The 115,343-nt window shown below is 36.0% G+C and carries 102 protein-coding genes and 1 pseudogene; 3 read left to right on the forward strand and 100 right to left on the reverse strand.

What is annotated here, in order from left to right; all coding sequences use genetic code 11:
• Window positions 1–141 precede the first annotated feature (141 nt).
• Window positions 142–1,557 carry an MBOAT family O-acyltransferase gene (locus IJI01_RS00555; protein ID WP_292184218.1) on the reverse strand — a complete coding sequence of 472 codons (1,416 nt, stop codon included), beginning with the start codon at window positions 1,555–1,557 and terminating at the stop codon, window positions 142–144.
• Window positions 1,558–1,784: 227 nt separating this feature from the next.
• Here IJI01_RS00555 and IJI01_RS00560 point away from each other — a divergent pair, with 227 nt between their 5' ends.
• Window positions 1,785–2,246 (forward strand): Hsp20/alpha crystallin family protein, encoded by a 462-nt coding sequence (locus IJI01_RS00560; RefSeq protein ID WP_292184221.1) that lies wholly within the window; start codon window positions 1,785–1,787, stop codon window positions 2,244–2,246.
• Between the two features lie 99 nt (window positions 2,247–2,345).
• Here IJI01_RS00560 and IJI01_RS00565 read toward each other — a convergent pair whose 3' ends face one another.
• Complete coding sequence (locus IJI01_RS00565) at window positions 2,346–3,392, reverse strand: ATP-binding protein (protein ID WP_292184224.1); 1,047 nt, start codon at window positions 3,390–3,392, stop codon at window positions 2,346–2,348.
• 408 nt (window positions 3,393–3,800) lie between these two features.
• Between IJI01_RS00565 and IJI01_RS00570 the strand changes: the two genes are divergently transcribed.
• Window positions 3,801–4,418 (forward strand): superoxide dismutase, encoded by a 618-nt coding sequence (locus tag IJI01_RS00570; RefSeq protein ID WP_292184226.1) that lies wholly within the window; start codon window positions 3,801–3,803, stop codon window positions 4,416–4,418.
• 34 nt (window positions 4,419–4,452) lie between these two features.
• Here the strand turns inward: IJI01_RS00570 and IJI01_RS00575 are convergent, their stop codons facing one another.
• The 4 genes from IJI01_RS00575 to IJI01_RS00590 are packed head-to-tail and all read right to left on the reverse strand — an operon-like array spanning window position 4,453 to window position 9,524.
• Window positions 4,453–4,653: a hypothetical protein gene (locus IJI01_RS00575; RefSeq protein ID WP_292184229.1), complete on the reverse strand. Its 201-nt coding sequence runs from the start codon at window positions 4,651–4,653 to the stop codon at window positions 4,453–4,455.
• A 14-nt stretch (window positions 4,654–4,667) separates the two neighbouring features.
• Window positions 4,668–5,771, reverse strand: coding sequence for a bifunctional glycosyltransferase family 2/GtrA family protein (locus IJI01_RS00580; RefSeq protein WP_292184232.1), 1,104 nt, complete (start codon window positions 5,769–5,771; stop codon window positions 4,668–4,670).
• A gap of 4 nt (window positions 5,772–5,775) precedes the next feature.
• The gene (locus IJI01_RS00585) at window positions 5,776–7,062 is read right to left on the reverse strand and encodes a hypothetical protein (RefSeq protein WP_292184235.1); all 1,287 of its coding nucleotides are present in this window, start codon (window positions 7,060–7,062) and stop codon (window positions 5,776–5,778) included.
• A 50-nt stretch (window positions 7,063–7,112) separates the two neighbouring features.
• The gene (locus IJI01_RS00590; protein ID WP_292184238.1) at window positions 7,113–9,524 is read right to left on the reverse strand and encodes a hypothetical protein; all 2,412 of its coding nucleotides are present in this window, start codon (window positions 9,522–9,524) and stop codon (window positions 7,113–7,115) included.
• A gap of 138 nt (window positions 9,525–9,662) precedes the next feature.
• On the opposite strand from IJI01_RS00590, the gene IJI01_RS00595 reads away from it, so the two are divergent.
• Window positions 9,663–11,561: a DUF6020 family protein gene (locus tag IJI01_RS00595; RefSeq protein ID WP_292184241.1), complete on the forward strand. Its 1,899-nt coding sequence runs from the start codon at window positions 9,663–9,665 to the stop codon at window positions 11,559–11,561.
• A gap of 50 nt (window positions 11,562–11,611) precedes the next feature.
• Here IJI01_RS00595 and IJI01_RS00600 read toward each other — a convergent pair whose 3' ends face one another.
• The 94 genes and pseudogenes from IJI01_RS00600 to IJI01_RS01065 all read right to left on the reverse strand — a co-directional run bounded on the left by IJI01_RS00600 (window position 11,612) and on the right by IJI01_RS01065 (window position 115,256).
• Complete coding sequence (locus IJI01_RS00600; protein ID WP_292184243.1) at window positions 11,612–12,592, reverse strand: glycosyltransferase family 2 protein; 981 nt, start codon at window positions 12,590–12,592, stop codon at window positions 11,612–11,614.
• 63 nt (window positions 12,593–12,655) lie between these two features.
• Window positions 12,656–13,780: a glycosyltransferase family 4 protein gene (locus IJI01_RS00605; protein ID WP_292184246.1), complete on the reverse strand. Its 1,125-nt coding sequence runs from the start codon at window positions 13,778–13,780 to the stop codon at window positions 12,656–12,658.
• Window positions 13,781–13,850: 70 nt separating this feature from the next.
• Window positions 13,851–14,813: a glycosyltransferase family 2 protein gene (locus tag IJI01_RS00610; protein WP_292184248.1), complete on the reverse strand. Its 963-nt coding sequence runs from the start codon at window positions 14,811–14,813 to the stop codon at window positions 13,851–13,853.
• 6 nt (window positions 14,814–14,819) lie between these two features.
• Complete coding sequence (locus IJI01_RS00615; protein ID WP_292184251.1) at window positions 14,820–15,521, reverse strand: PIG-L deacetylase family protein; 702 nt, start codon at window positions 15,519–15,521, stop codon at window positions 14,820–14,822.
• A gap of 59 nt (window positions 15,522–15,580) precedes the next feature.
• A complete protein-coding gene (locus IJI01_RS00620; protein WP_292184254.1) occupies window positions 15,581–18,043 on the reverse strand; it encodes a CotH kinase family protein in 2,463 nt (820 codons plus the stop codon).
• Window positions 18,044–18,721, reverse strand: a complete 678-nt coding sequence (locus tag IJI01_RS00625; RefSeq protein WP_013279856.1) for a DUF4956 domain-containing protein — start codon at window positions 18,719–18,721, stop codon at window positions 18,044–18,046.
• Between the two features lie 2 nt (window positions 18,722–18,723).
• Window positions 18,724–19,419, reverse strand: a complete 696-nt coding sequence (locus IJI01_RS00630) for a polyphosphate polymerase domain-containing protein (RefSeq protein ID WP_292184265.1) — start codon at window positions 19,417–19,419, stop codon at window positions 18,724–18,726.
• A gap of 25 nt (window positions 19,420–19,444) precedes the next feature.
• Window positions 19,445–20,989, reverse strand: a complete 1,545-nt coding sequence (locus IJI01_RS00635; protein ID WP_292184268.1) for a glucosyltransferase domain-containing protein — start codon at window positions 20,987–20,989, stop codon at window positions 19,445–19,447.
• A gap of 80 nt (window positions 20,990–21,069) precedes the next feature.
• Window positions 21,070–22,902 (reverse strand): hypothetical protein, encoded by a 1,833-nt coding sequence (locus IJI01_RS00640; protein WP_292184271.1) that lies wholly within the window; start codon window positions 22,900–22,902, stop codon window positions 21,070–21,072.
• Entirely contained in the window at window positions 22,880–23,836 is a 957-nt protein-coding gene (locus tag IJI01_RS00645; RefSeq protein WP_292184274.1) for a glycosyltransferase family 8 protein, read from the reverse strand. Before IJI01_RS00645 ends, IJI01_RS00640 begins: the two co-directional genes overlap by 23 nt.
• A gap of 10 nt (window positions 23,837–23,846) precedes the next feature.
• Window positions 23,847–24,800: a glycosyltransferase family 8 protein gene (locus IJI01_RS00650; RefSeq protein ID WP_292184277.1), complete on the reverse strand. Its 954-nt coding sequence runs from the start codon at window positions 24,798–24,800 to the stop codon at window positions 23,847–23,849.
• Window positions 24,801–24,809: 9 nt separating this feature from the next.
• Window positions 24,810–25,229, reverse strand: a complete 420-nt coding sequence (locus tag IJI01_RS00655; RefSeq protein ID WP_292184280.1) for a hypothetical protein — start codon at window positions 25,227–25,229, stop codon at window positions 24,810–24,812.
• Between the two features lie 12 nt (window positions 25,230–25,241).
• Window positions 25,242–26,939, reverse strand: coding sequence for an ABC transporter ATP-binding protein (locus tag IJI01_RS00660; protein WP_292184283.1), 1,698 nt, complete (start codon window positions 26,937–26,939; stop codon window positions 25,242–25,244).
• A gap of 80 nt (window positions 26,940–27,019) precedes the next feature.
• Window positions 27,020–28,129: a glycosyltransferase family 4 protein gene (locus IJI01_RS00665; protein WP_292184294.1), complete on the reverse strand. Its 1,110-nt coding sequence runs from the start codon at window positions 28,127–28,129 to the stop codon at window positions 27,020–27,022.
• A 1-nt stretch (window position 28,130) separates the two neighbouring features.
• Complete coding sequence (locus IJI01_RS00670) at window positions 28,131–29,741, reverse strand: ArnT family glycosyltransferase (protein WP_292184297.1); 1,611 nt, start codon at window positions 29,739–29,741, stop codon at window positions 28,131–28,133.
• A 21-nt stretch (window positions 29,742–29,762) separates the two neighbouring features.
• The gene (locus IJI01_RS00675; protein ID WP_292184299.1) at window positions 29,763–31,715 is read right to left on the reverse strand and encodes a hypothetical protein; all 1,953 of its coding nucleotides are present in this window, start codon (window positions 31,713–31,715) and stop codon (window positions 29,763–29,765) included.
• 14 nt (window positions 31,716–31,729) lie between these two features.
• The gene (locus IJI01_RS00680; protein ID WP_292184301.1) at window positions 31,730–33,625 is read right to left on the reverse strand and encodes a polysaccharide deacetylase family protein; all 1,896 of its coding nucleotides are present in this window, start codon (window positions 33,623–33,625) and stop codon (window positions 31,730–31,732) included.
• A 30-nt stretch (window positions 33,626–33,655) separates the two neighbouring features.
• Entirely contained in the window at window positions 33,656–34,705 is a 1,050-nt protein-coding gene (locus tag IJI01_RS00685) for a glycosyltransferase family 2 protein (protein WP_292184304.1), read from the reverse strand.
• Complete coding sequence (locus IJI01_RS00690; protein WP_292184307.1) at window positions 34,702–35,901, reverse strand: alginate O-acetyltransferase AlgX-related protein; 1,200 nt, start codon at window positions 35,899–35,901, stop codon at window positions 34,702–34,704. Before IJI01_RS00690 ends, IJI01_RS00685 begins: the two co-directional genes overlap by 4 nt.
• The gene (gene asnB, locus IJI01_RS00695; RefSeq protein ID WP_292184310.1) at window positions 35,886–37,787 is read right to left on the reverse strand and encodes an asparagine synthase (glutamine-hydrolyzing); all 1,902 of its coding nucleotides are present in this window, start codon (window positions 37,785–37,787) and stop codon (window positions 35,886–35,888) included. Before asnB (IJI01_RS00695) ends, IJI01_RS00690 begins: the two co-directional genes overlap by 16 nt.
• A 13-nt stretch (window positions 37,788–37,800) precedes the next feature.
• The gene (locus IJI01_RS00700) at window positions 37,801–39,420 is read right to left on the reverse strand and encodes a hypothetical protein (protein WP_292184312.1); all 1,620 of its coding nucleotides are present in this window, start codon (window positions 39,418–39,420) and stop codon (window positions 37,801–37,803) included.
• Window positions 39,421–39,435: 15 nt separating this feature from the next.
• Window positions 39,436–41,289 (reverse strand): asparagine synthase (glutamine-hydrolyzing), encoded by a 1,854-nt coding sequence (gene asnB, locus IJI01_RS00705; RefSeq protein WP_292184314.1) that lies wholly within the window; start codon window positions 41,287–41,289, stop codon window positions 39,436–39,438.
• A 34-nt stretch (window positions 41,290–41,323) separates the two neighbouring features.
• Window positions 41,324–42,301, reverse strand: a complete 978-nt coding sequence (locus IJI01_RS00710) for a glycosyltransferase family 2 protein (RefSeq protein ID WP_292184316.1) — start codon at window positions 42,299–42,301, stop codon at window positions 41,324–41,326.
• Window positions 42,302–42,382: 81 nt separating this feature from the next.
• Window positions 42,383–43,924 carry an amino acid adenylation domain-containing protein gene (locus tag IJI01_RS00715; protein ID WP_292184319.1) on the reverse strand — a complete coding sequence of 514 codons (1,542 nt, stop codon included), beginning with the start codon at window positions 43,922–43,924 and terminating at the stop codon, window positions 42,383–42,385.
• Between the two features lie 78 nt (window positions 43,925–44,002).
• Entirely contained in the window at window positions 44,003–44,950 is a 948-nt protein-coding gene (locus IJI01_RS00720; RefSeq protein WP_292184322.1) for a hypothetical protein, read from the reverse strand.
• Between the two features lie 27 nt (window positions 44,951–44,977).
• Window positions 44,978–45,700 (reverse strand): class I SAM-dependent methyltransferase, encoded by a 723-nt coding sequence (locus tag IJI01_RS00725; RefSeq protein WP_292184325.1) that lies wholly within the window; start codon window positions 45,698–45,700, stop codon window positions 44,978–44,980.
• 14 nt (window positions 45,701–45,714) lie between these two features.
• A complete protein-coding gene (locus IJI01_RS00730) occupies window positions 45,715–46,533 on the reverse strand; it encodes a formyltransferase family protein (protein ID WP_292184328.1) in 819 nt (272 codons plus the stop codon).
• Window positions 46,534–46,557: 24 nt separating this feature from the next.
• Window positions 46,558–47,262 carry an SDR family oxidoreductase gene (locus IJI01_RS00735; RefSeq protein ID WP_292184331.1) on the reverse strand — a complete coding sequence of 235 codons (705 nt, stop codon included), beginning with the start codon at window positions 47,260–47,262 and terminating at the stop codon, window positions 46,558–46,560.
• A complete protein-coding gene (locus IJI01_RS00740) occupies window positions 47,249–47,485 on the reverse strand; it encodes an acyl carrier protein (protein ID WP_292184334.1) in 237 nt (78 codons plus the stop codon). The genes IJI01_RS00735 and IJI01_RS00740 overlap by 14 nt, the downstream gene beginning before the upstream one ends.
• Window positions 47,486–47,501: 16 nt before the next feature.
• Window positions 47,502–48,179, reverse strand: a complete 678-nt coding sequence (locus tag IJI01_RS00745; protein WP_292184336.1) for an acetyltransferase — start codon at window positions 48,177–48,179, stop codon at window positions 47,502–47,504.
• Between the two features lie 9 nt (window positions 48,180–48,188).
• A complete protein-coding gene (locus tag IJI01_RS00750) occupies window positions 48,189–48,887 on the reverse strand; it encodes a WbqC family protein (protein WP_292184340.1) in 699 nt (232 codons plus the stop codon).
• Between the two features lie 44 nt (window positions 48,888–48,931).
• Complete coding sequence (locus IJI01_RS00755; protein ID WP_292184342.1) at window positions 48,932–49,576, reverse strand: acetyltransferase; 645 nt, start codon at window positions 49,574–49,576, stop codon at window positions 48,932–48,934.
• Window positions 49,577–49,590: 14 nt separating this feature from the next.
• Entirely contained in the window at window positions 49,591–50,637 is a 1,047-nt protein-coding gene (locus IJI01_RS00760) for an N-acetylneuraminate synthase family protein (protein WP_292184345.1), read from the reverse strand.
• Window positions 50,627–51,322 (reverse strand): acylneuraminate cytidylyltransferase family protein, encoded by a 696-nt coding sequence (locus IJI01_RS00765; protein ID WP_292184348.1) that lies wholly within the window; start codon window positions 51,320–51,322, stop codon window positions 50,627–50,629. The genes IJI01_RS00760 and IJI01_RS00765 overlap by 11 nt, the downstream gene beginning before the upstream one ends.
• A gap of 2 nt (window positions 51,323–51,324) precedes the next feature.
• Window positions 51,325–52,200, reverse strand: a complete 876-nt coding sequence (locus IJI01_RS00770; protein WP_292184351.1) for a sugar phosphate isomerase/epimerase family protein — start codon at window positions 52,198–52,200, stop codon at window positions 51,325–51,327.
• Between the two features lie 20 nt (window positions 52,201–52,220).
• On the reverse strand, window positions 52,221–53,645 hold the full coding sequence (locus tag IJI01_RS00775) for an aminotransferase class I/II-fold pyridoxal phosphate-dependent enzyme (RefSeq protein ID WP_292184354.1): 1,425 nt from the start codon (window positions 53,643–53,645) through the stop codon (window positions 52,221–52,223).
• A gap of 31 nt (window positions 53,646–53,676) precedes the next feature.
• A complete protein-coding gene (locus IJI01_RS00780; protein ID WP_292184357.1) occupies window positions 53,677–54,741 on the reverse strand; it encodes a hypothetical protein in 1,065 nt (354 codons plus the stop codon).
• A 52-nt stretch (window positions 54,742–54,793) separates the two neighbouring features.
• Window positions 54,794–55,912, reverse strand: coding sequence for a DegT/DnrJ/EryC1/StrS family aminotransferase (locus IJI01_RS00785; RefSeq protein WP_292184360.1), 1,119 nt, complete (start codon window positions 55,910–55,912; stop codon window positions 54,794–54,796).
• On the reverse strand, window positions 55,909–57,720 hold the full coding sequence (locus IJI01_RS00790) for an ABC transporter ATP-binding protein (RefSeq protein WP_292184363.1): 1,812 nt from the start codon (window positions 57,718–57,720) through the stop codon (window positions 55,909–55,911). Before IJI01_RS00790 ends, IJI01_RS00785 begins: the two co-directional genes overlap by 4 nt.
• A gap of 16 nt (window positions 57,721–57,736) precedes the next feature.
• Window positions 57,737–58,615: a hypothetical protein gene (locus IJI01_RS00795; RefSeq protein ID WP_292184365.1), complete on the reverse strand. Its 879-nt coding sequence runs from the start codon at window positions 58,613–58,615 to the stop codon at window positions 57,737–57,739.
• Complete coding sequence (locus IJI01_RS00800; RefSeq protein ID WP_292184368.1) at window positions 58,612–59,670, reverse strand: acyltransferase family protein; 1,059 nt, start codon at window positions 59,668–59,670, stop codon at window positions 58,612–58,614. The genes IJI01_RS00795 and IJI01_RS00800 overlap by 4 nt, the downstream gene beginning before the upstream one ends.
• Window position 59,671: 1 nt before the next feature.
• Window positions 59,672–60,700, reverse strand: coding sequence for a glycosyltransferase family 2 protein (locus IJI01_RS00805; protein WP_292184371.1), 1,029 nt, complete (start codon window positions 60,698–60,700; stop codon window positions 59,672–59,674).
• Window positions 60,697–62,013: a glycosyltransferase gene (locus IJI01_RS00810; protein ID WP_292184374.1), complete on the reverse strand. Its 1,317-nt coding sequence runs from the start codon at window positions 62,011–62,013 to the stop codon at window positions 60,697–60,699. Before IJI01_RS00810 ends, IJI01_RS00805 begins: the two co-directional genes overlap by 4 nt.
• Window positions 62,014–62,024: 11 nt before the next feature.
• On the reverse strand, window positions 62,025–63,908 hold the full coding sequence (gene asnB / locus IJI01_RS00815) for an asparagine synthase (glutamine-hydrolyzing) (RefSeq protein WP_292184377.1): 1,884 nt from the start codon (window positions 63,906–63,908) through the stop codon (window positions 62,025–62,027).
• Window positions 63,909–63,923: 15 nt separating this feature from the next.
• The gene (locus IJI01_RS00820; protein ID WP_292184380.1) at window positions 63,924–65,063 is read right to left on the reverse strand and encodes an N-acetyl sugar amidotransferase; all 1,140 of its coding nucleotides are present in this window, start codon (window positions 65,061–65,063) and stop codon (window positions 63,924–63,926) included.
• The gene (locus IJI01_RS00825; protein ID WP_292184383.1) at window positions 65,044–65,805 is read right to left on the reverse strand and encodes an AglZ/HisF2 family acetamidino modification protein; all 762 of its coding nucleotides are present in this window, start codon (window positions 65,803–65,805) and stop codon (window positions 65,044–65,046) included. The genes IJI01_RS00820 and IJI01_RS00825 overlap by 20 nt, the downstream gene beginning before the upstream one ends.
• A 6-nt stretch (window positions 65,806–65,811) precedes the next feature.
• Complete coding sequence (gene hisH / locus IJI01_RS00830; protein ID WP_292184386.1) at window positions 65,812–66,423, reverse strand: imidazole glycerol phosphate synthase subunit HisH; 612 nt, start codon at window positions 66,421–66,423, stop codon at window positions 65,812–65,814.
• A gap of 26 nt (window positions 66,424–66,449) precedes the next feature.
• Window positions 66,450–67,541, reverse strand: a complete 1,092-nt coding sequence (locus tag IJI01_RS00835; RefSeq protein WP_292184389.1) for a Gfo/Idh/MocA family protein — start codon at window positions 67,539–67,541, stop codon at window positions 66,450–66,452.
• Window positions 67,542–67,635: 94 nt separating this feature from the next.
• Complete coding sequence (locus IJI01_RS00840) at window positions 67,636–68,211, reverse strand: glycosyltransferase (protein ID WP_292184394.1); 576 nt, start codon at window positions 68,209–68,211, stop codon at window positions 67,636–67,638.
• A 1-nt stretch (window position 68,212) separates the two neighbouring features.
• Window positions 68,213–68,734 (reverse strand): hypothetical protein, encoded by a 522-nt coding sequence (locus IJI01_RS00845; protein WP_292184397.1) that lies wholly within the window; start codon window positions 68,732–68,734, stop codon window positions 68,213–68,215.
• 14 nt (window positions 68,735–68,748) lie between these two features.
• On the reverse strand, window positions 68,749–69,621 hold the full coding sequence (locus IJI01_RS00850; RefSeq protein ID WP_292184400.1) for an alpha-1,2-fucosyltransferase: 873 nt from the start codon (window positions 69,619–69,621) through the stop codon (window positions 68,749–68,751).
• Between the two features lie 8 nt (window positions 69,622–69,629).
• Complete coding sequence (locus IJI01_RS00855; RefSeq protein ID WP_292184403.1) at window positions 69,630–70,688, reverse strand: glycosyltransferase family 2 protein; 1,059 nt, start codon at window positions 70,686–70,688, stop codon at window positions 69,630–69,632.
• A 35-nt stretch (window positions 70,689–70,723) separates the two neighbouring features.
• Entirely contained in the window at window positions 70,724–71,374 is a 651-nt protein-coding gene (locus IJI01_RS00860; RefSeq protein ID WP_292184406.1) for a hypothetical protein, read from the reverse strand.
• A 493-nt stretch (window positions 71,375–71,867) separates the two neighbouring features.
• Window positions 71,868–72,305 (reverse strand): hypothetical protein, encoded by a 438-nt coding sequence (locus IJI01_RS00865; RefSeq protein WP_292184408.1) that lies wholly within the window; start codon window positions 72,303–72,305, stop codon window positions 71,868–71,870.
• Window positions 72,306–72,470: 165 nt separating this feature from the next.
• Window positions 72,471–73,310: pseudogene (locus IJI01_RS00870) on the reverse strand (DUF6056 family protein); the annotation flags it as partial.
• A 683-nt stretch (window positions 73,311–73,993) separates the two neighbouring features.
• Complete coding sequence (locus IJI01_RS00875) at window positions 73,994–74,929, reverse strand: hypothetical protein (protein ID WP_292184411.1); 936 nt, start codon at window positions 74,927–74,929, stop codon at window positions 73,994–73,996.
• 21 nt (window positions 74,930–74,950) lie between these two features.
• Entirely contained in the window at window positions 74,951–76,381 is a 1,431-nt protein-coding gene (locus IJI01_RS00880) for an MBOAT family O-acyltransferase (protein WP_292184414.1), read from the reverse strand.
• Between the two features lie 187 nt (window positions 76,382–76,568).
• Window positions 76,569–78,107, reverse strand: a complete 1,539-nt coding sequence (locus IJI01_RS00885) for a glucosyltransferase domain-containing protein (protein ID WP_292184416.1) — start codon at window positions 78,105–78,107, stop codon at window positions 76,569–76,571.
• Between the two features lie 153 nt (window positions 78,108–78,260).
• On the reverse strand, window positions 78,261–79,784 hold the full coding sequence (locus tag IJI01_RS00890) for a lipopolysaccharide biosynthesis protein (RefSeq protein WP_292184418.1): 1,524 nt from the start codon (window positions 79,782–79,784) through the stop codon (window positions 78,261–78,263).
• A 1-nt stretch (window position 79,785) separates the two neighbouring features.
• A complete protein-coding gene (locus IJI01_RS00895; RefSeq protein WP_292184421.1) occupies window positions 79,786–80,976 on the reverse strand; it encodes a Coenzyme F420 hydrogenase/dehydrogenase, beta subunit C-terminal domain in 1,191 nt (396 codons plus the stop codon).
• On the reverse strand, window positions 80,969–82,132 hold the full coding sequence (locus IJI01_RS00900) for a polysaccharide pyruvyl transferase family protein (protein WP_292184424.1): 1,164 nt from the start codon (window positions 82,130–82,132) through the stop codon (window positions 80,969–80,971). Before IJI01_RS00900 ends, IJI01_RS00895 begins: the two co-directional genes overlap by 8 nt.
• Complete coding sequence (locus IJI01_RS00905) at window positions 82,129–83,667, reverse strand: amino acid adenylation domain-containing protein (RefSeq protein ID WP_292184427.1); 1,539 nt, start codon at window positions 83,665–83,667, stop codon at window positions 82,129–82,131. The genes IJI01_RS00900 and IJI01_RS00905 overlap by 4 nt, the downstream gene beginning before the upstream one ends.
• A 9-nt stretch (window positions 83,668–83,676) precedes the next feature.
• Window positions 83,677–84,705, reverse strand: coding sequence for a glycosyltransferase family 2 protein (locus IJI01_RS00910; protein ID WP_330622972.1), 1,029 nt, complete (start codon window positions 84,703–84,705; stop codon window positions 83,677–83,679).
• Window positions 84,706–84,981: 276 nt separating this feature from the next.
• Window positions 84,982–85,359, reverse strand: a complete 378-nt coding sequence (locus IJI01_RS00915; protein ID WP_292184432.1) for a class I SAM-dependent methyltransferase — start codon at window positions 85,357–85,359, stop codon at window positions 84,982–84,984.
• A complete protein-coding gene (locus IJI01_RS00920; RefSeq protein WP_292184435.1) occupies window positions 85,346–86,290 on the reverse strand; it encodes an AAC(3) family N-acetyltransferase in 945 nt (314 codons plus the stop codon). Before IJI01_RS00920 ends, IJI01_RS00915 begins: the two co-directional genes overlap by 14 nt.
• Entirely contained in the window at window positions 86,283–86,510 is a 228-nt protein-coding gene (locus IJI01_RS00925; protein ID WP_292184438.1) for a phosphopantetheine-binding protein, read from the reverse strand. The genes IJI01_RS00920 and IJI01_RS00925 overlap by 8 nt, the downstream gene beginning before the upstream one ends.
• Before the next feature lie 21 nt (window positions 86,511–86,531).
• Window positions 86,532–87,356 (reverse strand): polysaccharide deacetylase family protein, encoded by an 825-nt coding sequence (locus IJI01_RS00930; RefSeq protein WP_292184441.1) that lies wholly within the window; start codon window positions 87,354–87,356, stop codon window positions 86,532–86,534.
• 10 nt (window positions 87,357–87,366) lie between these two features.
• Window positions 87,367–88,455 (reverse strand): UDP-N-acetylglucosamine 2-epimerase, encoded by a 1,089-nt coding sequence (locus IJI01_RS00935; protein ID WP_292184444.1) that lies wholly within the window; start codon window positions 88,453–88,455, stop codon window positions 87,367–87,369.
• A gap of 176 nt (window positions 88,456–88,631) precedes the next feature.
• Window positions 88,632–89,249 carry a hypothetical protein gene (locus IJI01_RS00940; protein ID WP_292184447.1) on the reverse strand — a complete coding sequence of 206 codons (618 nt, stop codon included), beginning with the start codon at window positions 89,247–89,249 and terminating at the stop codon, window positions 88,632–88,634.
• Window positions 89,250–89,409: 160 nt separating this feature from the next.
• Complete coding sequence (locus IJI01_RS00945; RefSeq protein WP_292184450.1) at window positions 89,410–90,357, reverse strand: glycosyltransferase family 2 protein; 948 nt, start codon at window positions 90,355–90,357, stop codon at window positions 89,410–89,412.
• A gap of 42 nt (window positions 90,358–90,399) precedes the next feature.
• The gene (locus IJI01_RS00950; RefSeq protein WP_292184452.1) at window positions 90,400–91,596 is read right to left on the reverse strand and encodes a glycosyltransferase; all 1,197 of its coding nucleotides are present in this window, start codon (window positions 91,594–91,596) and stop codon (window positions 90,400–90,402) included.
• Between the two features lie 17 nt (window positions 91,597–91,613).
• Window positions 91,614–93,062, reverse strand: a complete 1,449-nt coding sequence (locus IJI01_RS00955) for a DUF362 domain-containing protein (RefSeq protein ID WP_292184453.1) — start codon at window positions 93,060–93,062, stop codon at window positions 91,614–91,616.
• Window positions 93,063–93,073: 11 nt separating this feature from the next.
• Window positions 93,074–93,955, reverse strand: coding sequence for an ATP-grasp fold amidoligase family protein (locus IJI01_RS00960; RefSeq protein ID WP_292184455.1), 882 nt, complete (start codon window positions 93,953–93,955; stop codon window positions 93,074–93,076).
• The gene (locus tag IJI01_RS00965) at window positions 93,952–94,890 is read right to left on the reverse strand and encodes an ATP-grasp fold amidoligase family protein (RefSeq protein ID WP_292184458.1); all 939 of its coding nucleotides are present in this window, start codon (window positions 94,888–94,890) and stop codon (window positions 93,952–93,954) included. Before IJI01_RS00965 ends, IJI01_RS00960 begins: the two co-directional genes overlap by 4 nt.
• Window positions 94,891–94,896: 6 nt before the next feature.
• Entirely contained in the window at window positions 94,897–95,481 is a 585-nt protein-coding gene (locus tag IJI01_RS00970; RefSeq protein ID WP_292184461.1) for an acyltransferase, read from the reverse strand.
• The gene (locus tag IJI01_RS00975; RefSeq protein ID WP_292184463.1) at window positions 95,474–96,427 is read right to left on the reverse strand and encodes a glycosyltransferase family 2 protein; all 954 of its coding nucleotides are present in this window, start codon (window positions 96,425–96,427) and stop codon (window positions 95,474–95,476) included. Before IJI01_RS00975 ends, IJI01_RS00970 begins: the two co-directional genes overlap by 8 nt.
• 78 nt (window positions 96,428–96,505) lie before the next feature.
• Window positions 96,506–97,690, reverse strand: a complete 1,185-nt coding sequence (locus tag IJI01_RS00980) for a DegT/DnrJ/EryC1/StrS family aminotransferase (RefSeq protein ID WP_330622974.1) — start codon at window positions 97,688–97,690, stop codon at window positions 96,506–96,508.
• Between the two features lie 15 nt (window positions 97,691–97,705).
• Window positions 97,706–98,602: an alpha-1,2-fucosyltransferase gene (locus IJI01_RS00985; protein WP_292184466.1), complete on the reverse strand. Its 897-nt coding sequence runs from the start codon at window positions 98,600–98,602 to the stop codon at window positions 97,706–97,708.
• A 4-nt stretch (window positions 98,603–98,606) separates the two neighbouring features.
• The gene (locus tag IJI01_RS00990; protein ID WP_292184469.1) at window positions 98,607–100,382 is read right to left on the reverse strand and encodes an ABC transporter ATP-binding protein; all 1,776 of its coding nucleotides are present in this window, start codon (window positions 100,380–100,382) and stop codon (window positions 98,607–98,609) included.
• On the reverse strand, window positions 100,375–101,577 hold the full coding sequence (locus IJI01_RS00995) for a glycosyltransferase family 4 protein (RefSeq protein ID WP_292184472.1): 1,203 nt from the start codon (window positions 101,575–101,577) through the stop codon (window positions 100,375–100,377). The genes IJI01_RS00990 and IJI01_RS00995 overlap by 8 nt, the downstream gene beginning before the upstream one ends.
• A 21-nt stretch (window positions 101,578–101,598) precedes the next feature.
• The gene (locus tag IJI01_RS01000) at window positions 101,599–101,997 is read right to left on the reverse strand and encodes a hypothetical protein (protein ID WP_292184475.1); all 399 of its coding nucleotides are present in this window, start codon (window positions 101,995–101,997) and stop codon (window positions 101,599–101,601) included.
• 242 nt (window positions 101,998–102,239) lie between these two features.
• Complete coding sequence (locus tag IJI01_RS01005; RefSeq protein WP_292184478.1) at window positions 102,240–102,614, reverse strand: desulfoferrodoxin family protein; 375 nt, start codon at window positions 102,612–102,614, stop codon at window positions 102,240–102,242.
• Window positions 102,615–102,809: 195 nt separating this feature from the next.
• Window positions 102,810–103,784: a hypothetical protein gene (locus IJI01_RS01010; protein ID WP_292184481.1), complete on the reverse strand. Its 975-nt coding sequence runs from the start codon at window positions 103,782–103,784 to the stop codon at window positions 102,810–102,812.
• Window positions 103,781–103,912, reverse strand: a complete 132-nt coding sequence (locus IJI01_RS01015; RefSeq protein WP_292184484.1) for a hypothetical protein — start codon at window positions 103,910–103,912, stop codon at window positions 103,781–103,783. Before IJI01_RS01015 ends, IJI01_RS01010 begins: the two co-directional genes overlap by 4 nt.
• 238 nt (window positions 103,913–104,150) lie before the next feature.
• Complete coding sequence (locus IJI01_RS01020; RefSeq protein WP_292184487.1) at window positions 104,151–105,443, reverse strand: hypothetical protein; 1,293 nt, start codon at window positions 105,441–105,443, stop codon at window positions 104,151–104,153.
• Window positions 105,430–108,213: a hypothetical protein gene (locus IJI01_RS01025; RefSeq protein WP_292184490.1), complete on the reverse strand. Its 2,784-nt coding sequence runs from the start codon at window positions 108,211–108,213 to the stop codon at window positions 105,430–105,432. Before IJI01_RS01025 ends, IJI01_RS01020 begins: the two co-directional genes overlap by 14 nt.
• Window positions 108,214–108,322: 109 nt before the next feature.
• Window positions 108,323–108,502: a hypothetical protein gene (locus IJI01_RS01030; RefSeq protein ID WP_013279777.1), complete on the reverse strand. Its 180-nt coding sequence runs from the start codon at window positions 108,500–108,502 to the stop codon at window positions 108,323–108,325.
• A 281-nt stretch (window positions 108,503–108,783) separates the two neighbouring features.
• Window positions 108,784–109,239 carry a GNAT family N-acetyltransferase gene (locus tag IJI01_RS01035; RefSeq protein ID WP_292184496.1) on the reverse strand — a complete coding sequence of 152 codons (456 nt, stop codon included), beginning with the start codon at window positions 109,237–109,239 and terminating at the stop codon, window positions 108,784–108,786.
• Window positions 109,240–109,254: 15 nt separating this feature from the next.
• Window positions 109,255–110,385 (reverse strand): acyltransferase family protein, encoded by a 1,131-nt coding sequence (locus IJI01_RS01040; RefSeq protein WP_292184500.1) that lies wholly within the window; start codon window positions 110,383–110,385, stop codon window positions 109,255–109,257.
• A gap of 23 nt (window positions 110,386–110,408) precedes the next feature.
• Entirely contained in the window at window positions 110,409–110,930 is a 522-nt protein-coding gene (locus IJI01_RS01045) for a GNAT family N-acetyltransferase (protein WP_292184503.1), read from the reverse strand.
• A gap of 4 nt (window positions 110,931–110,934) precedes the next feature.
• Complete coding sequence (locus IJI01_RS01050) at window positions 110,935–112,182, reverse strand: glycosyltransferase (protein ID WP_292184506.1); 1,248 nt, start codon at window positions 112,180–112,182, stop codon at window positions 110,935–110,937.
• A gap of 512 nt (window positions 112,183–112,694) precedes the next feature.
• The gene (locus IJI01_RS01055; protein ID WP_292184509.1) at window positions 112,695–113,840 is read right to left on the reverse strand and encodes a glycosyltransferase; all 1,146 of its coding nucleotides are present in this window, start codon (window positions 113,838–113,840) and stop codon (window positions 112,695–112,697) included.
• Window positions 113,841–113,856: 16 nt separating this feature from the next.
• Entirely contained in the window at window positions 113,857–114,597 is a 741-nt protein-coding gene (locus tag IJI01_RS01060) for a DUF3307 domain-containing protein (RefSeq protein WP_292184511.1), read from the reverse strand.
• The gene (locus IJI01_RS01065) at window positions 114,594–115,256 is read right to left on the reverse strand and encodes a SatD family protein (protein WP_292184514.1); all 663 of its coding nucleotides are present in this window, start codon (window positions 115,254–115,256) and stop codon (window positions 114,594–114,596) included. The genes IJI01_RS01060 and IJI01_RS01065 overlap by 4 nt, the downstream gene beginning before the upstream one ends.
• Between the last annotated feature and the right edge of the window lie 87 nt (window positions 115,257–115,343).

A 115,343-nucleotide genomic window follows, 5' to 3' on the forward strand; every position in this document is an offset into this window, starting at 1 on the left:
AAATGCTCGGTACGGGTGGATAGCCAGTCCTTTCCCGATAGGATTTTCCTACTGTATATAAAGCAGCTTCCCAGTTTGCACGGCGCCCCGTGCTCGCTGGGGAAAATCAACCGCTTTGCGGCTGATTTTCTCAGCTCGCACCTAAAAGTTAAAATAGATGAACGGATTATGAGCCCCCAGAATCAAGAACGATACTGCCCATAAAAAGATAAATCCGCATCCCAAAGGTGCAATCACACCTGCTATTGCTCCAAATCTTGACTTATCAAGCTTCTCACCTATGACCTTGGCTATTGGAGTTGAGAAAAGAACTCCAAGTACCAGGAATGCCCCATATTCCCTGAGGTTATAGATAATAGTGTCATCAATAGCAAACTTTGTTCCGTAGTAGCCGACCATGGCAAGGCAATATCTCATGCCACTCTTAAGCGTTGGTGAATTAAAGATTACCCATCCAAAGTTCACACATACCAAAGTCACCACCTGCCACAAAACCCTGAAGCCTACAAACTGTCTCTTATCAGGCTTAATCAGGTATTTCTCGATAACCAAGAGAACAAAATAGCCAAGTCCCCATGCTATAAAAGTATAATTGGCGCCATGCCAGATACCTGTCAGGAGCCACACAGCTAACATATTAAGGATGTGCCTTACAAATGGCACTCTTGAGCCACCAAGCGGAATATACACGTAATCCCTGAACCAGCTGCTAAGAGAAATGTGCCATCTGCGCCAGAACTCGGTCACAGACCTGGAAATGTATGGATAATTGAAGTTCTCCAAAAACTGGAAGCCGAACATCTTGCCAAGTCCAATGGCCATATCTGAATATCCGGAAAAATCAAAAAATATCTGCAAGCTAAAGCATATAGCTCCAAGCCACAAAAATGCAGGGTTTGCAACTGTTGCATCCATTCCAAAAGAAGCCGATGCCACCTCGGAAAGGTTATTAGCCAAGATCACTTTTTTGCCAAAACCAATCATAAACCTTCTGGCACCATCTGCAAAGCTCTCCACACTACACTTTCTGTTGAGAATCTGATCCTCAATAGTGGAATATCTGACAATCGGCCCAGCGATCAGCTGTGGAAAAAATGAAATATAAAGCGCCACATACAGCGGATTCTTCTGCACCTTAACAGTTCCCTTGTAGACATCTATCACATAGGACAGCGCCTGGAAAGTGAAAAAAGATATTCCTATAGGAAGAACAATTCCGCGCAGCTGAATGTTGGAGCCAGCCACACGATTTGTAATCGTAATTGCAAAATCAAGATACTTATATATGAATAAAATACCTATATTCAGCACAACATCAAGCACCATCAGAGCATGTGCCAGAGCTTTATCTCTATATTTGTCTATAAAAAGAGCTAGCAAATAATTAAGGGCAATGGAACCAACCATAACAAAAACGAACTTAGGCTCGCCGTAAGCATAGAACCCAAGGCTTGCTACCAGCAAAATATAGTTCCTGTATTTTTCTTTAGAAATATAGTAAAGTGCCAGCACCAGCGGCAAAAAATAAAAGGCAAAAAGCAAGCTTGAAAAGACCATACAGCCTCCGAATCATCGTTTTGTAAATCTCATTTACACCTTACATATTGTAACATTTTGGGTCAGATTTTTATACTTTTTTTAGATTTGGAACTATTGACTTTCTGTTACACATGTTCTATAACATACTTAAAGAAATTGTTAGCAGCCTAATAAGGTGAGTGCTAATAACTTCACAAAACCAACACTACAACACAAAATATAAATAGAAAAGGAGCGTGATTTTTATGTTGATGCCTATGCTTTGGAGTAACAATGATATTTTTGATGAGATGGATGATTTCTTTAATAGAGGATTCTGGAATGGCATGTGCCCTACAACAGAGAACAGATCATCTAATGCCGGAGCAAGTCTCATGAGAACAGATGTTATCGAGAAAGATAACTGCTATCAGCTGGAAGCCGAGCTTCCCGGATTTAACAAGGAAGATATCAATATTGATCTCAAGGACAACCTCCTGACAATCAGCGCTTCCCACAGTGAGAACAAGGATGAGAAGGACAACGAAGGCAAGTTTATCCGCCGTGAGAGAAGATCTTCATCTTACCAGAGATCCTTCCGCGTAGAAGGTCTTAAGCCTGAAGATATCATCGCTCAGTACAAAAACGGTGTCCTGACCGTCAATATTCCCAAGAAGGAAGCTCTTCCTGAGAAAGAGGAAGTTCACAGAATTGAGGTTAAGGACTGAAGACCAAGTTGCATCCAGCTTTTGTTGAAGTCATACTGGTAAATAATAGGTAAATATATATAGCTACAGCCTGGGAGACAAAATCCCGGGCTGCTCTTTTTATATTAATTGTGCATCGATAAACTCTTTGAACCTCGGTAGTCTGATCGCTACAATTCCTCTGTTCTGAGTATCAATGATTCCTTTTTCACTAAGTCTCTGTCTTGGAACTGACCAGTCGCTATGATTCTTATGAGTTAATTCCAATAGCTCATTAACAGGCATGCTATCTTTCTGGGCAATGAATCGTAAAAAGAGTTTGTCATTAGGCGCAAGTTCGCTCCAAATCTTTTTATAGACCTTATCAGATAGCATGTCATCCATTTTCCTAAGGACGTCTTCCGTTAGCTCTTTTCCCTTTGAATCCCACATGAATTTTCCAAGTGTCTGATATGCATAAGCATATCCCTTGGTTATATATGCCATCTTCTCGGCTTCCTCATAAGATATCTCAAGGGTCTTCTGGTAATCATCTCTGATATAAGTAATGTTAAGAGGAGTCATCTCATATTTAGTTGCACGGAGTAAAAAGGTAAGTCCATCCGCATTTTCCAAACTCTCAATATCTTCATACAAACCTGCTAGAATCAGATATAAAGGCAGATCTTTTCTGATAAGAATCTGAAATTCCTGGATAAATTCCACCATACTCTTAGTCTTCTGGGCCTCATCTATCGTTATCAAAACTTTCTTGTGGCGCTTTTTGACCTCTTCGATCAAGACCTCCAGAGCATAATTGATACTTGCAACAGGGCTCTTTTCAGAAATACTTACACCTATTCCAAATGCAGATAAATTCAGACTAGCATCCACAAATTTAGTAATGAACGGCACCTGGCTGTATAATCTTGCAACAAGTTCAGTGGTAATATCAGCTCTTGACGGAATATCTATAACAATCCAATCCTCCTCATCTCTAAAGTACTGCTCTATCGCTGTAAGAGTAACGGTCTTGCCGGTTCCTCTTATACCAGTAAGCTTGTAGACCTGCTCATCTGGCCTGTCACTATCAAATTCCTCTATAATACTGTCAATTACAGCTGTTCTATTCACATATTTGTTTGGTATCTTACCAAAACTGATTGTATATGGATTCTTGACTGCCATAATGTCCCCTTCTATTTATGAAAAGATTCGGTATCCTATATAAAACTATCTCTTCTATATAATTCTATATAATTATGTTATATCTATATAATACTATATAATCATATATATAATACTATATAATTTCATTTTACCTATATACTTAAAATTATTCTATTACCCCTATATAATTCTATATTAAACTCATTACATATCTCCCAGTAAATGGCATGGCACATCATTCCATTTCTAAATTCGGAAAAGAAATATCTAATAATCCTCATACTGTATATAAAAAGTCTTCATTTCATGTTAAAATATATTCATTATATCGTATATCATAATATAGCAAACAACTAAATATTTATCTCAATTATTCCTCGCAGCTCCTGAATGTTCTGAGAGGCTAACGCGAAAGGGGATGTTACAATGTTCGAACAGGTTAAACTTAGTTATGACGTAAATGCACTTGAGCCCCATCTTGATCAGCTGACCATTGAAACTCATTATGGTAAGCACCATGCTACTTACACCAAGACCTTTAACGAACTTGCAGAAAAAGCCGGTGTAGCAGGCAAATCAGTGGAAGAAATCCTTGGATCACTGGATCAGATTTCTGACGAGACACTTAGAAAAGGCCTTCGTAATCAGGGCGGCGGCTATTACAACCACAACCTGTATTTTGAAGCATTTTCTCCAAATCCTGCCAAGGCTCCTTCAGGAAAACTCCTTGAAGCCATTAACAGAGACTGCGGAAGTGTCGAGAACTGTATAGATGCCCTGTCCAAGGCTGCTGCCGGACAGTTTGGCTCTGGCTGGTCATTCCTCTCAACAGATAAATCAGGTAAGCTCTATGTGAGCGCATCCCCTAATCAGGATAACCCTATCAGTGAGGGAACAGGCAGAACACCTATCCTGGCACTCGATGTCTGGGAGCACGCATACTACCTTAAGTACAAGAACCTCAGACCTGACTACATCAAGGCATTCTGGGAAATCCTAGACTGGAAAGTAATAGAGGCTAACTACGAGAAAGCAATCGGATAAATAATTCGAGGCGTGCGGATTTCCGCACGCCTCTTTAGTCCTCATCATCCATTTCATCAAATGCAATGATCGAATCAATTATATCCTCAAAGTCCTCCTGGAGTTCTTCAAGAGTATCCCCTTCATAGGTATAAATATGACCGTCAATCTCCACTTCTCCTGTGTAGAAATCAAGCTTCTCATCATATTCTACTGTTCCTGTATAACCTTCATATTCTAATTTTTCTTTTGCCATTTCAATCCTCCAACTTACTTATAAACTATTTCCCTCTGCACCACGAAGCTCAATAGGAACAGCACGCAGTCCACAGGAATCTTCACTACAAACTCCGGAACCATAGGAAAGAGTCCGGTAAAAAATGTTACTAAACCGCCGCTCAGCAGCATAATACAAATCGCCAAAATCAAATATCTAAGAGCTGCTTTGCCCTTGCTACCTTTACCCTTGAACACAACCTTGTAGTTGATCAAAAAGTTGTAGATTGCAGAAATAATTCTCGCCATGATTGTTGCAAGCATAACATAGCCAATGGCAACAGGCACATTCCTTAGCATTCCACAGAAGATGCTAAACATCACTATATCAACCACACTGGACGACAGCGATGATAACAGGAACTTCACAAACACCGCATAAATCCTGATAGAATCAAGAATCGGATTGAAGTGACTAGACTTATTCTCCTCCAGATATATAGTCTTAATCGGCACTTCTACTATCTTGATACCAAGTTCCTTGGTGGCTATCAGCATATTTGTCTCGAATTCGAAGCGCTCACCCTTTTCAGTCAAAAGATATTTCATAAAAGGAACACTGATTCCGCGTAAGCCGGTCTGAGTATCACTGATAGATAATCCCAGAAGTAGCTTCATAACCCTGCTTGTAGTCTTGTTTCCAAATACAGATCTGGCCGGAATTCCTGATTCATTGAAATCACGAACTCCCAGGATAAGTACTTCACCATTGCATGCCTCTTCAACAGAATCGTTATATCTATCTAATGCTTTTTCATGAGCACAAGCCTTGATAAGCTCATCCATACACTTCCTGATATCTCCAGTAGTATGCTGTCCATCAGAATCAGCTGTTATTACACCAAGCAAGTCCTCATACTCATTCAGACAGTAGTTAAACGCAGTCTTGAGAGCACGCCCTTTGCCCATATTAACAGCGTGTGTCAGGAGCTTGGCCCCTCTCTCAGCTACTCCTCTGAATATCTCATCATATTCCTCACCCTCAGAGCCATCATTTACTACAATGATAGGAGACAACTGAGCCTTATTAAGTTCATCCAAAAGCCCCAAGAGCTTCTCATCCGGCTCGTAAGCCGGAATAATAACAGGTATTGTCATCTAATCATTTTCCCTTAAATCTAAAATCTCTTATAATGCATAATCCTGCACATGCGGTAATACTAAGCTGTTTATATGCCATCCAATAATGTGTATTAGCATAGCCATCACCGAGAGCTATCATCATAGCAAATGGCATAAGTGCAATAATAACATAAGCTATTATAGTTTTCACATCAGATAGAATTTCATTGTTTAAACCAGTTGTAACATCAGTAACCTCTTTACCTGTGTTAACCTGTCTACTTCTAACCCTCATGCCAATTATGATAACTATAGCTATTATAAACATCAAAAGATATGGCCATTTAATTATTACTCTTACATTCTTAAACAACCTCTCTATAACTGTAACTTCAGCTTCTCCGTAGTAACCAGTTGCCTGATTAAATGCATTACCGATGAAATCAAAATCTGTAAATACAGTTCCAATGATCCATTTCATTCCCCATGCTATTCCATAGGCAATTCCCCAAGCACCTGAGCACACGATTGTATCAACAAGCTCGTTCTTATGCCTATTACCATAAACACTATCACACCAGATTTTAACCAGCAGAGGAATACCAAGTGCTATCAATGGGAATGACAACATACTAAAGAATGCCATTACTGCACCAAGCACTGCAAAGAACTCCATCCATCCAAACTTATCCACATATTCATACAGATACAATATTGTAAGCACTGCAAGAAGCATAGGGATATAATCTGATGAGTAGGTCAGACACATTATCATTGATAAAGGTTCTATTATCATTATTCCCACAGCCAAAGGAATTATCCTGTCATCCAGCCCCAAGCGAATCATTTTGATCAGAATCAGTATTGACAATGTTATCTGTAGAATACAATTGAGCATTCTAATGTCACCTACATCAAATAACAGCAGTAATGTTTTGATGATACCAACACTTCCATACCAATATCTGCCATATACGGGGAATGAATAGTTCTTGTCTGCATGATTAGCATAATTAGTCATGCTCCAAGGCATCTGCTCGCCCTCTGCGTCTATATAATGCATCAAAATTGCATTAGTAAGTGGTGATCCACCTTCCTCATAGATAGCCATTCCATAAACAGCACCTTCAGTCCATCCATCGAGCTTAGTAGACTTATATCCTGTATCCCAATGAGGATAGGTTCCTTCATAATTAAAGAGTTCTGAGCTTCTGGCTATATTCTCCCTCATCTCGCTCACTGGCAAACAAAATGTCGCCACGAGTAATCCAAAATTCACCAAAGTCAAAACGATAACAAAGCATAATGAACGTAAAACTTTTCTCATAATTCTCCTAAATAACAGCTTATATTTTTATTACTTAGTATTTTAATATATCATTTAGCTTTTCTGACCATCACTATACCTAGTATAAACAAGGTCAATACCGATATCAGCTCACACATTCTCCATAACACTGGTTCTTTATAGAATACGCAAACTTCTCCATTATAACCAGCTCCAAGTCTTAACTTAGCAAAGCCGTTGTCATCCTTAACAACTTCAACAGCTCCTCCGTTTGCTACGTCAGCTGCCCTGTAACCTCTATAATAGATAAATGGCACAGAAACCTCTGCTATATCAGCAGTATCATTTGTTATGTTAACATAGATTCTGCCATTCTCTCTTCTCCAGCTGTTAACTACAGCCTGTGCAGAATATGGTTCATTATAATTTGTATCGTAATCCTCAGCTGTTCCACTTGGGAGATACTCAGCTCCCATGATTCCGCCCTCTTCAAATTCATCTACAATGTAGGTGAATTCATCACTGGTTCCTTTCTCTGTCATATAGAAACTTGCAGATATCACGCTTATAATAACAATCACTGTGCTAAATATCGCCATAACAGTTTTGCCATTTATAGTATTAGCAATCTCCGTGTTCTCAGAAATAGCCTTGACCATAAATCCTGTCAGGAGCGCCAAACACAGTGTAGCTACACTCAGGAATCTAAATGGGAACTGAACGTTAGTGATAAGAGAATTCATAACACCCGATACGCGTTTGAGTCCATCCCATGGGAAATATGGTGTTGCCATAAATACTGTGAATATAGATACAGCAAAGAGTGCGTTCATCATACCATGCGCTTTATTGTCACTAACACTCTCATTCTGTCCGTCATTGTCAGCCTTCTTGCCAACAAGTCCATACCCTTTCATCACAGCATATGTAACAAGTGTTATTAGTTCACTTCCGATAGTTACTACCATCTCCATAGGTCTTGATTCACCTATGATTTCCTCAGAGCTAAGAGATATTCCAGTTCTAGGGAACAATGATAACACCTGCCACAGATATGTTCCGTTAGATCTGAATCTTCCGTTCTGTCTAAGTCCCATAACTCCGATTCCATCAGCCATTACCTGGATAAATGGAACAATGTACCACAGATTAAGGACAAGAACTGCAACTACTGCCAAACCAATTCCTGTAAGAACATTCTTGGTAAAGGTCTTCTTCCAGTTGATAAGAGCAAAAACAATAACAAATATCGCCACAATTATTCCAGACAATACATGGCAATTGATAATTCCTGTAACTCCAATCACAAGAGGCAAGAGAGAAATAAAATATCCGCGCAGTCCCTCTCTGCTCCTATCTCCACTCTCATTACCCTCTGCATCCTCAGTACTGATGCCATATAATCTCATAAGTCCCAGGAACACAAGTGGGTAAAAGATAAGCGCTGTATACTCACCAACTGCAGCTCTTGAGTACAGACACAGAATCCTATAAGGAGCCAGAACGTATACTATACTAGCAATGATTGCTCCAAGCCTGCTAACAATTAGCTTCCTAAAGCAGTACATACTTACAGCAACTGTAACAGCATTTACAACGAAAATGTATGTCTTGTACGCCAACTGTACTGATGCACCAAGAATTCTCAAAAGAGCTGGAATCAACAGGAACAGATCTCCATAGAAAATAGATGCTGCGTATCCTTTACCATTTAACCAATCAGCTGATATTCTTGACGGGAACTGTCCAACCTTAAGATTGGCAGCCAGAGCTTCAATTCTCTCAAGGTGGAAGCCCATATCATGACCTGTCATAAGATATGGATCAAACAAAGGCAATGATACAAACACAGCAAGAATAGCTGCTACAACAAAATCGCCGCGAACTTTTTTATCTTCGCACTCAGAAAGCGCCATACATCCGTTAACAATAAGACTTACGCACAATACAACCAGTAGCAGATATATCTTCCACCAGTTAGTTTCCTGAATCTCCATACCATATACATACAGATATCCATCACCACTGAAGTTATATTCAACTCTGTACTCACCTACATTCAGCGCAGAATTAAGCTTGATAGTCATACCACAATCTGAAGTCTCAACTCTTTTAAGCCCAGCCTTGGTCCTGCCAAGTGTTACAGGCATTGTATTCCAGGCAGATTCGCAGGAATATGAATTTCCAGTATTGCTGGCCATATATTTGATAGTTACATCGTAGCTTCCGAATCTCAGATTCGTCGCTGGTGAAACCACAACCTTCTCAGAACCAGCCTCAGCTACCGTATTATCAATATAGTATCCTGGCTCAGCTACATCCAGCAGCCCTTCCATATAGATACCATTTTCTGATTCAAAATCAGCACCAGAGTACTCGAAATGCGCGTGTGGTATAAGCAAAGTAAGTAAACATACCACAACAAGCAGTATTTCTATTCCATAAACAATCTTTTTCTTGGTATTCATCAGACCTTTCAAATCCTTCTCCCCATTTTCCATAGTCTAAACCACATTAAATTATATCGTTTTTCGCCGATACATGCCACAATTATCAAGCCTTCAGCCACTTCTTTTTTATACGCTTATCAAGTATACTGATATATGGCTATTAGAATACTAAAAGGAGCTTTTTCCTATATGAATAAAAAATATATCAAGTCCTTTATATATGGACTATTAACTGCATCAGCATTCTTTATAACTCTGGATACACCTGACCCATACGAAGCACATATTACAAGAGGCGCTATTAATGCTATCTTCAAACTGTTTGAACAGCTCCATAGCACCTTTGCTGGCAATGGCTTTTATATCCTTGTTATAGCCAGTGCTCTTGCCTTTATCTATTACAGATTCCTTGTGGATTCAGAGCACAAGCTGGAAGCTATTAAGGGCGACAAGGTTCTATCTGCTTTCCTGTCAATCATGTACGTTGGCGGCCGTGCTTTCGCTTACTCAGATTCTCTGTCATCACTGTGGACACCCAAGTTTAATCTCATCAAAGATCTGATTTTCCTATTTGGCTTCTATTACCTGTATTTACTGATCGTAAGAGGCCTTAACTACATACTTGGATCATTTAATCCAGCTATGGAGTCAACCAGATTTACCGGGCTCAAGCGTATGTACCATGCGCGTCCATGGCTCTTTTCCTTTGCAGTTATCTATCTCTCATGGATTATTCACCTGATCCTCAGATATCCAGCGGCTCTCAGCGCAGATAACTGGTACGAGCTCAATCAGTACTTTGGCGTATACAGATATGACAACGCACAGCCCATCTTCCACACCTGGATCACAAGCCAGTTCGTTCTCATGGGCCGAGCTCTCTTTGGAACCGGAAATGTAGGCATTTTCATCTATGTTTGCATCCAGTCCGCTATCATGGCACTGGTTCTTGCTTACACCCAGGTCATGCTGCGCAAATGGAACACACCTAAGTGGCTTCGCCTTCTGGTATTCTTCCTGTATTGCTGCACTCCTTACTTTATGGGCAACGCAGCCTGGGCCATCAAGGACTATCCTCACATGATAGGCTACGTTATCATCGCACTTTGCCTTATCACAATTGTTGTAGAACACAAGACCACCTTCAGCATCAAAAAGGATTACAAGCTCATCCTCGTATGGATTGCCGGAACCATGATGCTGACACTCTTTAGGAAGAACGGCCTTCACATTTACTATGCAACCTGCGCAGTTCTCGTTATAACTTACATAATCCTTATTGTAAAAAAGAAGGCTAAATTCAGCCCTCTTCCATTCATAGTTATGGTTGTGGCACTTCTCCTATCTAACGCAGCTGACCAGGCAGTTATCGTAAGTCACAACGTCGTAATCGAAAGACAGAAGGATGCCTATTCATTCCTATTCCAGCAGACTGCAAGATATGTCAGGGATTATGGCGATGAAGTAACTGCCGAAGAAAAAGAAGCTATAGATGGAATCATACAGTACGACAAGCTTGCAAAAGCCTACACACCGCACTGTTCAGATAATGTAAAGAGTCTGTTCCGTGGTAAATCTACCGACGAGCAGCTAAAAACCTATTTCAAGACATGGTTTAAGATGTTCTTCAAGCACCCAATGTGCTACGTGGAAGCTACCTGGAATCAGAGCTATTACATATTCATGCCTGATTTTGACAACATCGTTTACAATCAGGATGTTGATGCAGGAAAAGGAATTACAACACCAGAACTTATCGAGTATTTACAGCTCTATGTACCAGATTCCATGCAGGGTATCCCCATCATGATATGCAGCTTCTATCGTATGGTTAACAGCCTGCCAATCATCTCATCACTTAACAATCTGGCGCTGTACGTAATCGTAATGCTGTCAATCATGCTGTTTATGATAAATAAGAAGCTTGGCAGATACCTTATTACCTTTGTACCTGTGTGGCTATGCATTGCCTTCATTTTCCTGGCACCAATGATCAAGGATCAGCCAAGGTATTCCTGGGCCGTGTTCTACATCATGCCTACACTTGTGGGAATGTATTTGCATCTATCTTCCACGGTAAAAGAATAAAAACATAGCGCACAGTCACGTTTAATGCAAGGCTGTGCGCTTTTTATCAGCTATTTCATATATAATTTAACCATCATCATTTTCAATCTGGTCTTTAATTTAGAACCACCATTCTCCTGAGAAAAGATAGCTTGAAGCGTTTCTCTCTTATCCATCAGGAATAGTTCATCCCACTTAAACTTATGCCAGAAGCCACATTTAAAGCCAGACTTCACATCTAGCTTGATCTGATCTATAACCTGACTCAGCATACGTGCAGATGCATAGTAATCACCCTCAGCCACGAGGCCGTTTTCATGGGCCATTCCTCTGATATTTCCAAGAGTAGTCCTGAAGTTATTCAGTTTAACGTCGTTAATCGTATGAACTACAGATGTTGGCATCTGATAGTAGTTATATAGCTTATCCGGAACATAACTTACGCTTCTACTTGCTGAAATTGCTCTGTACCAAAGGAACATATCAACAAAGGCCTTCTGATCCTCGGGATATCTAATTCCGCCGTCTATCAGGATGCTCCTCCTGACAAGCTTATTCCAGGAAAAGCCTTCAATCTTAACCTTTGTAAGAAAGTCCTTCTGAGCCTCTATTGAACTAACTGCTGCCCTCTCAAGTTCAGGTTCGCTCCATCCCAACTTCTCTCCCTGCTCATCCACATAGTTAAAAGAACAGCAGGCAAGATCTGAGTCATCCTGGCAGATCGCGCCATACATCTTTTCCATAAAATCAGGATACATGTAATCATCACAGTCCATAAAGGTAATAAATTCACCTGTAGCAGCTTCAAGTCCCCTATTTCTGGAATGTGCATGACCAACATTTTTCTTGTGGATAGCCTTAACTCTCTCATCAACCTCAGCATACTCATCCAGTATCCCAGGAGTAGAATCTGTTGAACCATCATCCACCAGGATTACCTCAAGATTCCTGTAGCTCTGAGCCAGAATACTATCCACGCATCTTCTTATGTACTTTTCCGCATTGTAAATCGGCACAACAACCGAAATCAGATCATTTCTAGTTTTTTCCATACATCACTATCCAAATTATTCTCGACACTTTATACACGATTCTTTTTCATATTTAGCATCGATTTATATCAGCACTTCTAATTCACCGACTGATTTTTCAATATCAAACTCAGCTGCTCGCGCTATTATCTTTTCGCGATAATCCTCATAAAAATCGGCACTGCATCTCCTCTGCGCTTTCACAATGGCATCAGCCAGAGCACCAACACTACCTGCCTCAAACAAAATCCCCTGCGAATCATCATTCATGATCTCCGGAATTCCACCTATTCTGGATGCAATACATACAAGCCCTTCATTCATTGCCTCAATAACAGAAATTCCAAAGGCCTCAAGACAGGTTGATGGATATACAAATATACCTGCCGCCTTATAATAAACCTCTTTTTCCATTACAACTCCATGGAAAACCACGTTTTGGGAAATTCCAAAATCTGTAGATAGCTTCTCAAGCGATGTCCTTGCATCACCATCACCCAGTACATCAAGATGAGTTTCTACTCCCCTGTCCTTCAAAAGAGCCATTGCCCTTAATAAAACTTCCAGGCCCTTTTCCTGAACAACCCTACCAATGTACAGAAGGTGACTACTATCGCGACTCGCATCCTCAGCACCAAGGCTATCTGTTTTTTCTCTGAAAGCACTCTTTGTCACATCTATCCCGTTATATACTATCTTGATTTTTGCTCCATCTATGCCATACTCATCAACATAGGAATCTCTTGCAAATTCAGACACCGCAACAATATGATCAGAATCATTTAAGGTCCTGCCCAGCATAAAATGATGAATTCTGTCCTCAATCCAGTTTCCTGTATAAAACACACCCTCATCAAAAGCGCAGTGGAGATACTTAATAAAGGTCACTTCCAGGAGCTTTTCTCTTTCTGCAAGCCTGATGAGCATCTCATACAGATAATAAATCTTAACACCCTCATGATGCACTACGACCGCATCGTAACCACCCTCAAGAAAAATCTCCTTAAGGCGACTACGCTTTCCCATAAAACCTTCACTGCTCAGGTCATATGTAGTTATACCCTTCTCTTTCATCCTGTCAGCAATAATCCCTGCAGAAAAGAGAAAGCAAAACTCATGGCAGTACTCTCCGCGAAGCCCTATCTGCTCGCACAGAACCTCTATTCCTCCGGCGCCTCCGCCACTAAGTAAATGAAGAACTTTCTTCATGCCATTGCCCCTTACTATTTACTACATGCAATGAATTATTCTCACTAGAATAATTAAAGATTACATAACACTACTTTTTCAGAATTCCCTTAAGTCCCGGCATATACCTCGCCATCCAAAGAGAAACCTTCTTCTTGGCACTGATATGCTCCGCTTTCCAGATTTCTTTCAGATTCGCCCTGAGGTCTTGCTCTATCTTATCAATATAGCTATCCTTGTCCTCAACATCTGATTCCTTTAATTTCTTGAGATTCTCTATCTCAGTTGTGCATAAACCAAGCTTGGCCAGCTGATACAGCTCTTTTTCCCCAAGATCCTTGAAAAACTCACATCTCTCCTGCCTTGCATACACCGCATCTAGGTGATTCAGGCTATAGCCAGAATGTGTGATGCTTCCTTTTCTCTTGGACCTATAGTAATAAACTATCTTATCTGTAAGCGCCACTTGACCGGCATTCCAGTACAGCTTATATACCAAGTACTCATCCTCGTGAATATGACCAAGTGGGAACTCCAGCTCATCGAATAAGCTCTTTTCGAACATCTTGGTCATGACAATGCCCCAGCCCATCTTGTACTCACTCATAAGAGTCTTGCACATGTCATAGCCAGAGACCACTCTGCGGTCATCACGGCTGACAAAACCAGCTATATCCCCTTCCTTAAAAAAGTTCTTGGATAAGCCCTGAGCCATTCTCGTGCCATTTTCTGTAATACAGCTATACAACGTAGATACATAGTCAGGTGCTATCATGTCGTCAGAATCGATAAAAGATATATACTTACCCTTAGATGCTCTGATTCCAGCGTTCCTCGCCCCAGAAAGTCCCTGATTTTCCTGATGGATTACCTGAATCCTGGAGTCGCGCCTAGCCCATTCATCGCACTTAACCCCAGTTCCGTCCGTTGCTCCATCATCAACAAGGACAATCTCAATATTCTCATAATCCTGATGGCATATACTATCTACGCACTTGTCTATGTAGTCCTCCACGTTGTAGGAAGGCACCACAATTGATATCAAATCACTCATATCGCTTCACCTAAATCTGACAGCTATGTCTTTACTCAAATGCCTAATAGCATCTTTCACATTAACACCAAGCCTTGCAATTCCTGATGGCTCCAAATAAAACAATTCAGCATACTGGCATTTCTTATCATAGGTCTCAAGAGCCTTGTAATAATCTCTTGCCTTAATTCTTGCACAATAAGGAATTCTTTCTTCCTGACTCTTGTAGCAGAGCATCAGCTTTTCTTTCTCATCAATTACATCTGATATATCCAGATAATGAGTCGCATCCGGCAATGCTCCCCACATCTCATACTGCAGTATTGTAACACCTTTTTTTAGTGTCTTACATTTCCTCAGAGCACGCAGTACACAGCTATGATCACCATGTTTGTCCTTCCTGTTAGGAACAAAAATATAATCATACTTAGAATAATCAAAATTGGTTATCTGTCCAAGGTTCTCAGAAACTCTCCTATTGGCAATTCCAAATTCAGCTACAATTGTAGCACCAGCCATCTTCATAGCAGTTCGGAATTCTTCTCGTCTTACCCGAAGGGTTCTGTCCTTGGTCCAATTGGGATTCCCAGTCTCGCCGTAGGCCAGAAGCACAACATCGCATTGTCCCTTGTATATCGATAAAACTCCTCCACAGCCATAGGTCTCATCATCCGGGTGTGGTGCTATGACTAATATTTTATTGTTTGAACCAATCTGTAATTTTATCATTTTGTTTTTCTATATCTCCACATGTTACAGATCTTACTCTGGCATCAACGTCTGATTCATTAGTTCACGTCTATCCTCGCAATGAGTATCTGATCTTTTTCAAGCGTCATAGATAATTCAGGTTCTTCAGATATAATATTTCCAGTTTCATCTGCCCAACCAATGAATCTATATCCACTTACCGGCTCACATTTTAGAGTTATCGGATAATCCGAATAATATTTCCACGTCAAACCATGTTCAACATTCGAAATAGTATTTAGTGAAACGCTGCAATGCTCCGGGTCTGAAATATATAAAGTCAACTCATGAAGATCCCCATTCAATTGAAGCTCAGTCTTCAAGTATTCTACTATATATTGATATCGTTCTCTAAAAAAATCATCTATAACCTGAACATCTGTATCAAACATAGTTTCATCATATACACCATCATACATTTCATTTATAGAATAATCAGGGGCCTTATACTGTCCTCTAAATCTATTCTGAGAAGCAATTACCCCGTATTTATACTTATTTGCCATTTCTGTTATAATCTCAGACACCTTCTCATACCTGAAATTATTATTGGCCAAATCCATAAACGTCGTAACAAATCTCTGTTTAAATCCATCATTCTGTATGAGTGCTCCAAAAAACGGATCTCCATACTCACCTAAAGGTGTTACTGACCAGTGTCCGTCTATAAAGGAATTGGTATGAGCCTGAGATAGATTTACAACCATTCCCGCCGAATCATCAGTATCATAAATCAAATATCTCCATTTGCAATCTCCATATTCACCTTTTTCTGGAACAATCGTCCGCCAATATGAATAGTTATTACCTATAGAATCACAATTAGCAACGTATATTTCAAATGCCATATAATCAATATAACTTTGAATATCAATATGACTTTCTATGTATTTATAATTGTCATCATTTTTTAAATCATTTTTTTGTGCATACTCCTGCAATTCAGAATATGAGTCTATAGCATCCCCTATAATATTAGATGTGCCATTTTTTATAATAGCTATGTTATTGTAATCAACATCATAATTCTCGGCCACATAACTGCTTCCAATATTCTCCTGGAGATTATATAATCCCCAATACTCGCCATTAATAAATACCACACAAGGCATTCCCTTCTGCGTACCTATTAGCCTATCCTCAACCAATCTCTGATTAAGTACATCTCTCATCTTGGTATAATAGGTATCTCTATATCCTCCAGACCTCAGCATCAATTTATTATATGACCTGCCAAAGAAATCATATAGAAATGAATCATTCCCATCATATTCTTCTCTAGCATATAGATTAAAACTCTTTTGATTAAAAGCTGTAGACCAGCCTCCATGAATACGTATACCGATCTTCTGCCCAAAAACATATTCATGATTGCTATCAAAGTATTCTATATTTGCTAACCTTTCCCATCCTCTATCTTCCTGCGAATAATTCATATGCGCATTAAGTACCATAAACGGCAACTCAGAAACATCATATTTTTCTGCATATGTATCGTATACACTACCTTTTACATAGATTCCATTATCATGATCAAAAAGCGCAGCTGGATCTACTGTAATTTCCATTACAGGCAACTCTCTATATGCCAATTTATCACTAAGACCGACAAAATATGTATGTGATATCGTTTGACTTCTCACACCATTTTTAATCACAACAGCTTTGACTACTGTGCCTTTATCTACCGGAGTCTCAGGAAGATAATCATTATTTATTGATATCTGTCCTATACTAGCGTAAATATCTTTCTCTTCGGATCTATTTTTAATTAGAATACTACCTGTATACTCTTCTGAATTTTCATCTGGTTCGCTACCATCAGTCGTATAGTAAATTTTTCCAGATTTACATTTCAATTCTAGATAAAAAGGATCTTCGTACCATCCGCTTACAACAGAGAAACTAGGGTTAATAGAAGAATCTATTCTATATTCTTCATAAGATTCCAGTACTTGATATGGAGACGGATTCATAACGCTAAATTTTTCATAATCGTCCTTTAAACATGCATATACTTTCCCATCAGGAATATGTTGCGGAATTCCTACATAATCTACCACTTCATTATTTTTGGACAAAATAACTTTTTCTCCGCCACTTAATGCAAAAAAAGTCTGATATATATCACGGCTAACATAACTCTCTCGACAAGTTTCATCATCCCCGCTTGAAGCACTCCATACTATTATGGTTTCTCCTGGTCTTATAGAAGTATTATTTAACTCGCATTTCCGAATATTGCTAGCATCATCGGATAAATAATATCCACTTAAGTCCATTTCTTCACTCGAGCTATTATACAGCTCTATGTAGTCTGCTCCATATCTTCCACAATCATCATGTGCATTAACATCATTTTTTATACATACCTCTGTTATATGTATACAGTCATCAGCCTTCTTAGGTATTCTTGCACCAAAGGTTGCAACCACAAACCAAAAGATGGTGAATATCATAATAACAATGTACAATGAAGTCTTATGAAAATCCTTCTTCATTTAAAAAGTCACCTCTCCATCATGTGACAGCAACGAAACGGTTGAAACTCCAGAAATAGAATTCAAAGCATTTACAAGTGATTTTCCATCATTTGTTCTTAATTCATAAATAAGATTCATATTCCCGTCATTAACTCGCCTTGTCTTCTCTTCAAATATCTTAGTATTGCTTCGTATAGCATTCTGAATACTGTCGTCAACTTCGATAGAATCTGTAGCGTTAATAACAAGAATCTTTGGAGCCTTCGCAACTGGAATCTTATTGAGCGCTACAACGAGTACAGTAACAAGAATTGACAGCGCTATCGCTATCTCTACTAGTCCAGCTCCACAAATAATACCTACACTTATGGACCAGAATAAAAATACCAGGTCCATTGGGTCTTTAATAGCCGTCCTGAATCTAACAATAGACAACGCACCAACCATACCAAGTGAAATAACTACACTAGACTGGATTGCCAAAATTATAGCAGAAGTAATAATAGCCATGGCTACCAAAGAAATATTGAAATTCTTAGAGTAAAACGTTTTTCTAGTCAAAACCCTATAGCAAAAGAATATATATATTCCCAATAGACCTGTAAAAAGAAGAACTATAATAATCTGAGCAGTTGTAAGCTGCGTTCCGGAATATCCTTCCAAAAAAGATTTCTTAAAAATATCTGAAAAAGTCATTGTTATACCATTCCTTCCATTTTTCTACATAAATAATATTTTGAAAAAGTCTGCTGTCGCATGTTTTTAAGCTGCACAGCCTTAAATATCTCATCTGGCAAAAATTCGTCATATTTTACTTCAAGTAATTGTTTCTTGCCTTCCTGAAGCGGTCTCAAACTTAGCTCTTTACTAAAAAAGTTATTGTAATCCTTTGAGGAAGAAATATTACAATCCATTGTTATTCGAACATTGCCTTCTTTGCATACAAATGGATATCTTACATACTGAACTATAACAGCTGGTTCAATAAGTCTAGTACTTCTAATAAGCTTAAATCGATTAAATACTTTTCTATCATCAAAATCTAATAACAATTTCCCAGCTATTATATCTTCGAACTCCTTTTTAGTTATCTCATCACTCTTCTTATTAATCTTTCCACGCTCTTTTCTTTTACACTCAAGAAGAATTCGACTATCATCATTATTATAAATTCGAATCCTCCACTTTTCTCTCGGGTCCACACCTGATTCATTGCCATAATATGAGCTGTTGTAATAATCATCAAAGTACAAACTTCTTATTACGTAATATCCTCCATTAGCATGCTTATCCGGATCAGCCACTGTAGAAACTCGAATCCTAATCTGCTCTAATTCCGCTTCAGAACAGATATATTTAATCTCATGCCGATAAACTTCAATATTCCCTTCCATCCACTTATGTCTCTTCTTTCTGTGACTAGAAATTCACCACCAATGTATCATTAATCACCTTGATAGAACCGTCGTCAGGATAGTGTGGCATTTCTTTTACTTCATCCATTTCCGCAAACTCATTAGCATCAACTCTTTCCGGTGCAAATCCACACCACTGCCACATGAACGATTTCCAAGAATAACAATTTACATATCCATATACATCGTAATATGGTTCAAGAACAATATCCGCCAAATGCCTATTGTCTCCTGTATTCAACATTGCATCCTGTATCTGACCTTCATTTACATATGCAACTGGCATATTTTCCCTATAGCCATCAGTTTCCTTGATCTGTGTTATCAATGTATTAAAATAAGAAATCGTTTCAGATTGTACATAAGTTGCTTTTAGATAACATCTGTTATCCACACGACTAAACATCAATACAAGTAGCACAGTTACAATCGCCGTTGCCCATGACAATCCTTTTCCTATATATTTATTATCTATTTTTGAATGTTCTACAAGCCAAATAAAAAAAATAAATGGAAACAACGCACCATAAACCATCAGTGAATACACCTGAGATTTATCTACCATAACAAAAATAAGATTTGTGCTGAGGGGTAAAAGAATCAACAATATACAGCATATACAAGCTCTGATTTTACTTTTCTTGAACACATTTATAAGCATGTCGATGCCCAACACAAAACCTACAGCTAATACAAGTCTATATATATTAACTATATTTCCCAAATACATATAAAAACCTGCACCCTCTGTTGGTGTGAAAAATTCATTATATGCAAATAATACTCTGTTCAAATACTCACCTATAGGTAGATTTCCCATAGACGAAATCCCCCTGTAAGAAGTCAGCACTTCGCCTGTGATAATCAGTGAAATCTTCATTACAATAAAATATAACGCCATAAACAAAACGCATCCCAAAGCCGTTTTACCAAGCTTTTTCCACACGTTTAATAGATTATCATCAGTAACTATTTGTCCCAATAAATAAATCAACATTATTGTTGTTATCACAGGCAGATAGGCTTGATACATACCAATAGACGCGCAAATAAGTAATAACCCGATAATAAAATGAATCCGCTTATCTTTTCTTACAAGAAAAAAAGCCCCTAATGCCCCTATAAAAAGAGAAAACATATAATGTGGAGCAACGTACATATATGCAAACGTACAAGTTACAACTGGAAACGAAACCATCAGACTTGCTACTACCGTGCACAGAAACAAATCCTTAATTTCAAGCATTTCAACAATAACGCAAGTCGTAGCTGCTATAAAAAACATGGCCATCGCCCCATTAAAGGTCGGCATACTATATCGTTCAGCACCAAAAAGCCAAAATTCCAGTTTGCCTACCAGCGCAAGCATCCATCTTCCAAGATGATATGAATTCTTAAAACCATCATATGTTACCGGATCATCAAGAACAGAATACTTGTTAAAAAGCCCCATCCCTTGCGCCAATAATCCACAAAGAAAAGTACTCAAAAACACTACTTTATATCTAGTATCTATTTTTCGAACTAACTCACGAAAATCAATATTCATAAAAACCTCTTGCTATTCAACTACTGTGGTACGAATAAGACCATCCTCATTCTCGACCTTGTATAATTTTCCAGGAGCTATCACAGTGTCTGATTCAAATGCATCTTATATAAATCTATAAAACTATCATCGTACGAGAACAAATAAATATACTCATGATTTGTTATTTCATCAACAAATTCATTTAAGGACATGTTCTTACTCCATACATCACCATCATACAACTGTGTTCCGTAAACGTTGCAAGTAAACTGTATTTCTGGACAGTAGAACGATAATCTGCCTGCCTCCATATCTGCTACTGAAGTTACAAACAAAAGATCTGCCCCAGTTGGCAATGAATCATTCAGATAGTCAATATGCCCCTCATTCCATATTTCGTCACCAGCAAGTACTCCCGGCAATAACTGATTAGCGCCAAAGAGCACTACTATGTTCTCTACAAGCATGGCTGCAACAAGAGCTGGAATGAATCTGGCTCTGGAAACAGTAAAGCGAATAATAACCATAGCCACAATTAATAGAGTAGCCAGCACAAACGTTGACATGTATCTACTATAGCTTGCCAACCCAGTTGCCTCATATTCTGAGAACATTACCATATACATAACGTACATTACTATTGCATAATATACGCCTACCAGTAATATCCATAGTGAAATAAGCTTGAGTTTACTCTTATTTTCTCTGTCATCTTGTAGAAGCATTAGAAGAAAAACTATTGCTGATGCTCCTAATATAATCCATATATAAGACAACTTTCCTATAATTCCATCTGTAGCAAGAGCTCTTAAATATTCTCGGTCTACAACTGCCTGATAAGCAATATTACCATTATGTGTAATAACATCAACTATTTTCTTCAAACTGATAGAACTATACCCCTGAACAGCACTCCCGCCTATATTATACTTATCTAAATAGAACCCATATAATCCATAAGGAACGATAGACAGCACAACAGCTATTATTGTTCCAAGCCAAATTTTAATTCTAGAAATAGCTTTAGAAGAATACTTATGGTGATAAATTGTATATAAAAGGAAGAGGACAGGAACAAATGCAACCGCAGTAAGCTTACACATTATCATATTGCAAAGAGACAATCCAAACACAAAAAGACTATAATTAGAAAACTCCTCTGAAGCAACAATCCATACGCAGTAGAATACAAATACACCAAGGATAAGATCCTGGTAAATTGTATGATAGAAAGGCACTTTAGAAAACAATGGTATGCCAAAAACAATAACTAAATTAACTATAAGTTTTACAATCTTATCCCATGAATTCCTATACTTTTTTTCTTCAATCCTACAAGCAACAGGCATAATCATAGCAGCTTGAAGCATTTGTATTCCTCTATACGAATTAGCCTCACTAAACTTTAATGACAAAGTACACCATAGTGCTTCAAAAAGAGATACTCCAGGCACATAGTCTTTGTGTTCAAACCTATGTTCAGAAATGCAAAATAAGGCATCATTCTGATAAGATTCTCTTACAAACCATCCCCAATGGGAAAATTCATCCCACATATTGTAATGTTTGCCAACATTCAAAATAAAAATAACGCCGTACATAATAATAAACATTATGACAGCCCACTCTATAGTACCTTTTTCATTCAAATATACTTTTTTTATAGCATCAAATGACTTCTCTCTAACCAATTTAGCATAAATCGTCATGGAAGAACATATAACGCCAAGCATTATTCCAACAGATAATTTTTCTACTACTATCCCAGAAACTATCATCAATATAATCTGGATAAAAAAAGCTGGTGCCAGAGAGTCAATAAACTTCCTCTTGAAAGCCATGCTATAAGCCGTTCCAACTAAAATACAGTATAAAAAAGGCAATAATATTTTTATTACAAACATAACCTCAATTCCAGTCTCCCTCAACATAAGGTACGCTCCTAAACACGCCAAGGCTCTCACGTACCCAATCCTTAAATACATAGTAAATACCTTTGATTCCAGACTTCTCAACCTGTTCCCCAAGGTAATCCCAGTAACTCTTTCTCTTAAGTGGCATATCCTTGCATGGCGACTTCTTGTAATACTCAAGCCATACATCGTCATAGAGGAAGCATGAATACTTCCATGGCTTGGCTGCTCCATCAAAGTGGATTACAACCGCATCCTCAACAACCTCTTTATGACTCTTGTAGTCAGTTCCATAGAAAGCGTTAAGATCAGCAAGCTTGTAATACATCCTCTCATACACAAGCTTTCTGATAGGAAGATCAAACTTGATTGGCATCTTCTTAAAGCCATCTTTTAGGTACTCATTGAATGTAGTATTGTCCATAGACTTACGATTACCAAGACTTACTCTGTAATCAATAAGCTTCTGAGGAATATCATCCTCTATCATCTTCTTGGAATCATATACATATGCTCCAGTAAGGAACTGGCCCTTACCACGCACGATATCTACTGTATTCTGAGGCCCACCAAGGTAATAGCCTGTTAGATCCTCCATAAAGAACTCTGTAAGATCCTGCATGATCAGAACATCACCATCAATATACAAGAGCTTGTCATACTCTGTAACAAGCTCTGGAAGATTAAACTTAACAAGAGAAGCCTGCGACACATGAGATACCTGGCTGATACTTGTATATGCAGACATATCCGCATTTCTAAAGTGAATATCTACATTTTTCTCATTCCTAAAGGCCTCAAGACAGCTAAGATCTGCATCTGCACAGTCAACACCAATCAGGAAGATATCATAAAATGTATCCTCATTCCTATTCTCAAGCATTGATGTAATAGCCACACTTGTTGGCATTATAAAATTCTTATCATAAATAAAACAAACTGGTATTATCATGAAAAATTACTTACTCCCATTTTTTTAAATTCTTATTATCTTCTCTTCTTTTCTTTCTGTCAGCTATTATACTAAATGCTCCTGCGATTCCCTGCTCTTTTATTCCTTTGTATAACTTATCAAACCTATAACTCCATATGCCTCTTAATTTAAATTCTACATTCTTATACGGAGACATCATATAATACTTGTACCATTCCTTAGCCCAGGGTTTAAAAGTATATTTCCAAGGCTTTTCTCCAGATGCATAATGTATAATAATAGCCTTATCAATAATATCCTGAAGGCTATTATAGTTACTTCCGTAGAGTTCATTTATCTTAATTAAGTCGCCCTCTTGACATTCGACAATTTTGGGTGGGATACAATTATACTTGATATCAACATACTTGTAATTCTTGCCAGTAACAATATTATATGTCTGCTGATCCATAGAGGATCTGTCGCCCAGACTTCGTCTAACTTCACGCATCTTGATATTAAGTTTCTCATCCCTGATACGCTTGGCATTGAATAACATGATGCCAGCGTTTACATTGCCAGTTGCTTCCGAGATATTACCGATTTCTTTAACCCCAGCAGCATAACTATCTCCAAGATCAGTGTTATACAACTCACTAAGATCACCACGAACAATAATATCTCCATCCAAATATAATAATTTATCATAATCCGGAACTAATTCACTAACATCAAATTTCAACAAACATGCAATTGATATGTGCGCAAGCTGCTTAATATCTCTATATTCATCAAGAGAGGCACGTATCAATTTAACCTCTGTTCCCAGCTCGCTTAGTTCCTTAATCTTACTATAAGATTCATCTGAGCACTCTGCCATTATGATGTAAATCTCATATTCTGTCTCAGGGGCCTTATTCACTATGAGTGAAGTAATTGCGACACAAGTGGGCATAATGAAGTTGTCATCACTAATTAGTACAACAGGTATTTTTCTATTCATATATATCCTCTATCTGTAAAACAAATCCTCAACAGATATGCTCTTCACTCCTAAATCATTCAGCTTGCCTTGAATTAACTCATATTGAGAAATATCGGTTACTATTACTACCTCAGATTCAGTACAGTTTCCCATTTCAGTCACAAACTTATACTCAACGCTTGCTTTATCAAGTTTGGATCTAAGCACAGCTGAAATTGGATTATCACCAAAAATGCAAATTTCTCCATCCAACTTCGTAATAGAGCTGATTATAGATTGTCCACGCTCTTCTGCTACCATCCAATTGCCCATGAACTTAAAAAGCCTAAGATATTTATCATGCTCCTCTCTCTCTATCTCAAGCTTATAATGAGTAGAGCTATAAGCTTTAATCCCAATTGTCACCGATAAAGCAACCAGGCTACCTAACACTATATATCCAATCATTTAGTTTTCACCTTACTTAAACAAATCCTGTTTATTTTTTAATTCAATCTTACCGTCAGCAACTTCATAAATATAATCACAGTTTCGAATTGTTGAAAGTCTGTGAGCTATAATAACTAGCGTCGTTTTACCCTGCAGATAATTAATAGACTCCATAACCGCATTTTCGGTTTCTGTATCCAACGCTGAAGTAGCTTCATCCAGGAAAAGAACTGAAGGCTTAGTGTAAAGAGCTCTGGCAATACCTACTCTCTGTCGCTGTCCACCAGACAACTTAACTCCTCTATCACCTACTACAGTATCAAGACCATCTGGAAGCCCCTTCACATAATCCTCCAGTCTCGCTTCTCTTAAAGCTTCCCATATCTTGTCATCATTAGACCTGCTATTATCGAAAGATACATTTGCTCTAATAGTGTCATCTATCAGATAAATATTCTGCGGAATATAACCAACAGCCTTGTGCCAGGAATCTTCATTTTCAAAAATGTCTCTTCCATCAACTGTAACTGTACCTTCATATGGTTTTAATAGTCCCAGCATTATATCAGCAAGAGTTGTTTTTCCTGCTCCAGACTTTCCAACAAAAGCAACAGACTTGTTCTTACCAATGCTAATATTGGCATTTTCAAAAATACTCTTTACACCCTCTGGATATTTAAATGAAACATTATGAACCTCAATAGAATCTTGAAAGTTCATCCTCTCTACAGCCGATTTATCTGCACCACTACCACTCTTAAATGCCTCAATCTGTCGAAGATCATCATATACCGCATCTACAGATGCTTTTCCATATAATACATTTCCTGTGTATTCCGTGATTCTGTTAAAACTAGGAAGCATCTTCATAGCAGCCAATGCAAACGCCGTGAGTGTTGTGGCAAACTCCATAAGATTAACACCCATCAGCATTCTGATTGAGATTGTCAGAAGTAACGCAGTCATAGCTAGCATCTCAGTAATATATTTAGGTCTATACAAATATAACTTATATCTCTTATTAGCATCAGCATTTTCATCAAAAGATCTGCTGAAGTTATCCAAAAAGAACTTCTCCATTCCAAGAACCTTAAGCTCTTTTATTCCTCCAAAAGACTGTAATATCCACTTATTCATCTCAGCATAAGATAAACGTTCCTGTTCTCCAGCCTCTATCTGCTTCTTTTTATTTATTTTATAGATTATTACAAAAGAAACACCAAAAATAAGGCCAATCAGTATTGTTGTAACCACATCATTGACAAGCAGGAATCCCATCATACATATGCAGGTAAATATTTCTACAACTATGCTAACTACAGCAGAAATAACTGCCATAAAATTCCCGACGTCATTATGAACATTTCTCTGGAGATCTATAGGATTGTGATTAACATGAAATAGATAATCCTGATCAAGATATGTTGTCATAAGCTTATAAGAAAGCTTTTTGCGATTATTATATATAAAATCCAACTGAATCTTATATCGTTGTATCAAATAGAGATTCTTTATCACATAAAGAACAATCAGAAAAACTGAAAAAAGCACGATAAATTTTGTAAGAGTATGCGCATTAAAAACATCTGCAAACAAACTATAATACTTGTTCGTCTCAATAGCAGAAGAATCAAGTATTATATTAACCAATGGAATCAGCGCTGATACGCCTAGCAACTCAAACAATCCTGCTATCAGCGCCAGAACGATATTTACTCCCAACTCCATTTTCTGTTTTCTATTAAAAATATAATTTATTTTCTTTATAACATTCATTACAAACTATCTCCAACAAAACTCCCGTTTTATTACTTTACCAATTCCAACATAGCATTTGCACGAGCTTTCCACGAATACTTCTGTACATCTAATTTGGCCTGCATAGCTCTTTTAGCCGCCGCATCACTATGAAATCTAATATCATCAATACACTTAACCCACTCATTTTCATCATTAGCATTAGCCAAATAGGCATTTGCTTCGCTCAGTACTTCTCTGATTACTGGCAGATCAGAAGCGATAATACATCTACCACTTGCCATATACTCAAACAGCTTAAGCGGAGATGTAAATCTTCCTATGTCTTCTCCCATATTCATCAGCTTGTCCTGATTGGGCAGTATAAGAACGTCCATATCACACATAATGGCAGGAATATCCTTATTATTTACTCTTCCATGAAATATGACATTAGACGGAAATTCATGTCCCGTTTCTTTTATTGCTTCTTCTAATGTTCCACCATAAATATCAAATATATCATTTCCATCAGCAATAGCTACTCTTCTGACCAATTCTATGCCCTTGCCAACTAATATTTTACCAAAATATCCTATATGTAGGCTATCTTTATTTACTATAAGCTCTTTACCTGCAAATGGCATAAAATCGTCCAAATCTGCACCGTCTGCAAGGACTGTTATTCTATCGTCATTCAAGTCATAGTTCTCAATATAATAGTCTTTAAGTCCCTGAGATATAGTAACCAGATGAAATCTACTATTGTCTACAAACCATTTCCAGCTCAGCATTCTATAAAATCTTCCAGTCAAATGCTTTATATCTCCATGAAGGTCAAGAACTGCATCTATTCCTCTTATAACGGCAATCAGTGCTGTAAAAGGGTCTCTAGTCACAATAATATTACATCCATTATTCCCAGCCTTATTCACAGCCTTCATAGCCCATATAATCTGTCCTATCCTACTGTTTCTACCCGGTTTTATCCTATACACAGGAAAATCATTTCTAACTCCATATATTTCACGCAAAGTAGCCTCTGCATCTCCTCCATGAACAATAAGAATAAAGTCCTCAGAAATTGATGCAAAGGCATCTGCTATTTTCGCCACATGTATGCTGTTTGTTGAGCCAGATGGAACTGATGCTCTGGCTATATAAGCAACTCTTTTTTTCATTTCAATTGATTAACGAGATATCTGATATATTATACAAATATATATCATACGCTCCTATACTAGCCCCATTCATAATGTCTAATACTGCCGACGCATTGTTTACAACCATCTCAAAATCATTATAGCTAGAATCACCATTCCAAAATGGTATACCAAAGACATCCGGATATTCAGCCTCTCCAGTCCAAACGCATAAATTCATATCATCAAGTGTATTTATTAGTTCTGGTTTTTCATATCTGGTAGAATAGGCTACATAATCGTATTCTTCTATTTTATACACCTTTCCACTTTCATCAACAGTTAATATGTCGCTTAAGTCCTGGGATGTCATATTACCATCACCTGTGCTTCTGATTCCTCCAGGACAAAAAGCAGAATAATACATTGACTTAGTTTTCTCATTTGATATACCATTTTGCAGACAATAGTCCTCCTGCTGCGCTCTAACATCTTGATTCCTATAATATGCCGATGCACATACCACAGCTGAGGCACTTATTGATTCACTTATAGTAATTACTGTAAGTGCAAGAGTAATTACTTTGATCAACTTTGAACGCATATTCCACATCCATAGAATTCCAGCAGCCATAAGTATAATTTCCGCAAAATACAGTTCCAGAGCCCATCTAGGAAATGTTCTATTCATCATACATAGAATCACCACTTTGATGACAGCTAATAAAAGAATAGTATATCTTTTGTCTCTTTCCGCTAATACAACTAATAATCCAATTATTATCAGCGCAATTAAGACTATCCCTCCGATATGTATGTAGCCGTAATTTAAATATGCTCGAAGATTATTCAACCATCCAGCACCCTGACCCCCATCATATACAGCCACTCCCAAAAAGCCATCAATAATGGCAGTTCTAAAATTTGGCACAATATTGGGGGCAATAGCCACAATTCCGGCTAAAAAACTCAACAATGCAATGACTTCTCTGAATAAAAAATCCTTGACCGACTTAGAGTAAAACAAGATTATAAAAGCTACCATACCGTAACATGCCCCGCCATGCCATTTCTCCATTATAGCCATAGAAGATGTCAGCGACATGAGCACAAGATATCTATATAGTCTGGCTTCTGTATATTTGAGCGCTAATAGCATTGTTAATGAGGCAAAAAAAAGTGAAGCAACATCACCTGTATCCTGCTTAGCAAGGCATACCATATGCGGTGATACCGAAAGAAGCAGTGCACTGATTGTCCCTAGTCTGCTTTTTAGTTTATTGCCAATAAGAAAAATCACATATATTGTAACAACTCCTGCAACAGCTGTGATTATCCTACATATCCAGTATTCCTGCACAGAACGATATGATATCTCATGTCCAGAAGCATTAGAATATATCATCAAAACCAACGCTTGTATCTTGGAAAAAGACTGCGCAGGATAATAAAAAGTATCCCAAATAAGCCTTTTGCTTGAAGCCATAGCAATTGCTGGAGCAACCATCCATATTTCATCTGGCTGATATATTGATTCTCTTCCCCAGTCAAATCCTATGAGACGCAAAATAGCACCTATTAACAGACTAACAAACAACACTACAAAATCTATCCTATCCAGTTTATATTCAGATTTTGCTTTCTTACTCACGATCCTATAATCCCTTACATTTTAATCAGCCAAAGCCTTTAACCTAAGTTCAATTTCTCCCTGGTCATTATAACCAACGCCATATATTCGTCCATCTATAATTTCATCAGCAAACAGACTTCCATACATATCCTTAAATTCTTCATTCGTGTTAGCAATATACACATTTGTACACTGGCTCAAAAGCCCTGCCCATTCTTCAACAGTCAAATATCTCTCTTCGCTATCATCTCCAAGCCATTCACCATCAACTGTCATATCACTAAAATAGTAATTCTGCATTGTACCAGGAGATACTCTGAAATTAAACCTCGAATAATCAGATTCCCTTCTCTGATCTATCAAAAAGAATTTGCTAAACTGATCTATATACACGAAGTTAAGTCCATCAAAATTATAAAAATTATCTTCAGCAAAAATCTGAGTCCACACCCCCGAAACATTACCTATAAGAAGTGCGACCGCCACCACAAACGCAGCAACTATTCTATAAATACTCATTCTGAAATCTGAGTATTTCAAATATAGAAACATGAACACTATAAGGTAAACAACAATATATGCATATAAGTATCTCTCTGCCTCCTTAGCCCTTGCTGCCTGTCCTTCACTTCTAGCAAAGTAGCCAGACATAAAAACAAATGACGCAAAAAGTGCAAATCCTGCGTGCACTGATAAAACCATTTTGTTACTAATCGTATTCACAGTTCCATTAGTAGTCTTTATCAGTTTCCAAACAAATACAAGGACAACAATAAGAAAAGCATATGGAACATAGAACCTATACCCAAATCCAAAATCTCTATTTGGAGCGCTAGTAGAAAAAATAACATTCGCAAAGTTTCTTATGGCATCCCCCCGTATTTCTGAAGGCATAATAAAATATGCTGCTACAAATACAGAAAAAGCTCCTGCTAACAACAACGCACAATACTCACGAAACATTCCTTTTTCGGCAATTATCTTCACTACGAACAATGCAGCTACTATCACCAATGCTCCGACAGGAATTAAATACGCACGACTCGCAATCATCTGCCACAATAGTAAAATAGCGCCTTCAAATTTATCTTTCCCATCATGAGAACTTACAAATATCTCCCATGGCAATCTAAAAGCAACAATAACTAACAAACATGCAAGTAAAAATCTCAGTCTATGTAGCGAGATCTTCTCATGTTCATTGATTATATCCATCCCTACTAGCAGTAGCACAGATATTCCTGCGAGAAAAATGCCTGTAGATTTGGTTATCGTCAAAAAGCCAAGCGCCATACAAACAGCAACGTAGTAATACCTATCTCCATATTCCTTTGCTTTGTGATACATGCATAGTATATATGCAACTGTTACTCCCATCACAAAGTCACTTTGCAACACAAAATACACGTCACGCTTCAAGGTCATAAGAGGCAATAGAACTATAAATAACATGATAAAAACATAGTGCCATTTACTTTTCTTGTCTCTATAAGAAAATATAGCCAACATCATCGCTACACAAATCATAGCAACTGCCCAAAACAAAACGCTTTCAGAAAAAACTCTCCAGAATTTCTCTGACAAGTATTCCCACATCATCATTCCAGGGATGTAATCATATCTGTATATCTTACCCACATGATAGAAATCAGAGACATACTTGCCATAGGCCATAAGATCATCCTGTTCAGCCAACATTCTCCCTTTACAAACAAGGCCATAATATATGCCAAGTATAAGATAAGAAACACCTCCAAATGTCAGCATATCCTTGAATGACTGCTTTTTTGACACAAAATATACCGTAAAAATGCAGCTTATAATAGCCAGACCTCCAACTAGTATAGTAGAGTATGCCAAGATGTCTAAAATCCCGCATGAATATGCCAAAAAGGTAGCTATAAACATAGCTACCGGAATTCCCTCTTCAATTCTTTTGTTATATGCCACTGCTATGGCTCCAGCAATCGGCAACACCACTAAAAAGGCCATATTTCTCCTATATTTTATAAAATATCTAGAATGTCATCTCTAGTTGCGTCATATCTGCCAATAATCATAGGCTTTGTTCTGGACGCTTTTAAATCCTCTTGTAAAGTAAGTGCAATCGTCTTAAAAAGACTCAGTTTGCTAATTAACTTAATATTTCCAGCAGTAACAGCATACGGTGAGCCATAAGGAAAAGCAAAATGTACAACTTTCTTTCCGGTTATATTCTCCAAATAAACATTAGCTTTCCTTACTTCCTGTTCAAGCTTCTTTTTATCACTCTTCCTTGCCATAATATGATTCATTGTGTGATTTCCTATCGTACAAAGAGTATTAGCAGAAAGCATCTTCAAATCCTCCTCTGAAAGATATCCAGCATCTCCAATCTTGGAAGGAATCACATATACACAAAAAGGTATATTATTATCATTTAAGTATGGCACGCAATCAAGCGTACTCTTATATCCATCATCAAATGTAACAATACATTTTTGCTCAAAATCATCCACATTTTCCAAATCATCAAGTGAAATAAAAGAATACCCTTTTTTCTTATGTACATCTAGTATTTCCTCGAATCTCTCCAGACTGATTGTAAGTTCTCCCCCCATGTCCGAAATATCATGAAACATGAGCACATGCCCATTAGTAAACCGAGGTTTTTGAGAGTTTCTTCTCTCTATTCTGGCATTTACCATTTCACTCTGTTTATGAGCAATCTTATCTTTTACACGATTAATCCTTTTTTCAACTTTTACTAAATAGGATTTTCTATATTCTTCTTTTGAATAAGGTAATAGTCTTTCTTTCCAATGATTATAAAGCTCATAATGAATCCTTGTATGATTCTCAACATCTCGTATTAGTTCATAACCATCATATGGCAGCTTATATAAAAAGATATCATCTCCGTCAATTCCTTTTATCACATTTTCTTCTATAGGCCGTAGCATAACTGCATATGATGCTACAAGTTCAAGCTCATCATGATGTTCCATCGTCAGAACATATTTAAAGCCATTAACTTGTCTATGCTGTGCATTGAGATCAAAACAAATATCATTAGAGTTTATTCCGGCTATAATAGTATTACGTAATACTCTTTCAAAGAACATATCATACTTGATAGCCTTATCCATCGGAGCAAATCTATACTCATAATCTCTATCAGCATATAACAACATTACCTGATGAGCAGTATTCATTGCCGCGCCATGAACTCCTGCTTCAGAATAATTCGTAGAAAGCGATGTGTAAGGAATTACATAATACCTATCAGTATCAACCACATAGCATGCATAGTATCTTCCCCAGGACTGATCTCCAAAGTACTCAATCTGCTCTGGTACATTATAATTAGGCACTACAAATTTCTGATGTTCCATGTACCAAGCCCTGAAACGCTTCCAATGCTCTCTGGTCCAACACTGTCCCCAAGTAATAGAGAACTGTCCAAGATAAGTATCATATTGGTTTTTCTGGGGCAAAAACTGATAATTGGAATAGCCATTCCATGCGTGACTGTACAAAGATATTCCAGCAATAGCATCCTCGTCATGATAATAATCCAGAGCCTTACATACATACTCATAGAATGATCTGGCTACAACTAGGTCATCTTCTAATATTATCACTGCTCCGAACTCTTCTGTCATATCTCCACATTTTAAAATGTGATCTTTTAGTCCAAGCCGCTTGGGATACGTTCTGATATCCATAGTTCCATGGCAAAATCCAATTCTCTTAACCTGCTTAATTATGTCGCTTGTCACATCAGATCTGTCCAGACTAACAATAAGATGTATATCTTCAGAAGGATAGTATGCTTCATTAACACTATCAAGAAGTCTTGAAATACAGTCTATTCTATTGTATCCAACCAGAACTATTGCTGGTTTGCTACTATATCCCATATAAAATAATTATTCCCACTTTAACTTCAATTAGTATCTGACAGTTTTATAATAAATGAATAATAATGATCTGAAATAGTATAAAAAGAAAGCAAGTCTTACTCTACGCTTTATTCCTTTTTCGCAATTAAGAACTTCTCTACATTCATTCCTAATTTGTTCTATCTTGTAAAAATCTCTAAACAACTTGCAAAATGACTTCCAGCCTTTAAAAATAGCCTCTTCTCGCAGCAGTCCTATTATCAGTTCAGTTCTCTGATCTATAATAAAAAACTTTTTTGAATCGGATATTCCATTTTGTTTGTATAGAGATTCTTCCAGATCAATTCTGTTACTTACAGTAACAAATGCATTCTCTCTATAGGAATAAGTAGTACTGCCTGTTCGCTGATAGTAATAATATAATGGCTTATTAATATAATAAATCCACTGGGCATTCATAAATGCATCGAGTGCAAATGCTCCGTCTTCATTAAATCTATATTTCCTATCAAACCTTATCTTATATTCTTCTAAAAACTGCCTTCTATAAATCTTAGTGCCCATACAAGAAACGATATTCATAGGTAATCTGGTATGAAAATTCTCGATCAGTTCTCTACATTCATACAGCCTTTCGTTTAAATCAGCTAGAACCCTGTACTCCTTACCAATATCGCTTAGGCTATAGCAAAAACCAGTCAAAATGAAATCAACATTTTCATAATTATCAAATACTTTTTTGGCAAGTTTTAATGTTGTGTTATCAATACTGTCATCTGCATCCAAAAAAAAGACATACTCTCCATTAGCAATATCCAGTCCCTTATTTCTGGTTGCCTCCACTCCAAGATTAACACGTTTATTACTAGTATCTTCAAGATGACAAGCAACAGTTATATTATCGTATTCACGTTTCAACTGAAGGCATTCTTCATATGTGCCATCAGTTGAACCATCATCAACAAGAATAACTTCAAAGTTTGTGTACTCCTGCTCCTGAAGCTTTTGTACACAGTGCCTGACATATTTCTCTACGTTATAGCACGGAACAATAATACTAAAAAGCCCTTCCTTCAATACTAACCATCCTTCTTTCAATTATCAAACCCATTAAAAGAGTATGCTACACTATCATCTTTAATTTTTCCCGGATAGTATAGCATTATCACTATATCTGGATCATAAGACTCTATGAACTCAGGAGTAACACCTGATACCTCATCATTATCAACACAGTATATTTCCTTGAAACCTAATGCCAGATACTGACTAACTGCCTTTCCAAAAGAATCTGTAATAACCAAAAGCTTCACATTATTGCTAGCCTCAAGATTCACATATTGTCCTAATGTTTTCCCTAATACAAAATCATAAGTATATCTGGATGTGTAGTCTTTAACCTTCAGCGGACCTGTATTGATCATCATTTCCTGCATAGTACCTACATTACCATTTGCATCCTGTAGTCTTGTATTAAAATCTGGCAAAATAAGATCGAAATCATCAATTCCTGCATAATATATTCCAGTCCTCTGGCCATTAGATCCCAAATGCCATTTATTGTACCTTGTAACCGTATAATTGCTGATATCTGATATTCTTCTATCAACATCACAGCCAGTCTTATCCTGAATATAATCCTCCAATATACCATAGGCATAGAATCCTGCCTCTGTAGTCCAATGATGATCTGTCCTATACATCATATCATACTGATCAGTGTCATCATCATGCATCTCTTCTCTGAAATCGATAGTATCTATCCCTGCCTCTCGCATACCTGATACCAATCTATCTACATTAGAATTACCATAATCCTCTATTCCCTTTGGCAACTCATCATCATATTTACTACACGTATAAGGCGTTGCTGCATAAACAAGTTGTATACCTTTTTCTTGAAGATACTCATTAAATGTTGCTGTATTATCAACACACTCATTTATCTTTTCATCTGAACACTTATCCATAGGTGATAATAAGTAGCCATTATTGAGCTTTATAACTCCATTCATTTCTGGCTGATTCAATACATTTCTAATAGCTCCATTGACATTGACAAACCACATCTTCTTATAAAAGGTGCTGGCTATATTAGTTTCAAACTCATTACCAAGTTCTGGCGTCCACTCATTGTAACTGACTACATCGTTAATATAATAATTTAGTAATTTCCCAAAACTCGGAACACCTAGTCCAAATATAGCTAAACCAAGCACAACTATGTACAGATAATTAGAATGTTTCCTATTTATCACTGTTCCAAAAAATCCTTTTCTTATTCCACATAGCATTTATGCGTTTCTATCCATAAAGCCAATATCAATAGTTCCCACTTTGGCCAACCTTCTGCACCATCTAATATTTGTTGGGTGCCATTATAATCTATGACAGAGAAAACTTTTCCATTTGGATTTCTGAGTAAATCTCCAGTCATAGCAACTATTTCCCTGTCTTTCAGCCACTCACCCATTGGCGGCGAAAAACCATTCTTGACGTTATGTTTAATTTCATCTGTCCACTTATCAGAAAAAGCTTTCCTGAGAATATATTTATCTATATTACCTTTTACCTTATATTCAAACGGTAATGAAATACAAAAATCTGCAAGTTCATAGTCGCAAAAAGGTGTTCTACTCTCAAGAGAAACTGCCATAGTTGTCCTATCTGTCTTGAGGAATCCATTCCCTGGCAAATACCCAACTATATCGTATCTCAATAAATTATCCAATTGATTTCCTGTCAGATACTGATCACTAATAAAATAGCTTTCATCAAATGGTAGTATTCCAAGTTTGCCAAGCATGTCTTCATCCATTATCCTATTACTATTGCGGTAAAAATCTATAATATCAGAGAGATCCAGCTTGGCATTTTTAGCTGCATTGTGCTTCAAAGAATTATCACGCCTTCTTATATCGGTAAGTGAGTCATATCTTCCTTTTTTCTCTAGAGCTTTCATACTCCTATAGTCAAAGTGTTCTATCACATGTAATAAGAATTCTCTCAATCCCAAAGGTATAGCACTCTGCTGATATTTGAGGGCATACGCCATAGTCCTATATGCATAACTATATCCTCCAAGCAGTTCATCACCAGCATCGCCAGTTAATACTACTTTGACGTTATCTCTTGCAGCCTTGGATATCAAATATGCCGGAACTGTAGCGGGATCAGCTAGCGGCTCATCAAATAAGACATTCATCTTATTGAGCAAATCAGCTATATTATAGTCTCCACTATGTAAAGTGATGTGGTTAGTACCATATTTCTTGGCCATTCCCTCCGCATATTTGGATTCATCCACACCATTTTCAAATGCAAAAGAAATCGTTGTAAGATTAGGCTTATATTCCGATGCTACAGAAACCACTGTGCCGCTATCAAGTCCACCGCTTAAAAAAGCTCCTAGAGGAACATCTGCAACAAGCTGATTCCTTACTGCCTTATGAAAAAGCCTTGTAAATTCTTCAACTGCCTCTTCCTCTGTTATTAACTTGTTCGTTTGAGGTAAATCCCAATACCTTGATATATTAGCCTCACCCTCTAAATCAAATATCAATTGATGAGCAGGTGGTAAAGCAAATACATTTTTATATATCGTCTTCGTAGGATACACGTACGAACGTTTTAAATATGATCCAAGAACGTTCTTGTCCAATACCGGTTCCACCAGTCCTGTTGCCAGTATTGCCTTTATCTCAGATGCAAATATGAATTCTCCATTTCTTCCGAATGCATAATAAAATGGCTTCTCGCCAAATCTATCTCTTGCGCAGAACAAACGCTGATTAAGATCATCCCAAATTGCAAATGCAAACATTCCAGGGACTTTCTTCATCATATCAGTTCCATATTTTTCATATAGAGCCAACAACACTTCTGTATCACAACTAGTGGAAACTCTATTAGTAAGATCCTCTTTAATTATGATATCTCTATATCCGTATATCTCTCCATTAAAAACAACAGCCGTTTTATTCCTATTATTTAACATTGGCTGCTGACCATTTTTTATATCAATTATGCTTAATCTCACATGGCCAAGTGCACAATTATCAAAATAATACTCACCTTCTTCATCCGGCCCTCTATAGCGAATAGACTCGCGCATATTGTATAATTCATTCTTATATTGTCTAGCACGCTCTTTTATAACAATTCCTGATATGCCACACATATCTAACTCTCTTTCATCGTTTCATATAACAATATCTATAGCAGTATGTCTCTTCCTGCCATTCTATCTCATATCCATTTCGTTCAAACTCTTTGGTTTGGTCAAAGTCCAATCTATTAACTAGCAAAATAGCATCTGGAAGGCTTGGGCAAATCTCATCTATATCCGTATACATCAGTGGCATAATACGAGCGTCTGCAGACAAATTATAGGCTGCTTCATATATTATCTCTGCATCTAGATTATGAATATCCTGTTGAATAGCAACGACATCTTCTATTCCAGACTCCCTAACATTCTGTAATGGTTCTTTATCCTTAGCAAAAACGAAATCTACTCTGAGTCCACTAACCGAAGAATAAACGATAGACGCCACGATAAATCCAACTATAATCTTAGAATATACTGATTTATTAGTAATGTTAATAAATGCTACCAAAGTACTAGCACTAATCAGTGCAAGAATAGGGTATATATAGGAGGTGTACCTTGTCTGCACATAGAAATTAAAACATGTAGCAACAACCATAAATAGAACAAATGTAGTAAAGATAACTTTCTCCATGGTTCCATAAAAAAGTTTTCCGTTTGTTTTGATCATTGTATATATAAAAATAATAATAAATAAAAGGAAAACTGGCCAAAAGCCAAATCCATACTTACCCATATACAAAAATGTATGCGCCAGTCTATTGATAAACTCTGATGGTGACAAAGAAAGATAACTATCCATAACCCATCTTGCTGGTCCAATCACCGTATCTACAGCTTCGGATGGGTTAGTTAACATATCTAAATAAAATGCATTCTTATATATATACGTCCCTCCACCACACAACATAGGCAGTACATAAAGAATAAAGTTCTTAATTTGTTTTTGAAAAAGTAAAGCTGTGCCATAAATGACAATAAATATTGAATAAAAGAACAACGTAAGTTGAGTTGATCTCATAGACAAATACGCACACAATAATGCCACCAACTCACATAATAATCTACAGAACCAGTTTTCTATTCGTACTTCCCACAAAACAACATGAAAAAACACAAACAGCATTAAAAGCATAGTAGAAAAGCTATAAAATCTCACATATGAAGCCATAGAGAATGCCATTCCACTGAATCCATACATAATTATAGCCAATAATGCTTTATTATCATCCTTTGTTATCTTCTTCACTACATTCCAAAGTGCAAATTGTGAAATAACTAATGAACATATATTCAACCATATTCCTGGCCATCTTGATACTTGCCTCGGCGAGAATACAGCCTGTACAGCATTTAGAAGTACAAAATACGGATCTTTAAGGAATGTTTTAACCAAGAATGGCAGTTCAGCAAAAAAAACTGATTCTCTTCTATCTACAAACAAAGTATATTGCACATATCCAGCACCAAGCCACTGATTGATACTATACTCTTTGTCATCATTAATATAGTGATTGCCATATACTGTCTCAGTAATATAATGAGTTTTCTCAAAACTATAAAAAGTATCCCAGTATAAACTGCCTTGCCTAGATACCCAAAATAAAACAAAAAGCACCTGTACAAAAGCAACAATAATACCTATCCTTTGTTGTTTGGAAAGACATTTTTTATTATTACGTACAAAAACTCTATCTATCATCAAAAACATCCCCAATCAATTGATTCTATGAAGCCAATCCAAATATACAAGTACATACCAAATACTTTCATTCCACTTACCACCATCTATATAATCACGCCACATTTTCAATATACTATTAGTATCAAGAACCGAAGCGCTCTCTATAGATGCTGGACTCATCAGCGCCTCAGCCCATTCCCGCAACTCGCCATCTCTCATCCACTTGTCCAGTGGAATCGAGAAGCCAGTTTTAGGGCGCTCTAATAGTTCCTTTGGTACATATTTATAAACAATTTCCCTAAGAATTCTTTTGGTAACGCCATTATGAAACTTATACTCTAAAGGTAGCCTCCAGGCAAATTCTATTACATCTCTATCCAAAAAAGGCACTCTTGTTTCAAGCGAATAGATCATAGATGCTCTATCTACCTTAGCTAAAATATCGTCCGGTAAATACATCTTGAAATCCATCGCCATCAATCTATCTTGGTCAGTAAGTATCCCATCGCTAGGAAATAAATCATAATAGTCTTGGTAATTATCAGGATTCTTTAGAAAACTAGTATCGGAAACAGAAACAGCCGCATATAATTCAGGCAAAGAACTTGCCCTAAGCCTTTTAACATATGGATCATTTTTGCTCTTTCCCGCCAACATCATTACTCGTGCCCTAGCATGCTGTATACCTAAAGGCAATTTCTTTTGTTTGCTCCAAGAATCCGTAACCCAACCATTATACCTAGGATAGCCGCAGAAAAGCTCATCTCCCCCGTCGCCGCTTAGAACAACAGTAACATCTTTTCTTGCTATCTGACTAATAATACTCGTCGGAATTTGTGATGAATCTGCAAACGGTTCTGTATATATTTTACTCAAACTAGGAATAACTGCTTTAAGTTCTTTAACAGAAACATATTTTTCAGTGTGTTTTGTACCCAAAATCTTGGCAGTCTGAGCAGCTATAGGCGCCTCATTATACTCTGGAGTATCAACTCCTACAGTAAATGTTCTAATTGGCCGAGAAGATATTTTCTGCATCAAAGTAACAATAGTTGTGCTGTCGATCCCCGCAGATAAAAATGCCCCTAATGGTACATCAGAAATCATTTGCCCGCTTATAGAATCTTTAAGTAAAGATTCCAATATTTCAGCCGCTTCATCCATGCTTCCATTGAACTTGTTTTCTTGACACTCTACATACTTATCATATGAAGACCAATATGTAATATCTTCTATCGTATCATACGGCTCTTTTATTTTAAGATAATGTCCTGGTTCAAGTTTCCTAATTCCCTTATAAATAGAGAATGGCGCAGGTATATATCCTCTCCTAAAAAACAATTCAGTAGCTGAAAAATCTATTTCTTGTTTAAAATCATCTAGCACTGTGAAACATGATAATTCAGATGCGAAAGTAAATCTACCATTTATAAAGCCATAATATAATGGCTTTTCTCCCGCTCTATCCCTAACTAGAAAAAGCTCTTTATTCCTTCTGTCATAAAGAGCTATAGCAAACATTCCTTTAACTACTTCTAGCGTTTCATCAATTCCCAAACAGTCAAAAGACTCCAGTAATATTTCAGTATCAGTCGTACTCTTATACTGAATATTATAATTACTGATTTTTTCAGCCAGTTGCTTGTGATTGTAAATTTCACCATTAAATGCAATCACATAATCACCACTAGCAGAAATCATCGGCTGAGAACCAGCTTCTGATACATCTAAAATAGCTAATCTTCTGTGTCCTAAGACAACAGAACTTCTCTGGTCTTTCCAATATCCAAATGAATCAGGCCCTCTGTGCCTGATTCGTTCAGTCATATTCTTTATATCTGTTATTGATTTATATGTACCATTGCATAAGCCTGCTATTCCACACAATTTAGTTATCCTCTCAACCATTATCCGTATATGTCTATTTTGACGTATTTTTTTTCATCTTATATATCGCATATAATGGAGTATTTGACAATACCACATACATTTTTTTTCTAATTGGCATTTCATATATAAAATATTTTCTCATATAACGATCGTTAAGATCCTTAAGCTCACATTTATAATCATTTAAAGCAAAAATTCTAGATGAAATGGCCCTTTCCATTAGCCTATGATACTTATAGCTTGTCCATTCATCAAAAATACGGAACATTCTAATTGTTGACTCTAACATTTTTCGATTAATACTTTCATTCTTATCTAAAATATGATATTGATAAGTCCATGATGATTCACTTGAGTATCTTCTATAAAAGGTCATTATCTCATCAAAGTAATGTACCTTTCCGTAAAAAAGAAAAAAAATTTCCATTGCATATTCCCCCGGGGTATATAACCATTCAACATTCTTCATGCACTCAAAAAATTTGTTATATATGTCCGTACGAAAAAGCATTGAAGATAGATGATAAACATTATTCCTCTTTATCACATCATCCAACGATATATTACAATCATTTTGATTTTTGGCCATAAGCCATGTTTTTCCAGACAAGACATTATAAGCTAATGTCTGATGCGCACAAGCGGACATCTCAGGGTGGTTCTCCATATATTCAACCTGTTTTTGAAGTTTTGAATGATCCAACCAAAAGTCATCACACTCTAAAACAATCATATATTTTCCCCGAGCACGTCGTAGCAGTGGTAGAACGACATTATAACCTTGAGAATAAATATTCTCTTCTTCTATAATCGGTATGATATTACTATATTTAGCAGCATATTCACTAACTATCTCAGCTGTTCCATCAGTCGAAGCATCATCGTGAACCAAAATCTCGAACTCAAAATCAGTCTCTTGCGACAAAATACTATCAAGTGCCTGTCTAATGTATTTTTCATGATTATATGCCATACACGCCACACTCACCATCACTTTATTATTTGGCATAAAAAAATCTCCATTTTTTACTATTTTTTCGCTTTTTATCATAATAATTCAAAATAATCACATCTGATTATAACGATCCATTTATATGCTCATTTTCAAAATCTGTCTATCCACTTTACCATTAGCATTTTTGGGAAGTTCATCCACAATTATTACCTGATTAGGAATCATATACTGTGGTAAATAATCTTTAAGATGTCTTTTTATATTTTCTTCAGTTAGTCCTTCATTCGTCGCAACATACGCTACTAATTTAGAAAACTGGTTCTTGGATAATGTATGTATTACTGCGCACTGTTTAACACCTTCTAATTTGATCAATGAACTCTCTATCTCCTCCAATTCAATTCTATACCCCATATGTTTGATTTGATTATCTACGCGTCCTCTAAAATAGAGATTATCAGATACTAATTCTACCAAATCACCTGTTCGGTACATTCTTTCATAATAATTCTTTTGCAAAGGATTTCTAACAAATGATTTATTTGTTCTCTCTTCATCATTGTAATATCCTAAAGCGAGCTGAGTTCCCATAATACATAACTCACCTATTTGAGATTCATTATCATTTTCGTCCAAAATCACATATTTAAAATTAGGCGCAATCTTTCCTAAAGGAGCCAGTCCTTCCGCTTCAATATCTTCATCAGAAATATGATACGCAGAACATATGCATGTGCCTTCTGTTGGGCCATATACATTATAAAACTCAGATTTAGTACCATATATTCTATATAGTTTCCTCAGTAGTTCCTTGGGATATCCCTCTCCTCCAAAAGCAAATATCCTAACGCTCTGTAAAACATTTTCACTAAGAAGTTTGAGATTCGTTAAATATATGAGCATAGAGGGAACACTGAACCACAAAGTACAACCAACCCTATCAATCAATTCAAGCATATCTTTTGGCTTTTCAACCATGCTTTTAGGAACAGCTAGCATTGATATTCCATTAAACACGGAACAATAAAAATCAAAAACAGAATTATCAAAATATATAGGATTAACATTGGTAAGTATATCATTGCTTCTTAGATTGTAAGTCTTCATTCCCCATGATATAAAATCTATAAGGCTTCCCTGACTTATAAGAACACCTTTGGGAATACCTGTAGACCCAGATGTAAACATAATATATGCAGGATCTGACTTGGTAACAGAAGTAATGATTTCAGTTGATACTTTTGATTCCTGTTTTTCAATTTCTTTATCTGCATCAGGAATAACAAAGTATTCGATGTTCTTTTCTTCGCATAACCCATAAATCATGTCGTTGCTTTCGTCAGCGACAACTATTACAGGGCAAGCAGTATCAAATATTTTTCTAATTCTTTCTAATGGATTTGTATAATCAAAATTTGTGTACGTTGCACCTATCTTTAAACATGCCAACATACAGCCAAAGCCATACTTTGTTTTGTTATTTTGAATAGCTACAACATCATTTTTCTTGATTCCCTTTAACAAAAAAAGATTGGCAATTTTATTAGATATAGTATTCAATTCTAAAAAAGTAATCTTTTCATCAGTATCCCAAATTATCGCACATTCATTAGAGCATTCCTCAGTTATAGCTTCGAAATACATTCCTAAATTGTAAATATATTTACTGTTCATCATGTTCATCCTTGCCATCTTAGGCATATATTTTGCAATAAACTTCAATAGAAGCTTATATAATAATCATATTATAATTATCTATTCCCTCATTAGCTTTGCATATCCAATTCCTTCTTTGCCAAAATGATTACCACTATAAAACATATAATAATCGCCCGAATATTCAAATATGCTAGGATAACACATCATCTCCGAATCCCAGCCAGTTTCAGAAATCTCTATCCCAACCTCTTCATCCCTTCTTTCCCAATGAAATAAATCATCAGAAACCGCATAACCTATTGAATATCCCCTACCTTTTTCATCTCTAAAGTCAAGTCCACATCTATAGCAAAAATACATATGATACTTTCCATTGTAAAAGAACATAGTAGGCGAATTTTGACATTCTAGCTCAACTCTCGGTTGCAGAATATTCTTATACTCAAAGTCCCAATTAAACATATCATGTGATACAGCATGTCGAATAAGATATTGCGTCTCCATTCTATCTTTTCCTTGAACCCATTTAATTCCAGTAGTGTAAAACATATGATACACACCATCTATCAGATATACTACTGGGCAACTATGCAAGTATGGTTCATATAAAGTATCTCCGACTAATGGTCCCAGAGCCACTTTGTTAAACACTTTTCCATCTTTACTTTGTGCAAGACCTATCGCTTCTTTATGCGGTGTACTTACCGCTCTTGTCCAACCTGCATAGAACATATAAAAAACATCTTCTTTTTTTATTATACTTACAGGCATAGCTCCAAATTCATCAAATTCGCCAATTCCTCCAGGAGATAAAACCGGTTCATCAGAAATATCTAATACTTTTGAAAAGTCTTCTTTGTCAACATCAATATAACCACCGTAGCTTAAGCACTGTCCATTAACGTCATAATCTTCCCTTGTAGCAAAATATATTCTGATGCAATCTTCTAACTCAACAGCATATGGCACTTGAGCATGTGAATACATCCATCTGTGTATCCCCCTGGGGCAAAATATCTGCCCCCTTTTTTCCCATTTCATCATGATCGATTTTCTCCTTATAAAATATGCTTATTTGATAATATATGCATTAGGCATCCACGAATTTGGAATGGTTCTTACTATAGCATCTGGTATAATCTCGCTAACTGCACGAGTTTCTCCTGGTGAAAACTCATGTGAATACTGATCAAATATTATTATTCCCCCAACCGCTAGATGCTCCCAAAAGAATGGCAATGAAGCTTTCATAACCTCATACAATCCCGCGTCCATCATAATTAGTTTGAATTTAATATGCGAATGCTTTTCAAAAAAGTCCTTACAATCTTTAGTCAAATCCATTTTATGAATTTTCAAAATATCATCCAATTTCTGTAATTCTACAAGTCGCATCACGCTTTGATAATCAGCACAATATCCGCCCTCAACTATATAGTCAGGATCATCTTTGGTGGGCTTCATTCCCTCAAACCAATCGAAACCATGTACAAGGGTAAGCGCTTCAGGTTCAAAAATCCTTACCAATTTAGCAAAAAGTAATGATGATGCTCCTTTATATACTCCAACATCTGCTATATGCCCCGCTATACCTAAAGTTTTTTTATACAACTCGTAAATGGTTAAGATTCTATTCAGTTGCATGTGTCCAATATAAGCAGTACTTTCCATCAAAATCTCATCCGTAGGTATCTGAGATTCATTCAAATACTCTAGATATTTGTAAAAATCTGCCCGCCTGTTATCAAATCTTAAGTTTTCAAATTCACCAGAATTATGTCCTTCTTTTTCCATATTCGCCTCCATAATTACCTTAAAGTAAACTTTATATAGCCATTTCTATTTTTTACTATTACTTTATTTTCATAAAAAAAGCCTGTCTCACTATCTATCACTTCATCTAAAAAACTAATAGCAACTTTATTAGAAATAATCTGTGCATCATTTATAATATACTCGTTGCCTTTTATAATAATACGAGCTCCCTTATTCTTGGTTGAAAAAGCTCTAACTCTACGTACTAAAGCATCTGATTCCTCTTCATCTAGCTTAATCATCAAATCCTTATCTGCAAAAGAATAGTATATATTATCTTCCTTACTTTCCTGCATGGTATTCACCATGAAATTCCGATGATATGCCTCTTCAAAAGCTTTTGCTTCTGCCATAAAAGATATTTGATATAATAACCCCACATCAATATCCTCAGATATTGGAATCTCAACCTGAGAAATAATACCCCCTGTATCTATTCCATCATCCATAATATGGCAGGTAGCACCTGAGTTTTTCCCAAAAAGTATTGCTCCCGGAACAGGATCGCACCCCCTTAAATCAGGGAGTAGCGATGGATGAATGTTCACAAACATTTTCCCACTTTTTGACAATTCCGTAATTGGTAAAATCACTGGTAATCCATTACTAATAAAAATATCAAAATCCGCTTCTTGAAGCTGTCTTACAAGATCGTTCTTATTTTCGTAAGTATTATAATTAATTTTGTTTTCAATTAAATATCGTTCGAGATATGAACCTTTTACCGCCCAGACACAAGTAATATCCAAGCCCAAATCTAACATTTTTTTTAATACTGCAGCTCTATTACCAGCAAATGCATATTTTGCCATATCATTTCACTTTAAATTAGTTCATTAAATTGTTAATCCACCATCAATATGTATTATTTCACCAGATAAATAATCTGTTTCTATTACATATTCTATGGTTCTGGTAATATCCTCGACTTTACCTAACCTTCTTAATGGAGTTTCTTTTTTCCAGTAGTCCAGCATACTTTCTGACAAAGAATTTTTAGTAGACTCTGTTTCAATAAAACCTGGCGCCAAAGCACATACCCTTATTTTGAACATTCCCAATTCTTTAGCTAAAGCTTTTGTTAATGCTTCTATTCCAGCTTTTGCAGCAGAATAAGCTATCTGTCCCGCATTGCCAGCAGCAGAAATCGAACTAAAGTTTATTATTACACCTTTTACTCTATCTCTTGCCATCTTCTGAGCAATCCTAGTGCTCGTCATGAAACATGTATTCAAATTGTTGTTTATTACTCTATTCCAGCTATCTACTCCATGCGCTTGCATTTTCATTGGATTAATTGCCGGTTCTGAATATATTTCCCCGACACAATTTATAAGCACATCAATCTTGTCTATCTTCTCTAAGACACTCACTAATTCATTTTCGTCAGATAAATCTACTTTATATGCGTTTTGTGCTTCATCATCTCTAATATCAAAAATAATAACATTTGCCCCTTTTTCTCTAAGAGCATTAACCACAGAAGATCCCAGACTTCCTAGTCCACCCGTAACAACTACTGTCTTATCAGCTATTTGCATTTTTTAATTTCTCCTCAACCACGTTAACTACATCTTTAACAGTAATCATCTTCATAATTTCATCGGTAGTAAATTCAAAGTCAAATTCACTTTCTAAATTTGCTATCATTTCCATGTGTGTTAAACTGTCCCATGAATCAATATCTTCCATGCCTATTTCCAACGTAATCTTAGATTCGTTAACACGAAATGTCTCTGCTAAAATTGAAATAATCTTTTCCATAACCTTTTTCCTCTCTTTAATCAAATTTAAAAAGTTTAGTAAACCTTTTTGAGTCTAATCTATACTTAGGTGTATCTGCAACAATATATACAGAATTATCTTCAGTATTTTTTGTAATTACAGCATTTGTACCTAGGAAATTGTAGTCTCCCAAAGTAATATTATGACCAATTGTGCTCCCTATACCGATAAAGCAATTATTACCGATTGTAGTGTTTCCACCAACTACTGTTCCTGAAGTAATCCAATTATGGTTTCCAACATTTACATGATGCGAAATAACTGCTCCAGAATAAATCTGATTATCATCTCCTATCACACAGTATGGACCAACAATAGCACCATTAAAAATAAAAGTATTTGAACCAATGCTAGCATTCGAAGCCACATCTGCTCTAGAACTTACATAGCTTGGCAATACATAGCCTTTTTTTATCGCCTCATCACACTTAGTTTTTCTGACATCATTTAGATCGTGATATCCTATAGCCACATACATTTCATATTCATTTGGTGGAAACAACTCCTGTACCTTCTCAAATGAAACAACTGGTATTCCATTTTTAGAATTCTCAGTAAGATATTCCTCGTCCACGCAAAATGCCGAAATTTCAACATCTGACTTATCATCTTTTATGGTTTGAAATAACACTTCCGCCACTTTACTAACTCCAAAGATAACCGCTTTACTCATAACATCTCCTCATATTAATTCATATTGTTCTAGCAACTGCTTGGTACTATTTATACCATTAAACATTAATACATCAATAAATGAAAGATTAGGAACAAACTCGTTATTATACTGCCTATATTTGACATCCCCCATTTTAATGAACTTTAAATCAATCCCCACATCTCTAAAATGTTTTGCATCATAAAGTGCCTGTCCACCTATAGCATTAATATATACATCGCTTCCTAAACACTTATTGATCTCAATTATACGTTCTTCCGCCTTTAAAGAATTGTTCTTTTCTATTTCTGATGATAAAAGAATTTCTGTACGTACATCAAGATACTTAGAGACTTCTATTAAAGAATTTTTCAAATACTCTGTAAGATCCGATGAGTCATATAAAACTATGCTTTTAAATACAGAAAAAAAAGCTGAATAACAATCAGCTTTTTTATAAGCATTATCAACTGTTCTTAATAATCGTTCGCGTTCCTCTTTCGGAAAAAAAAGCTTTGTTTCATTAATCAGCTTATTTTGTGATGGTTTTTCTATCGAAATAGTAAACTTATGTGCTTTCCCATTTATCAGTATCGAATTACTGTTTATATAACCACGCTTAATATAATTGACATCATCCAAAATAACAAACTTATCAACAGCATTAAGCATTTGCCAATAGCCGAGATACGGAAAAAAATAGGGTTGCATTACTGCTGTTTTCATCAAATCCCTCTCACTATATGTTACATAATATTAGCCCAAATGTATTATTTTTTTAATCTCACAGGATTACCAACATATATACCTGGTATAATCAAGTCTCTCACAACGACTCCGCCAGCTCCTACGATAATGTTATTGCTGATAACAACATTATCCTTAACAACTGCTCCAGCTCCAACAAACGTGTTTTCACCTATTTTACATCTTCCACATATCGTTGCATTGACACTAATATGAGAATAATCCCCAATTGAACTCTCGTGTTCAACAACAGCAGAAGTATTAACTATCGAAAACTCACCTACAGTTACCTGAGGTCCAATATGTACAGCATCACCAATGTATGTACCAACACCAATTGTTGAACCAACTCCCACTCTAGCGTTTATAGATACTAACTCACGATAAATATTTTTAGTAATACCTTCTGCTTTCAAAATATCAACTATTTGACAACGTTTGGCATTGTCTCCAATTCCCAAAAACACATTTTTAGATTTTGCTAGATATTCTAAGTTTCCTGTAAGCTTCATCACCGGAAATTCACCTAGAATAAATTCATCCTCCTGAGCATTGTCATCAAAAAAAACAATTTGCGCATTTTTTTTGCTACATAAAATAGTGTCTGCTACAGATCTAGCGTGCCCCCCGCATCCAATTATTCCATAAAAATCATCCAAATAATCCATATGTAGTTTTACCCTCATAAAACTATGATATCATCTACATCATAATTTCTATCTGCAATCTTGCCTATAATACAATCATAATATAGCGCAGATATACCGTCCCCATTAGTTCGTTTTGCAACAATATTATTATCCGAGAAGACATCCCCCTTCAGTATCACATTTTTTGCTACAAAACATTTTTGCAATGAACGCCTCGTCATCTGTTCCGAACACGTTGGCATCTTCAAACCATTCCCTACGTACTTTTCAACTTTTCTTATTGTAGTTACAAGTTCTTTTAATTCTGATGGTTCTATAGATGCTTTATGATCTGGACCTGCCATATTTTTGTCAAGAGTAAAATGTTTTTCCACAACCTTAGCCCCAGAAACTACAGCATAAGGGGCAGCTCCAACTCCTTTTGAATGATCAGAATAACCAACCAACATATTAAATGAATCTATAAATGTCCTAATAACTCCTAAATTAGCTTCTTCATCAGAAATTGGATAATTTGCTGTACACTGCAAAAGAATAACCCTATCATTAATTGGGCTTATTGTCTCTAACGCTTTCTTTACTTCTTCTAAATAACACATCCCAGCAGAAAGAATTATCGGCTTATTTTTCGCTGCAATTTGCTTTAAAAACTGCACATTAGTAAGATCAGTTGCTGCAACCTTTAATGCTAGAACTTCCATATCGCATAACTCGTTTAAACTATCTTCTTCAAATGGTGTAGCCAAAAAAATCAGCCCTTTACTCTCTGCATATTCCTTAAGTAAGCGCATATCGTCAGTACCCACTTCAAGTTTCTTCAGCATATCGGACTGAGTTTCTTGATTATTGGTGGTTTTTAATTGATAAGGAGCCTTTGCAATGTTATCTAAAATTAGATTTTTTGTCTTAAATGCTTGGAACTTAACGGCATCAACTCCACATTCAGCTGCTGCATCAATCAGTTTTCTTGCTATAAGCATATCTCCATTATGATTAACTCCTGCTTCTGCAATAATAAAAGTTGGAGAATCAGGAGAAATCACTTTCGATCCAATAACTATATCTTTACTAAACTCCATCGCGTAACCTCATTAAAAACTCTGCAATCAAAAAATCTAATTCACTATCTATATCTATAGAATCTGTTTGATCCATGATATATGCAAATCCATTTTTACCAATAAAACTTCTATTTTTCATAAACTGATTCGTTCTTCCTAAATAAATCGCCCCATTTAATCTGTAAAACTTAGGCAATTCTTGACGGCAAGCCCTTTTATCAACGTCTGACATAAAATCATCCATTTTACCATCTTCGCCCAAAGTTCCGCTCCACAGTGGAGAATGCTCACATTCACAAAAACTCACCACAAAATCAGCTTCTTTCTCCTTAATGAGAGAGAATGCCTCTTTTATGTGCCTTTCTGTTCTAAGAGGGGATGTTGGCTGAAGTTTACAGACATAATCGTAATTTTCTCCGTTCTCTTTCAAAAAAAGAAGTGCATGCTCTACAACAGAATCCGAAGAATCCAAGTCACCAGATATACTATCTGGCCTAATAAAAGGAACTTCTGCGCCATATAGCTTTGAAATTTCAGCTATTTTGTGGCTATCCGTTGATACAATTATCTTGTCAAACATCGCCGACTCTTTTGCTGCGATTATCGTATGCGCTACTAGAGGCAATCCGTTTATCTCTCGAATATTTTTTTGTGGCACTCCTTTTGAGCCGCCCCTTGCCGGTATAACTGCTACACTCTTCATTATTATCCTCGACTTATTGCTTCCTCTACAATTCTTATTTGCGATAAAATCTCATCTATTTCCAAATTATATACTTCCAAAGTAACGGTTTTATTCTTATATTTAGATAATTTACTATACAAATATCCTTCACTTGTAATTGCTATGTTTTGATCGGATACGCCATCATTTTCACTAACATGGACCTCTTTAACATAATTTATCGTTTCATCAATGAACTTATCCAAATCAAACTTATATGTGTTACTGGACACTTTAGCGTGCGCTAAATCCATCAAAAAGCTAATATTGTCACTGTCAATAGAATATAGAAGTTCTCGAATCTCTTCACCATCAACTCCCAGCAGCAACTGTCTATCATTCTTGGCAAAGTTAGCAGCAACATTATTTTCTATAGCTATTCCTACCGCCTTCTTTTTTCCATAGTTGCAAAGCGCGTTGACATTAGCTACAAATCTACATTTTGCTTCTTCATAAGGAATTCTTTTTAAATATATCTGTTCTCTGCTACCTAGTGCAGAACCATCCGTATCAAAGCAAAAACCACAATGCACAGAATAGTATGGTATTCTTAATTCAGCACATATATCTATTGCTTCCATGCACATGCCAACGCTTAACCGCTCTATTTCTTTATTATTAGACGCTAAATTAAGTGCAAAAGCTTTCTCGGGAGTAGGAAAATAGTTGTGAACAAGGAAAGCGAATTCATTTTTGGCGTCATTCAAAATCTCAATTGTCCTAGGATCATAATCTAGTCCTGGTGCCAGTTCAATATTCCATATCTCATTTTTACTAGCTAAATCCAGCACTTCTTTTAAACTTTTAGATTTAAACGCTCCTGTACTTACATATATATTCATAGCCTTTTTCGTCAAAATGTCTTTCCTCTATATACTTAGTCATTAACCACAGCATTTAAATCATCATGAATCCTATCAATAACTTCTTGACTAATTTCATAAGATGTAGGGAAATTAATTCCACACTTAGAAATATGATGTGATACCTCACAAGTCCGATTAGCATATTGTCTGTAAATATCCATCTCACTCAGTGGAGTAAAAAAGCCTCTTGTATCTATTCCACCTTCAGCCATCTTCGCAAATAACTTAGGACGCACTTTCTCCTCAACCAATCCAGAAACTAACCAAGTTATCTTCTTGCGCTTTGCAAGATTATTTCTCTGAAAAACAATTGCTGAATCGCTCAATCTTTCTCTATATAAATCCTCCAGTTTTTTTCGTTCCTGCAGAATATCAGTAATTCTTTCTAACTGCGCACATCCGATAGCCGCTTGCATATTAGTCATTCTATAATTAAAACCAACCACTTCATGATAATACCTCCTCGTTTTACTCATTCCGTGATCTCTTAACACTCTCATTGCTCGATCGAGTTCGGTATCGTTGGTTATACACATTCCCCCTTCTCCCGTAGTAATTACCTTGTTTCCAAAGAATGAAAAACAGCCAATTGCTCCAAAGGTTCCCACTTTTTTACCATTGAATTCTGCACCATGAGCTTCCGCACAGTCCTCTACTATAATGATATTGTTCCTATGAGCAATGTCACATATCCTCTCCATATCACATGGTTGTCCATATACATGAACTGGTATTATTGCCTTTGTCTTATCAGTTATAGCTTCTTCTATCTTATCTGGATCAATACACCAACTATCCTCTTCGACATCTACAATTACAGGTGTAGCACCCGTATATATTACAGCATTAATTGTTGCCGCAAAAGTTAAATCTGGAACAATAACCTCATCGCCTACTCCTATCCCAAGCGCTACTAAAGCTAAATGTAAAGCAGTTGTCCCGTTTGACGTTGCAACACCATGACTAGCACCACAAAAAGCTGCAAATTTTTCTTCAAATTGAGTAATATACTTTCCATTACTAGAAATCCAAGTAGACAAAAATGCATCCATCAAGTATTTATACTCATTACCATTTAATTGCGGCTGCGCAACAGAAATATGCATATTCTCATTATACTCAGAATAATCAACAACTCTTCCTTTTTCATCTAGTATGGGAAGAATTGACACTTTATAATCAAATAGTTTGAACACTTCTTCAGGGTTATCTGCAACATGCGCATACTTGAAGCTTTTGATCGCAAATTGAATAGCTTTTTCTTTTAATCCATGTCCATCCAACAAACATCTCCTAATATCGCCATCAGTAAGGATTCCAACCATAATATCATTTCTATCCACCAGAAATGCTGCCTTTTTACCATTAACATCTATGCATTTCAAAACCTCTTCCAGTGTGGATTCCACCGAACATTTCATAATTTCAATGCCCATAACGTTATACCCTTTCCTTTATTACTCAATATCACTTTTCAACTGATAATATTTCATCTACATCTTTTACGATGTGAAAGTGCCTGTTATATTTTTCGACCCTATTAAGTAATATAATCATTGAATCAAATATATTTTTGGGAATAATGCATTTCTCATAATTCATTCCCGTAGCAAAAGTATACACCTCACACGTATCTCCAAACAACACATATGGAAAATAGAGCGCTGATGAAATACATCCAATAATAATCTTGTTTTGCACTTCTCCATTCATACATCTGATTTCCCACGGAACATTATTCTCAAAGATATTAATATATTGCTTAACATTGTCATATACACTAATATCCTGCCCCGGATGTGGTATTACTGTTATCTTTCGAGGGGCAATCCTCTTACCTAAGTCCTCTATTATATTCATAGAGTATTCATCATCTAAATATCCATGCGAAGTATCTAAAAATACGTATTCGTCGCATATTTCTTTTTTTTCATATCCAAAAACTTCATTTAACTCCCTGACATATTTCTTGTCTGTACAGTCAATAGAAGGGACTTCAATGACTGTATGTTTACTTGCTACTAATTTCAATTCCGGCTTCCATAAATATTCATCTATTATCTTTGGTGAATCAACATTAAAAACTTTATTATCAAGATATCTCGTAACTTTACCAATTAAATTATTCTCATAGTTTCCAAAGATCCCGTATCCTTCATTAACCACATAGCTTCCCTGTGCATCCTGAAGGATATGCCATTGATATTGAATTTTTTTTAATATTTCATATCTTCTCACATAATAGTATGTATGGCCTGGATTCCAAAAAAATACATCCGTATATTCATATGGGCGACTAATCCCTATTTTTAATAATGCCAACTGAGGCAAAACGTAATAAAACATCCTTTCTTTTCTAGGAAAGTAATCATCCTCAATTCTATAAACATTTCTAAAATATGGCTTAATTGTTTTTTCATACCTATAGTCAAATTGTTTCGAATTTAATATTACGTCAACAACATCATGATTATAGAAATTTTTTTTTATTTGAATAGCTTCTAATAATTGAAACCTTGTTCCAATTATCATTAGTAGGACTTTCATGCTTCTATGTACCTCGAACTCTTATCTATTAATTATTTCATTTTCTACATATCCTAATTACATTACATATTTTGTCAACGTCATCAACTGATAAGTCCGCATATAGTGGTAATGTCAAAACAGTCTCGCTTACGTGCAAAGCTACTGGAGTTAACGAAACATCAAAGCTTTCTTTGTAACAATCAAGCCCATTTGTAAGAGGATAAAAGTATTTTCTAGCCATAAATCCATTTTCAATCAACCTATCATAAACCTCATCTCGGCTTGTGCCAAACTCTTTTTCAAAAAGTACAGGAAAATATGAATAATTAGGCAACACATTCTCGCTGACATAATTTAATCTCAAGCCTGGAATATCTTTCAAATTAGCTATATACGCCTGTACTACCTGAGAACGTTTTTTTATTTCTTCATCAATATGCCTTAAGTTACATAGCCCCATCGCCGCACAAAACTCGTTCATCTTGGCATTTACACCTATAGCATCCACAATTTCTTCATTCTTTATACCAAAATTTCTAAGCCTGCAAATTTCTCTGGAAAACGCCTTATTTCTAAAAATCACAGCGCCACCTTCTATCGTGTTAAAAACTTTAGTAGCATGAAAGCTGAAACAAGATGCATCACCAAATTTACCAATACCAATATTTTTATATTTTACTCCAAAAGCATGCGCTGCATCATAAATAACTTTAAGGCCATACTTATCAGCTATTTTTTGTATACCTTCAACATCACACACATTTCCATAAACATGGACAGGTAAAATAGCACTGGTTTTATCTGTAATCATTTGCTCAATCTTGTTGACATCAATTGTATAATCATTTGGGTTTATGTCACAAAACACTGGTTTAAGACCATTTCTTACAATAGCATGTGTAGTTGATACAAATGTAAAAGGCGTAGTAATAACCTCACCTGTGAGATTCATAGCTTGTAATGCTAATTCAAGCGCCATATGGCCATTAGTTAGAAGGTCAATATTTTCCACCCCCCCTAAAAACACTTTAAGCATTTCAACAAATTGCTCATGTTTAGTTCCCATATTGGTAAGGTAATGTGATTCCCATAATTCTTTTATCTCATTTATGTATTCCTCCATTGGAGGCATGGAAGATCTAGTTACATAAATCATTTTCTTTGATGTATTCATTTAATGCCCCCCAGCAACTCCTGCGGAATTATATCTAACTTATTCCGTTCAATTGCCTCACCATCCTTCACTTCATACACTCTGTCACAATTTCTTATTGTAGACAATCTATGAGCAATAATAATAAGTGTTTTGGTTCCTATAAGTGCATCAATTGATTCCATTACGGCGTTCTCAGTTTCTGTATCTAATGCTGACGTTGCCTCGTCTAATATCAAAATCTCTGGATTCTCATATAAAGCTCTTGCTATGGCCACTCTTTGCCTCTGGCCTCCAGAAAATTTCACCCCCCTTTCTCCCACAACAGTTTCGATACCATCAGGCAAATTTCCAACAAATTCACCAAGTTGAGCCTTTTCTAAAGCTTCCCTTACTTTTTCTTCATCAATCATCTCATTTGGCAAACCAAACGCAATATTTGCTTTTATAGTATCATCAATCAAATATACATTTTGTGGCACATATCCTATTGTTCTCGCCCATACATGCGGAATCTTACTAACATCATAATCATCCATAAGTATTTCACCAGTCTGCGGCACAAATAATCCTAACACTATGTCCGCCAAAGTGGTTTTTCCTGATCCAGACGCTCCAATTAGTGCAATGGACTCCCCTTTTCTGATAACCATATTTAGATTACTAATAACATTTTCTTTTGAATTTTTATATTTCCATGAAATATTATGAATACTTATATGATCTCTAAACTGAATATTATTATCACTAACATCTTTTGCCATAACAGATTCCTTAATACGATTTTCATCAATCTTTCTTGCTTCAGAAATATTGTCATAGCAAATACTCAACCTAGCTTGATTAAACACTATATTATTTATTCTTGTAGACATTTTTGATACGGAAGGAAGTATTTTAAAAGCCCCTACTGAAAATGCGCCTAATACAGGAATAAAACTTGCCACATCTACGCCCATAGATATCCTAATGCAAGCAATGCCAATAAAACCTCCTACACATACGCCTTCAAGAATTCTGTCTGGACAGGCTCCAATAAAATTGCTTGTAACTGTAAGTTTTTCTAATATTTTAGATGCCTTCGAATACTGCTCAATAAATATGTCACGTCTATCCATTACAGTAATCTCTTTTATTCCATTAACTGCCTGATAACTATACATGAATTGCTTAGTATTAGCATCAACACATGCTATACCAGCCTGCTTCATTCTTTTCTTAAACCCATAAATAATGATAAAAAAGCAAGCAGCTGCAAGAAAAATCGCTCCTACCGCAACAAATAAATCTGTTACCAGTAAATAAATGCCAATCATAATTGCCGTAAAGAAACTTGTCAAAAATTCAAACGAACTTAACAACACCTGATAAGCAGCAGATGTATCACCATTTATTCCCCTGATAACTACAGCACTGTTAGTATTAACAAAAAATTCATATGGCCTTTTCAAATATGATTCCAGCATCAGAGTAGATAATTCTCTAAGAAAACTTGCAGAAAACTTTTGTTGCACGTAAACACAAACAAGTGCAACAATATTTTTAATCAAAAATATAATTATTATCACAATTCCCATAGCTGAAATCATTTGCACTGATGTCATATCAGGCCAAAAATCATAAAGGACATTTGTATACCACTTTTCTTCTACATGCTTATCAGAAACCATAACATCCAAAAATGGATATATTACAGAAACGCTAAGCAGTTCTAGTAAAGAACATACTATCATTGTTGCAAAAACAAAAATAGATTTTCTCTTTTGTTCTGTGGTCATAATAAAAAGCAATTCGGAAATTATTCTTTTTAAAGATTTATAATCATTCATACATCTATACTTTTGATCAGAAAAAATGTTTTCTTATCAAACTCCAATTCTGTATAATATATTTTATATTTCCGTAATATCTACGTATGGTCGCGAATTTTTTGGAAACGTCTTTTTCATTTGGAATCCCCTGCTTAATTATTTCAGACAGTTCCTCGTCCGAAATAATCCCTCTTTTTGAAAAATCTATATCTATTCCATACTTTTCAAAAAGAGGCTTCACGTATGGTAAGTACCACCTTCCTCGAAACAAGCCTAATCCACCTAATGATATCCCTCCAGCAGTATAAATATATGGAAAAATATAATCATAATTTATATCATACGAATAAAACAGATGAAATGGATGCCTGTAGCTTCTCCAATTTCCATACGTCTCCCATTCCCAGGGATTCTCGTCATGGTCTAGATAACTAATTAGTCTAGTTCTTCTCCATAATGCAGCTTGACAATTAAACTTATATGTTCCAAATATGTGTCGTTTTTCAAATCCAACATACTTATCATCTTTTATATTATCAGAAAATGTTTCCATATAACTGAACACTGATATTTGCTTATTTTCTTCCATCCAGCCAATATGCTTATATATCTCTTCCGCATTTATTTTTCCCATCATAAAAAAATCATCTAAAAGAGTAATAATATATTCAGTATCTATCCGCTTTAGCGTTTCACGCAATCTTTTCGTCCACGACACATCTTCATCAGTTTTATATAATTGAAAAGTCGTTATGTTCAATCCCTTATAGGTATAGAATTCACTTTCAGTATTTAGAACTATCGGTATTTCTTCTATTCCTTCCCATTCATTTTTTAATATTTTGAAAAAAGGATCCCATAAATCCCGATATTTATCACAACTGGACACAACTATAGTATATTGTCCTTTCAAAACATACCTCCACTCCTATTTTTTTTCTCTATGCTTCCATAGACAATTTGAGCTGTTACAGCCACAGTAATGCACAGAAGATAAAGCATTATATGGGATTTCATGCCATGATTAACACCAAAGCGTTTTAGAACTTCAATATAAATCATACTAATAGCCTCATGTAAAATATATAAAGGAAAACTTGCCTTTCCTATAAACGTAAATATTCTATTATCATATATCCGATAGTTGGTAATACCGCTAAATGAAATTGACACACCAAAAGATAGCAATATAAATAATGGGTATTCGAATTGCATTGGCAAATCCGAACATATGTATACCAAAGAAAGACTATAAATTCCAATTTCAATCAAATGCAAAGCCATTCTATATTTTCGCAACGTATCATTATACTTTATGTATTCACTTAATTCAGACATAATACATCCAATACACATTACCGCTAAAGGATACCATATTCCACTAGAAGACCTTAATCTATCCTTATAATTCAATAAAACATAGACGCAAGTTATAGAAGTTAGTGGTGCAAGAATTTTAATAAACCATTCTCTTTTCAATAGAATAATCGGATAAATAATCAATGAACATATCATTAAAGCGGACAAATACCATGATGCCGGAACGAAATAGCCATTTGGATATTGCATTCTTCCATCAAATCCAATGTATTTTAACATAAGCAATCCCGGTATATTATAAATTACTTGCTTCAAACCACTCGATATTCCTTCAACCATACTGCACCCTAAGAAATATAAAAAGAATGCAGGAATATACCATACCATAAAAGATTTATACTTTTTCCAGATATATTTTGTGGTTTCATCTGGAATATTCGCATCTCTTGATATTTTCTTAGCAGATTTAGCTAAAAGATATCCCGAAACCAAAAAATAAAACACGACCGCAAAACCACCCTGATTTATCACTTGAAAATGTATACCAAAAGCATCAAATAGACTACTTCGCATACCTAAATGATGAAGCATAATCACAACTGCAAAAATAAATCTCAAAAAATCAATTTTACCATTTCTTTTGGTCATACTACTCGTTTAATCTCCACTCTTCTAGCTGAACACTAATTACTGATGGTATTGATAATAAAGATAAATAATTAAACCACCCCCAAGGCTTCCCAACCTTTTTAGAAGTATGTTTTACTTTTTTATGCCATATATATAAAAATTCACGTTCAAATATTACTACGTCATATTGAGGCTTTTCTCTGTTTAACTTGAATATTTTCTTGATAGCATTTGAATAGTCACTAGGTTTGTAGCGACTATTATCATATGGTAACTCTGCTATGATATCGCAATCATCTTTCGATAATTCTCTGAATACATTTCCAATTCTTTTGGCTGAAACACTCATTTGACAGTTTGCTTGTTTTTCTTGATAACTACTGGAAATCTGTCCTTCATGTTCTCTATATTTTAATAGCGATTCCCCTATTCGATGTAATTTGCCACCTTTTATGATTATATCAGTCACTAGTCCATAATCCTGTGCGTACCTCAAGCTTTCGTCATACCAGATTTCATGTTCATCCAAAAATGCTTTTCTCATCATAAATGTAGGATGGGCAAATCCAACATTTTCAATCAGCATTCTAATATCTGATATTTCATTATTTCTAATCCTGCTACGTATCTCACTCTCATCATATATGATATTATCGCCATCAAAAACCACTGTATTCGAACCACACAAACAAACTTCTGGATTATTCTCCATATATTCAATTTGCTTTTGAAATCTTTCTGGAAATGATATATCATCAGAATCCATTCTTGCAATGTACTTCCCCTTGCACTCTTTTAAAGCCCTGTTAAGTGATTTAGTCAAACCAATATTCCTAGAATTCCTGATTAACTTGATCCTATTATCTTGTATATTATATTCTTCCAAACATTCAACAGTCTCTGTGTTTTTGCAGCCATCATCTATAATGATAAATTCATATTTCGTATAAGATTGATTTAAAATACTATCAATAGCCTGCTTTAAATATTCTTTAGGCGTCTCATAAACCGCCATGATAACTGATAGCATCAATTCTTCATCTTTCATAACTTATTTCCCATTAACTTATATGCAGCATATTGCTCTAATTCTTGTCTTAGTACTCCGTCTCCGAAATGAATCCATTCCACATGCTCATTCCTAAGAATATCATTGACTTTCACCAAAGCATCTATTATTATGTCAACACGTTTAAGTGGAATTAATGATGCACAACTAACTATTCTAAAAGAAGATACATTTTCACAACGTATATAATCAGCGTCCAAACTGTTAGCTGAATTAGAACCTATATAGCAAACAGTATATTTGTTCATAAACTGTTTGCCAAATTTAGCAATCTCATATTCTTTCCCGGAATCACAAACAAAAAAAATTTCATCTATCACCTTGTCAATTATTTTACTGAAAGGTTTTCGCTGACTCCGGGGCCATTGTTCATCCTGATAGTCGTATCCATGCGCTCTTGTCGTAACATAAATCCCGTCATTGGACGACATGTTTAGGCCAAGGCCAAGAACAGGAGCTAAATTCCAATATGAATATACCAATGCAGTTTCTTTTCTCGCTTCACCTTTCTGCATATTTGCATTAAACCACTTATAAAATTCCTCTGCTTTTCCGTAGTATTTTATGGATTCCCAAATTCTTATTAGCTTCCTTTTTGGGGAATGTATAATTTCTAATTTCTCATCTAAAATTCTTTTATCAAATAGATATTTGATTCCATAGTATACAGTTTTCCATATGTTCCAATCGTCGATAAATGGGCAATATTTCACTTTGTTATATTCTAGTCCTAGAACACTTTTAATATTCTCTTTAGCCATCTCATCAATAATCTCGCTAGGATTACCGCATATTCTGGCAATAATAGATACCTCATAATTCTTGACCAATTCTTGTAATTCCGACTTTATAAAACTTACATCAGAAGTATCATACGGAAAACCTTCGGTCAAAAAGTAGATTTTTTTTACATCCGAATACTTTTCCTTTAAATAGGTGACAAATGTCTTAGCATTACATTTAGCGTCAAATTTACTATTCCATATTTCACAAGAACGCCTTCTCATAAGCTCTTTCTCATCTTCTGAGCATGTTAAGCAAGAAATAATAGCATCTGCAACTTCATCCGCAGTCGGATTTGCAGGCAGTAGTAAGCCATTCCCATCTATCATCTCACTTATACCACCTACATTAGTAGCAATAATAGGTATTCCAGCGCTTTCCGCTTCCATAATTGATACTGGCAGCCCTTCATTCTCTGATGTCAAAAGTAAACAATCAATTTTATTATCGTTATAATATTGGAGTATTTGCTCATTAGGCACATGCCCCATAAACTTATATGTTACCATTTGTCACCTTTTCAAACTGATACATTAAAAATCTTAACCCATCTTGCCGAATCGATAATTCTCCACATAAGACCATTTTTAAGCTGTAAATCTTTGTCATCAGATTTTATCCACCTCAATACTCTGTCTGTATCAAATAAATCTTTAAACTCCTTCAGAGCTTTTTCAAGTTCTCTGTGATAAAAATCCCTATTCTCAGCAAACCATTTCTCACCAGGTGTCTCAAATCCAAATTTACTTATCCTTTTCTGAACTTTTTCTGGTAGTATCCCGCTTAATCCATCTCTTAAAATCGCCTTAGTATACCCATTTCTTAGTTTATACTCAAATGGCATATCATAGACCGTATCTACCAGTCTATAGTCTAAGAAAGGATTTCTCGATTCTATAGAAAACGCCATTGAATACCTATCACCCTGATGCATCTGATATAAAAGCTCATTTTCCATATAAGTCTTAATAAATGCTTCCGGATTGCGTTTGGGATAGATCAATTCATTTTTTAAAACATTCTTTATCACCGATTGGCTAAAAGGCAATTTAGCAATTTTCATCAAATAAAGCCTTTTAAGCCCCTTTTCCATAAACACGGGAGTTAAAAAGCTTTTAATTGCAGATAGCACAACCAATTTATAATTACTTTTTTCAGTAGGCACCCTAAGTCTAATATAGGCATCTACTTCTTTTTTAAAAAGCTTATAATTTAGCATTTTTAGGGCATACAAAAAAAGAACTGTATAAAAATCTGTATACCCTGCAAGCTGTTCGTCAGAGCCTTGCCCATCTAGCATAACTGTCAGGCCATTCTCCTTGGCAGCTTTACACACTGACCATTGAGCAAATCCGGTGGTGCCCGAGATAGGTTCATCCATATGCCAAATAAGTTTATCCAATTCAGCTATCATCGTCTTTTCATCAGGAAATATTTTATGCGAAGTCACATTAGTATTCTCTAAAACTTCATCAATATATTCCTGTTCATCATATTCCTTTTCCTCAAAACATGATGATATAGTATGCTGCTCCTTAAAATCTTCCCTTACACCATCTCGTGTTACTAATCTATCCGCAATACATACTATAGCAGAACTATCCAATCCCCCTGACAAGAAATAACCAAGTGGAACATCAGAGCGCAACCTAAGCCTTACTGAGTCTTCAAAAACATCTCTAAAGGCATTACATGCATCTGCATAAGATTCTTTAAATGATTTGTTCTTATGAACTTCATAGTATTTCTGAATCGTGTATTTATGATTATCAAGTTCGTAAATCAAATTATGTCCAGGTTTCAACTGATAAATATCTTTAAATAACGTATATGGAGGTCTTTCTATATTACCTCTGATAATATACTGCATCAAAAGCTCTCTATTTGCTCTTGGATTATTATCGAGTATTTCAAAGAACTGTTTAATTTCTGAGGCAATCAGAAACATCCCTTCACTTTCAGTGTAGTAAAATGGTTTAACCCCGAACCTATCTCTGGAGCAAAACAGCTTTTGCTGTTTTTGATCATATAGAACAAATGACCACATGCCATTAAAATGTTCTACGCATTTCTCCCCCCATTCTTTATAAGCAATTATCACTACTTCTGTATCGGTCTTTGTTTGAAAAGTATGCCCTCTACTTATTAACTCATCTCTTAGCTCAATATAGTTATAGATCTCTCCGTTGTAAACCAACACGAAATTATTAACCTTTTCAAATGGCTGATGTCCATCACTCGATGTATCTATAATAGCTAATCGCCTATGACCAAGAGCAACTTTTTCATCATAAAAAGTGCCTCTATCATCAGGGCCTCTATGCGCAATTATATCAGTCATCAGCTCAAATTTCGCTTTATCAATGACACCCTTTTGTCTTATACAAGCAGAAATACCACACATACTATTTCCTTACCCTTACTTAATAATCTTATGTTTAATGCTTTGCAAACAGTGTTTCAAAGCTAGCTCGTTTGGATAATCAGCAACAGTTTTATTGGGCGCAGCTAGTATTTCCTGCCATTCTTGTTCTGAAATATCGAGTTTCTTAAGTACATATTCTGTTTCCTCAGCCATCTGCTCTGGCGTACTTGTAGGAATCTGAATCTCAGCAAGCCCTTCATCTCTTGTCATTTCTCCGCCTACAATGAGACTAGAAATATGATCTCTGCGCTTCTCCCATCCATATTTCTGAGGCAGATAAACTTCCTGGAAGAACTTTGTAAACCTTGATTCAAAATGTTTACCACCATAATACTTCCAGCCAAACTCTTTCTCCAAAAGAGCAATTGCTCCTTTTTTAGAATAATCAATATATTCTAATGGATTAATAAATTTAACCGGATAAAAATATTCATAGCCAAAGTACTGATCCCAAAATGTAATGTGCGGATATTTTTTTAGAGATATTTTCCCTCTTCCACACTTTTTATATACACCCTTAATATTTATCCAATCTCTTGGCGATTGCTGGTAAGCATGGGAAAGAATTCCTTCTGTAGCAAGATTGGCACCATTCATTAAATATTTGATGTGATGTTTCTTGCAGTATTGTCTGACGGCTGCAATAAAACAGTGATCCTGAGGAACATCTTGATTAGCCAGTCCTGAAAACATATATGCGCGCTGCAATTCCTTAATAGTTGGCCAATCCATAACCACTGTATGAAGATCATATCCTAGTTTAGCGCACATCTTTTCGATATTCTGAACTGCTATTTCCGAATTCCATCCAGCATCCACATGAATTGCTAATACTCTAAGTCCATATTCATGACATAAATACAAAAGATATGAGCTGTCTACACCACCAGATATTCCTAATGCGCAATCGTATTCATCATTTTTACAGTCTTCCTTCATTTTGTTGATTATTTCAGAAAGCTGTTTTTCTCCATTATCCTTATAATGGCTATACTGTTTGCATAGATCATCGTACTCATGGCAATAGTTGCAAACACCATTTTCATCAAGCACAAGATTGGGATCGCTGGTAGTATCCATGATGCATCTGCTACATATTTTGTACTGTATTTTTTTATTTGCTGTAGATTCCATTCTCTATTAACTCTTTCTCTTCTGGATAATTAATTAATACAGCCTGTTTGTCTCCAAAAAAAACAAAAAGACTACCTGCTGCTACTGCATCTGCCCCTGCGTCTAATGCATATTTTAGATCAGCAACTGTTCTAGCTCCACCACACGCTATTACAGGAATCTGTACAGCGCTTGAAACTGCAGATATTGTCTTTTGATCATAACCAATTCTCATACCATCATTATCTATAGAGTATAACAATATCTCTCCCGCACCATAATCAGCATATTTTACAGCCATATCAACTGGGTTCTGCTTTAATTTCTTACCGCCATCTTCGACATAGCATGAAACTCCAAATAGCCCTTTTCTATAATCTATAGAACATACAATACTCTGACTACCAAAATATTCCGCTGCCTGTCTTATTAGATTGTAGTTACTAGCAGCAGTATTAATCACCACTTTTTCAAATCCTAATCTAAATAGTCTCTTTATCTGATCGATATTATTAATTCCGCCGCCGTAACTAAGAGGCATAAATGCTTCAGAAGCCATCTTTTCTAACAGTTCAAAATCTGGTTCTTTATTCTCCTTAGTGGCTGTAATATCAAGAATACATAATTCATCAACATACTTTTCATTAAATATCTTGATGGCATTTATCGGATCACCCAAATACTGCGCCTTATCAAATTTCTTGGTTTTTACCAAATTACCATCTTGTATTAGCAAGGTCGGTATCACTCTTGGTCTATTCATAAACTATCATACCCTGACAAAATTCTTAAATATTTGCATCCCATACTTATGGCTCTTTTCAGGATGAAACTGAAAGCCATATATATTTCCCTTTGATATACCCGCCACAAAATCATAACCATAGTTACACGTCATAAGCACATCAGAAGCATCATCGCAAACAGCGTGAAAACTGTGAACAAAGTAGAATCTATTCTCGTCACGCTGCATATCATCTACGATTGAATCCTCTTTTTTAATGTCCACGTAGCTCCAGCCCATATGAGGGATTTTGTAGTCGTCATTTAGCCGAAATCTCACAGAATCAAACGGTAATAAACTAAGGCCCTCCAACTCTCCTTCTTCGCTTTTACGTCCTAACAGCTGCATTCCAAGGCAAATACCCATAATAGGCTTATTATCTTTAAGCACAGCATCTTTTATTGCGTCAAATAGACCAAAAGAATGCATATTGCTTACTCCCTGATCAAATGCTCCTACTCCAGGGAGAATCAGCTTATCTGCATTCTTAATATCATCTATGTTTCTGGAAATCTTAACTTCATCATATCCTATTTTATGTAACATATTCTTAATAGAAGCCAGATTTCCCATATCATAATCAATAATTACAATCATCAATCCACCATCTTATTTATAAACATTTATACAGAACCCATTTTGTCAAACCGTCCTTCAAACTCTAATGTTGAACAGCTGTCTAATGGAAACTTAACCATCTGTCCTGTTGCAGCTGATTTATATATAGCCAAAACAAGCTCAAGAGCTCTTTTACCAGCCTCTGCATCTACATAAGGTTGCCTATCACTCTGAATTGCGTCAATAACATCAGCATATAATGGTGTATGTCCGAATCCATATACATTAGGCGGATTCTCATGAAACCTAGCCTTAACTTCTTCTGGATCATCCAGCATGTCTGAGAAACGCCACTCTTCAATTACATTAACTGATGTACCTCCTGCTTTTACAGTTCCCTTTTCTCCAAAAAGATACAACGTTTCTTCAAGATTCTTTGGATAAATGTTGGTAGTTCCCTCTACTATACCGTAAGAACCATTTCTAAACTTAATAAGTGCAATTCCCAGGTCTTCTGCTTCAATGTAATCATGTTTGAGACGATCAGTCATCCCAACAACGCAGTCAATCTCATCTCCCATCATCCATCTGAGAAGATCAATATTATGGATACACTGATTCATAAGTGCACCACCGTCCTGTGCCCAAGTTCCTCTCCATTTAGCACGAGAATAATACTCATAATCTCTCGCCCACCTAATATGCGCCGTTCCATGAAGCAACTTCCCAAATCTCTCCATATCAACAGCTTCTCGAATCTTCTGGATAGACTTGTTAAACCTATTCTGATGGCAAGCACATACTTTTAATCCTTCCTCCTTTGCTGCCGTAATTATACGATCAGCATCTGCAAGCGATAAAGCTATAGGTTTCTCAATGATTATATTAGCATGTCCTTTTTTTAAGCAATTAATTGCGATCTCAGCATGTTTGCCTGATTCTGTCGCTATAGCGACTAGTTCTGGTTTTTCCTTATCTAACATTTCAAGGTAATCAGTATAGCAATGTACCTGTTCAGGCAATTTGAACTTCACCATCTTGTCATGCATATTTTGCTCAACAATATCACAAATAGCCACAATCTCAAGGCCATTATTCTGCGCTGCCACAATATGGTTAGGTGATATACGGCCACAGCCAATTAACGCATATTTCATAAACTACTCCCTTTTAAGTCCAAAATAGATGAAAATATTTAACCAATCATTTCATTATAGCAATATTTCCCCTAAAAGCCAAAACGCTTTATACTCATTCCTTAAGATACTCTAGAACTGGCTTCATAGTAATATTCATATCAGCATTTTTTCTACAAAAATCAACGATAGTCTCCTTCAGTGTTTCCTTTGTTCCATATTGTTCTAAGTTCTCATAAAAATGCACTATTTTGTCCATATCTATAACAGAACTATCATTATTGAACTGGATAAAAAAAGGAACGTCTTTACCTATAAAAATATCTTCTCTACATCCCGACACTATAGGTAGTCCATGTAATAGATACTCTCTAATTTTAAGCGCACTGGATAGGTATAGTTTTCTTTTATATGCGCCAAAGATTCCGAGCCCAATATCTGCCTTTTTATATACTTCTTCTAGCCTTTCCCCTGTTAATTTCCCATAAAAAAAAATCGAATCTGTCAATCCAAGTTTTTGAACTAATTTCTTGTAATAATTAAGTTCTGTTCCTTCACCTACCATATGAAACAAAAATTCGACTTCATGCTCTTCTTCATTGTATTGTTTCAGACCTTTAATAACGCGCTCATACCCATGAGACTTTTGAAAATTCCCAACTGTGAATAGATTTATTACTTTTTTCTCCATTTCACATTCCTATTCCATTAATAATTCTTATCGTTTTTATTCCCCAAATATAATCATCTTCAGAGAACGTCACCAATCTATCAACGTGCTTTTTTAGTTGCTTCCTATAATGTCTATCCTTAAAAAACCATGGCCACATAGTACCATTCTGAAAAAGCTCACGATCATAAGGATAGGTCGGTAGCTCAAATACCACTTTAGCATCAGGATATTTTTCCCTGATTTTGCTCAAGAAATACATGTATTTTCTGTCCATTACCTGAGCTCGAATATAGAAAAAATGCACTTTATTCCCATTAGCTTTTTCTTTTATTTCATCCAGCGCATCTTCATATTTAGCTCCCCATGATCCCCCTGGAAGACGCCATAAAATGGATTTTATAATGTTTGATTCTTCTTTTTCGATGACTATCCTATCTACATCATACTCCTGTGATAAAGCCTTGATTTGCGCAAGAACTTTTTTCTCAACGCCCAGAAATGCTGTTTTAGAGCCAATATGTATATAAAATCCTTTTTCCAACTAACCTACCTCTTTTATACAGGAACAATCTTCCATTTATCACAAATAAATGCTTTCATCAACTTCGTATTTTTCTCTTCATCTTGAAGCCATTTATCCGGAACAAGTACAATCTTATCATCACGATCTGACAACCAAGCAGACCACCAACTAAAAGTCGAATTTGCTGTAATAAGGCACCTAGCCTTTTTCATCATCAGCATATCGATATCAGCTGAAGAACTGATAGTATTATCTACAAAGGTAACATTTCCGATGTCCGCAAGATTCGCTTTACACCAATCTATATCGTCAGAAAAAACATACAGGGGAATATTATTTTCTCCTAGTTCCTTACAAGCAATTGAAACTGCTCTTTTATAGTATTCTTTGCTCAAAGAAATATAGATTTTATTATATCCTTCCTGAGTATAATCGCCGCGTCTTACATGAATTGCTATGGCATTATGCGCTTCCAACATATTCAAAAGTGCATTTTCTTTTTCTGAAACATTCCCAATATAAGACAATTCGTTTCTTATGTCATTTGAAATATTCTCAAAATACTGCTTGTTCTGCCAGTAGCCATAGTAAAATCTATAATTAAACAGAAAAACCCTTGGATCCAACTGATATTCAGAATACTCTTTGTAGGTTCCTGCTAGCCAAGCCACAAACGGGATTTTCTGAAATAGCAGCCTTATTTTATTATAGTATTCATGATTGCAAAAATCATATTTATGAATGTTATAGTTTTGAATGGCTAATTTCCTATCATTTACCGTACTATAAAACCCAGTATCAAATTCAATCAAACAATGTTTCCTGTCTTCTAGCATTCTAGCAAATGCATACTGGAACATCTGATTTCCAAGTCCACCATTCAAGGCAATTATTCTTTTTCTCATAATTTATCTCAGCGATATACCATCTTCTTAAAACGAAAAAGCATCCTATCTACCATATGAAGCATCACGAGTTTTTTATTTATGTATAGACGATATCTTAGCTTATTTATAAACTTCAACTTTATTTCCTTTTTATTAGACACGAAGAAGTTCTTATTATCTTCCAAAATGCCACTTAATGCCACTTTCTTTTCACTCAAGCTTATATCTCGTTTATTGTATTTAAATAAATGCTCCATTACTGTATTCAGCGCATTGGAATCATATGATAATAATAGTTCATTGGCTTCAGATGAACTATACTTTTGATCATCACAGATTTTCTGTACAATTCCTCTCACCTTGCTATATATATAAATCGCATCCCTAATATCCTTTTCGCTTTTATAATGAACAATACTATCATCCCTCAATATATAATTGTAAAGGCATTCATTTATTAACAAAAAGTCAGAAGCATATTTGATAATATATGCTGTCTGAAGCTTATCTTCACCAATATTAACTGCACAATCATATATTTCATCTATGTGTTCTTTAAGGAAGTTCCCTTTTACAACTTTCCCCCATACACGATTATATTTGTCAGTACCGGCAAATTTCTCTAGCATTGACTCTTTAGAAATAGATTCTGTTTCAAAATTAGTTATAAAACTCTTTTTTTTACCATTTTCACTGCATAGATAATATCCGCAAACCAATACATCAGGTCGACTTTTACTTATGTAGCGATCAATTACCTCTAAAAAATCATCTTCGATATAATCATCAGAATCAACAAAAATATAATACTCTCCTGATGCATTTTTTACTCCAGTAGCTCTAGCCTGTAAAAGTCCCAAATTACTCTGACGAAATACAAATATGTTCGAATATTTAGCAGCATATCCATCACATATTTTGCCGGAATTATCTGTAGATCCATCATCCACCAAAATCATTTCACAATATGATTCGAATAATGGTTGGCTCAATATAGATTCTATACACCTATCTATATATTTTTCCACATTATATACTGGAATCAAAAAACTATATTTAATATTTCTTTTTTTTTCGTTAAGCATCGCTAGCCTTTCATCACATCAATATTCCAATCCCCTCACTTCACCCAAATACATACATTACAATTATTAGCCTCGCTCGAAATATGATATTCATCACTTAATCTATATCCGTCTTCTTGCAATACTTCTTTGTACTCATCTTCAGCATAATCTCCCAAAGCTACCACTTCATAAAAGCCTTCACTTATTTTCTCTTTGCTATCCCCAATATAATCAACATACTGCTCCGTCAATTTAAACGCATTTGGAAATATCATCTTTTTTATATCATCTGACTTTTCTAACTTGTTCAACAGACCAACAGAATAGCAATTAGAATGCCCATAATTATCAGAATATATTCCCTTTTCAAGGCAATAAAATGAAAGTGGTAGTGCATCCACCTTGACTTTGTCCACGTCTACTATTCGAGCATCTAAATCCTCATATAGGCGATTATACTCGCTAAAATACTTTTCTGGTTTAGGATTCATAAAAATAAATGATGATATAAGTACCGTTTGAACTATTAAAACACAAGCCAATTGCCTAGGTCGACATAAAACAAACATTTTATCAGGCAAATAGTTCCATTCCTGAACTGCAACAAGTATAAAGTAAGGGAATAATAATTGTATATAATATGTGTATGATGTACCATCATTTGTACTCAAATATAAAGCTATTACGAACATAGTAATAGCCATTACAGCTTCAAATGTTGAAGCAAAAGAAATAGATTCTTTATATTTTTTTCTTTCGTAGAAACTATTATTCTACTGACAATAGCCCATAGCACTGTTATATATAATGGAAAATAATAAAATCCAAGCTTAATAAATCTCAAAATAGATCTTAATAATTGATAATCATTATAAATAGCAAGTAAATATATATTCACAGTAAAATATGTCGGAAACATGATAGCCGTAACAACTATAGATATTCCCCCAATAAATATTCCATACAAAGCAAATGACAATGCATCTTTTCGCCGTTTGATAAAAAGATACACCAATTGTTCAATTGAAACAAAAACAAAATACTGTTTAACATAAAACTCTGCAATACATATTAAAGCATACAGTAATGGTCTATATTCCCCGACTCGTCATCTTTTTTAGTAGCATAAATAAGGATAATTAATAGAGTTACACCCAAGCAGTCAGAATATACGCCCGCAAATGCAGTATACCTCCATTATAATGATATTCCATAAATGCATCCCAAAACAACCGAAACATGCTTTTGATACATCATGTTTACTCGAGCAAATAAATAAACACCAATCATTTCAATAATCAAACAAAGAAATTCAGCAAACAAAATTGCATAGTGCACATCAAGAGAAAACAGCGGGGATATTAAAAGCGGAAACAATACTCCATACATATACGCGGGATAAGTTCTACCTAATTCATCGGTAATTAAAAACGGATTTTCTGCATCATGTAAATATTCCGCTATTTTAAGAGCGACACCTTCACGCAATTCAGTTTGAAAAGCAATCCCATCAGAGCCCGAACAATTCAAAACATACACTATCTTAAAAAAGTATATTGCTAATATGATGCCTATTCCCAGTAATATAATTAGTCGATATTCTTTTAATTCATCCTGCTTATTGAATTTAATCACTAAAGTCCCCCTCAATATTCTTTGTAAAAAATTATGCACAATGCGCGGTCCCGTAAAAATACTGCATTTCACAATTACTATTCACAGTCTTTAGAAATCAGTGCCGAATTTACATCGCCACGGTTCCGAGAATCCGAATTGTATTTAGAGAAAGAATAACTATAACTAATATTCATAAAAAATAGCAATGCTATTAAATCCATAGTATTTAGCAACCGCCACGTTTACCCAATAAGATGGATCATCCGATAGATAGAAATTGTATATATCATCAATTGTAGGTGGGAAATCAATACTTGATATTCTAACATCCTCACCCTCATTATAGCCTTTTAGCGATTCTATAAATTCTTTACAATAATAATAATGACTTTCATATACTTCTTCAGACAAGTTCCTTGATATTTGGAATATTTTAACATTTGAAATTCCATATCCATCCAACATAAATACGATAGTAGCTATCATGATAATTGTAATCCGTAAACATTTTTCTTGTTCTGATTCAATATGACACCTGAGTTTTTTTCCAATCAAATAAGAAAAATTTATTGATGATAGAATTATTGCTACATCCATCAAAAAGGCACATCTATCTGGTAAAGCCTCCGATGAATAGCCTAATGATATTGGAAATGAAGTTACAATAGGCGCAAAAAGTCCTAGCGCACTAACAATGATTTTAGCATCTGTGGTGGAATTGTTCTCCAATTTTGCACCAAACATAAACCCCATTAACAAAACTAATATTATCAAGAACACAATATTAGTGGACTTAAATAAAATATTCCATCTTGAACTAGTCACATTTATTGTGTCATATAAAGCTCTCAAAGGGTGTATTCCACTTTCATCTATCGCTGAATGGCGAACAAAATTTCCTGGTGCCACAGCATTTATTCCAGCTGCGATTACCCATGCTATCGTAATAATGATATTATACACGGGGATTTTTTTTGTAGAAAGTAAGAGATATAAAACAAAAAGCAAAGCCACAAAACATCCAGTCCCTGATACAGTGAGGGACCCCCCATAGCCATAACACCTAGTACAATGGCGCCCACAAAGCTTATCGTACTTTTCTTTTCATAAGTATTCCAAAATAATACAATCGCAAATAGTAAAATAGATAGTGGGAAACTGTATGATGTAGCTCCAGAAAACCAAAAGAATATTTCTGGATAAGATTCAAATCCGCAGAAAGAAAAAACTAATATGGCAATTATCATTAGTTTTACATGGAGCTTTTCTTTGGCATTTACACTTAATGCTTTCCAAGCGAATATTATAAGTGAAACATAAAACATTAAGGCATTTGCAGCCATAATGCATCTCAATTGTCTAAATCCAAAATTATTTATCGGACTTAATAAAGCCTGTAAAAACATTGAGAAATATGTTCCCTGCCAAGTTAGATATATTGATTTAGAGTACGTAAATGACGCCAATAAATATTCCATAAAAGATACATGAAAAATACCTACTCCATTACCATGGCTAAAATCATCCGCAGCTAAAACGCTATATGATGCCGCATGAACCATTGATATAACCATGTAAAAAATGCAACATACTGTAAAAATGGAAATCACTATTTCATGATTTTTTTCATTTTTCCTCCAAAGAATACTACTTTTAGTTATTTTTTCATTGTTATAGAACTAATGTTATGCTTATTACATATTAACTTAGCGCAAATTGCCAAATATTTTTTGATTAATATATTTGCTAAAATTGTCCGCAACAAAAGGCTTAAGATGGGTGATATCGATAAAATCCTCGTATGATGATAATCCCATCTCGTTAGTATAATTTATGTAATTATTTTTGTAACGAGTATTAGCAAGAGCATTTATTATCAATTCATCTATTATTTTTCGCTCGTCATCTGTGTGAGACTTGGTTTCCCCACTCCACAATGGTGGCATAACAACAAATAATTCTATTCCTTCATTTTCACAAGTTGTTATTATTTTTATGAAGTAGTTGTATTGTAGGTCTAAAATACTATAATCTCGATCAATAGTTGTGTCCGGATCAGCATTACCATAAGCAATGTACTGTCCATTTGGCTTTTGATAACTAACATCGTTAGGAACAGGGGTATTGAAAATGTACATAATAAGTGGTATAAATGCATTTTGTTTATTCTGCCATATTACTGAGTAGTATTTTTCATTTTCTTTAAACCATGAATTATTTCCAAAGTCTTTACTGTATTCATTTGAAAAACGCTTAGAATAAATGTAGTTTCTAGTATCTGATAGGAAAGAAAACTGAAAATAATCAGTTCCAATAATTAAATAATCTATCTTTTTTCTATTTTGAAGCAGATAAAGAAGCTTATAATACATCTGGTTATATGAGTCATTATCATGGGCAAAGTTGTATGAATTCACACTAGGGAATAGGTCAGGATTAATGTCTCTATATATTCTTGAATTGCCCAAAAAGTAGCAATTATAATCAGAACTGACCGCATTACTAAATGACATATTTATTTGATCAGCTGTTGTCGGACCCAAATAGATTGATACACACTTAGTTGCAAAACGAATATATGACGTTACCAATAATGCACATATGCAGACAAATAACAGCATTTTTATCATGAGTTTTCTCATTTTCTAATTCGTGCCACCTTTTTAGAATTGAAAATATAAAAAATTTTTTTCTCCTACGCTTGCAAACAAGAAAATCCACATAACTAGAAAGATGTACACAATCCATCGTATAACTATTTTCTGTTCGCCAAGCCAAAGAATAACATCTTTTTGTAATGATACTAAATCATAACCTGCTAGTATGATAAGAACAAAAAGCATCTTGGCATATTCAAAATATTCTAATCCAGATTTATTACCAAGGTATTGTTTCCATTTGCATATACCACTAAACATATGAGAAATAACAAATATAGCATCTTTTAAGGATTCTGCTCGAAAGAATACCCACGCTATATTACAAAAAGAAAATACAACAAACCATGAAAAAATAGAATATAACCAATGACGGTTATAAAATTTGAAACTCTTTTGTATCATACGTTCTAGCAACTGGGCTGCGCCATGTATCCCACCCCATATTATAAAAGTCCAGTTAGCACCGTGCCATAACCCACTTAGCAAAAAGGTCATAAACAAATTAATCGCATTTCGAAATTTACTTCTTCTATTGCCTCCAATAGGTATGTAAAAATAATCTCTAAACCATGTGGAAAGAGATATATGCCATCTAGACCAAAATTCCTTGATAGATTTTGAATAATATGGGCTTTTGAAGTTCTCCATTAGCGTTATGCCAAGCATTCTTGCAGTACCAATTGCGATATCGGAATATCCAGAGAAATCACAGTAAATCTGAATAGAAAATCCTATAACAGCTAAAAATAAATGAAAACCAGTGTTGGCATCCAGAGAAGCATATACCGAATCCACATAGAATGCTATAGCATCAGCAATACACATTTTTTTAAACAACCCCCACAGAATCCTTTTGAGTCCGTATGAAGCGTTGTCATAATCAAAAAAATGCTCAGTCTTTATCTGTGGCAATAAATTATTGGTTCGTTCTATAGGACCAGCAACTAATTGAGGAAAAAAAGAAATAAATGTTGCATAGTACCCAAAATTATGCTCAGCCTCTATCTCACCACGATAGACATCTGTTATATAACTTATAGTTTGAAATGTATAAAAAGAAATACCCACCGGTAAAAGAAGCTTGATTGTCTGGGGACTTAATTTAATACCCACAAATGATACTACTTCTGCAAAGGTAGATATGGTGAAATTTAAATATTTAAAAACAAACAAAACGCCCAGGCAAAGTATTGCTGCTACTAGCAATATTGCTTTTTTATTTCTGTTACGCTGTTCGTTTTCAATAAGAATAGCCGCAAAAAAAGAGATTGCTGTTGTAAAAAAAATGAGTATTACATATTTCACATTCCAACTCATGTAGAAATAATAGCTAGATGCCAACAGTAAAAGCCATCTAAATTTGTGTGGAATCCCCCAATAAATAAAAAAAACAACAGGCAAAAACAGGGCATATGAAAATGAATTAAATAACATTTATCAATTCACCTTTCCACAAAAATTTGTGAGCTTAACTCAAAAATATATTATACAACTTCTCGGTGTTATTTATCATATTGCTTATGTTTTCTCTAAGATTTGTTTTCATCTCTATATACTCATCATCAATCTAGCTTTCATTTGGAAAAATGTAACAAAGTAATCCAAGCGCAACAAAATATCATTAATACTGCGCCCAATACAAAACGTTACCCTCAAACACCATCTGTTTCGTAGGGTTGAATGTGTCAAAGTCTTCCCAGTTCAAATCCGGGAAAAATCTTTCAACATCTTCTTCCGGTATATCCGCTCTTTTGTAGTTCTTACCATTAACATAGTTTAAGAATACTACATCGCACCATTCCTTATTTATTACCATATGCGTGCTAGGGTATCCCATGTAGTTCATGTTTGTATTTGACTTGTCATAAGCATATATACCATTTTTTAAATGTGTTACTGCAACTGTATCAACTATATTCCCCGTTTCATCCTCGTATTCATCTATGATATTCTGCATCATCCTCATTTGAGCCATCTCCATTTTATTGGTAATAAGCACATCTGCAGCCATCGTCTGAACAGAGTATAAAACCACAAAAGCGTAGATCAAAACAATTCCTTGGAAAAAATAAAATAATACTTTTCTATCTGAAATACAGACACATACACACTTATATGCCATAAGCATCTGCACACTAAGAGCCATAAATATGCCAATTAAAGTTCTGCTTGGCATATAGATTGTCGCCATTACAATGGCAAAAGATGGAGGTAGTAACCAGATTATTATTGTAAATAAAGCAAATAATACTATTTTTTTCTTATCTTTAGCATACGCCAGACATATCAAAGATAATGCTATTAGTATAAAAACTAATAATCCCAAGAAATAAACAGGCATCAAACCATAATTGTGCTTTAAAACATTGATGTACTCCCTATAGACGTAGAAAATCTGGAGTAAAAATGGCGTTCTTTCTGCTGCCCCTATTATACTTTCTTTTACCTCTTTCTGACCCGAAATCATGGAAAATAGTCTCGGTGCCACAAGCACAAAAATCGCTGATATTCCTGAAATAGCGAAAAGATATATAACTTTTTTTAAAATTCTTGCTATGTTATCTTCATACTCATAAAAAAGTACGGCTATTCCATATAATATAACAATCTGATAATTTACTTGGTACGTTCCAACCGCTAAAAAGCACCATAATAAAGCAGAGAAATACTTCCCTTTAGAATAATATACAACAGAAATTACGGATAATAAAAAGCCTAACCCTCCTCCCATTCCACCAAAAGCAAAAAACTCTACATAAAATGGCGAAATCACTCCAAAAGCGATAATAGGATATAACCATTTTTTTCCATATATATAGTAAGTAGCATATAATTGTAATAACTCTGCACAGGCGCAAGACAAAAGAACCATTAATAATAGTTGCAAAACAAATCTATTACTAAGAAAATTAATTCCAATCTTATTAAATAAAAAATTGCAAACAGATTCAAAAGTAGAAACAACCCTCCCCCCCAAAAGATTGTTTTGCACAATCTTACTCCACATAATATTAGAATAATAGCCATTAACTATAGAAGCAGTATTGTCAGGATCGTAGGTTTGATTTAAAAAAAGAGAATAACTAGCATAAATAAGTACAAAAAAAACAAATGTATTATGCGTAACATTTTTTATTTTAGTATATATAACATTGTTCATAGTAATCTTCTTCCCTTTCCTTATGTGCCTCCTTATTATTGGTATATATCACATGTGTAGTCCCTTCCTTGGATAGAAATATGCTACCACGAAAACATTGCATTCATAAATGGAACAATACTATCTTTCTCATTAAAACAAGGCACAATTATATCAAGATTCTTCATGTCTTATGACCACATTACTATATAGCATTACTAACGCTAAAAAGATAACAAATATCAATGTACAAATTATACCATGAATAGCAATGTTTCCAAGCATAATACCAGTATCTATAAGTTCACATGCCTTACCCGCAATAAAACTTCCCGCAACACAAAGAAGCAGTCCTTCAAGTAATTTGACATAATAGTATCCCAAACTTTGATTAAAATAGTCTCTAATAAGAACTTTCGATTCCCATGGAATCTCGATAAATACGATGCAAAGTATTGACGACAGCAATGCTCCTTCAATGCCAGCGAATCTTACCAGGATTATATCAAGAATAATGTTAACAATCATAGATAAATAGGGTTTATATCTGTCTTCCCACCACATTCCATTTGCATTTTTGAATGATATAACAGATTTTCTTATCTGCATAACAAAAAAGTATATACAGAATAAAAACATCGTTCTGAAGGGGAGTAGCTTGTCACCCATCCATGCAGTCATAAACTCCGTATATAGATTGCTCATACAAACAAATATCCAAATTACTAAGGCGCTATTGATTCCAAGAACCTTTTTAAATCTTATATAATTAGACTCCTTAGACTCAGTAACAATCGCATTTCCCACTGTCACAGTAAGAGCATTAAACAGCACTGCCAGAAACATTCCTAATGCAGAGACAACATACATATAATTTCCATATGTAGTAACCACAGACAAGCCACAAAAAAATGACAATATTAGATTGTCCATGCTCGAAATAAGAGTTTCATCCATTTGATGCCCAAAAACTGATAATACTCTCTTTCTGATATCTCTCTTTTCTTCTGAACTAATATCACCAACACTACTAATCTGTGGGAAGTATTTTTTCTTGGAATAATATCTCAAAAAAACAACAAATAATGACTGTAGAAGGATTGCGCAAAAATACATCACAAACGATCTAAAAACAACTATCGCAATTATCTGTAACGTATATGCCAACAAAGCAGACAATAACTTAATATAATTAACTATATCGCCTCTCTGATAAGCGTTAAATAATATGTCAGCTTCTGGCATTCCCAGATAGAGCACTATTGTGCTAACCAAGAATAGCAAATATGATGCATAAACATGCGAATCTGCAGGAACGTCAACTCCTACGATATACTTGATAAACGGAATGACACAGATACCAATCAGAGATACTATAGCTGCTATATATCCGTATACTTTTTTCAGAACACGGAGATATGCTCCAATACGTTTTATATCTCCTCTAGCAACTGGATCATAAAGGAAATAAACAATAACAGAACCCAATCCCAATTCTGTCATATTAAGCATAGATATAATGGAATATAGAACAGTATTTAATCCAGCATATTCATATCCCATTATGTAAATCATCATTGATCTGATGATAAAAGGGCACAAGATTGACACTACAACATAAACAAAGCCTGTCAATGTCATTCTTAAAGCATTTTTCTTTCTATGCGCTATTAAATTGTTATCATATTTCCTCTCCATATTACTTTTTATACCTATGTACACCTAGTCTTAAAAATATTGGTCTAACAATTCCTAGCAAAATCTTGTCCTTAAAGGAACATTTTAACCACTTTTGTTTAAATAAAACAAAGTCCATTCTATCTGCATCAGAAAATAATTCTTCACGTTTCTTTTCATTTATGACGCTTTTTAGTAATTCAAAACTGCTACTAAAAACCATATTTTTCTGAACATCCATCACTTCTAAATTATCTTTACATTTTTCTAAAAGCTCAGAACCCTTAAGAGTATTAACCATCAGCATAGAAACGCCTTTGTCATCCCACCATTTACGCGGAAGATACTGTTCATTCCAAAAATCTCCAACAGTAATATCCCCTGGGTGCAAGAAAGATCTATACTTACATTCATTACATGATCTGCCTAAAGCCTCATATACTGATTGAAATAACCCGACTTCAGAAAGTGCGTATTTTGTTTTACACATCGTATTATCAGATTCCCATGATATACAAGAATCTCTCCAACCATAGCGCTTATCCCTAAATGAGATTTTCTTAAGCGTTCCTATCTTTTGTGTGTAGTAACCTACATTCTTCATCCAAAGCTTATTTGAAATAACTCCAGCGCAGATAAAATCCATAAAAACTACGTTTTCTGCACTTATCTTCTTGAGTTTAAGAAGTCGTCTGATACCATTTACATAGCATGATGTTCCTGTAAACAAGACCGGTATATTGTTATTTATGTCTTCTATCAGCATTTCTATGATATTATTGGACAGCTTCGCCTGAATATATTTGCTGCCTCTCATAGGATATGTCTCTTCTAGAGTTGTAGCCCTCTTATATTCTATTGAGCATGTTGGATAATTTATAACAACACCATACACACTACCGCCATCACTTATTATTGCTTTGGAAAATGCCGCAAACATTCCCCCAGAAGATGATGAACACACAACTTCTTCATCAATATTTCTAGCAGCATAATATCTCTGATCAAAATCACACACATAATCACTTACTTCATCACTATGATTAGGACATACTTCATAACATAATCTACAATTAACACATTTAGTATAATCAACGTTGTAACGATAAAATCCTTCATCATCGCATATAATTGACATTGCCCCTGTCGGACACGCCACCGAGCATGCAGAACACCCCGTACAATTAGAACATGGTTTTATAGCATTAGTCATTAACACATTTCCTCAAATAATCCAATCCTTCATTCCTCACGGAAAGTAACCTACTCTGTAATTCAGAAGTATCTATTTCCTTTAATCCACAGAGCAAATTCCATATTTCATCGGATGTTTTTTCTTCAAAAACTTTTTCTGAAAAAACTCTTTCATCTAGGCCAACTCCCTGCAAAATCCCAAATATTCTATCTTTTGATTTTTCAAACATCTCTATCTGCGGTATCAATGCTATAAATTCTTTAGAGAAATTTAGTGAAAAAGCAGTACCATGAAAGCTATTAGTCACAACATAATCTGCATTTATGAACAGCTGTAGCCATTCCAATGGACCATGCCCGTTTTCCTGCGAAACAGTATATACATTTAAATTTCTTTTCTCCGCAATCAGATTAGCTATCTGATTACACATTTTATCTTTTCCTGTCAGATCATATACCAATACATAATTTGTAATATCAGGCTTGTTGTTCTGGGATATTTGGTTCCAAGCATCAAAGTCTAGTAACAATGTAGGATCACAATGACTTGCTATATTTTTATCTTCAGAAAGCAACTCTTTTATGATACCAACTGACGCCTTTTCTCTAACTGAAATAGAATTAAATCTACTCAAATAAGTTCTATAACTCTTTCTATACTTGAGTGGAATCTGTTTCATTCCCAGAGATGATGCATAGCTGAACTTTTTGTTCCCATCACTTACAAAATCTAATAAATATGTGCAATCCAAATTGACTTTTCCTGGATTCCACACCTGATCAGAACCCACTATGAATGTATCAAATACTTCATTAAGATTCCTAAGTTGGCCTTTTTTTACAGGTTCCGTATATGGCATCAGATTCCAAAACGTCTCAAATCTTCTTTCTAGTTCATCTGAATATGTTACTACATCTTTTCTAGCCAAAAGATATTCCTGCAAAATCTCACGACAAGTATACGATGGAGTATCATCTCGCCTTAAGACTGCACTACTTATCTTTCTGGCAAGCCAGACGATAAAATCCGGTTTATAGTCTCTCCTATAATTTAAATATTGACATTTGCCATTAAAATGAAGGATATGTGTTATGGCATGCCATAACGCATATCCTTGCAAAGATGCACCATAATTATAGGATTTGATAAATGAAATAATAGCTATATTCTTCATTCAGCTTTCTTAATAGTCTCCTTCATCTTCTTCCTATCAATCTTACCATTTGAATTAATCGGAAAAGCATCAAATCTGACAACTCTTGATGGTCTCATATAAGAAGGTAAAAGCTTATTAGCTTCTGCAAGAACATCTTGCTCATCAGCTGATCCGTTATAGCATAAAACTATCTCATCAACAGACTCTTCATATATTGCTACTGCAATATCCATCTGCTCTATAGCAGCCACTACATTCTCTATCTCACCAAGTTCTATACGATACCCTAAATGCTTAATCTGATTGTCTTTTCTTCCAGCATATATAAGGTTCTCGTCATCCATCCACATTCCCAGATCGCCTGTACGATAAATCATTTCAGGATAATGTGGATTTACAGGGTTTTGAACAAATGCTTTCGCTGTCTGCTCTGGATTATTATAATATCCATACGCTAGGAATGGTCCTCTGACGCAAATCTCTCCCATTCCCTCTGAGCCAGGCTCTATCTTTCTGTTGCTTTCATCAAGCAAGAATACATCACAATTATCAAAATGACATCCTATTGGAATACTCTTAGAAATGTCCATTTTTTCTTGGCATATATAATATGTGCAAGTATCTGTAACTTCTGTTGGTCCATATAGATTAGCAAACAAAGCTTTGGGTAACGCATCCTTCCAGATATTCAAATACTTGGATGGCAAAGGCTCTCCAGCAAAAAGAACATTTTTAAGGAAGGTTGCATCATATGAGTTAAACAGTCCTCTATCTGCCACAAGTTCCATTGCTGTAGGAACCCAGTAAATCGTATTTACACATTGCTCTTTCATATAATCAAAGAGTCTTATAGGAAATGAAAATAGCATCTTGGGTATTATAACTAGTGTTGCGCCCAAATAGAGAGTTACAAATATATCCAATACAGACATACTAAAGTAAAAAGGTGTCTGACTTCCGAATACTGTTTCCTGATCTAACGAAAACGTAGATGCTACAGCTCTAGAATAGGCCACAACAGAACTATGTCCCACCACAGTTCCTTTAGGAACGCCTGTAGAACCTGAAGTAAATAGTATATACGCTGGATCCGTATCTACAATATTTCTCTTAATCTGTTCTATTCTCTCATGATCAGATTCAACCCCAATTAGTTCATCAACGTCAAGAATCTCCGCCTTAATATCTTTACTTTTTCCTAACGCCTTAGCACCCTTAGAATCTGCAATAATTATATTCGAATCCAAGGTATCTAATATTTTTTCTATTCTCTCAATAGGAGATTTAATATCTAATACAGTATATGGATTGCCAGAATACATAATGCCAAGCATAACAGCAAGACACTTAGGTGATTTATTCATAGCAATTGCAACAGTGGCTGATTTCCCGGTACTATCCGTTCTCTTCAGTATCCCTGTAGCTATAGACATTGCAAATGACTTGAGGCCAGAATACGTAATTTGCTCATCTCCGGAACATATGGCACATTTATCGCCATACTTGCCAACTGTTGCCTCAAACATCTCAATTATTGTAGGTACTTTATTCATTCTATATAATCACTCTCCATAAACATCTATCGTCTGCTTATGACTTATAATCTTCAAAAAATACTGATGCAGAATCTCAACTAACACGTACCATGCAAATACCGGATGGAGCATAAATACTGGACTTGAATAATTAATCGACATCCTTACCCCATCAAAAATAGTAGGTATTATGGTAATTACATATAGTGGAAACAAAAACTTTCTAGCTGTAAGCTTCCTGGAACTCTGTGATCTTGCACCATACCCCGAGCTCTCAACATTATGGACATTATTGACCACTCGGAACTTAAGCTTTTTGAGATATGTTCTAAAGTCTGACTTACTCCTGTGTATATGATCATCACCAAGAATACATCCAACATAACCTGTATCTCTGATAATATGATCAAATATGGCCGTAGTATTTTCAACTTGCATCTGTTCAGGATACATGCGATGAATATACTCCATATCCATCATTACACCGCTATCTCCTATAGGGCGAATATCTGTTTCTCCAAACTTTCCTATACAGTATTCCTTACTATCTAGCGTATTCTTATCCCATATCAGTTTGTTCATTCCAAGCTTATAAGTTCTATATACAAAGCATGAAAAGGGGTCTCCCACCGCATTTATATATTTACCAATTGGATTATAATTCGGCGGATTAACTGTTCCTATTGAAATACAATGTAAATAATCATATTTCTCAAGAAAATCATATCGGTCTTGCAGAATCGTCTTAGTTGGAAGCTCTTCGTCACTGTCCATTATCAGCACATACTTACCATGAGCACACTGCATACCTTTAATTTTTCCTGGTTCAGGTAGTTTCGCTTCATTATGGAGCACCACAGCATTGTATTTATGAGCAAGCTCTACTGTTCTATCTGAAGATCCTCCATCAAGCACAAGTAGTTCTATCTGATTCTGATCCATACTCTGACTTCTTATGCTCTTCAGTGCGTATTCAATGGTGTTCTCTGAATTATAGGCAACCATAATAATACTCAACCAATATGATGGTCGCCAAGAATTATCATTTACTCTCATAAATAATGATTTCCTGCTTTAATATCTTACTTATAACAGAGCTCTTATTATATATCTCTTCAAAATGCTCTGTTGCCTCTATAACACGTTTATGAAGTGGATTTTTATATATAATAACTATTTTTCTTGGATTATCTTCCAGCGTACTAATAATCTTATCAAGAACTATTTTGAGTACACCCCCATCAAAAGGATTATATAGATAAAAATAGTTATACTTAGAATAATCATTAAATAAAGTTGCATCGGCCTGAATTATATGAAACATATTATCATCTATTTTTTTCTCTTTCTGATAATCTCATAATTATTTCTTGCCACGCTGCATAATTCCCGCGAATACTCTATTCCGTCAGTTTTCGTAAACCCTAGCTTGTAGAAATAATACAGCATCCTGCCTTTTCCACATCCAATATCCAAAACACTATCTTTTTTAGCGGAAGAAATATTTATATATTTTTTTATAGGATTATTAAATAACAAATTAGACTGCTCGTATCCTACAAAATGGTCTTCCTCTAAACCATTATATATCCCCAACTCAGAATCTATAAAATCTATCCCTTTACCAAAATTCAGATAATTTCCAATAAGCGAAGACTCTCTAACAAGCCATCTATATACATAAATTAAAGCTATTTTAAAAGCACCCACTTCCTCTCCTCCGTTTTCTCCAATACCTTTTAGGAATCATATAGAGCAAACGTCCATTCCTAGCCTCTTCGACAAGTCTTCTGCCCAAATCTCCACCATTTCGGGTAAAGCCTATATATACTCCTCCTGGATATGCTGCAGTAAGGAATCCATTTTTCTTGAGCCAACGTTCACTATACGCCATTCTATAAAACCTATAGAATTCGTCATCGCGATGTAACACTTCCTTTTTGACTACCCCTTCAGCTGTCTTGATGTAATATGTTTGCTCGTAATACCAATCTTTGATTGGCCACTCATCTGGTCCAAGGACATCTTCTGGATAGTTCATCATTGTGCAGCACTGACAAGCTTCTATTCCGAAATACAAAATCTTAACATTATGATCCACGCAATATTCCCAGGCAGTTTTGGGACCTTGAGCCACTACCGCGTCAATATTATTCGCCATCATAGCTTCAGCATGTTTACCCTTGGCAGCTAAAGTCTGCAGTGGAAACTCACTGCGAACTACTCCTTTTCTTCTGATAAAAACATTAGGAAGCATGCCTGTCCATGCTATAGTTCGCTTAGGGTCATAATAATATCCCCCGAGTTTTTCATCATATTTGCATTCAGGGTATGCAGCAAAAACAAGAGTGCCTGTCCCCCCAACCATGCCTTCGAGAGTATCTAATATTTCTTTAGATGTAACATCACAAGAGTTCAATCCATCCATGCTTGAATGCACCAGCAGAATATCTCCATCATGAACATCAAGCTCATTCAAATATTTTTTGACAGCCTCCCAGTTTTCTTTAGTCGGCTTCTGACCACTGTCATTTTGTTTTTTCATCAGTTTCAAAGCCTTCTTTTTGATGCCAGGAAACTTATGCAACGTGCATCTTATAGCAATTTCTAATGAAGGAATATACTCAAATACCTTATTCATTTTGTAAACTCTCAATCATCTTCATGATAGAACGGGCAGATTCAAAATTCTCTGGAACCAGTGTCTCCAAATCTATCGTGATCCCATAATGATTCTCTAATTCAGAGACAATAGCAACAATGTCCATAGATTCTAATAATTCATCAGAAACAAGCGCTTGCTCATTTTCAAAATCAACATCCTCTTTAACACTTTTTAATACTGCAATAAGCTCTTCCATCTTCTCACCTTTACCAATCTTTCAATTTAAAATACTACTCAAAGTAGCTAGCTCTATTTGCTCATCCTGTAAGTATTCAATAATCCGGCTGATACTATCAAGGCATCTACAGCCCGCCAAATATGGATGATCATATACTACTATGATATCATTCTTATCAATTGCTCTCTTGAATTCATCTGATATTTGATCCAGATTCATTCCCTTTGCCAGGCAGCTTTCCCAAAAAGCCACTCCACCTGGCTCTCCCAAAAGATTTATTCCTACATCTGTAAGTCCATCTTTCTGGCTTATAATGTGCTGCTCTACACCATGAAAATCAGCACTAAACTTAAATCCCAATTCAGACAGGACACGGGATAAACTCTCAGGATGATTAAACGTAGGCGCAGCAAAGCCTCCTAGCTCATATTCTTGCGCAATTTTCCTGATTCTATCAATGGCCCATTCTATTTCTCCACGTAATTTATCCTCAGGCCACTCATTAGCATGAAACTGCCATGTAGCATGGTTACGTCCACCATGAATACCTACTTCGCAATACGGGTTACTAACAAGATTTTTAATTTGTTTCGTATACCAGGCATTACGAGGATTAATAATTGCTGCAACCAAATAGTCTAATGTTCCAAGTTTCTCATAAGCTGTAAGAGATTTGCAATGTTCTATCTCATCATCTGCCGCTTTATTTGACAGCAGAGAATCCTTTATTGATACAGCTCTTCCCATATTCAAGAAAAATGTGAAAGGCACTTTGTAACCCTCTGACAGCCTCAGTAAATTAGGAACACCATCCCTGATACACTTATGTGTATCTATATCAAATCTAAAACAAACCTTTTTCATAAATACTTATTTACTCCAAGCAATCCGCTATAACACTTGATGGGGTTCCGGATAAATCTGTATGCCTGATGTAGTTACGATACTCGTGTGCAAAGGAAATGATCTCGTCTACGTCTGAATAAAGCTTGGCATTCTCGCCCAATCCTTCATTTCTCTCGGTAGTCTTTCTCATTATCAGAGTGGGCTTGCCCATATAGAATAGTTCTTCCTGATTGCTTCCTCCATCAGTGATAACAAATTCCGAACCCTTTAACAGCTTCATGAAGCTGAAATAATCCACTCTCGATAACAATATAACATTAGGACTATTCTCGACTTTATCCATTAATCCTAATCTCTCCAATGCATTACGCGTTATCGAATGAAGTATGAATACACACTTATATTCAGATGATATTTGCAAGGCATTCATTACAGCAGCTCTGAACAGTTTTTCATTTGCTACATTTTCCTGCCTGTGCATAACAAATACAAAATATGGCTTTTCTTCTGACAAAATATGGCTTATTTCTTCGCATGCAGCTATCTGTTCAGATACTTTTAAACTATCTAGCAATGTGTTCTGTCCAGTAGAAACAGCTTTTCCTTTAACAGCTTGCAGATTAGATAATGCCTGCTCGCCAGGAGCAAAATGAAGTCTTGCTATTGAACTGGTCAGCTTTCTATCAATTTCTTCTGGAAAAGGATTAAATATATTATGTGATCTAAGTCCAGCTTCTACATGGCATACTGTCATACCCAAAGATCTACCAATTCTGGCTCCCATATAAGTAGATACAGTATCTCCATGAACAATCATATATGAATTAGAATTAACAGCTTCTGGAAACTCTTTTCTAATAATGGAAGCTGCACTCCTATATGTCTTAATCCACCAACTCAGTAAACCAGCTGCACTCTTTTTGATATCCTTTTCATCACTAAGCTTCAGATCAACATTGCCGCAATCTGTCTTTTGAAAAATAACACTCTTTGTAATATCATTTTGGCCGCTGGCAATTATATGATATTTTCTCCCGCGCCTCTTAAGTTCCAGCATTACAGGGAATACCTTTATAAGCTCAGCTTCTGTGCCAATAAAAAAGAAAATCTCACTCATTATATACACCACTTTTTGAAAATATAATCAGGCCATTTGCCTCTTCTTTCAGACAATGTCAACAAGCATCTCTGCGGAAACCAACGGTAGAACAAACATCCAAAAAGCTTTCGTTCATATTTTTGGGCCTTATACACAACAACAGGCCAATAATGATCAATAGTTGAATTACCAGTTTAGTATTTCCTTACATAACATTTATGGATTTGCTCCATTTTAACTTCTTTTTCAAGATCGGAAAAATTGCTATTCATAAACTGATATCTGCTACTATCACCTTTATTAATAAAATCAAGCAGTGACTCCTGCAAGGTCTTTTCCTGCGCATTATACCAAAAAGCATGTGTTAGAATATGAAGACGCTTATAATCACCTGAATCTATAATCTCTCCAACAGACTCTCTCCATCTTCTCCTAGAATCCGATAAATATTTAAACTCTTTAAAATATACGCTTCCATAGCTGTTAACGACGTTAGGTATCTGCAAATCCGAGTCTAATATCATTTTACTCGGTCTATGCATGGAGACAACTGTTACAGGCATTTCGACTGCTCCAGCTAGCAAATTACATTCTTCAACTATTTTATTCTTTATAGCGTTTAAATCATTGTCAAACTCTGGATATATAACTTCATCAAAATGTAGTCCTATCTCATGTCCACACTTTATAATCTTCTGACAGCAATTATGCGATTCCTTAGAAAATACATTGTAGTTTTCATTTGTAAGCATAACAAAATATGTACTGCGTACACCTAACTCTTGTTCTAACTCAGCAAGTTTTACAGACATTGCTAAATCATAATCTACATCATGCCTAAGGATGGCACATTTTTCTGTAGCTTGCCAATTGTGATAATCGGCAATTACTTAATTTGAATCTAACAATTGATGAATTAAGTTTCGATATGAAGAATACGTAAATTGCATAATTTCTTCCATGTCTTTCTACTTATTTAACCATTTTATCGATATTACTTACTTTAGAAATATAGATTGGTCTGCCCTTAAGTTCCAAATATATTCGAGCCATATATTCTCCTATAACCCCGAGAAGTGTAATGATCACTCCGCCCATTAGCATTAGAAGAAGAATAATAGTCGTAGTATCCTCCCAGGCTCTTACACCCGAAAGAGTATTTTTTAACAAAATAACAGCATAAACAACAGTAGCAGCTACCAAGCAAATCCCAAGCCATACAGCTGCGCGAAGAGGTGTCGTAGCAAATGACACAAATCCATGCCAGGCATATCTTGCCAATCCCCAGAAAGACCACTTACTATTTCCTGCAAATCTCTCAACATTCTTGTATTCAATCCATACAGTATCAAATCCAACCCATGACATAATACCTTTTATAAACCTCTCTCTTTCAGAAAGAGATACTATGGCATCTGCCATCTGCTTGGTCATGATTCGATAGTCCGATCCTCCGGGAACTAGTTTCATAGAGGTCACTTTATTGATAATCCGGTAGAAACCTCTAGAAAAGAAACTTCTGATTATTGGCTCACCGTTTCTACTAACTCTCCTAGCCCCGCAGCAATCATGTCCTTCTTCCAACTTAGCTATCATATCAGGTAGTAGAGCTGGAGGATGCTGAAGATCTGCATCCATAAGTGCAACATAATCTCCCTGACAGTTTTCGAATCCGGCATATATAGCAGCCTCTTTGCCAAAATTACGAGCAAAAGATATGTACCTTATCTTGTCATCACCATAATCACTTGCAAGTTTTTGTATTTCAACTAGTGTATCATCACTACTTCCATCATTTATGTACAATAAAGAAAATGAATAGCCAGACAACTGGCTAAATACCTTATTAACCTCTATATATAGTTTTGCTATACATTCTTGCTCATTATAGCAAGGCACAATTATTTCTATATGCTTCATTATGATATTTCGCCTTCATCTTTTGATTCTGCTTTTCAATTCTTATATCAGGTTCAAATAGCCATCTACCATTGCTTCAATGCTAAATTTCCCTACTGCTTCATTAGCTTTTTGTTCGCACGCATGTACAACATTCTCTCCAGACAGCGCCTGTATAATAGCATTTGCAAGATACTGTTCCTCAATTTGCAATGACTCTGCCGCTGAACACTCTTTTTCGCTACATATTGGAGAAATAATACCATATTCTGCTTGGTATATATTGCCTAAAAGCTCGCCTTCTAATGGCAATTCTGGTGCCAACACCTCCCTGGCGCCGGATTTAAAATCAGTGGCTACGCAGGGCGTGCCCAATACCAATGCTTCAATAAGCGAACTCGGTAATCCCTCAAAAATAGATGACATGACAAAAAGGTCTGCTCTGGCCATATACTTAAAAGGATTATCTACTGCACCTTTAAATACAACTCTGTCCTGAAGATTTAGATCCTCACATAACTTCTTAAGGTACTGCTCCTGTTCCCCAGCACCTAGTATTAGCAATAGCACATCAGGAATATCTCTGATTATTAACTGCATAGCTCTGATAAGATGCCAATATCCTTTAGCCTTGGTCAATCTTCCTACACTAATCAAAACAGTATGATTATCAAACATTTTGTTCTCATCATCTGTTAATTGCTCTTTTGACATGGTTTTAATTTCATTGAAATCAAAGCCATTATATATTGTCACTAAATTATTCCCTTTATAATGTATCTGCTCTCGAAGGTCCTGCTCTACTCCCTTCGACACTGCAACCACATTATCAGCATGTCCATAAAATAGCCTGACTAACGGAAAAACTATATATTTGTATTTCCAATCAAATCCTGATGCAGAAAGTTTGGAATGCACTGTAGTAATTACTTTAGTATATCTTTTGCCAGTAATAATATTAGCTACATTTGCACTATCCAAGAAGCTAATAGCCGCGTTATAATTACCTGTCTTTTTCAACTTACATAGTTTAGATAGTCTTCTAAAAAACACACGTATCTGATACGATAATTTGCCTTTATCGTCTTCATGAGGCATTCCCAAATCAATGATATTGCCCTTATATGGGTACGACATATCACTTGCATCATTAAGTAATATATCTACTTCACACTCTTCCGGCAGTCCCATTATCAGGTTAGACGCTACTCGTTGAGCTCCACCATTACTCAAACTGGATACTATAATCAGTAACTTCATTATTGTCCTTCATGTTTTTATTTGATGAATGCGTCCTTCCATCCACTGGAAGGGACAAATCTCCAATTTACATCATTATCCAAATCATCTAGCAATCCGCAGTATTCCTTAATATTAGATGTGATACAAGGTTTGATATTCTTACCAAAGCCATATTTTTCAATACTTAACGCTGTCTGAATAGTTGGTATTTTCTTAATATCAGCCCCCATTAATGATGCTATCACATAATCAAAAATCATCTGATTTTCTCCTAATGCAATAACCCCAAGATTCTTGGGCGATGGCATTACTGGGCCTTCTTTTTCTCCAGATATTATCATGTCTGCTATAATTACCACTTTTCTCTGCGGCTTTTCACATAACTTGCCTTTTTTATCAGCATACACGAGAATCTTGTTGAGATCATTAATCGTCCTACTGATAGTATGATTACCACTCCAACTACCTTCTCCTGGTTCTCTGTGTATGACATTGGCTAGGATTTTGAACCCATAAGCCAGAAAGAAAGCAGGTCTGGCTATCAAGTATTTGCCATCCCCTTCTTTCATGTTCTTGTAATCATATAATTTATCGCTCATTACGCGAAGTATACTCTTGTGTTTGTACTCATCTCCACCATTTTCCACACTACCTACGGTATGATGAGGCAGATACTCTTTTCTAGCATTTATCCCCACCATATTTTTCATGGCTATAGTAACGCCCGCTTTACGGTGTGTTTTGGGTTTAGGCATGTTAATTACAACATCTGCTGCAAGGAGATAATTACTAACATAATACTCATGCTTTTCTGAATTATGGTGTGAAGCAAGCCTTCTAGGATCATAATTGGTTATTCTCAGATTCTTCAATGATTCTTCGCTGTCTTCATAGAACTCACTATCTTCAGCCAGATTTATTATTGTCCCAGAATTCCTGTTATCAATAGTCTGCTTATGGGTGCCCATTACAATATCAGATTTAAGCTCTCTGAAATCAACTAGTGAAATATCTATTCCCTTAGATTTGTAATAATTAACCAAATCCTCTAATCCGCTTTCACGGATGAGAACATCAAATTTGCATTCCTGCATCGGGGCATCACCTATTACTATAGTTCCTTTTCCATTCTGCGCCTTAATAACATAATCAACTACCGGAGCTATAACAGAAGGATTAGTAAATAGACAGTCTGTTCCCTCCCCAGAACGATTAACATCCATTACCAGATTAGGCTTAATTAGTACGTTTGATGTCTCATTTATAAATTCTCCAAACGGGTTCCAATCTTTTGTGCCATAATGCTCGGCATCGTAGCCATATAGATGAATTGCCTCCCTCACAGAATTATATACATCATTTTCACCTGAAGAAATCTCTTCAAAAATGTATTCTGGGTATTTTTGAGATGGTCTGAATAATTCTCTCTTAGACGGATAATAAGTCTTTTCGGTTTTATATATAGAAATATCACACTGTGTCATAAATAATCTCGCTATTTCTTTGGTATTTTTATATAATCGCCCATTGTCTTACCAAATTCTGTGGGATTGAATTTCTCACACCCTGATCCATGATAAAGTGTTATCTCTCCAAAGTAGATTTTGTCATAAATCACATATAAATCCACTCTAGCCTGTGTTAAGCCCTTGGAGAGGTTAGACGCCACCTCAAGCATTTCCCGCAAGCATTCTGGTCTAGTAATTTGATGTCTGGGGTTAGTAGGATACTTGATCTGCGCTGGAATATATTCCCATTCAGGTGTATACAGATTTCGTTCATGCTTGGTAAATCTGCCAAAATCCACTTGGATAACCTTGGGTACTCCATCAAAGCAAAATATCTTATAGTCTTTTAATTCTGTACCAGACTCATCCACCAAGTATTTCTCTGCATATACTCTTGGCACCAACCCCTTATATGCCCATTCTCGTCCATGAAGATAATAGTCTCTTTTTAGTCTGTTTCCTAGAAATCTACTCGCCCTCTTACTATCAAAAGAATCCTTATTATGGCAAATTACAATTCCTCCACTGTCATGCGTGCATTTAAGTACAAACTGATTGGGTAGTTTATCATAGTCAATATCGTCGCAAGAATCCCATGGTCCTCCCACTACTGGAATGAGGTATTCTGCACCAATTCTATCTGTCACAAATTTTCTTACTTCAAGTTTATCGGCCAATTTATGATAATCAGGATTGTGATCATATAGCTTAATCCATTGAATTTTATCATTAAATGTTACAGGATTCTTCAGATTAAGAGTGCCACCATTAACAAATTTATACTGCAATTTAGCAAATGATAAGTCATCAATTGGCGAAAGTAAAACATATATTAAATGGGTTAACTTATCTCTTATTATCTCGTTCATCTTTTCTCTGGCAGTATAAGTTTCTGTCCTAATTTGAAATCCCAATCACCTGGAATAAATTTAAAGAAACCATCCCAGGTATAGAAAGTCATTTCACCAAAAATATAGTCATCTTTATCTACATAAAAATCTACTCTTACTGTAGGAAAATCCTGTGCAAGCTTCTCCGAAGCATTTATCATATCTTTAATACATTGGGGCATTACATTTTCTTCTTTAGAATTAGCATAGTAATTTGTTACCATATCTAGTCTGTTTAAATCTCTATCATAGAAATCATTTGTCCTAAAATCTAATCTACTATGTGCAATTCCCTTACACACAGTAATGAACTCTACTTTGCCATTTAGGCATGTAATCTTGTATTCTACTGAGCTACTTTTTCCCAGAGTATCAACATATGGCTCCGCAATAATTCTAGGCTTTACGTTCTTATACTGCCACTCTCTTCCAGCATAATAGAAATTTCTCTTTAATCTGGAATTAAGAAACGCATTAATTTCTTCTACATCACATTTCTTCTTATCCCTTATAATACGTAAGCCCCCACTGTCATGCGTTACTTTGAGTACAAATGCATCTGGTAACCTGTCATAATCAATATCTTCTGCATTATCCCAAACCCCAATACATGGAATTACATGGCTTTCGCCAATCTTATCCGCAACATACTTCTTTACTTCATACTTATCCACCATCTTTGTAAGAAGTGGATCATGGTGATTAACCTTAAGCCACTGCAATTTTTCTGAAAAGGTCTGTGGATCATTAAAATCCATTTCTTTTCCATAAAAATATTTGCATAATTTATTAAGATACTTTTCATCTGGAACATCATGAAAATGTCCGTGAGCTCCAAGATATTTGTAAATACAATATCTCAAGTTGGTCGCTTTAACCATCTGGATGTTAAAAATCAAGCTATTTAATCCCATATTTAATCACTCTAACCTCGTAGATAAACAGTTATTTTCTTTTGAATACAAGCGTCCACAGTCCGGACAAATATATCTTCCATTTTCTACCAAATCAAGTACCTGCCCGCATTCGCACACCCACCCTATCTGCTTTGCAGGAACTCCAGCCATAAGAGCATGAGGTTTTACATCACAGGTCACTACCGCTCCTGCAGCAATCGTTGCATGATGCCCAATCTCGTGTCCGCAAACTATTGTGCAGTTGGCGCCAAGGGTAGCATCATGTCGAATTACAGTAGACAAATATTTGTGATTCTTTGGATAACGAGATCTTGGAGTAAGATCATTTGTAAACACGCAACTTGGCCCACAGAACACATAGTCTTCTATAGTGACACCTTCATAGATGGATACATTGTTCTGTACTTTTACCCCGTCCCCAAGGGTAACGTTATTGGAAATGTTTACATTCTGGCCCAGAGAACAATTTGCACCAATAACTGCACCTGATTGAATATGACTAAAATGCCAAATCTTGGTATTATCACCTATCTTGACATCGTTATCTACTATTGACGTTTCATGTATATAGTAATTACTATCATTCATCTTTTTTATTTCCAAATTCCTCTATCGACTTCACGCTATATGGCGCATAAACATGTACACCATAATATGTCTTGATAAGTATCTCGCTCATAAGTCCAAATATGATCATGATGAGACCAATGATAACGAAAAAAATGGTAAGAAGTGGTGGAAATATATTATTTGACATCTTGGCACCAGATAAAAACAACACTACTGACCACACAGCGCAAATGAAACCAAGTATTTCAAAAAACATCCCCATTCCGCCAAGGAGGTGAAGCGGTCTCGTGGAAAACTTATTCCAAAACCACACTGAAATCATATCTACAAATCCCTTGATAGTACGCTTCCAATTATATTTGGTATACCCAGAAGTCCTCGCCCTATGATTTACAACGACTTCTCCTATAGTGAAGCCTTTTATCTTAAGGATAGCAGGAATAAATCTGTGCTGTTCTCCATAAAGATTTACTCCTTTGAAACACTCTCTTTTGTAAACCTTAAGCGAACATCCACTATCATGAATTCCATCATGTACAAGTAGATATCTCAGGAAATTCGCTCCTCTTGAAACAAATCTTTTCATAAAGGTATCCTTACGGTTCTTACGCCATCCAGACACCACATCAACACCCTCTTTTTCCAAATATTCCAGCATCTGAGGAATATCAGCAGGATCATTTTGGCCATCTCCATCCATAGTTACTATGTAGTCATACTGCGCAGCCTTGATTCCCGCATCCATTGCAGCTGTCTGTCCAAAATTCTTGCGCATTTTGATATATTTGAGCGGACTAAGAGTTCTGCACACTTCGTCAGTTCTATCCGAAGATCCATCGTTTATAAAAATAATCTCATAAATATAATTGTTCTTCTCACAGACATCCTTAATTTCTCTGTGAAGATTTGCTATGTTGCCTTCCTCGTTGTAAACAGGAACCACAACAGATATTCTGTATTGCATAAAAGTCTCTCCCTACATATTTTGGTTAATGCATAATAACATAAAAATAATAAACTAATGAGAAAACGTTTGCAATCTTCAACTCAGTGAATCCATCACATCTTTTAAAGCCTTGCAAATATAATCGACTTCATCATCATGCAAATATGGATGTATCGGCAAACATAGAACAGTACTACAAAGTTTCTCAGTATTTGGACATTCTGCCTCAGCACTTCTTGTCTTTTCAAATGCTCCCTGCTTGTGCATAGGTTTTATATAGTAAATATTGGTTGGGATACCGGTTGAGCGCAACTCTTTTTGAACTACAGATCTGTCAATGTTTTCTGGAAGCTGAATTGTATACTGAGCCCAAGAACTATAGTATCTATCTGTTATATGTGGCACTGATAATCCCATAACATCTTTTAATAATTCATGATATTTTTCAGCAACATGGTTGACCCTATCAAGTTCATTAGAACAAAATGTTGGAAATTTGGCCAACAGTACTGCCGCCTGCATAGTATCAAGGCGAGAGTTCATACCAAGTCTTATATTATTATATTTGGCATTTGGATCATCTGGATGTTCCATATCTTTACCATGTACCGCTATTGACCTGCATAGCTCAGCCAATCTGTCATCATCTGTGAAGATTGCTCCTCCATCTCCATAACAACCAAGTGGTTTAGCCGGGAAGAAACTGGTAGTAGATATTGTACCCAATTTACCCGCCTTTATCTTTTCTCCATTATCCGTTGTATATTCACCGCCAAATCCTTGAGCAGCATCTTCCAACAATATAAGCTTATATTCTTCACATATATTTTTGACAGCCTGATAGTCAAATGGCTGTCCAAAAAGGTCAACTGCCACAACAGCCTTAGGCTTTAGTTCTCCTTCTTCTATAATTTTATCTATAGCCTTTCTAAGTGAAGAAGCTGAAATATTATATGTATCTAAATCAACATCAACAAATATCGGAGTCGCACCAACAGAAGCAGGACACTCTCCTGAGGAAAAGAAAGTAAAATCGGGAACAAATACTGCATCTCCTTTGCCTACTCCAGCTGACATTAGAGCAATAGAAATAGCATCGGTACCATTAGCACAAGAAATACAATGCTTACGTCCCACATAATCAGCAAGCGTTTTCTCGAGTTCTTTTACCTGTGGCCCGCTAATAAAATGACAACCTTCTATCACTGAAGACATCCCTGTATCTATCTCATTTTTAATAGCTTCATACTGTCTTTTTAAATCTCTAAATTCTATAGTCAAAATAATTCACCTCTTTTACTTAATACCATTCCAATCAGAGAATGTCTTTTTATCCAAGGATTCCACATCAGGATAAACTATTAATGGATTCATACTATCATTAAGGTATGCTGCCCATAACGAGAACGTGGAATTAGCAATAATATTATTTTTCATTCTGCTCATCAAAAGCATGTCCACATGCGCTAATTCATTATCATACCCCGCCACAACAGTTTTATTATCGATCCATTCAAATGCTGTCTCAGCATAGGACTTGTCATCTGAGAAAATGAAAAACTTAGCCTGATCTACCCTATCCTGTACATACTCAACCGCCTTCTTATAATAGGACAATCCTACTTCTTTTTCATATTCACTTCCAACATAATCTCCACGTCTTACATGCAATGAAACAGCATTATCCCTGAGCATTTCATCAGTTATGTATTTATCACATTCTTTAGGAAACTTGAGTTTATTCCTCAAGCCTTCGATATTGCCTTTGAAATAATCTATATTCTGCCAATATCCATCAAAATATCTTAAACCACTATTTAATGCATCTATGACCTCTAATGTATCTGTATTGCTTATTTCCGTCCAGTATGCATTTTCCCTTTTGTTAAAGAGTCTATCATTTATCTTTATCCTTAAAGCATTTAGCCTGTCAGCACCTTTTCCGCCATACATTATAGGGATCTGACCCGAATGCTTGATGATATCCCAATTAGATGCAACCTCTATGTCTATATTGGAGAAAATGTTCCAGATTCCCATTTCACCATGTGCTGATCTTATCTTGTAGTATGACAAATCTGCCAAAACGTCGTAATCTGGGCATTGTTGTTTCAGCCATTCGCAAAATGCATATTCATATAATTGATTTCCAAGTCCTCCTTGGAATTTTACCATTAGCTTTCTTTCCATCATACACTTACAGTCCAAGTTCCGCTTTAGTTCTTTCAATAAGTTTTCCATTAGAAACTTCATATATTCTATCGCAGTTCCTAACTGTTGATAATCTATGCGCCACAATAATGAGGGTCTTCTCTCCATGAAGCGCATCAATTGACTCCATAAGGGATTTCTCGGTTTCATTATCAAGAGCAGCCGTAGCTTCATCAAACACAATAACTTGTGTTTCAAAGTAAAGTGCTCTTGCAATAGCCACTCTCTGTCTCTGTCCACCGGAGAATTTCACTCCACGCTCACCTACTATTGTATCCAGTCCCTCATCTAATGTCTTCACAAAGTCGCCAAGCTGAGCCTGCTCGATTGCTTTCCATACTTTATCATCATCAATTTCTTCCGGAGTAAGTCCAAAAGCTATATTATTTCTTAGAGAATCATCTGTAAGGAAAATGCTCTGTTGAACATACGCAAGCATATGACTCCAAGAGTCTATGCATTCTGTAATATCAATTCCATTTACTTTAACTTCTCCGCTTTGAGGTGTGAACAGACCTAGGATTATATCGATAAGTGTCGTTTTACCAGAGCCAGACGCACCAATGAATGCTACAGACTCACCTCTTTTAATTTCTAATGATAATCCATTGATTACGTCTTTATCCGCACCAGTGTATCTCCAATGAATATCATTAAGTGTAATACTATTAAATTCCATTTCTGGAACTATGGAAGTAGCGGACTTATCTGATTCCAGCACTCCTTCTGCATTGACACTCGTAAGATTTTCATATGCTTCATCAACACCCGGTTTCTGGAAGATGATCTGTGTCGCAGATCTAGAAATTGTTGACATTGCAGGAAGCATCTTGATTCCACCAACAGCAAACACCGCCAGCTGTGGAAGGAATGAACTAAGATCTGCCCCCTGTAGCACTCTTACATACAAAATTGATATGATACCAGACATGAAAACTGTTTCAATAATTCTGATTGGGAATGTCTGTACGGTGATATATTTGGCTTCTAGCCTTCCTTTATTTTCAAAAGCATCTTCGTAAGCATCAATAAAACGATCTTTCCTACGCATTGCCATTATCTCTTTGATACCTTCAAGTATCTCATATGAATACTTTGTAACGCGTGTCTCAGCAACACGCTGCTCTCTACCCAAAAAGCTAGTTTTCTTTCTAAGAATAACCACCAAAATATACATGCAAACAAGTGAAATGCCAAGAAGTCCTATCGCCATAGTCAAATCGGTGTATGCCAGAAATGCTGCTATCATGAGAAGTGTGAGAATCTGTGTTATAAGATCAAATAATGTTCCCAGTGCATCCTTAACGCAGCCTACATCATTACCAATTCCACGGATTATCACAGAGCTGTTCGTCTCTACAAAAAACTGATATGGTTTACTCATGTATGCTCTGAGCATCTTAACAGATAACTTTTTCTGTAATTTGAATCTGTATGAATTCTGGAAATATGCAGAATACATCAGAAATGCATTCTTAAAAATGTAGAACACAACTAAAGCAAAGCTCATAAACAATACAAGCTGCATTCCACTTATTCCAGTGATATCAATTATACTGCCAATAATAGGATATTCTCTTACCTTCTCTGGAGAAGCTATCGCGTTTATAAAAGGAACTATGAGGCTGACTCCAACCGTTTCCAAAACTGCACACAACAAAATATCAGCCAAAACCACATAGGATTTCCGCCTGTCGCCCTTATCAAGGATTCCGAATATTCTTTTAATTACATCAATGAATTTTCTTATGTCATTAGTCATTTTGTATCTCTACACGTTCTACTAAATATCTAAATAACTCGAGGTAGCTTTCCGATGTTTTTTGCCACGAAAACTTCTCTTTTACCAGGTGTGAACTCTGTTCGCCCTGCTCCAGCGTTAAGTTTCCGTTAGATAACATAGCAATCAGGCGCTTGCCAAATTCACTTGACCCTTCTACAAATCCATTACCATCTATAAGTTCGTCGCTTCCCTGGCATGGTGTCATGAGAATAGGAAGTCCATAGGACATAGCCTCCAACACTACGTTAGGCATTCCTTCTTTCCTAGATGGAAACACAAAAATGTCGGCATTTCTATAGTATTCTGGCAGTTCGTTCTTGTTCTTTTGACCATAGAAAACTACTGTGTCTTGTAAGTCGTGCTCTGATGCGAGATTTTCCAGTGTTTCTCGGTATGGGCCATCACCTACTATCTGGAATAGTAAGTTTTTGCCGACGCTATTGCAATACTCACGAACAGAAGCTAGCTGCGGAATAATATCCTGTAAGCCTTTTCTTTCGATGAGCCTGGAAACAAATAGAAGGTTGATGGTATTGTCCTGGCACGCTTCCTGACTAGTTGTGGATACATAGGTGGAATCTTTTTCTGCAAAGGCATTCAGATCTGCTCCATTAGGAATTACCATTATTTCTTTTTTATCATAGAAATCTTCAGCAAGTTTTTTGAGTCCCTTACTATTAGCCACAAGAGCATCTGCATTCTTCCATATAGTTTTAATTGCAGGGCCTATCAGCTTATATACCTTTGTGAATCTATCCTGGAATCCAGGAATATCACCGCCTCCAAATCTGATAACGTATGGCAGCTTGTATTTCTTTTTAAGATAATACCCTACAGGGCCACTTGGAATGCCGAAGAATATCTGGCAAATGTCATATTTATTATCTTTTTCCAACCGGTCAGCTACTGGAAGCGCTTTTTTAAGATAATCAAGCATTTCAGCAAAGCTACAATGTTCTTTATGTTTTCTTTTGGTTTTGAGCCTTGTGATGGTTACGCAGCCGCTTGTGTCTTTGGTTTCAATTATTTCATGTTCCTTGAGGCCATCAAACCATACTGTTACTATATCAACTTCATGCCCACATCTTGCATATTGCCTTGCAAGATTCATACAAGCATTGGCTCCACCTCCACCAATTGGTGGGTATTCGTGGGAGATTATTAGAATATTCATATGTTATAATCTACGCCTTTCTTACTCTTCCTCTTTAAAATCAAACTCATGGAATAGGAATCGTCTACACAGCAGCAGAATTGCAATACTCACTATACTAACAAGTGCTTCCAGTGGTTTCTCATGACCCACAACAAGCGATCTTGCTATAGCAAAAATAAGCACCTCAATAACTGTATTCATTGAATGTTTGATGAGCATTCGTATAAACTCTATTACAATTACTGCATTAAAGGCCGTAACCAGTATGTCTTCTACGTATACGCCAAAGTCCAGGCTGGAAAAGGTAAATACATGAAGTGCAAGCTGTACACAACTATATACTACTCCAACAAGTAATATGGCTGCTACGATTTTCTCTAAAAAGCTTGGCATTTTCAGTATTATTCTGTGTATTTTCTCAAGTGTAGGCATACTCATTAAGGCATTCCTCCATTACTCGTGGTCATTACCGCAAAACCGCAAAAATCACATCTGCAACGTAAATCAGCAGCATGATAATTCATTTCACTCTTCTTTATAATCAAACTCATGAACAATAGCCTTAGAAAAAATGCGGTGTGGAAAATCCACACCGCATCCACTCTAGACATTATACAACAACCCGAAGATGATAGATAGAGTTCGTATATCTTCTACTTAATCCTAGCTTCAGTATTAACTTACACTTCTTTAACCCACAGGCCGTGAAGATTGCAGTACTCGTAGACTGCCACAGCTTTTTCGCCAGCTGGAAGTACAAATTCAGCAACTGGTTTCTCGGAAGGCTTCAGGTACTTGATCTGAGCACCGGTTGTTGTCTCAAGTGCTATGAACTGAATGTAGTGGTTATCCATCATAGGATGTTCCACTTCGCCAATCTGAACCTTAACAGTGTTTCCCTCTACTGTTACAGCTGGTACGTGCTTTTCTACTGCACCGTCAACAGCGCCAGGTACAAGCTCTTTCATTGGCTGTCCGCAGCACACTACTGGAACGCCTGAATCATTAAGCTTGGTGATAATGTTTCCGCAAGTTTCACATCTGTAGAATTTCATGAGAACGCCCTCCTTCATTGAGTAGATAATTGTATTATCATTATATCATCAATATTTGATTATTTATGTTCTTTTTATCTAACAACCTTCTCAAAATCCTCAGCTTCGCTAATCACAGATATATTGCATTTCTTGGCCTGCATATTCACTTATATTTGTAATGTTTTGAAATATCTTATAGACTCCATTATTGTTCTATCTCTGTTCAATGCACTTCTTTAGATATGTTGCTCTTGTGCTAGCAAGGTGTTTATTGATAAATGTACTGTAGATATCTTTATCTATTTCTTTTCCCGAAAGGTACTGATCCATAGTGGCCTTGAATTCGTCATAGTCCTTGATGTTAGGGCATATCTTGTTAAGCTCGAGTTCTCTTGTCTCTTCGTTGTCGGTGTATCTGCCTATGAGGTGGCAGTAGAAAACTGCGCTCTCATAGAATCTAGCAGTGACAAGATCAGCTCCGCCGAAGACATTTCGGCTGTTGTCACACTTAGGTGTAGAGACAATGCTGACTCTTGCTCTTCTCATCATATCAACAAACTCAGGTCTACCTGGGAGCTTACCTATATCCCCTCTAGTTGTTGAGGTGTAGTGCAGAGAAGCGTTTTCGCCCTGGTAAATGTACTCTACATCAGGATGTTCCTTGCAGTAATCCAGCATGTATTGGTGCATTACTGGGTTCTTCCTGCCTATCTGGATTACATCTATATCTTTGTCCGGTACTTCCTGTGTATAGTACTGATCTGATACACACTGATGGATGAAATATACGTTCTGGCAGCCCTTGGATTTCATCTCATTGTAGATATCCTTGGATGCTACAAAAAAAGCTGGAAGATCTTTGGTTGCTTCCATTATCTCATCTATCATACTTCTGGCAAAATCAAGATATATTGGGATAATGTTCCTGGTAGGAATCATATAGTAGCCTTCAGCATCCATTATAATGAGAACGCCCATCTTATCAGGGTCAGTTATTTTGTATTTCCATACTTTATTAGGAAACAGTTTTTTGGTATATCTTTTTAATCTACGTGAGATCTTGTCAAACAGGTTGTTGGTGAGACTCTCCACTGTAGTGCCCCACTCTTTGGCCCATATATCTTCCCACTCGAATAGTACATCCCATGATGGCCATGTGATGTAGCCTCTTTCTGAATAAACTTTCATTTGTATGTCCTTCTTGCTAGAACCGTTTTGAATACAAGTCTATTTTCTATGATATATTTGGCTTCTAGTTTACCTTTATTTTCAAATGCCCCTTCGTAAGCATCAATAAAGCGTTCTTTTCTCCGCATTGCCATTATCTCCTTGATACCCTCAAGCATCTCATAAGAATACTTGGTAACACGTGTCTCAGCAACTCTCTGTTCTCTTCCCAGAAAGCTACATCAATGATTTTTTAATATCATTAGTCATTTTGTATTACTACTCAACCTCTCAAACATGAAATATGCGGTGTGGAAAATCCACACCGCATCCACTCTTGATATTATACAACATCACGCTACCGAATGATAGAATGCATCTGCCTTCTCACTTATCACTAGATGTTACATTTGTATATGTATCTGGAATAAATATGTCAACCATCCCATCTTCAGATATTACTGCCACTACAAAATATATTTTGCCAGCGTCCTTAACTAAAGATGAGCCATATGTATAAAGCGAGTTAAAACGTGCACCTCTGCCTGGATCGCCTTCCAAGATGGCTTTTCCATCGACTATTGCTCCTACGCCGTAGCATTCACCCTCCAAATTGAGCAATATAGCGCCATCTATCGCAGTAACTCCAGAAGATTCTATTAGCTTTTTATCCAATTGCCTAGGCTGAATTTTTCTTGCTCTTTTTAGATTTGTTAATCTGTCAACCTCGAGCAGCAAGTGCTTATTCTTATTTTTTCCCTTATCCCCGATAAAAACTAGGCCTGTCCCATGAGAAGCAAACTGACTTGCGCACTCTATTACTGCTTTTACTGTAGCAGCATCTTTAGGTTCAAGATATCCATCCAGTTTAGACAACTGAGCAGACACTTCGTTTTTGGGCTCCAAGAAAGGAATGTGGAACACGCCTTCTCTATAGTCCAACAAAACATCCTGCTGCTTTGACACATTTCTGTATACCACCCAGGATAACTTACTTTTGATGTCTATGTATACACTTCCTTCTTTCAACCTATTATTTTTGACAATTCCCAGCATCTTATATTCATATTTGCCGTCTTTTTTACAAACAGAAATCAGTAAACTATTATTCTTACCCGCTAATTCCATATATTTCTTAATAGTCCTGAGATTATCAGTTGCAAATAACAGCGGTCCATCATCACTGATAAATTTAACTAGCATTTTATTATCGCATTTATCTAATCCCTTAGTAAAAAAGCACAGCGTCGATTTATTAAATCTTTTTTCATATTCCATAGCAGAAACATGTATCAACAGCTCAGTCTCAGGTAACTTATACTTCTTCATTACCTTCTTGCGATACTCTTCTATAAACCAATCTTTCTTTGAAAAATTGCCTAACAAATAGTTGACTCGGTTGGCATCGCATCTTCTGTTGAGATTATCCACCAGCAATGATAGTACTAAATCATCCTTTAGTGATTTCTGTAATTCGTCACATATTACTTCCAGTATAAAGCTTAATGAATCTGCTTTTTTCTGATATTCTTTAGCCACTTCCCAACATAAAACGTGTTTTTCAACTTTACACGATATTTTGTCAGAAATATCCAGACTCTGCTTCATATCAAATATTTTTTTTATTCTTTCAGAAATGTCTTCCAGTACCTTTTGGCTGTCAGTCTCAGTGTTCCCCATTTTTTAGTAGTTTCTCCCAATTCTTCTCACCAATTTCGTTATAGTAATTAGCAATATGTTTATGAATATCAATAATAATATCGCTTGTTCCAACTCCACCTTTTTCAACAGAAAAGAGCTCAAACATTTCTTTTACACTTTTCCGTTTCATATCTCTCTTTTCATTCTTTTCGGAATTAAGTTCATCCAGCTTGCTTACGCAATGCATAAGGTACTCAGCTATAAGTTTTAAAACGTACTTATCTTCCATGATGGTTAAACTAGATATTCCATCCCTTGTTAGTTCCTTTTTATTCTTAATAGAATCCGCTAACTTTTTTATTTCTTTTCCCTTTTCTTGTCTTTCGCGAGATAGGTATTTGTCCATTTCCTCCTTGGCTATTTTTGCAGTTTTAACGCAGTCGCTATCTGTAAAAGCGTTATCACCACACTGTATATCTCCTTTCTTCCAATGATACTTTTGGCAGTGGATCATACAATAAGTAACAAGTGCTGATCTAAGTGAAAAAACTGTAATACAATCAAAATCCTCTTGTCCTTGGTATTTAAGTTCTCTTACAACCAACTCTATATACTCACTAAATGAATATTGTAAAGTCTTTATACAAATTAGATCTGCTATGCATTCTTTGTATAAGTAAAAGAGTATAGAAAAGACACCTTTAATATCAAATAATCCTCTAAGAGTTTCACCTGTAAATTCCTGTCCCCAGCGATGTATATCCTGTGACAATTCTTCGATTTTCTTGTCAGGTTCTTCATTGTCCAATTGATAATAGTATTCTCTTTGCAACAGAGAATGCCATATTTTCTTCGGATCCATCTGTACAATACAGACCATCACGTTCTTTTCCCTTGGCACCACCCATTCTCTATGATAGATTCGTTTTTTTAAATGATTTGACATAGGGTCATCTTTACTGAAGTTTTTGGCTATCCATATTTCATTAGCCTCTTCTGCTAAAGTTTCTATATCCTCTGCCATCTCGTCCCAAATATCATCATAAAGTGCAAACTTAAATCTCTTATCTCTGCCTTTTTCCTGCCTGGATTTCTGAAATGATAATCTGATGTATTTTACATACATATATGCCATTATCTTCGTAGTAATCTCAGCACGCTCTTTCCTGTTTCTTATTCCTCCCCCGACGTTATGTGCCACCTCATGTCCCAAAATAAACATCAAATCACGTGGTCGATAGGTATTTATTTCCGGAAGTTCCATTAGAAATAGCCTCTTTGTGTCAGATATTGTGCTAAACTTTTCTCTTAATTTCACAAAATCAGAGACTCCAGGATAAGCCAGAAAAACATATTCATGTTCCTCTTCGTTATCATTCACAAATGTACCGAGGTATTCCTTCATGTTATAAATATAGGCATTGTAAAATGCCAGTAGTTTCACAGGAGTTTCATACACTCTCACATCAAAGTCTGGAGCCTGAGTAAACTGACGATCAGACCTAACAGAATTCTGAACCAACAAGCTGAATTCTCTAACAAACCCATAAGCAGATCTAAAAAAGGCGTTACGTATTTGCTCAATTCCTCTATCTGCAGCTTCTGGGTTTTCCTTGTAATAATCAAGCATTTCTTCTTCATCGTTCAATGCCTGTTCGGCCAAGTCGATCAAAATTGACATCTGCGTAAGCATCGTTTGAAATAGATAATCATGAATAGGGCTTACCTCAAATTTGCCTAAAGAATTTAAAATACTCAAAAAATATCGTCCAAGATGAGAGATTTCCCCATTTTTACCAGCTCTACTCTGCCATTCTTTACATCGATCAACCAACACTCTACATAAGACAGGCTCATTTTCACATATCTTTCCAGTCTTATTCGCCACAGGGAGTCCTTTAGTGCTGATCTTATTCGAATCATAATCCGAACCTATGATTGTAGTAACTCCAACTAGATTGTCCTGATATATTTTACTGGTATGGTTGAAAATGCCTTCCTTCTGCTTATAGAAAGAAAGGAAAATATCCCACGGCAACTCTCCTATCTCAAATTTGATATCATTGCAGCCTAGCACACCCTGTTTACTAATAGTTCCAATATATTCTTCGCCACCTTTTTCTTTTATCTCTTCAAGCATATGGTTATAAACAACATCAGCCAATTCTAGTTCTAGCGCAATAATATATATCTGTATATTTCTTGCTATTCCAAGCTCCTTTCTACATTTACCTTTATTGATCATTTTCATATTGATTGAAGCAAAAGAATAGCCATAGCTCACTCTAAGCCCAGCTTTTCCTAAATGAATATCTTCTATTATCTTGGCTCCATCTTCATATTTTTTGCATTTGAGAACAAGTATAATATCACTATAGTCAATGCTAAAATACGTTATAGCCTTAACATCTGTATTTTCGACACTGTCCTCTAATGCCGCAGCCTTTTTTAGTGATTCCTTGGAGCAAATGTCCTTGTCTATTTGAAGCATGGAAAAAAACAGGAATGGATAATCTGCAGTTTCACTATCCTTCCAGAAAATAGCATCCCTCTGTTTTGTATCATCGTCATCTCTAAATCCAAACACCGTTTGTATGGAATAGCTTCCGCACAGCTCCTCGCTTTGAGATCTCTGGGCATGCCATAATTTTTCAAAATCTAAAGCGCCTTCCATGTTTTCAAAAAGATTTTCACCCACCAACATGTCGTCATAATATCCCAGTATTTTCCACTGTACGTCCTCTACAGCCGGCTTAGAAGGTGGAAGATAATCGTTAAACAAATAAAACGGTCTACATACTTTTCCCATACTTTTCCCCTAACAATCCCCATGTTTTATAATAAAAAAACTGGCAAGAACCTTCGTCCTGCCAGTCAAATACTAACTTCACAAAAATATTTAATACACATTAACACTATCACACCTTAACCAGCTCGCCCAACTCATTATGTCTTGCTCTACTACGTGTTACTGTCCTACCATTTACATCTCTTCTATCAATAAAGCAACTGTACTCTTCATCCTCTTGATCACCATATATCAATTCATACAAATCTTCTATCGAGTACGGTATTTCTCTTCTAACATCTGCTCTCATAATAACGCCTCCACTTGGTTACTCTTTCCAAAAAAACAAAGTTGGGTTAGTGGTATCTGCTATTATAGCAGAGCACTATCACTACATCAACATTTTTTTCTGAAAAAAAGCATTAAAAAAAAATAATCCTCCCTAAAATTACCTACAATAATAATATAATAATAGTATATTACAAAAAAAATAATAAATTTGTTAAATCTATCAAAACTGTAACATTTTTCCGATTACTTCTCTTCTAATAATAACATATATACTGTATTTTGTGTTTATTTTCTCTTTTCTCATATATTTAGTATTTTCCTTGCATATGAACACGTCGCTGTAACTTTCGCATTGTTACGCTCAGCTTCTTCCAATACTTTATATACCAAACGCTTAGCTATTCCTTTGCCTTGATAATCCGAGGATACGCCTGTGTGGTAAATATTCCAAACGTCATCAGTAATCTGATAATCGCACTCACCTATTTCTTTTCCATTGTCTAGAGCGATGCTTCGGTTACTTTCTTGATCAAACGTCACATCTATATCATGTCTATACAAGCATGTCAGTGCGCCTGATGGGCACTGACTAATTGCCTGCCATATTTCTTTGGTCTCAGCATTATTAAGATTGATCCATGGCTTTTGCCCTGGACAAAAGGTCTTGGGGCTACCATTGACACATCTTCTCGCATGAAAACACTTATCAGAATTCCAAAATACTACGATATCATCATTCTCATAGGTTCTGTGCATAAGATATCTCCGTAATTATCGCTTTTTGCATCTATCTACAACAACTGAAAATAACATCGTTAAAACAAATGAAATCAAACTCCATAGCCATATATTAACGTCACCGATACGTCTAAGGATCCCATGTATCAAACTGATAACCGGTACATGTATGAGAAATGCATATTGAGATAATGCTGCTAATATGAGGAATGGCTTAGTTATTATATTGAGCGTTTTGTTATAGTTAAGTTTGTATGTGCTAGCGTTCTCAAGTGTTGCCAAATGGTAGATCAGGATAACTGTAGGTACAGTAAAATAGAATCCTGAATTCATTATCCAGCTATAACTTGCTGGCAATGTTCCATTTTTCAAATCTCCAGCATAGATGAGGACTATCGAGAGTATTGATGCTGTTGCAGCAATAGCAATTGATAATGTTGTATTCTGATGCTCCGGTAGATGTCTCTTTTCCCCATAAATATATCCTGCCTGCATAGCTATCAGATAATCTCCTATTCTTGATAGCGGGCTTTCGTATATATACAGCATGGATGAATCTTTGTAGTGATTAACAAACATTATGTTGATCACTATTGTAATGGCATAGATCAGTAATGAAATAAGAATAGCTCTAGTCACTATTGAGGTCATGGCTTTCTCAGAGCCGTAGAGCTTATGCATGATCTGAAGGAATAGTGGTGTTAACAGAAATAGCAACAAGCTCAGTGATAAATACCAAGTGACGATGTTGTACTCACTAAATATGTTGTACCACCAGCCACTCTTAGGGCCCCAATCAGAAATCAGAAAGGCGTTGGATACCAGTTTGCCAAGTGCTATTGGAAGCCTCTCCCCAAGAGAATTTATGACTGCATCTTTTACACTATAAGCATATAATCCGAAGGCTATAATCAACATCACTAGATGCAATGGATATATGCGTCTTATTTTCCTTACAGCATTCTTCCATGATGCTCTAGGACTACAATCAATTTCCTGACCATATCCATGAACAGCATTCAGAAACCCACTTAGCATGAGGAACACAGTTATGCTCCACCTGGAGAACACATCAGGCAGAAGTGTCGTGTGGAAGAAGAAAATGCCAAGGAAAGCTAATGCACGCAGTATTTGTAATGTTTTGAAATATTTTTTAGACTCCATTATTAGTTCAATCCCGTCTTAACTTAATGGTACAGAAACCACACATATCTGTCTATATCACTTGGGCTGTAGTCACCTGACTCTTTTACCAGAGTGTATAGTTCTTGCTCATCCTGGAGCTGAATACGTTTATATCCATTCTTGTCATAGAAACGAAGTGCTCTCTGGTTAACAGGATCTACGCACCAGTATACCTTGGTGATTCCGAGTTCTGTGTTAGCTTTATCTAGTATTACTGCCATAGCAGCCTTGGAATAGCCCTTACCCATAGCAGCTTTTCTGATTGTGATTCCGAACTCAGCTGACTTAGTCTCTATATTTATATTCTTGAGACTTATTGTGCCCATGTATTCATCTGTGTCGTCATCTGCTATAGCAAGGTGGAGATTTTCGTCCTGGCTATCCAGACTTTTCTTGATGAAGTTCTCACAGTCCTCTAATGTCAGCTTGGAGAAGTCTCTGTGAAGGTCATGCACCACTGAATCATCATGCATCCATTCCAGCATGAGTGGAGCATCTTGTAATTGTAATGAGCGAAGTTTCATTGTGTTATGCCTCTTTTTCTATAGTTTCCAGGATCATGTTTGCTACGTTTTCACTTATGCAGTCAGCAAATAATTCCTCTATCTGGCTATGATCTGCTGTTTGTCCCTTATATTTCTGAGCAAACTCAGTCAGATCCCTTGCTATTTCATCGATATCCTGGTCAGGTGCTACGCTGAGCGCCATAGGATATCTCTCCATATATGGAAGAGAAGGACAGTTAGGAATCTGGCATATATTCAGAATAGGCTTACCTGTGTTTATATACTCAATTAGCTTGGATGGAAGCATATTCTTGATATTGTTGTTAAGGTTAATGAGTACGTGAGCTTCCTTCTGGGCCTTAATGGATTCTGATGAGCTAACCCAACCATGGAGAACTAGTCTGTCTCCTAAGATTTCTTTATATTGAGCTACTGTCTTCTCAGATCCGCCGCCATATAAATGGAGGATGTAGTTCTTATGAAGTTTAGTGAATAGCTTCAGCATCAGTTCTGGATTTCTGATGTCGTCGTATAACTGGCCAACATATACAAAGTTGATGTTGGAATCAGCATCTAAAGATTCTTGCGTATTCTCTGTTTTTGAATCGAGCTTCTGCACTTTTGGCACACGGAAGGTTACTACCTTCTGGGCCAAATCAGCCGGCAAATAGTCCATATCATTACCAACAAAATCTAAAGCAAAGACTTTATGCGATGTTTCAAATACATGCAGTTCCTTTTGCAGATGCTTAGGCCTTGCTTTCTGTGTTGTCGATGGATTATTGGTGTATGGATCCATCATTATGACGTATTTGTTGTTACTGATATTGGCATTAGCCAGTGCATCTGCTATGTAATACGGCTCTGTTACAGCAATTACAGAATCAAAGCTATGCTCTGAGCACAGCTTCTCAATCTGCCTCTTATACTCATTCCTGATTTCTGATGATTCATAGTATTTCTTATCAATCAGCTTCTGCAAAAATACTGGGTGTGAGACAACATATGTTGCCTTACCAAGCGATGAAGCGTTGATCCACTTATCACTTTTAGTCACGTCGTTTAGTACGTCATCCTCGGCAACTTTGAATGTCCACACTTTGTTTAGCGCAGCTGCCTTTTCTTTATCCAGTTCATGGTATTTATCTTCTCTGGCCAGGCAATACACTTCATTTCCACCAGCAAGCCATGTCTTGGTAAGCTCATAGACAATGCCTACGTTAGCGCCACAGCTGGAAGATAAATTGTCTAATACAAGGAGTATTCTCATATTTGTCGCTCCGTTATAATTCTTCATTCCTATTATACTAGGCCATTATCCAACATAATAGCCGGTAAATGCAACTCGTAATAACATTTCCGACGAAAATATAATTCATTTTAACATTTGCTTTCATTGCTGATGGTTACATGCTACGATTCCATTTCTTATATCATCGTTTAACCAAAACAAAATTTCATATTTTCTGAATATCGTGTTATAAATTATCATTTTTCACATATTGTTCATAATTTTAGGATTGTTTTGACTTGCGCAAATATACAAAATACAGTATCTTAACTAAGCGTTGTAACGACAAGTCTTTTGCCGTAAGCAGTCCTTACCCCAATATCTCGTTTTCGCTCTGCACCGAATCTTGCGAAGCGGTATTGATTCTGAGGTAACACGCATTGGGAATATTAAAATACTGTATTTTTTCGATAAAACGCCCTGTCAGATAACTACATCAAGTTACCTGACAGGGCGTTTTATTGTTTTGGAAATATTTATTATCTTCGCAATTAATCTAGTTTAGATGCGACTTCTTTGGCAACTGATTCTGGTGCAAACTTCTCTTTGCATGTCTCTGATACAAGCTTCATATGCTCGCTACTAAATCTGCTCCTATTGCCTTGATAGTCACTTACCATCACTTTCATGGCTTCTGTTAAGGCATCTACATCATCAACCGGAACGAGGATGCCATTTGTATCATCTACAAAGTCCTCTGGCCCGCCACACTTTGTTGCTATAACAGGAGTTCCGGTAGCAAGCGCTTCGATATAGACAATGCCAAAGGTTTCAGATCGGCTTGGAAGAACGAAGCAATCGCTCTTTGCAAGTTTATCCGCAAACTCTTTTCTCACATATGAGCCTGTGAAGGTTATGTTATCGATTATACCTAGCTCTGAAGCTAGGTTCTTAATTATTGGAAGTTCTGGACCGTCGCCCATGATTGTGAGGTGAGTTTCTGTTGATATTTCATTGCGAAACTTGGCATATGCCTTAACCAGAACATCAAAGCCTTTGCCATGATTAGCACTGGCCGCAGATAGGAATTCAAACGTATCGCCAGGATGCCTTGCATCGCTGAACTTAAATTCACTCAGATCCACGATATTAGGAATTACAACGCTGTCTGCTCCGTAGTTCTTTTTAACATCTCTCGCAAGTGCGTTACTGACTGCTATGACAGTTCTGGCACCTTTCAGCGCTTTTTCTTTTCTCTTCTCTATAGCTTCTCCCTCGTTAAGAGGAGTGATGTGCTCAGTTACAATATATGGTACATTTTTCTGTTCGCAGTAGTCTGTCACAGAAATGGCCTGTTGACAGCAGTGAACGTGGATGCATCGAGGAATACCGAACTCTTTTTCTATTCTCTTGATTGCTCTGTTAAATGAGTAGTCCTGTGCTTTGTACTTAAGCTCTGGAGAAAATGGGCCCCATGGGAAGTTGTATTCGATGACAGGAATTCCTGCCTTCTCAAATCTATTATAGCCCCACTTACGGATTCTCCTGAAGGACCTCATATCAAGGGCTAGGAACACTATCTTTTCCCCGATATTATGAAGAGCCTTGGCCTGGTCGAACTGAAAGAGGCCATTTATCGGATATTTCTCTGACGGGCATCCCCAGGACACCTCCAAAACGTAGCTGTTATCGTTCATTTTTCTTATTCAACCCTCATATCAGAACACTTGCAAGTAGTACACAAAGAAAGCTTAGTAGTGTCCCCAGCAGATAGTACTCAGCAAAGTCTTTTTCATTAACAATCTTGTTGTACCTGGTAATCGACTTGGCAGTGAGGACAAGTCCCAGTGCAGAATACTGGCCGATAGCAATGAGAATAATCATTATAATTCTCTCTATTGTACCAATCATTATACCTGCATTCTTGGTAGCAATAATAGCATTCATATCCGTTCCTGCACCGATTGGTTTGTACTCTGCCAGGAACTTCTGAATCAAAATATTGGATGGCTTATGTAATATTAGTAGCACCAAAATCCACCTAAGCACACTATCCAAACTAAAAGAGTAATAGCCAGACACGGCGTCCAATATTTTTGTGTTCACAACGAAATTGTACCTGAACATAAAAAATGCCATTAGCAATATGCTAATCAAATGCGCCACCTGATCAATCCAAAATGTGTTCCAGCTATTTTTGAAGACTCTTTTCCTAATCAGTATATATTTAAGCGAATCTATAATAGCATGGGCTAAAGCTGTCAAAAATGCTGCTATTATCATGTCTGGATGCGGAACTAAAAGCGCCAATGCAAGTGATACAAGCAGATATTCAACTGAGTGTTTCAAAACCCCCGTATACTTCTTTTCTTTTTCTGTTGCAAGCTTTTCTGTTTGAAAATAAAAATCCCCCAAAATATGGGCAAATCCAAGATACAAATAATATTTGGTCATCTTGTAATCTCCACGATTGTCTTATTTATTATGTCTTCTATGTCCATATATGTTATAAAGTTAGCCATAGCAAGTCGCCTTGCCACTGTAGATTGCGTTGTACCAAGCCTTCTGGCAATCTCTGACTGACTATCATTATTACTGATAGCCTCCATGACAGTAGCTCTTTGCTCGTCAGACCAGCTATTGTCTATAAGCTTGTTCAATCTAAAAAAAGCGTTGAGATGCTCAAGTTCGAGATCATCTTTCTGCTCATAATACCCCACCTTCACATCAGGCGCCTGATGTTTGAGCTTTTTCTCCATAATTCTTAATTCATCAATCATCTCTCTAGCGGCATAATATGCTGGTCCGTCAGCACCTATGGCTGCAGTTTTCTTGATAGGAGTTGTAATATCGCCTATTCCTATGCCAAATCTAACCTCTACTGGATAAAGCTGTCGTTGAATTGCTCTGATCATCTCCAACAAGTGATCACCATTATGCAACAGCACTTGAAATTCATCTCCCAGCGTTATCACAAATTTCGCCGCTATATCACTGCCATAATTCTCATTTAGAGCATTCAGGATCTTATTAAGTTTCCTCTGTATATTCCCTCTGTCCTGAATATTCTTGGAATATCTAATATCACCAATTATCGCTATATAACGCTTCATTGCTGTTTTTCTCCTAATAGATATCATTAACGCAATGCATTTATGTGGTTTACTTCGATATAATAAAATTATGCACATATAATGCAT

Source organism: Butyrivibrio sp. (genome assembly GCF_017433805.1).
Classification (GTDB): domain Bacteria; phylum Bacillota; class Clostridia; order Lachnospirales; family Lachnospiraceae; genus Butyrivibrio.

Coding starts and splice junctions, on each gene's coding strand:
- IJI01_RS00555 (WP_292184218.1), bottom strand. CDS start 1,557: ATGGTCTTTTCAAGCTTGCTTTTTGCCTTTTATTTTTTGCCGCTGGTG.
- IJI01_RS00560 (WP_292184221.1), top strand. CDS start 1,785: ATGTTGATGCCTATGCTTTGGAGTAACAATGATATTTTTGATGAGATG.
- IJI01_RS00565 (WP_292184224.1), bottom strand. CDS start 3,392: ATGGCAGTCAAGAATCCATATACAATCAGTTTTGGTAAGATACCAAAC.
- IJI01_RS00570 (WP_292184226.1), top strand. CDS start 3,801: ATGTTCGAACAGGTTAAACTTAGTTATGACGTAAATGCACTTGAGCCC.
- IJI01_RS00575 (WP_292184229.1), bottom strand. CDS start 4,653: ATGGCAAAAGAAAAATTAGAATATGAAGGTTATACAGGAACAGTAGAA.
- IJI01_RS00580 (WP_292184232.1), bottom strand. CDS start 5,771: ATGACAATACCTGTTATTATTCCGGCTTACGAGCCGGATGAGAAGCTC.
- IJI01_RS00585 (WP_292184235.1), bottom strand. CDS start 7,062: ATGAGAAAAGTTTTACGTTCATTATGCTTTGTTATCGTTTTGACTTTG.
- IJI01_RS00590 (WP_292184238.1), bottom strand. CDS start 9,524: ATGGAAAATGGGGAGAAGGATTTGAAAGGTCTGATGAATACCAAGAAA.
- IJI01_RS00595 (WP_292184241.1), top strand. CDS start 9,663: ATGAATAAAAAATATATCAAGTCCTTTATATATGGACTATTAACTGCA.
- IJI01_RS00600 (WP_292184243.1), bottom strand. CDS start 12,592: ATGGAAAAAACTAGAAATGATCTGATTTCGGTTGTTGTGCCGATTTAC.
- IJI01_RS00605 (WP_292184246.1), bottom strand. CDS start 13,780: ATGAAGAAAGTTCTTCATTTACTTAGTGGCGGAGGCGCCGGAGGAATA.
- IJI01_RS00610 (WP_292184248.1), bottom strand. CDS start 14,813: ATGAGTGATTTGATATCAATTGTGGTGCCTTCCTACAACGTGGAGGAC.
- IJI01_RS00615 (WP_292184251.1), bottom strand. CDS start 15,521: ATGATAAAATTACAGATTGGTTCAAACAATAAAATATTAGTCATAGCA.
- IJI01_RS00620 (WP_292184254.1), bottom strand. CDS start 18,043: ATGAAGAAGGATTTTCATAAGACTTCATTGTACATTGTTATTATGATA.
- IJI01_RS00625 (WP_013279856.1), bottom strand. CDS start 18,721: ATGACTTTTTCAGATATTTTTAAGAAATCTTTTTTGGAAGGATATTCC.
- IJI01_RS00630 (WP_292184265.1), bottom strand. CDS start 19,419: ATGGAAGGGAATATTGAAGTTTATCGGCATGAGATTAAATATATCTGT.
- IJI01_RS00635 (WP_292184268.1), bottom strand. CDS start 20,989: ATGAATATTGATTTTCGTGAGTTAGTTCGAAAAATAGATACTAGATAT.
- IJI01_RS00640 (WP_292184271.1), bottom strand. CDS start 22,902: ATGTTGAGGGAGACTGGAATTGAGGTTATGTTTGTAATAAAAATATTA.
- IJI01_RS00645 (WP_292184274.1), bottom strand. CDS start 23,836: ATGATAATACCAGTTTGTTTTATTTATGATAAGAATTTTATAATGCCA.
- IJI01_RS00650 (WP_292184277.1), bottom strand. CDS start 24,800: ATGAATAGAAAAATACCTGTTGTACTAATTAGTGATGACAACTTCATT.
- IJI01_RS00655 (WP_292184280.1), bottom strand. CDS start 25,229: ATGATTGGATATATAGTGTTAGGTAGCCTGGTTGCTTTATCGGTGACA.
- IJI01_RS00660 (WP_292184283.1), bottom strand. CDS start 26,939: ATGGAGTTGGGAGTAAATATCGTTCTGGCGCTGATAGCAGGATTGTTT.
- IJI01_RS00665 (WP_292184294.1), bottom strand. CDS start 28,129: ATGAAAAAAAGAGTTGCTTATATAGCCAGAGCATCAGTTCCATCTGGC.
- IJI01_RS00675 (WP_292184299.1), bottom strand. CDS start 31,715: ATGGCCTTTTTAGTGGTGTTGCCGATTGCTGGAGCCATAGCAGTGGCA.
- IJI01_RS00680 (WP_292184301.1), bottom strand. CDS start 33,625: ATGGGATATAGTAGCAAACCAGCAATAGTTCTGGTTGGATACAATAGA.
- IJI01_RS00690 (WP_292184307.1), bottom strand. CDS start 35,901: ATGCTATGTGGAATAAGAAAAGGATTTTTTGGAACAGTGATAAATAGG.
- asnB (WP_292184310.1), bottom strand. CDS start 37,787: ATGTGTGGCATATCAGGAATTGTTATAAAAGAGCGTGCTAGACAATAT.
- IJI01_RS00700 (WP_292184312.1), bottom strand. CDS start 39,420: ATGATAGATAGAGTTTTTGTACGTAATAATAAAAAATGTCTTTCCAAA.
- IJI01_RS00710 (WP_292184316.1), bottom strand. CDS start 42,301: ATGCCAAATAATAAAGTGATGGTGAGTGTGGCGTGTATGGCATATAAT.
- IJI01_RS00715 (WP_292184319.1), bottom strand. CDS start 43,924: ATGATGAACAGTAAATATATTTACAATTTAGGAATGTATTTCGAAGCT.
- IJI01_RS00720 (WP_292184322.1), bottom strand. CDS start 44,950: ATGATGAAATGGGAAAAAAGGGGGCAGATATTTTGCCCCAGGGGGATA.
- IJI01_RS00725 (WP_292184325.1), bottom strand. CDS start 45,700: ATGGAAAAAGAAGGACATAATTCTGGTGAATTTGAAAACTTAAGATTT.
- IJI01_RS00730 (WP_292184328.1), bottom strand. CDS start 46,533: ATGGCAAAATATGCATTTGCTGGTAATAGAGCTGCAGTATTAAAAAAA.
- IJI01_RS00735 (WP_292184331.1), bottom strand. CDS start 47,262: ATGCAAATAGCTGATAAGACAGTAGTTGTTACGGGTGGACTAGGAAGT.
- IJI01_RS00740 (WP_292184334.1), bottom strand. CDS start 47,485: ATGGAAAAGATTATTTCAATTTTAGCAGAGACATTTCGTGTTAACGAA.
- IJI01_RS00745 (WP_292184336.1), bottom strand. CDS start 48,179: ATGAGTAAAGCGGTTATCTTTGGAGTTAGTAAAGTGGCGGAAGTGTTA.
- IJI01_RS00750 (WP_292184340.1), bottom strand. CDS start 48,887: ATGAAAACAGCAGTAATGCAACCCTATTTTTTTCCGTATCTCGGCTAT.
- IJI01_RS00755 (WP_292184342.1), bottom strand. CDS start 49,576: ATGGATTATTTGGATGATTTTTATGGAATAATTGGATGCGGGGGGCAC.
- IJI01_RS00760 (WP_292184345.1), bottom strand. CDS start 50,637: ATGGAGTTTAGTAAAGATATAGTTATTGGATCGAAAGTGATTTCTCCT.
- IJI01_RS00765 (WP_292184348.1), bottom strand. CDS start 51,322: ATGAAGAGTGTAGCAGTTATACCGGCAAGGGGCGGCTCAAAAGGAGTG.
- IJI01_RS00775 (WP_292184354.1), bottom strand. CDS start 53,645: ATGGGCATTGAAATTATGAAATGTTCGGTGGAATCCACACTGGAAGAG.
- IJI01_RS00780 (WP_292184357.1), bottom strand. CDS start 54,741: ATGATAATTGGAACAAGGTTTCAATTATTAGAAGCTATTCAAATAAAA.
- IJI01_RS00785 (WP_292184360.1), bottom strand. CDS start 55,912: ATGAATACATCAAAGAAAATGATTTATGTAACTAGATCTTCCATGCCT.
- IJI01_RS00790 (WP_292184363.1), bottom strand. CDS start 57,720: ATGAATGATTATAAATCTTTAAAAAGAATAATTTCCGAATTGCTTTTT.
- IJI01_RS00800 (WP_292184368.1), bottom strand. CDS start 59,670: ATGACCAAAAGAAATGGTAAAATTGATTTTTTGAGATTTATTTTTGCA.
- IJI01_RS00805 (WP_292184371.1), bottom strand. CDS start 60,700: ATGAAAGATGAAGAATTGATGCTATCAGTTATCATGGCGGTTTATGAG.
- IJI01_RS00810 (WP_292184374.1), bottom strand. CDS start 62,013: ATGGTAACATATAAGTTTATGGGGCATGTGCCTAATGAGCAAATACTC.
- asnB (WP_292184377.1), bottom strand. CDS start 63,908: ATGTGTGGTATTTCTGCTTGTATAAGACAAAAGGGTGTCATTGATAAA.
- IJI01_RS00820 (WP_292184380.1), bottom strand. CDS start 65,063: ATGGAATCTACAGCAAATAAAAAAATACAGTACAAAATATGTAGCAGA.
- IJI01_RS00825 (WP_292184383.1), bottom strand. CDS start 65,805: ATGAATAGACCAAGAGTGATACCGACCTTGCTAATACAAGATGGTAAT.
- hisH (WP_292184386.1), bottom strand. CDS start 66,423: ATGATTGTAATTATTGATTATGATATGGGAAATCTGGCTTCTATTAAG.
- IJI01_RS00835 (WP_292184389.1), bottom strand. CDS start 67,541: ATGAAATATGCGTTAATTGGCTGTGGCCGTATATCACCTAACCATATT.
- IJI01_RS00840 (WP_292184394.1), bottom strand. CDS start 68,211: ATGGAGAAAAAAGTAATAAATCTATTCACAGTTGGGAATTTTCAAAAG.
- IJI01_RS00850 (WP_292184400.1), bottom strand. CDS start 69,621: ATGAGAAAAAGAATAATTGCCTTGAATGGTGGACTTGGAAATCAGATG.
- IJI01_RS00855 (WP_292184403.1), bottom strand. CDS start 70,688: ATGCTTAACGAAAAAAAAAGAAATATTAAATATAGTTTTTTGATTCCA.
- IJI01_RS00860 (WP_292184406.1), bottom strand. CDS start 71,374: ATGGCTATTACTATGTTCGTAATAGCTTTATATTTGAGTACAAATGAT.
- IJI01_RS00875 (WP_292184411.1), bottom strand. CDS start 74,929: ATGAGAAAACTCATGATAAAAATGCTGTTATTTGTCTGCATATGTGCA.
- IJI01_RS00880 (WP_292184414.1), bottom strand. CDS start 76,381: ATGTTATTTAATTCATTTTCATATGCCCTGTTTTTGCCTGTTGTTTTT.
- IJI01_RS00885 (WP_292184416.1), bottom strand. CDS start 78,107: ATGAACAATGTTATATATACTAAAATAAAAAATGTTACGCATAATACA.
- IJI01_RS00890 (WP_292184418.1), bottom strand. CDS start 79,784: ATGGAGAGGAAATATGATAACAATTTAATAGCGCATAGAAAGAAAAAT.
- IJI01_RS00895 (WP_292184421.1), bottom strand. CDS start 80,976: ATGACTAATGCTATAAAACCATGTTCTAATTGTACGGGGTGTTCTGCA.
- IJI01_RS00900 (WP_292184424.1), bottom strand. CDS start 82,132: ATGAAGAATATAGCTATTATTTCATTTATCAAATCCTATAATTATGGT.
- IJI01_RS00905 (WP_292184427.1), bottom strand. CDS start 83,667: ATGAATAAAGTACCTACAATAATTGAGATGTTTGAGGCAACAGTTGGC.
- IJI01_RS00910 (WP_330622972.1), bottom strand. CDS start 84,705: ATGAGAGTAAATGATAATTCTTGGCGACCATCATATTGGTTGAGTATT.
- IJI01_RS00920 (WP_292184435.1), bottom strand. CDS start 86,290: ATGAATAAGGTATTTGAGTATATTCCTTCATTAGAAATTGCTATAAGA.
- IJI01_RS00925 (WP_292184438.1), bottom strand. CDS start 86,510: ATGGAAGAGCTTATTGCAGTATTAAAAAGTGTTAAAGAGGATGTTGAT.
- IJI01_RS00930 (WP_292184441.1), bottom strand. CDS start 87,356: ATGAAAAAGGTTTGTTTTAGATTTGATATAGATACACATAAGTGTATC.
- IJI01_RS00935 (WP_292184444.1), bottom strand. CDS start 88,455: ATGAGTGAGATTTTCTTTTTTATTGGCACAGAAGCTGAGCTTATAAAG.
- IJI01_RS00940 (WP_292184447.1), bottom strand. CDS start 89,249: ATGTCTGTAAAACTTGCTGAGTTAGAACAAGAGTTAGGTGTACGCAGT.
- IJI01_RS00945 (WP_292184450.1), bottom strand. CDS start 90,357: ATGAAGCATATAGAAATAATTGTGCCTTGCTATAATGAGCAAGAATGT.
- IJI01_RS00950 (WP_292184452.1), bottom strand. CDS start 91,596: ATGAAGTTACTGATTATAGTATCCAGTTTGAGTAATGGTGGAGCTCAA.
- IJI01_RS00955 (WP_292184453.1), bottom strand. CDS start 93,062: ATGACACAGTGTGATATTTCTATATATAAAACCGAAAAGACTTATTAT.
- IJI01_RS00960 (WP_292184455.1), bottom strand. CDS start 93,955: ATGAACGAGATAATAAGAGATAAGTTAACCCATTTAATATATGTTTTA.
- IJI01_RS00965 (WP_292184458.1), bottom strand. CDS start 94,890: ATGGGATTAAATAGCTTGATTTTTAACATCCAGATGGTTAAAGCGACC.
- IJI01_RS00970 (WP_292184461.1), bottom strand. CDS start 95,481: ATGAATGATAGTAATTACTATATACATGAAACGTCAATAGTAGATAAC.
- IJI01_RS00975 (WP_292184463.1), bottom strand. CDS start 96,427: ATGCAATACAGAATATCTGTTGTGGTTCCTGTTTACAACGAGGAAGGC.
- IJI01_RS00985 (WP_292184466.1), bottom strand. CDS start 98,602: ATGATGGAAAGAAAGCTAATGGTAAAATTCCAAGGAGGACTTGGAAAT.
- IJI01_RS00990 (WP_292184469.1), bottom strand. CDS start 100,382: ATGACTAATGACATAAGAAAATTCATTGATGTAATTAAAAGAATATTC.
- IJI01_RS00995 (WP_292184472.1), bottom strand. CDS start 101,577: ATGAATATTCTAATAATCTCCCACGAATACCCACCAATTGGTGGAGGT.
- IJI01_RS01000 (WP_292184475.1), bottom strand. CDS start 101,997: ATGAGTATGCCTACACTTGAGAAAATACACAGAATAATACTGAAAATG.
- IJI01_RS01005 (WP_292184478.1), bottom strand. CDS start 102,614: ATGAAATTCTACAGATGTGAAACTTGCGGAAACATTATCACCAAGCTT.
- IJI01_RS01010 (WP_292184481.1), bottom strand. CDS start 103,784: ATGAAAGTTTATTCAGAAAGAGGCTACATCACATGGCCATCATGGGAT.
- IJI01_RS01015 (WP_292184484.1), bottom strand. CDS start 103,912: ATGCGGAGAAAAGAACGCTTTATTGATGCTTACGAAGGGGCATTTGAA.
- IJI01_RS01020 (WP_292184487.1), bottom strand. CDS start 105,443: ATGGGGAACACTGAGACTGACAGCCAAAAGGTACTGGAAGACATTTCT.
- IJI01_RS01025 (WP_292184490.1), bottom strand. CDS start 108,213: ATGGGAAAAGTATGTAGACCGTTTTATTTGTTTAACGATTATCTTCCA.
- IJI01_RS01030 (WP_013279777.1), bottom strand. CDS start 108,502: ATGAGAGCAGATGTTAGAAGAGAAATACCGTACTCGATAGAAGATTTG.
- IJI01_RS01035 (WP_292184496.1), bottom strand. CDS start 109,239: ATGCACAGAACCTATGAGAATGATGATATCGTAGTATTTTGGAATTCT.
- IJI01_RS01040 (WP_292184500.1), bottom strand. CDS start 110,385: ATGGAGTCTAAAAAATATTTCAAAACATTACAAATACTGCGTGCATTA.
- IJI01_RS01045 (WP_292184503.1), bottom strand. CDS start 110,930: ATGAAACTTCGCTCATTACAATTACAAGATGCTCCACTCATGCTGGAA.
- IJI01_RS01050 (WP_292184506.1), bottom strand. CDS start 112,182: ATGAGAATACTCCTTGTATTAGACAATTTATCTTCCAGCTGTGGCGCT.
- IJI01_RS01055 (WP_292184509.1), bottom strand. CDS start 113,840: ATGAACGATAACAGCTACGTTTTGGAGGTGTCCTGGGGATGCCCGTCA.
- IJI01_RS01060 (WP_292184511.1), bottom strand. CDS start 114,597: ATGACCAAATATTATTTGTATCTTGGATTTGCCCATATTTTGGGGGAT.
- IJI01_RS01065 (WP_292184514.1), bottom strand. CDS start 115,256: ATGAAGCGTTATATAGCGATAATTGGTGATATTAGATATTCCAAGAAT.